This window comes from Caballeronia udeis (assembly GCF_001544555.2).
Taxonomy (GTDB): Bacteria; Pseudomonadota; Gammaproteobacteria; order Burkholderiales; family Burkholderiaceae; genus Caballeronia; species Caballeronia udeis.
The window spans coordinates 1-111,851 of sequence record NZ_FCOK02000024.1 but is presented as its reverse complement, the minus strand read 5'-3'; the positions used below and the strand labels follow the sequence as shown (position 1 = coordinate 111,851).

Sequence of the window (111,851 nt, the reverse complement as noted above, 5' to 3'; positions counted from 1 at the left end):
CCAGTAACGCGATGCGCGCCCGCATCACATCTCGCTGTGCGGCCGTCTTGCGCCCGATCAGTGACAGCAGTTCCTGTCTTTCTTTCTTCGCCAGCTTCACTGGCGTTGCATGACGGCCTCGGCTCATCCCGCCATGATAAAAACGGACCGTTAAATATTCAACTTATTTAAGGGATGTTGTACTAGGACTGGCCGGACGTGCCCTGCGGCACCAGCTCGGACGCGATGATCATCGCGCCTGCATTTCCGGGCGGCGGCTGGCAGGTCGCCGGCCGATATATGAAGTCACCCGGCTTGATGGACTTGCCGCTCAGCACGCATTCGCCACGTTGTTTGGCCAGGGCTACCCGCCACGTCTGATGGCCGTAATAACCTGAGAGCGGGTCGCACCATGAGACCGTGGCAGTGCGTGGCGTGGGCAGTTCGATCACGCTGACCATCAGGGCCGCGTGATCGGTCCAGCTGGTTTTTGCCGGACGCCGCTGGGCGATTCTCGTTGCTTCATCGGCGACTTGCTGGGCGCGTGCGTTATCGAGCAACGCAACGGTTCGGGACCATGCACTGGTATGTTTCTCGAGCATCTCACCTTTCCTTTACAAGAAATTCCGGGCAGCCGGCATCATCGGTGTCGCGACGAGGCGATCACGTCATGCGGATTGTCGGTCGCACAAGACCACTGATTCGTTCAGCCGTTCACACCAGGACCGCTTTGCCAAATCATCCAAAGCCTGCTGGCGCCGCCGGTAAAGCATGGCGTGACTCAGAGAAACCGAAGCTGCCGGGCGTGCCAAACGCGTTGTAGCCGCACAGCGAGACTGGCGGCCCAAAGTCGTGGAACGTGAGGTCCGGGAGTTTGCGGGCAGCGGTTTTTGCTCCCGCTCCCACCCCGATCCAGTCCGGCAGATACCGCGCCGGATGTTCAGCGTCGGTCAACGTCAGGCGGGCGCAACTCGCCCATGACGAAGATCCGTTTGTCCTGCAAGGTCGGTTGACCTGAGCCATCAAAATATTCAACGAGTGATGAATTATGAGATAGTAGGGCACTCGGGCGGTCGATGTCAAACGCCGCGCGGACCGATGCAAAGGTGGGGCGTTTTGTGTCGGTTAAACTTCGGGCTCGCCTCACAAAATTGGAATCCGGATCGAACCATGACAGCTTCTACCGCACTCCCGGAGCAGTCCGCCAAGGAGAAACGCTCACGCGGACGGCCCGCCTGCAGTGCGATAGCCGGCTCCGACGCGTTGCTCAAAAGTGCGCGGCAAGCGTTCGCCAAGCGCGGGTTCGAGTCAACCAGCGTGCGGGAAATCGCGCGGGACTCGGGCGTGGATCCCGCGCTCATCGCGCATCACTTTGGTTCGAAAGAGGCATTGTGGATCGCGGTGGTCGACCAGATCGCGCAGCACGCCGCGCCCATGATCGAGGCAACGGGCAAGCTGCGCACCGCCGATATGACCAACCGTCAGAAGGTGGAGCGGGCGCTGGGTCTTTTTGTCGACAAGGTGTTCAGCGAGCCGGATGTAGGGATGTTTTTCTCGACCACGGCAACCGAGCAGGGCGAGCGCCTGGATGTCCTGATGGAACGCCTTCTGCGCCCTTATCACGACGTGTTTGTCCCGCTTCTCGTCAATGCGATGGATTCGGGCGAACTGGCGCCCAACGACCCGGAGGTGCTGTTCGCCGTGCTGACCAACGGCGTAGGCAAGACGGTTTCGTACAGTCACGTTCTGTCGGTATTTTCTCCGCTTCCGAAAGATCCGGCGAAGTTCAAGCAGACCGTGCTTGCAACCGCGCTCAGCATGCTTTGAAGGCGGTGCGGGCAATCAAGCGGGTTCTGTAATCACTCGCCGCTGAATTCGTACGCACCGCTTATCTGTTTTCAGCATCGCCCAAGCAGCGGAGCGTGAAGGTACTGACGTTGTTGCGGACACGACTGATGATCGGATGATGGCGCGGTTGGCCGCACTGGCCGTAGCCGGCGCGCGGGAGATTGAAGCAGCGTTGATATAGAGGATGGTTCAGCCCGGGAGGGGCTGAAACACATTTATGAGGAGAGCGCGGGCAGGTTATTGCAGGCGAAAACGTCCACGCGTGTTCGTTGATAGAAGTCGATTTATGATTTGACATAACATAAATTATCAACTTTTAAAAATGTTGTTAATACATAACAGAGGCCGACATGAAGGTTGCCAACCATCTCAAGCCGGAGTTAGCGAGACCGCTCGGGCTATGGCACCGGGTCTGGTGCGAATGCCAATATCGGACCGCTCAAGCACTATCCCGGTCAATAATCGCAAAGCCCGTATCCAGACGTACCGGATAGCGCTTCCCTTGATTGTCATTGGAGAACCGCTCAAGCAAGGCCACTGCAGTGCGCGCGCCGATGGCGGCGCCGTCGACACGCACGGTCGACAACGCAGGATAAACGTGCGCCGCCGTGTTCAGGTCGCCAAATCCCATCACGGCCAGATCCTGAGGGACCTTCAATCCGCGGCTTGCAGCTTCCGCAAGCACCCCTTGCGCGAGCGTATCCGAACTGCAGACAACAATCTCCGGCGCGCTTCCCTTCAATAGCGCCGACACCCCGTCGCGTCCCACCTGCAGCGTAGCTGGAGCGTGACGTATTTCAAAAGGAACGTCGTTGATGTCGTGGCGCTGCATCTCGTGAATAAAGCTGTTGGCACGGCGAAGCGCGCGAGGATCGTCGACCGATAAAACGCCGAAACGTCGATAGCCCTTTTTAATGAGGTGTCGTGCAAGCTCCTCCCCAAGCTTCTCGTGTGAAAAACCAATCACGATGTCAATCGGGGTATCGGTCAGGTCCCATATCTCGACGACGGGAATCTTCGCCCGGGTAAGCCGTTCGATGGTGGAATCCGTGTGGTCGGTACCCGCAAGCACGACCCCGTCCGGTCGGCGCCCCAGAATGGCCTCGACAAGCGCCTCCTCACGCTGCGGCGAATAACCTGTCAATCCCAGCAAGGTTTGATACCGCGAAGTGGTCAATCCGTCCATCAACGCCTGGACGGTATCTGCAAAAACGGAACTGGCGATCGTAGGCAACAGGACTGCGACCAGGCGGCTCTTGCTGCTTGCGAGCCCCCCTGCCAGCATGTTTGGCACGTACCCGGTCGCACGGACCGCATCGAGCACCTTCTTCTGTGTTGCGCTGCGGACGAGTTCGGGCCGATGCAACGCGCGGGATACCGTCATGGGAGCGACGCCGGCAACGCGGGCAACATCGATCAAGGTCACACTCTGAGCAGGACCGCCAATTGCATCGCCCTGCTTACCATCGTAAATTTGCTGCATCCCGACCTCTTCGGTAACGCTGGCGATTCTAACGTCTACCACTGTTATCCCAGTGTTTCCCGGGCACAGCCATCAGTCGGTCCATCCCGTCAGCCAATGGCATCTGACGCCCCCTGCTGCGGTCGATGATTGGCGCGACGACGGACAGCGCTGCGCGATCGAGATAATTGAGCACGCCGGCAAAAAACAACAGCGCGGCCACCACCCACCGATAGCGGGATTTCATGTCTCCTCCTCGATGGCACTGCGCGTGCAGCGCTATCCGAGACGTCGTTTCAAACAGTCTGTACTACTGCTTGCTGGCCGCCATCAGGTCACTGGAGCCGGATTGAACAGAACAAGGGCGTTATGCAGCTTCAGTTTTTCCGCGCACGTTTGCTTGCGGCCACTCGCTACTTCGAGCATCAGCCGAAATAACTCCCAGCCGACGTCTTCGATGGTCGCGTCTCCTGTTGCGATGGTGCCGGCGTTGATGTCCATCAAGTCATGCCAGCGGCGCGCCAGGTCCGAGCGTGTTGCAACCTTGATGACCGGCACCTCGGCCAGACTGTATGGCGTGCCACGTCCGGTCGTGAAGACATGCAGGTTGATACCTGCCGCGAGTTGCAGCGTTCCGCAAATAAAATCGCTCGCCGGTGTCGCCGCGTAGATCAAACCCTTCTGCTTCACTTTCTCGCCAGGAGACAGCACCCCCGAAATGGCAGCGTTACCCGATTTGATAATCGAGCCCATCGCCTTTTCGACGATGTTCGACAACCCGCCCTTCTTATTACCCGGTGTCGTATTCGCGCTGCGATCAGCGCTGCCACGTTGCAGGTAATCGTCGTACCAGCGCATCTCGCGGATAATCGCCTCCGCCACTTCCGGCGTGGCCGCGCGACTGGTCAACTGGTCAACGCCGTCACGAACTTCCGTCACCTCGGAGAACATGACGGTGGCGCCTGCGCGAACCAGAAGGTCGGTGGCAAATCCGACCGCCGGGTTGGCCGTGAGTCCCGAGAATGCATCGCTGCCGCCGCACTGCACGCCGACCACGAGATCGGCCGCCGGACAGGTTTCGCGGCGTCGGTTATTGAGCCTTTGGAGGTGACCCTCGGCCATCTTCATGATCGAGTCGATCATCGACTGGAAGCCGACATGGGCATCGTCCTGCAGGACCACGACATCGCCGTTCAAGTCATGCGCGAGCTCGCCGATGTCGGCCACGTCGTCGACGTTGTCAACGGTCGCGATCGGAATCGTCCCCGGCGGCATCAGCCGCTCCGGCTGCAGCTTTTCGCAACCGAGGCTCACCATCATCACTTCTCCGCCGAAGTTCGGATTCAGGCTGATGTTGCGAACCGTGCGGATGGGCACCATTGCATCCGGTGCATCGATAGCGACACCGCATCCATAGGTGTGTCCGAGGCCAACGACATCGTCGACGTTGGGGTAACGCGGCAGCAGTTCGGCCTTGATCCGCACGACCGCATGCTCGACTACGTCGGCCACGCATTGGACGGTCGTCGTAATCGCAAGGATATTGCGTGACCCGACTGAACCGTCCGCATTTCGATACCCCTCGAAGGTGAAACCCTCAAGGAGCGGCATCGCCGGCGCTTTAACCGTCGCGATGGGCAAGCCTTCAAGCCCCGGCGGATCTGGCATGCGAATCACGTGCTCGTTGATCCAGCTGCCCTTGGGCAGCGCCTTGAGCGCATACCCGATCACAACGTTATAGCGGATGACTTCGGCGCCCTCGGCGAGATCCGCGAGCGCGACCTTGTGACCCTGAGGCACACGCTCGCGCAACACGAGACCGTCTGGAAAGACCGCTCGCCCCGGGAGGCCGCCGTCATTGACAACAATGGCGACGTTGTCCTGCGGGTGAACGCGGATGTAGAGAGGGGCTTGCTCCATTCGACTCATCCTTTTCCAGATTATTTAAACATTGCCTCTTACAACATCTGTCATCATACAACGATTGCGCAATCATTTTGCCACGCAAATCGACAACAATGCAGTAGTATCAGTACCTACAGCGTTCTATTTGAAAGCACACTGCAAATGTTGTACGATGACTAACAATTAAGAGAATTTGGACGCTTTACTCATGACAACACCGCAAGAACTCAAGCAAATCGTGTCGGATGGCCTGCTGTCCTTCCCTGTCACCGACTTTGACGAGCAAGGCGACTTTCGCGCCGATACCTACGCCGCGCGCCTCGAATGGCTTGCGCCTTACGGCGCAACTGCCCTGTTCGCCGCAGGTGGAACGGGGGAATTCTTTTCTCTGACTAAAACCGATTACTCGAACGTAATCCGCACTGCTGTCGAAACCTGCCAGGGCAAAGTGCCCATACTCGCCGGTGCCGGCGGCCCCACGCGCGTGGCAATAGAGTACGCGCAGGAAGCGCAGCGGTTGGGAGCAAACGGTGTCTTGCTGATGCCACATTACCTGACGGAAGCCTGTCCGGAAGGCATCGCCGCGCACGTTGAACAGGTGTGCAAGGCGGTGAAAGACATCGGCGTGATTGTCTACAACCGCGCCAATTCAAAGCTTAACGCCGACGTGCTCGAGCAACTGGCTGACCGTTGCCCCAACCTGATCGGCTTCAAGGACGGCGTAGGCGAGATCGAGAACATGGTGACAATCCGCCGCCGCCTGGGCGATCGCTTCGCGTACCTCGGCGGCCTGCCGACTGCTGAAGTCTACGCAGCCGCATACAAGGCACTCGGTGTGCCAGTGTATTCGTCGGCAGTGTTCAATTTCATTCCGAAGACCGCAATGGACTTCTATCGGGCGATCTCGGCGGACGATCACGCAACGGTCGGCAAGCTGATCGATGAGTTCTTCCTGCCGTATCTCGCCATTCGCAACCGTCGTGCCGGTTATGCGGTAAGCATCGTCAAGGCGGGCGCCAAGCTTGTCGGCCACGGCGCAGGCCCGGTGCGCGCCCCGCTCACCGATCTCGACGAAGACGAAATGGCCCGGCTCGACGTGCTCATCAAGAAACTGGGCGCGCAATAGCCCGATAAGCAGATCGCTCAAGAGCAGTGCAACTGCTTATGGAGCATGAGCATGCAGTGACAAACGAAAAGTGCCGGCAACGCATTCGCGCCCGGCACTTTTCCTAAAAGCAACGAAGCATTGATTTATTGATTCCGGCATTCGTGCAAAACGACCCACACGGTCGCCAGCGTCACGGACAGTCCCGCGCATCGATATTTCAATGCTATCCAGCTGGAACGATCGGAGACACACCATGCAATCAAGCCGCTCTGCAAGCATTGCCGGCATCGCCAAGCGCACGAACGTCCGGTACCTGATCTTGCTGATGATCTTCATCATCACCACACTCAACTACGCCGATCGCGCCACACTGTCGATCACCGGCTCAGCCATGCGCAGCGAATTTGGCTTGGACGCGATTCGCATGGGTTACATCTTCTCCGCATTTAGCTGGGCTTATGTGTTGTCGCAGCTACCGGCCGGCTGGTTGCTCGACCGTTTCGGCGCCCGCCGCATGTATGCCGCAAGCATTTTCCTGTGGTCACTTTTCACCCTGCTGCAAAGCTCGATCGGTCTCGCGGGCAGCGCGGGCGCTGCCGTCATTGCATTGTTCGTGTTGCGTTTTGCGATGGGCATGGCCGAAGCACCCGCCTTCCCCGCAAACGCGAAGGTGGTGGCAAGCTGGTTTCCGACCGCCGAGCGCGGCACCGCCTCGGCCATCTTCAACTCGGCCCAGTATTTCGCTGCGGTTATCTTCACGCCGCTCATGGCCTGGATCACCCATTCGTTCGGATGGCAAAACGTTTATCTGGTAATGGGTGTCGCAGGGATTGCGCTTGCCCTGACGTGGCTCAAGGTCATGAAGAACCCGAGCGATCACCCTCGTGTCAACAAGGCCGAACTCGAGCACATAGAGAACGGCGGTGGCCTGGTTCATCCGCAAAGAAAGACTGCCTATGCCAATGCGGGCAGCCCCGGAACCTGGTTTTATGTGCGCCAGTTGATGTCGAACCGCATGCTCCTTGGCGTGTACCTGGCCCAGTATTGCATCAACGTCCTGACCTACTTCTTCCTGACGTGGTTTCCGATCTACCTCGTCCAGGCCCGTGGCATGACCATCCTGCAAGCCGGACTCACCGCCTCATTGCCCGCGATCTGCGGCTTTACGGGAGGCGTGCTCGGCGGGGTCTTTTCAGATGCGCTGATCCGGCGCGGTCATTCGTTGACGATTGCGCGGAAGGTCCCGATCGTTGGCGGCATGCTTTTATCCGTGTGCATCATCGGATGCAACTATGTGACGACAGACTGGGTTGTCGTCGCGCTGATGTCGCTGGCTTTCTTTGGGAAAGGTATTGGTGCGCTCGGCTGGGCGGTGGTCGCGGACACATCGCCCAAGGAGGTGATTGGCGTGTCCGGTGCGATCTTCAACATGTTCGGCAATGTCGCAGGCATCGTGACGCCGATCGTGATTGGTTATCTCGTTGCCAAGACCGGATCCTTCAACGGCGCACTGGTGTTCGTCGGTATTAACGCGCTTCTCACCGTGTTCAGCTATCTGGTTATCGTCAAGAAGATCGAGCGGGTCGAACTGCGTGCTCCGTTAGCTGCCGGAACCAACCCTTAAGACCTTGCATCAGGGTGCAATGGCGGCGCATGGGTCAAGTTCAACCATGGCCCGCCGTTAACCCAGTAAGGTCGACCATCCAAACTAAAAATATGCGAAACGTGACAATCCGCTCCAACCTGCTAGTGGTGCTTTTCGTATTCGCCTCAATGATCGTTGTGGGCGCGATCGTGGGAGTGCTTATGCTCGGCCGCGCAAACGACAACGCCCGTCGCCTGCATCAAATCGCCGAACAGGAAATCCTGGTCAACGACGGTTATAAGGACACGACACGCACGCGTGCGGCGCTCACGCGTGCTTATTCCGCGCTCAAGGAGCGCAATGACACCGCCACGCGCGACTCAGCCTTGAAAAGCGCGCAGGTCACTTTCGATCGGGCCGCCGCTGAAACAAGCACATTTCGCGACGCGCCTGGTTTCGCCGGTCGGGATGAGACGCTACAGCGATCGCTTGTCGAGTCGTCGAATGTTCTGGCGGCCCTGCTAACAAAAGCAAGCGAGGCCCTGCGCGGTGGTGACACAACCGCGTATGCCGCGATCAACGACAAGGAAATAACGGGCGCAGGCGCAAAATATTCATCGAACGTCGAAGCCTTTCAGAATCTCTCGAACTCCTTGATGAAAGACACCCTGGCGCAGGGCGAACGCGAACATGGATGGGTGATCACCCTGGTGGTCATCGGCGTGATCGGAGCGCTTTGCCTGATCGCGGTCACTCATCTCGCGCTTCGGCGCATCGTGATCGACCCGCTGAAGCGGGCCGTTGCCTCTCTCGACCAGATTGCCGCGAACGATCTCACGAGCGTGATTCCGCAAAGCGGCCGCAACGAAATCGGGCAACTGTTCGATGCCATGCGCCGAATGCAGCTCGGCCTGTCGGACACCGTGATGAACGTGCGCTCGAATTGCGACGCGATCAATACCGGCGCGCGCGAGATCGCCGCGGGCAACATAGATTTATCGAGCCGGACGGAAGAGCAATCGGCGTCGCTCGAAGAAACGGCTGCGAGCATGGAAGAACTGACCTCGACAGTCAAACAGAACGCCGACAACGCTCAACAGGCGAGCAAGCTGGCGGCGACAGCCACCGGCGTGGCGCAACGCGGAGGCGAAGTAGTCGGGCGTGCAGTTGCCACGATGAATGCCATCAGCACGAGCTCCAACAGGATCGCCGAGATCACCGGCATGATCGACGGCATCGCGTTCCAGACGAATATCCTGGCACTCAACGCCGCGGTGGAATCGGCACGGGCCGGAGAGCATGGACGCGGTTTCGCCGTGGTGGCAACGGAAGTGCGCACGCTCGCGCAACGCAGTGCGAATGCGGCTAAAGAGATCAAGACGTTGATCGGGACATCGGTGCATGACGTACAGCTGGGTAATGGCCTGGTCGTGCAAGCGGGCAACACCATGACCGAGATTGTCGACGCGGTTCAAAAGGTCGCCAGTCTGATGAACGAAATTACAGCGGCGAGCCTTGAGCAGAGCGAGGGTATCGCTCAAGTGGGAAAGGCGGTCAGCCAGATGGATCAGGTGACCCAGCAGAACGCAGCGTTGGTGGAACAAGCGGCTGCGGCTGCCAGTTCGCTCGAACAGCAGGCGAAACAAATGGCCGACGCGGTAGCGGCCTTTCAATTGAGCGAGTAAGCAGCTTAAGAATACGCTTGCTCTCAAGCATGTTCAGGAACGTGCGGTCTTTTCTTCGACCTGTCCAACGTCTGCGCCTAGACGAAACACCTCACCCGATTTAATCCGTCCATGAAAATAAAAACGACCTTGCGCGTCATTGCTGCTGCACTCACGTTCGGCATCCTTATGAGCTCGGTGCAAGCAGCAACCTACCTCTATGTGTCGAATGCCGACAGCGAAGATATTTCAGTGCTCCGGCTCGATCAATCGAATGGCGCACTTTCGAAGGTCGAGACGCTGCCGGTCGGCGGAACCGTCATGCCGCTGGCTCTTTCCCCTGACCACCATCATCTCTACGCCGGGTTACGCTCCAAGCCGTATCGCGTACTCAGTTTTGCGATCAACCCGCTGGACGGCCACCTGATCCTGCTCAAGACCTCGCCGTTGGCCGAGAGCATGGCCTACCTCTCCACCGACGCTACGGGCCGCTATTTGTTCTCCGCTTCGTACGGCGGCAATCTGCTTTCCGTGAATCGCATTGACACGAATGGTTTAGCGGGCGACCCGCAGCAATCCGTTCCAACGGGGCCGATGGCCCATGCAATCAGGAACGCCCCCGATAACCGGTATGTGTTTGCCTCTGTTCTCGGCTCCGATGCGTGGCTGCGCCTGAAATTCGATGCAGTGACCGGCCAACTCGCGCCGGATGCGACGCCCGCATATACATTACCGCCGAAATCCGGCCCGCGTCACTTCGTCTTCTCCCCGGATCATCGGTTTACCTATCTGATCGATGAGCTCGACGGCAAGCTGCATGTTCTGGCTTTCGATGCCGCGAATGACACAGCCAAGCCAGTGCAAACTGTCTCGATCGTCCCGCCAGACTTTTCTGGCGATAAGCCTTGGGGTGCCGACGTTCATCTGACGCCGGACGGCCGCTTCCTGTTTGCATCTGAACGGACATCGAGCACGCTTGCGTCGTTTCGCGTCGACAAGAAATCGGGCACGCTCACGCGAATTGGCACATGGCCGACTGAGAAACAGCCGCGTGGATTCAATATCGATCCGTCGGGAAACTATCTGCTGGCAGTAGGACAATTGTCGACACAGATGAGCGTATATCGCATCGACAAGCAAACCGGCGCGCTCAAGGCGATCGGGCAGTATCCGGTTGGCAAAAACCCGAACTGGATCGAATTCGCGCAATTTGAGGGGACTCTGTAGCGTTCCGTCGCGCTAAGGCGGCAGAGTTGGCTAACGCTGCGTGTCATGCAATCGATCGGGAATAAACAGTGCGGTTACACCGCTTAAAAAGAACACGGCACCGACCACCAGGAAACCGATGCCGATCGAAAACTGCGTGGCCAGGTAACCGATGACGACGGGCGCCGCGCCCGAGCAGAAACGACCGAGGTTATAAGAGCCGCCTACAGCCGTGCCGCGGACTGAGGTGGTGAAACTCTCCGACATGAAGGTTCCGATCGTCCCCAACGGCACGCCGTACATGAAGCCGAAGAGGAACATGAGATAGATGATGTTCTCGCGTGTGTGCCAAAAGATAATCACGGGAAGAAAGATCGCCGCGCCCATGCAGCCAAGAACGTATACACCGCGTCGACTCCAGCGGTCACCGAGCCACCCGGCGACGATCTTTCCCGCGAACGCGACCACATACGTGCCAATCATGTACCCGGCCATCGAACTGAATTTCATGTGCAGTTCTTTTTCCAGGTACGTAGGCAGCCAGTTGTTCAGGCCATAGAACCCGGAAAGCGCGAACACCGACGCCAGGGTCCACAGGATGAACAGCATCCGTGATTGCCTATTACTGAAAATCAGGTAATAGCGACTCCTGGCAAGCCCGCGTTCGTTCGTGCGCGCGGCAGTGCGGCTCGCCAGCCAGCTTGCCGGTTCGGGCACGAAGAATTTTATGGCCAGCGCCAATAGCACTGGCAGCGCGGATACGTAGTACAACGTACGCCAGCCATAGTGCGGCAAGATCCAGTTGCTCAGCGCGATGACGACAATGTAACCAGCCGAGATGCCGGTTTGCAACGCACCGAGAATCAGCGAGCGCCGTTCCATGGGTACGTATTCGGCAACCAGTGTGGTGACCAGCACCATGGAGCCAATGCCCAGCGAACTGACAAATCGCACCACCGCGAATTCGAGGAAATTATGCGTCAGTCCCAGCATGCCGGCGCCAAGTGAAAAAAGCGCCAACGCCCACACGACCACCCTTACCCGGCCCAGACGATCGCTCGCCCAGCCGCCGATAATGCCGCCAATCGCCATGCCGCACAGCGTCAGACTTCCCAGCGCCCCTGACTCGACATTGCTCAGTCCGAATTCGTCCTTGATTCGCGTGAGCGTCAGGCCGTACATCATGACGTCTGCGCCATCGGCTATGAGCGCGAGATAGGCAAGGACGAAGACAAGCAGCCAGGAACCCTGGGCCTCGAAGTGTTTGGCCGGCGTGGACGCTCGGGTGACGCGATTGGTCGTGTCCATGTCAGCGGCCGGTGAAGTCGCGGGCTGACATCGTATGGCACTTGACGAGCGCAGCGGTAAGGAAGGAGCCAATTAGCAAGCCGATTTCCTCATGCCTCGCCGTATACCACCCTTCCCTGTGCGTCAGGTTCATCGTGCCCACGCATACGCCGTCGTAGGCGATCGGAATATTCAATATCGATCCCAGGCCCAAGCCAATCATCACCGCGTGATCGTCGAATGCATCCTGGATGCCTTGCGGCGTTGCTGCGCGAAAAGGCTTGAGGCCCAGCAATACCTGGCTGGCCCACGCAGTACCCTGTTTTTGCTTGCGCCCTCCAGTTGGATAGACGTCCGGCATGTTTGTATAAACTCGCTGCACCTCAAGGCGCTGCGCATCGTAGGACATGATCGTGAACAGCCTGAGGCCAATTGTGCGTTCCGCCACGGCATGAACTGCACGAAAAATCTCCATGGGCTGATCCTTCAACCGCAAGGCAATTGCCAGGCGGTCAAGGTCCGCGTTCTCAGGCGCTCGGGTAGTGGACGCCGCTGGCGCCGCGAGCGCGATCTCATTGATGTGCATGGACTTGATGTGGGGGTGATGTAAAGGTGGGGACTATGTTCAGCCGTTCATTTCGGTGGAACCGAGCGGGCGTCGCACATCCTGCTGCTCCAGACCACCCTCCTCGATGTCCTCCAGTGACCGGTTGCGGGTCTCGATGCCGAGAAAGCCCACTACGCAGGCACCAATCAACAAAACCGTCGTGGTCATGGCGAACACGCCCAGAAAGCCAAGCGTGGGATAGACAAGTCCCACCAGAATGGGCGCACTCACCGAGCCAATGCGGCCAAACGACGAAGACGATCCGGTGCCGGTTGTGCGAACCGCTGTCGGAAAGACTTCAGGGGTGTACGCATAGACACCGGCGAACGCGCCGTTCATGAAGAACGACAGGAAGATGCCCGCGCTCATGATCTGCAAGCCGCTGTGAGAGAACGCAAGCGTGATTGCCGCGACTCCGCCCAGCAGCATGTAGGACGCCACCACGGCCTTCCGGCCGATCCGTTCATTGAGCCATGCGGCGGAAAAATACCCCGGAATCTGCGCCCCATAAATGGCGATTGAATAACCGAAGCTTTTCGTCATGGTGAGTCCCTCCTTGAGGAGCAGACTTGGGATCCATGAGAAGAACGAGTAGTACGCGAACGCAACCGAGAACCACATCAACCAGCTCACTGCGGTAGTACGTGCGAGGCGCGGCGACCATAGCGTGAGCACGTTCTGCAACGCGCTGTTTTTTGTGGGCGCGGATACGGCAACCTGGCCGAGCGACGCAACGGGCGCCAGGGGGATGCCCTTGTCACTAAACCACGACTCAATGGCACTCACTATACGGTTCGCCTCGGCAGCGCGGCCCTGACTCTCCAGCCAGCGCGGCGACTCGGGCAAAGTCCTTCGCCACCACAGGAGCATGACAACGGGCAATGCAGTCACCACCGCCATGTATCTCCAGCCATCGGCAAAGTTTCTCACCACCGTGAAGCCGACTATGGACGAACCCAGATAACCGAACGACATGAAACCGACCAACGCGCCGCAAAAAATGCCCCGGTAACGTCGAGGCACAAACTCGGCGAGGAATGGTGCTATCACCACCGTCTCCGCGCCGGAGCCAAAGCCAGCAACTATTCGTAATGCAAAAAACGTGTGCCAGTCGTTGGCGGCGGCGCTCGCGAGCGATGCAACGCAGTAGATCGCAAGCGCCGTCATCATGATGCGGCGACGACCGATCAGATCAGCAAGCACTCCCGATAAAAATGCCCCGAAGAAGTATCCAATATAGGTACTGCTAGCGACCAGGCCAGTTTCAGCACTCGTCAGGTTCCAGAGCTTGCTGACGACCGGCAGCAGAAATGCCAGCGACGATGAATCGAGCCCATCGAACAGATAGCCCAGCCCGCCGATGAGCAGTAGTTTCCGGTGGAAACCCGACAGAGGCAGTCTTTCGAGACGATCGGCGACAGCAGACACGGCATGTTCTCCCTGAGGGAATTGGATAGGGTTTTGCGGATGCGAAGCTTATCGCCCGATAGCGTATGCCTGCATCTGGCGAGGCGTCGCCGCGCCGCGCATCAGCCCTCCCCGGACCCCGACCGCGCAGACGCGGCCCAACGACCAGGGCTCGGCGACAGTCAGGTCATGTCCGCGCGCGCGTAACCCGGCTAGCGTGCTCTCGGGAAAGCGCGACTCCGCGGACATCTTGCCCAGTTGCATCGAGCGCGGGTAGAACGAGCCGGGGAAATGAGCGGTCTGGAACGAGGGTGCATCGGCCGCGGCCTGGAAGTTCATGCCGGCGTGCACATGCCGGAGAAACAACTGGATTGACCACTGGTCCTGCTGGTCGCCGCCCGGTGTGCCGAACGCCGCATAGGGTTTGTCTTCCCGCGTGACCAGCGTGGGCGAAAGCGTGGTGCGGGGACGGCGCCCCGGACCCAGCGACGACGGCAAACCTTCCTCCATCCAGAACATCTGCGCTCGCGTGGTCACGTTAAAGCCGAGACCGGGCACGGCGGGCGAAGCCTGCAGCCATCCACCCGACGGGGTTGCCGAGACCATGTTGCCCCAGCGATCGACCACGTCGAGATGAACCGTATCGCCGCGCAGTTCGGGCAGGGGTGCGAACGTCGGTTCGCCCTGGCCGAACCCGCCCGATTGCTGTTTTCCCGCGAGCGCCATGATCAGCGCTGCACGCTGCTCGCTATCGCCCAACCTGCCGGGACGGAACTCGAACGACGCGCGTGCCGGGTCGATCAGCCGGCGCCGCTCGTCGTTGTAGGTGTCACTCAGCAGCACGTCCATGGGCACTTGTGCGAACCGGGGATCGCCGTAAAACACCTCGCGGTCGGCGAACGCGAGCTTCGAGCATTCAATTATGGTATGGACGAAATCCGGTCCCATTGGATCCATCGCGGTGAGATCGAAACCCTTGAGGAGCGCGAGCTGCTGCAGAAACATGGGTCCCTGGCCCCATGGGCCGGTCTTGTGAACCCGGAAGCCCTCATAGTCGTATGAGACCGGATCTTCGTAGGACGGCTCCCAGCGAGCAAGATCGTCCGCGTTGAGCAGGCCGTGGTTGCGCTGGCCGGAGGTGTCGAGAACCGCGGTCGACCGGAAGTAGCGGTCAATCGCTTCAGCCACGAATCCACGATAAAAAACCTTGCTGGCCAGTTCGCATTGCTCGGCACGGTCACGCCCGGTGTTCGCCTCTTCCAGGATGCGCTTGTACGTGTTTGCAATCGCCGGATTGGCGAAGAGCTGGTTCGGCATGGGTGCGTCGCCATTGCGCAGCCATTGCTCAGCCGACGTGGTCCATTCAGTCTGGAAGAAATCCTTGATTGCAAGGATTGACGAGGTCATTCGCGGGAGAACCGGATAGCCGTTTTCCGCATAGCCGATCGCGTAGCTCATCACGTCTGCAAGTGGCAACTGGCCGTAGTCGCGCAGCATAAGCATCCAGGCGCCAAAAGCGCCAGGCACGACGGCTGGCAACAACCCCGTCCCTGGAACGACCTCCAGACCTAGCTCGCGCATGCGCGGTATGGTCATTGCCGCGGGCGTCACGCCCTGCCCGCACAGCACGCGAACCCGTTTTTCGCGCGCACTGTAGAACACGACCGGCAGTTCACCGCCCGGTCCATTCAGATGCGGTTCAACGATCTGCAAAACAAAACCTGCCGCCGCTGCGGCGTCGAATGCATTGCCCCCTCGCTCGAGAACGGCCATTGCCGACGCACTGGCCAGCCAGTGCGTGGAGGACACCATGCCGAACGTGCCAATCAGTTCCGGGCGGCTTGTGAACGACATACCCAACTCCTTTTGGGGCGACAAGCAATCGCTAAATGAACCAATTCTTATTGGTTCATAAGAAACAAAATACAATGCTATATCTGACGATACCAGCCTTCAGTTGGTTATAACCCTGATTTCAGGCCATTCTAGTAGATAAAAAATATCCGTGGTTGTGTGAAAACAGATCAATTTCTGTTACTTTTGAACCAATCCTTATTGGTACAGAAAGAGAAAATGGAAAAACCACTGCTGGACAGGCTGCAGGAATACATCGTCGACCACCAGCTCAAGGACGGCGACGTGCTGCCGCCCGAAAGACGTCTCGCCGAAGACCTGGAGGTCACCCGGCGAGAACTTCGCGCAGCGCTTGCCTCGCTGGAGGCTTCGGGGCGTGTGTGGCGAGGTGTCGGCCGCGGCACCTATCTGGGCGCGCGGCCACTGAAGTTTGCGTCGACGCTACGCGGGCTTCGCGCGGGAGCCAGTCCGGCGGATATAGCGGAAATGCGGCTGCTTTTCGAGCCGGCGCTCGCAGGACTTGCGGCGGCGAAAGCAAGTGGGGACGACTTGCTGGAACTTGAGAAATGCGCGCGGAAGAACGCCGCCGCAAAAAACGATGAAGAGTGGCAGCAATGGGATCATCGATTTCATTTGCTGATCGGACAGGCTACGCGCAACCCCGCTCTCATCGCCTTGATGGAAGCCATCAATGGCATGCGGGTCAAGCCGGATGTGCGTGAAAGAACCGCGGCCCAGGAGACCCGGCGCTATTTCGCCCAACAGCACGAGAATATTGTCAGCGCCATGAAAGCCCGCGATGGCGAATTGGCTGCACGGTCCATGCGCGAGCACCTGTTGAGCGTTCAGTGGCGCACGTCCGTTGGGCGAGACGATGCCACTGAACGCGCCGGCTGACGAACCTGCCGCAGTGGCTTATTGAGTCGCTTCGTTGATGGCGAGCTCGGACCCGGTCATGGCAGCCTCTGAATGAATGAGTGGACATCGGGCCTGGAGCGCTGTGCGCTCTGCCCTGTCCTTGGCTTCTGTTTGATTCGATTTCGTTACCCGCACCGAGCCGCGCTCATTTGGCCAGCACCGTCAGTAGCTGCTGCTTGACGATGGCAGTCGCGCGAGGCTGCCGCCCGAACTCGTACCAGCCGATATGACGGCGCCACGTGGCGCCCGGAATGGGCTTCACGCACAGCAGGGGTCTTCGCTCCACGCTGCGTGACGCAGGCGCATTCGCCAGCCGCTCCTGGTCGAGGAAGAATCAGGGGGATATTAAGCGGGTAGCATGCTACTCACCCTATTTGCGCAAGAGAACGAACAACATGAGACTGAAAGACCGGGTTGCCCTGATTACTGGTGCTCAGCGAGGTATCGGACATGCAATAGCGACAAGATTCGTGGCCGAGGGAGCCAAGGTTGTGCTTGCCGATATAACGGACGCGACGGCAGAAGCCGACGCTCTTTGCACCTCAGGCGGCGAAGCGTGCTACGTTCGAGTGGATGTATCGCTGGAGTCCGATGTTAGTCAAATGGTTCGCCTGGCTGAAGCCCGATTCGGGAATGTGGATATCCTGGTCAATAACGCGGGCGTCGAATTTGCGAAAACCGTTCTCGACACGACTGTTGATGAATGGGACCGGCTTATGGCGGTTAACCTGAAAGGGGTTTTCTTGTGCTCGAAGGCTATCATCCCATCGATGCAAATGCGCGGCCAAGGCGTCATCATTAACATCGCATCCGAACTGGGGCTGGTTGGTGAGGCGAATGTGGCCGCCTACTGTGCGTCAAAAGGCGGAGTGGTCATGTTGACGAAGGCGATGGCGATTGATCACGGCCGCAGCGGTATCAGGGTGAATTGCCTTTGTCCCGGACCCGTCACGACACAATTGCTGGAGGACGTGTTTTCCAGCAGCCCCGATCCCGCCGGCCTGCGACGCTCATTCGAAGCCTCGACCGTGCTGGGGAGAATTGGCTCGCCTGACGAGGTTGCTGGTGCGGCCGCTTTTCTGGCGAGCGACGACTCCACCTTCATGTCTGGTGCAAATCTTGTCATTGACGGAGGATGGACGGCGCGGTAAATCTGGATCGCGGAGCTTGACTGCATAGCCGGACCGCGAGTCCGGGCGCTTGTCCATAGCCATCGGGGTATGGATCGACGTCATGTCGGGAGAAGTCTCCGCCCGCTAACAGCGGTGCCAGGATCTACTTGTGTTTCCGGTGCCTCGCAATGCTTGCGGGCGGGACAGGAAGCAGCGTCTATTAACGCCGCTTTAACTGCGGCAAGGACACGTTGCTGATGAATCTGTATTTTATGAACCAGCGAGAGGCCATCAGGTATCTCATGGAAATCCGGCGCGAGGCGTTAGCCAAGCCGGGTTCGGACGTTATTGTCAAAACCCATTTGCACGAAATCCCGGGTGTTGAAGGTGTTGAACGTGTCCTGCTCGACATAAGGGCCGGCCGTGCCTCCTATTTCGTGGAATGCGACTCGGGGACGGAAAACCGGATTGTGTTCATTACGTGAGCGTGGCGCCCCTGCTGATCTCGGCAGGCTTGTCTCGCGGGAAGCCGGTCACGCGGCTTCGAATCGCTACGTTTGCTGCTACTTCTTAAAGCTACTTAGTTCTCCGCTCGATGTCGAACCCATAGCATTTCCTCGTCGGACGTGTGGCTGAAGACCATCGCGCAAACCTCGCGCTGACTATCCGGGATCCGAATACCGCTGGCAACGTGCTTTCCCGATGATACCGACCGGTGGCTACGCCGTATGACACTGTCGCTTGCGGCTGTCGCATCGACGCCATGCCTCGTCAGTCACCCCGATCTCCGTCGCATGCCGCGTATTCAAACGGCGGTCAATACTGCCCCACCCACCGGAGGCGACTAGTTATCCCCGCGGGACCTGTTCCTTCGCATCAGATAACTATCCATGATCCAGCCATTCGCCTTGCGCGCTTCCGTACGAAGCCGGTCGATCTCGCCGGCGACATCCTTGAGTTTTCCGGACACCAGGATCTCGTCCGGCGTGCCGATATAAGCACCCCAGTAGATGTCGATATCCTGATCAACGAAACGTTTGTAGGCGCCTTCGGCATCCAGCATCACCACCACGCTGTCGACGTTGTCCGGGAACCCTTCGGCTATCCGCCTCCCCGTCGTGATCTCGATCGATTCTCCAATGCGGGTCAACGGTATCTTGTGCTGAGCCGCCAGAGCCTGAATACTGCTTATCCCCGGGATCACTTCATACACCAGATCGTGACCGCCCTTCTTGATGATCGCGTCAATGATCCGGATGGTGCTGTCGTACAGCGCCGGGTCGCCCCATGTCAGGAACGCCCCGCATTCGCCGTCGGACATCTCTTCGGAGATAAGCCGCTCGAACACGGCCTGCTTGTCATCGTTAAGATCCTCCACGCTCGCCCGATAATTGACGACGTCTCGTACTCGCTCGGGACTGGTTGCCTCGGCAAAGCGATAGTCGCTGCCCTTGATGAAACGCCGGCAAATGTCCTTGCGCAACGCGATCAGCTTTTCCTTGGCGACACCCTTGTCCATCACGAAGAAAACATCGACTTCGTTGAGCGCGTTGACCGCCTGTATGGTCACGTAGTCGGGGTTTCCGGCGCCAATTCCAATGATCAGGATTCGCTTCATGAAGATGTCTCGATCATATGATGATAAGTAGTCAGAACGTATACGCGATTTTACCGAACGCCGTCCGGCCCAGCGTGTTGTAACCGTATGCGGTCACATACTGCCGGTCAAAGAGATTGGACAGGTTCGCGGACACGGTGAGATGCGAATTGACCCTGTAGGCAGCACGCAGGCCGACCGTAGTGTACGACGGCAGATAAATTGCGTTGGCCTGGTCATCGTAAGTCGATCCGCCGTAAAGCAGCGAGACGCCCGTGCTCAGCGCGTGCAGCTGGAACTCGTCCCACGTATGGTCGATGCTCAGGCTGACGGTCTGGCGCGGACGACGGTTAAGCCAGGTCTGGCCGGTGACATCCTGCGGATTCAGGACGCCGATCGCGAGACTGACCGGCGTCGAGTTGCCGAGCGTGCCCTTGTACGACAGGTCGATACCCTGAATATGCGCACGGCCTACGTTCACAGGAAGATAAGTCACCGATTGATAAGCAATCAGATCGTGCACCCGGGTGTCATAAAGAGCAGCCGTAAAGGTCCCGAACGACGTGGTGGCATCGAGTGCCGCCTCGACCGTGTCGCTGCGCTCGGGCAGCAGGTTCGGGTTCGCGTAACCCGGATAATACAGGTCGTTAAACGTGGGCAGGCGGAACGCGTTGCCGTAGGAAATTCGCGCGGTATAAACCGGATTGATGGCATAAGAAACGGCAACATTGCCCGTATTCACCGACTGGCCCTGGATGATCTCGTGGCGGCCCGCAAGAAACACCGTCAATGCACCCAGCGTGACTGACTGATGAAGCGATACGGCGGAATCGTTGCGCGTCGGCACGCCCGTCGGAATGTCGACCGGCAGGAAGGCTTGCTCGCGGGTGAAGTCGTAGGCGAGCTTGGTCTCGCCGGACAGGGGCAGGCTGAAGAGCGTGAGTCCGCGTTCCTGATGGGTCAGCGAGGTCGACGAGCCAAGGCGCGTGGAGTCGATCTCATCGGTCGGGATAGCCCGGTTGTTCGCATAGAGGAACTGGCGATCCGTGGCGTAGCCGACCGACTGGTCAAACTGCGTAAACGGCGTGATATCCAGGTGGAACGCAAGGCCGGTCGTCAGTTGATGATCGAGCTGACGGTCGTCCCCGCCGGCGTTGTCGTAGGACAGGTCGGACCGGTGATAGAGCGCGAATGTGGAGATCGACCAGTTGTCACGCGCGTAGCCAAGGCGTGCATCCACGTCCTGGGCATGGTACGGGTTACGGCCATCCTCATGCCCGTAGGCCCATGGCTGGGTCGCATCGATTCCCGCGGTGTTGTAGTCGTGCAGGCCCAGCGAGTAGGTCAGTCCGGCCAGCGCAGCGAGCGGACCCGTGGAAGGAATGCTGCCAGACGTGCGGAATTGAGTGTCGAACGTTTTGTTGGAACCGCCACCCGTGGAAATGGTGGTCTGGTTGGGCTGATTCGACGCGCGGTTGGTAAAAAGCTGGATAACGCCGCCCACTGCATCCGCGCCAAATGAAGCGGCGGCCGGCCCTGAGATCACTTCGACGCGGTCAAAGGCAGCGGTCGGCAGGTCCGCCCACGCGGCCTGGCCGGTGGTCGCCGAACCCACGCGGATACCGTCTATGAACACGGCGACCTGGTTTCCCGATGAACCGCGGATGCTGACGGAGGCCAGCGAGCCCGGTCCGCCGTTTTGTGAAACGGTGACGCCGGGCAGTGTCGCGAGGGCCTGCGTGATGCTCGGGTCACTGGGCGACAAACGGTCCAGATCCGCGCGTGTCAAGACTTGTGTGGACGCGTATCGCCCGTCGAACGATTGCGGCAGGTGCTGCGTGTCGCCGGTGACAAGAATATTCGGCAGCGTGGCCGAGTCCGGAAGCTGCGCCGGCTGCGGCAACGACGAGTCTTCGGTGGCCTGTGCAACCTGCCATGCCGAAACGGTCAGCGCGGAGGTGAGGATGAAACGACGGAACTTCATGCGGGAGACGCCTTGTTATTCGAAGATTGGATGCCAGCCCTGCCCGGCTGCGGAATCCACAACACAACGCAATGCAATGGCCTGCTTCGACGAGACCAACCGGCGGACATGCGCGGCGGCGAGGATATCGTCGCGTTGCCATGAGCGCTATCGCGAAGCGGATGCCGGCTCATGCCTGAGCTGTTGGCCGTGCAAAAGCGACCAAGCGGACAAACGGGCAGCGGGTTCAGTGATGCGGGGACGTGTTCACCGCGTTACACCAAGCTGGACAATCGAGTGAATGCCGGCGTGGCTGTAAGCCAGGATCGCGGGCAGTATCGGTCATATGAATGTCTCCCGGGGAGTGCGCGCCCCAATGTCAGAAAGAGGTATACGACGCCGAGGTCTGACTTCCGGTTTGCGCTGCAACCGGTCACAGTGGCGCGACCGTGCTGGATTTGCACCAGCTTCCACGGGTCGTAAGCGCGCATTTTACTTCTGATTTTCCGCTTGACACCATCAAGCCCGCGCTCTCGACCATGTGTCGGCGTGCATGCCACGGCAGCGTGAGATGCCTACACCGTGTTTATTGCGCCCCTTCACTTCGCTTACCGTTCCAGAAAATGGGGTGATTGAAGGCGTCGCCGCGCGCGAATTCGTATAAGGTCGGCTATCAGGTCACGGCGATCATCGGCATCACAGTCGCGCAACCCGCCAAGGCCAAATTTACGAAAGTGCTCGAAGGCATTGCTGAAGTGCTCGAGTGTTATCACGTAACCGGTGCGGACTCTTACCTGATGAAACTGGTCGCCAAGGATGTGGCGCACCTTGAACAACTTATCGGGCGGATTTATTTGTATGGCGAGACGCGGACGTCCATCGTCATGTCGACAACGATTGCACCGCGGCCGCTGTTGAAACCCGCAGCGCCGCAGCCGAACCGGTCGCGCCGGCCGTCCAGTTTGCCCTGAACCCGTGAGCTAGCAGCGGCCGCTTGACGCCACCGGCGCTCGAGGAATCCGCGTCTCGACAGCGACCTAATGAACCAGGATCGTACTGTCGGGCGACCAGCTCAACGTCACTTGCGAGCCGACTGGAATCAGGTCGTCGCCGGAGTTTTGCACATGGACCTTGAGCCGCTTCCCGCACCAGTCGAGCATATAGGTAGTGTTGACACCCGCAAAGACGTGATGCGCAACCTGCGCAGTGAGCCGGTTATGCGCACTCGGAACGGCTTCGCCGGTTGCACGCTGAAGCGCGATTTTCTCCGGACGAACCGCGCACTTCGTCTGGTTCGATACCGCTGAGCGCACCCCGAAACGGATCAGGCTGCCATCGTCAACGCGCATGCCGCCGGTCTCCAGGCGTCCGTTGAGAATGTTTGCATCGCCGAGAAAAGTGGCGGCGAACTCACTGGCCGGCTGATCGTAGAGTTCGCGTGCGGTCCCTTCCTGGATCAGCCGGCCATCGCGCAGGATACCTACACGATCACTCAACGTAAGCGCTTCTTCCTGATCGTGCGTGACGAATACCGTTGTGATCGCGACATCGCGCTGGATGCGGCGCAATTCGACCTGCATGTCCACCCGCAACGACTTGTCCAGCGCGCTCAGCGGCTCGTCGAGCAGTAACACGCGAGGACGCGTCACAATAGCGCGGGCCAACGCGACCCGCTGGCGCTGCCCACCCGATAATTGATTGATCCGGCGCCCGTGCAGACTGCCGAGTTGCACGAGGTCCAGCACCTCGCCCACGCGCCGCTTGATCTCGCTCTTGTCGACATGCCGTACGGAGAGCCCGAATGCGACGTTGTCGGCAACATTCATGTTCGGAAACAGCGCGTAGTTCTGGAACACCATGCCAATTTCCCGCCGCTCCACAGGCAAGCGCTCGACCGGCTGATCGTCGATGCGTATCTGCCCGCTATCCGGAAACACAAAGCCGGCAATCATGCGCAGCAGCGTCGTCTTGCCGCTGCCGGACGGGCCGAGCAACCCATAGAGCCCACCCTCCGCGAAACGGATGGACACGTCGTCCAGTGCGCGTGACTCGCCGTACTGCTTGGATACCTTGATTACGTTGACTTCGGCCATTATTGCTCTCCACCAAATCGGTACAGCCGTGACACGATCAACATCGTGCCCATCGACACGACAATGATGATGGTTGAAATTGCGTTGATCTCGGGCGTAAAGCCCTTGCGAATGGCGCTATAGATTTCGACCGGCAGCGTGGTCTCGCCCGGGTCGGACAGGAAGTACGACACCACGAACTGATCGAACGACACGGCGAATGCAAACAAGGCCCCTGCCACCACGCCGGGCGCAATGGCGGGCAAGGTCACGCGCCACGTGATCTGCCAGCCGCTCGCGCCAAGCGAACGGGCGGCGAGCTCCAGCTCAGGTGAGAACGTACGCAAGCGCGCGCCGACCACGATGATCACGTAGGGCAACGCGAGCGCCACGTGCCCCAGCAGGATGGCGTGCAAGCCGCGCCCAATACCAATCGCAAAGAAGAAGATCAGCATGGCCGTGCCTGTGATCAGCCACGGGATCGCCATTGGCGGAAACAGCATGGCCTGCAGGAAACGCTTGCCAGCGAAGTCGTATCGAAAGAACGCCAGCGACGCCATCACGCCAAGAATGGTGGACAACAGCGTGGTCCACAGCGCGATCTCGATGCTCCTGAAGGCAGCAGCCTTCAGCACGCCGTCCTCGGCGAGCGCCTGATACCAGTGCGTGGTGAAATGAAACGGCAGTTCGTAGAGCGGCGAAGCGTTAGCCGACATCAGCGCCATGACCAGGATCGGCAAATACAGAAAGCCGATCATGACGACCACGTATCCGTAACCGATCGCGCCGAGGGCTGCGCCTATGCTCCAGGTCCTTCGGCGCGGCGTATGCGGCACATTGGAGAGCGGCTGCGAGTCGAGCTCGAGTGACCCTATGGTGTTGTCCTGTTTCAATTGTCCTTCCTCCGCGAGAGTCGCATGCCGGCGAACAGGATGGCCAGCACGAGGGCCAGCAGCGTGAACGACAGCGCGGCGCCGAGCGGCCAGTTGAATACGGCGACGAACTGGTCCTCGATAACCGTGCCAATGAACGTGCCCTTGCGCCCGCCAAGCAACCTGGGCTCCATGAATGCCCCCACTACCGGTACGAAGGTCAGCACGGCGCCCGCCAGCATGCCGGGCATGGCCAGCGGCAGGATCAACCGGAGCAGGATGGTCAGGCGCCCTGCACCCATTGAACGGGCCGCTTCAATCAGCGAGTCGTCAATAGCCTGCAAGCTCAGATAAGCGGTCAACACCGAATAAGGCAGGTAGGAATGCACCAGTCCGATCACGATTGCCGGATAGGAGAACATCAGGTCAGTGTTGACTGTCCACGGCCACAGATGATTAAGCACCCAGTCCACTACTCCGCCACTGCGCAGCACCATGTTCCAGGAAAATATCCGCACCAGCCCGTTGCTCCAGAACGGCAGGATGATCAGCAGGAACAGCGCTTCACGCGTGCGTCCGCGTATTACCTTCGCAAGCATGTAGGCGCACGGGAAACCCAGCACCGTGCAGATCAGCGTGACCTGGGCGCTGAGTCCCAGCGAACGCACCATCAGCTTCCGATACAGGGGTTCATCGAAGAACGTCAGGTAGTTCTGGAACGTCAGCGACCAGTTGCCGCCGCTCGTCGGCACGTCGGACATGAAGCTGTAGAACAGCATGACCGACAGAGGCAGGAACACCGCAAGCAGGAGCCACACGTAGGCGGGCCCGGCCAGCGTCATGGCGCGGACCAGCGGTCTGCCTTGCGGCGAACTGAGGGCAAATTTCATGGCACTTCCTTGAACGTCGTCAGTCGGCCTGGGCCTTGATTTCCTGCCATAACTGCAGGTAGGCCTTGCGCTTGTCGTCGGTGATCGGCTCCTGGAACTGGATCCGCGATTGGACCGACGGGTTCGCCAGCACCGCGCGGTTGAACGCATTCGCCGGCAACGCTGCAACCGCCTTGACGTTCGCCGAGACCGGCGCGCCAACGCGAGAATCCCACTGCGTGTAGAACCCCGGATCGATCATGTAGTTGATGAAGGCCTTCGCCCCCGCGACGTTATGCGCGCCCTTCGGAATCGACAGCGAATCCAGCCAGCCGATTGCGCCCTCCTTCGGGATCACGAAGGTGACCGGGAGGTTGAACTTGTTGCGTGCGCGTGCGGCCGATCCGCTCCAATACGTGGAGATATAAAACACCCCCGACGCCACATACTGGTTCCAGTCGTTCTCTGAACTCCAGAACGTTTTCAGTTGGCCGGTCAGCGCCTTGAGCTTGTCCTTGACGGCATCGAGATTCTTGATGTCGTTGATGTTCTGGCCCGTGGCGAGAGCCGCGAACTGGACCGCTTCAATAGCGTCGTCGCGGATGCCGACATGGCCTTTGTACGCCGGGTCCCACAGCGCCTGGATGGTGTCTGGCGCCGGATGGACCTTGGTGTCGTTGACCGCGAACGACGTCACGCCCCACACCCACGGAATGCCGTAGCTCTGGCCGCCAATCTCGAGCAAATGCGAGTGGCGCATCTTGGGGTTCAGGTCCGCGACGTTCGGCATCCCGCTCACATCAATAGGCTGCAGCAGGTTCTGTTCGCGTGCTTGCTGGTTGAACGCGCTATTGACCATCACCACGTCGTACGCGCCTGGATTGGTGCGCAACTTGGTGAGCATCTCCTGCTCGGAGTTGAAGAAGTCGTTGACCACGTGATACCCGGTCTTCGCTTCGAACTCCTTGAGCGCCCAAGGCTCGTCCGTGCCATACCCCTTCCAGTTCAGCACGTGAACATCTTCGGCGTGCGCGGCGAACGAAGCCAGGGCGGCCGTTGCCATCACGCACGTCAGTGCCCGTTTCAATACTTTATCGATCAATGCCATTTCATGGACTCCCGGCAATCAGGTTGAACTCAAGCAGCACAGGCTGCGGCAGTAGCTAGTTAATACAACTTAGTGAATCATCAAGCGCAGTGACCATTCCAATCCGGGTACCACTGCCCCGCTCGCCCGCCCCAGGTATTTTCAAAACTCCAGGTGCAATCCAAAATAGGCGGGGTCGAGCAGACTGACGACGTATTCGACCGGGTTGCCGTTCTTGTCACGCGTGAGACGACGGGTCCGCAGGAACGACGTGCCCGGCGGGTGCTTCAGGATGTCGGCGTTGGCTTGTTCGAGCCCGATCACCTCCGCCCATTCCTCGCCGTGATCCGCGGCCATTCCGTATTCGATCAAGGTCTGGTTCAGCGAACCGCCAATCAGCCCTTGCAACGGCAGGTCCGCCAGCCGGTCGGAGAACGGAATCCGGCTGAGTTCGAGCGAGATCGGCCGTTCCGAGTCCGCCAACACCCGCAGCCGGTCCACTGCGATAAATGCAGGCTGGTCCAGCGCGAGTTCAGCAGCGAGCTTTTCATCCTGGATCACCCTGATTTGCAGCAACCGGGTTTGCGCACCGCCGTCCGCCGTTTCGAGCGCCTTGGACCAGCCCAGCGCACTATCCAGCGTCTGGCCGTTGTAGGTGACAAACGAACCCACGCCGACCTTGCGGGTAATCAGGCCCGTGTTCATCAGTTCTTCGAGACCCTTGCGAACAGTGTTTCGGCTGACCGAAAACCGCTGCACCAATTCACTTTCGCTTTCCAGCAGAACGCCGTACGGCAGGCGCCCGGTCAAGATCTCATCCTGGATCGCCGCAGCGACCATTTCCGCTTTCGACGCGCCCACATTGTTCAAACGTTTTTTCATTGCAGCGCCCCGATCGTGGTGACCTTTCCGTCCTGAACGCAGGGAGAAAGAAAGTGATTCCTAGGCGGACATGTATGAACATGTTTGTCGCACGCGACACCGAAAATGAACGCTAGAATTTATGGAACATGCCAATCGAGATGCCGTGCGGATTCGCGCCGGGATAGGCCAGCGGCAAGCCTGGATTCGCCGATCCGGCCAGCGTATAAGACGCCTGGTTGTGATTGGTCAAATATGAAACCGTGCCATATACGCTGGTATTTTTAGAGAGATCATACTGAGCCATTGCGGCAATCTGATTCGCGTTATTGGCCGCAGGGGTTTTATCATGCAAAGCGGTATAACCTAATGCGACGAATACTGTAGGCGTGAATTGATATTTACCGGAAACGCCATAAACGTTGACATTCAGGTTAATGTCCGTCCATCTGCTGGCGGCATAGCCGGCATAAATCGTGGCCTTCTGGATGGTGTAGGAGGCGCCTGCCTCAACGGCGGTATCGGTCGAGGAATTAGAGGCATTCTTCACGGCCTGCCACGCCACGGCAGCGGCGATCGGGCCGCTGTTGTACTGGAGGTCGGCCTGATAGCTCGAACCCGCCGAGCGCAGTCCGCCCGCATCGCCAAAACCGGCGTATACACCCGCCTGCAAGCCTCCTATGACGGGCGATTGGTACGACACGGTATTACTCGTGCGCACAACGTAGGTCATCAGGTTGCTGAACCCGGATGCCTGGGTCGCTGCGCCGAATGCGTCCAGATAACCCTGATCGTAAAAGACGGGCGAGTTTTGGCGGCCCAGTCTCACTTCACCCCAATTACCCGACATTCCCACCCACGCCTGCCGGTTGAACATCTGGCCCGTGGAAGCAAATGTGCCGTCGTTCGGATTAAAACCGTTCTCGAGCTGAAAATTGACCTTGTTGCCGCCGCCAATATCTTCAGAGCCCTTTAATCCAAAACGACTGGCCCATTCGGAACTCGATCCGATGGCTGCAGTGTAATGATTCCCCGTGTTAACGTACTGAAAGAACTCATCCACAATACCGTAAAGCGTCACGCCAGAATCCGCATGAGCATAACTACACGACAACAACGCCGCACATGCAGCGTATCGACCCAACTTCATATACCCCCCGGTAGTAAAAATAGCGGACGTGCTACGGCAGTGAACAAGTGGACCTACTTATCCGTCTAAAAAGTACATGTATGAACAGGATCAAAATGTAGGTTGCCATTTTTTCGCAGTCAAGCGATTTGCATGTAGGGGAAAATGCTTAGATGACGGCGACGGCAGGGATGCGTATGAGGGGCCGGGCCGCGATCGGTCGTAGCGAGTCAGGCATGACTGCCCTCCTCCTCGCGCGGATCTCTGGCGTCGCGCCGGGCGCCCGCGCAGCAATTCGAGGCTTGAAGGTCGGCTCGCACATCGGCGTGGTCCAGGAGTCCGCCGAAGGCGATTCGCCGCCGAGCGATCAAACCGGTCCTCTGGTAACGTATCCGACCTACGCGCCTCTGCCCATGAGCCCACCGCATGAAGACAATTCCGCTGTCGGCCGCCCGTACCCTGCATCTGATGGCCCAAGGCCTGCTTGCGCCGCCTCGCCGCAAGGCGACAAAAGCGGACGTGCTTGGCGCAATCCGTCGCATGGCGCAGTTGCAGATCGACACCATTCACGTAGTCGCACGCAGTCCTTACCTTGTGTTATTCAGCCGTCTTGGCGACTATCAGCCGCAATGGCTCGACGAGCATCTGGCCGAGGGTTCCCTGTTCGAGTACTGGTCGCACGAAGCCTGCCTTGTGCCAATAGAAGACTACGGATTGTTGCGCCATCGAATGCTTGATCCCGCCGGAATGGGCTGGAAATACGCGGCGGACTGGCATGCGAAACATCGCGACGACATCGAGCGCCTGCTCGAACGCATTCGGGCGACCGGTCCGATTCGCTCGGCGGACTTCGCTCGCGAAGGCGGCAACGGCAGCGGCTGGTGGGATTGGAAACCCGAGAAACGTCACCTGGAAGTGCTGTTCGCGACCGGCGAACTGATGGTCGCGGAACGGCGCAATTTTCATCGGATCTACGATGTGACCGAGCGCGTGCTGCCGGACTGGAATGACGCGCGGGACCTGCCGCCCGCCGAAGCGGTCCCGCAGGAACTGCTCAGGCGCGCTTGCCGCGCGCTCGGCATCGTCCGTGCCGACTGGGTCGCCGACTATTACCGCATGCGGCGCCGTCCCTACACCTCAGCGTTACATGAACTGGCCGATGCCGGTGAGCTGATACCCGTGCGAGTTAATGACTGGAAGGCCGACGCCTTCGTGCATCGCGATCTGGCGGACAAACTGGACGATGCGGCGGCGGGCAGTCTGGCTTCCACGGTGACCACGGTGCTGTCGCCGTTCGATCCGGTTGTATGGGACCGCAAGCGTGCCAGCACGTTGTTCGGGTTCGACTACGCGATTGAGTGTTATACGCCGGCCGCGAAACGCAAGTACGGTTACTTCGTACTCCCCATCTTGCATCGCGGACGCCTGATTGGACGGGTCGATGCAAAAGCGCACCGTACGCAGGGTATTTTCGAACTCAAGTCGCTGCATATCGAACCGGGCGTGCGGGTGGGAACGGGCTTGACGGCCGACCTGCGCCGCGCGTTGCAGCGTTGTGCGGACTGGCATAAAACGCCGCAGCTAGCGGCCGGTGCGGGCGTTCCCGCAACGCTTGCCGCAGCCCTGACCGGCGAGTCCTGAACGGTGCAAGTACCGGTTGAAAGCTAGATCGCGTCCACCGGACGGCTCGCGTCGGCATCGACACAACATACCAGCACTTCCGCGTCATCCTTGCTGGTGGTCACATACACGTGGCCGACGGCGCTATCGAAATAAAGACTGTCGCCGGGTTCAAGCCTGAACACCTTGCCATCTTCGAAACGCAACTCCAGCGAGCCGCCAAGCAGGAACACGAATTCCTCGCCCGCGTGCCGGATGTACTCGGGAAAGTCCGATACATCCCTCGCACGGATATGTGCGCGCATTGGCACCATGCGTTTGCCGGTCAGGTCGTTCGCAAGCATGCCGTACTCGTAGTTCGGCGTGTCGTAGATCACCTGCTCGCCCGACGCCGTGAAAGAAGGTCTCATTGGCCGTGCGGCCGTGCTGGCCGACAGCCGCGTGCGCCCGAAGATTGCGTCGAACTCAAGCTGCAGGGAATGCGCGAGCGCGGCGAACTTGTCGTAGGTCAGCGCAATATCCCCGCGCTCGGCTTTCGAAATAGTCGATACGGCAATCCCCGATCGCTCCGATAACTCCATCAGCGTCAACCCCCTCGCCTTGCGAGCTTCACGAATGCGTGCGCCCACGGTCTTGTGATCGAGGGCCGGCGGCGCATCGCGTTTCACCGTTTTTGCCGTTGCAACCACCGCTTTCGCCATCGCTTTGCCTTTACACCTGGGGTCGAGAATTTGTCGGATACGAGAATTTTATTTTTTCTCGTATATGATAACTCACGTCGATTCCCTCATTTTGAAGGACGCTGATCGTGTCATCACTTGCACTGGGCAAGGCCGGTTTGTCGAAGACGCACGTCATTGCCGCGACGACGGTGGGCACGGCGCTCGAGTTCTACGACTTCACCATCTACAGCTTTTTCGCGATCCAGATCGGCCAGCTTTTCTTCCCGGGCGCGTCGCCGGTGAACCAGTTCCTGTTGTCGATAGGCGTGTTCGGCGTCGGTTTTGTCGTGCGTCCGCTGGGCGGGATCGTGATTGGCGCCTATGCGGATCGCGTGGGCCGCAAGAAGGCGATGGTCCTGACGATCATGATGATGGCGCTGAGTTGCGCGATGATTGCCTGCGCCCCGCCCTACGCGGTCGCGGGCATGGCGGCGCCGCTGATCGTGCTGGCCGCGCGGCTGCTCCAGGGCTTTGCGGCAGGCGGTGAGTTCGGGCCGGGCACGACCCTGCTGGTCGAATATGCAACCGACCAGACCCGCGCTTTCTTCGCGAGCTGGAACTTTGCGGCAACGGCGCTGGGTCTTGCACTCGGCGCGCTGGTCGCCACCCTCGTGAACGCCGCGTTGCCGAAGCAGGCGGTGCTCGAATGGGGCTGGCGCCTGCCGTTCCTGCTCGGGATCATCGCGGCGCCTGCCGGCATGCTGATACGCCGGCGCCTGGAGGAAACGCTGGTGAATAGCACAACCCGCGCGACCCACGCACCCGGTGCGCCCCGCCCTCAAGGCGCGTTGAAAGCGGCGCTGACCACGCACCTGAAGCTGACCATACTAGGCACCTTCGCCGAACTCGGAGGCTCCGTGTCGGTGTACGTCACGGCGTTTTTCCTGCCGAGCCATGCGGTTCGCGCGTTGCATCTTTCGCCTACCGCCGCGGTGACATCCGGCGTCGTCAGCTCGCTTGTCCTGTTCGTGTCGGCGCCGCTGACCGGCAAGCTCGCCGACCACTTCACCCGCAAGCGCGTACTCGTGATCTCTCGTGTCATCATGTTGCTGGCCGTCTATCCGGCGTTTGCATTCCTCGGCAACCACCCTTCGATGACCGCGCTATGCATTGTGTCGGGACTGCTCGCGGTGTTCGTCGCCGGCCAGATCGTGCCGGTCCTCGTGATGATCCCGGAGCTGTTTCCGAAGCATGTCAGGGCGACCGGCATTGCGTTGACCTATGTGGTGAGCGCATCGTTTTTCGGTGGTTTCTCGCCGTTCATCGCAACCTGGCTGGTGGCGAAAACCGGCAATCCGCTCGCGCCGGCATGGTACGTCGCCGCGGCGTGCGCGATCTCGCTCGTGCCGATAATCTGGCTGAAGGACCGCACCGGCGAATCGCTTGCATGAACCTGCGGGCACACGTAGAACACGTTTAAGGAGACTTCAACGTCATGAGTCACAACACTGAACTGATCAGCCGATCTGCCGTTGAACTGCGCCGCATGATCGGCTCCAAAGAGATCTCCCCGGTCGAGTTGCTCGATGCCTGTATCGAACGGATCGAGGCGATCAACCCGGCGGTGAATGCGGTCACGGCCACGTGTTATCCCGAAGCGCGCATTGCGGCTAAAAGCGCCGAGCGCCAGGTCTTGAACGGAGAACCGCTCGGCTTGCTGCATGGCTTGCCGCTCGGCGTGAAGGACCTGGAAGACACAGCAGGCCTTCTGACCACCTACGGCTCGCCGATGTCCCGCGGCAACGTTCCGTCCCGTGATGTCCTGCTGGTCGAACGCCTGCGAGCAGCGGGTGCGATCCTCGTCGCGAAGACCAACGTTCCGGAACTCGGCGCGGGTGCGAACACGCGTAACCCGGTCTGGGGTGCGACCGGCAACCCCTTCAATCCCGAGTTGAATGCAGGCGGTTCATCGGGTGGCGCGGCGGCGGCGCTGGCCTGCGACATGCTGCCGGTCTGCACCGGCTCGGATACCGGCGGATCGCTTCGCATACCCGCGTCGAAATGCGGCGTGGTCGGATTCCGGCCGTCGCCCGGACTCGTGCCGAACTCACGCAAGTTGCTGGGCTGGACGCCCATATCTGTTGTTGGCCCCATGGGCAGGACCGTTGCCGAAGCCTGCCTGCAACTCGCTGCGACCGCCGGCATTTCCGCGACTGATCCGCTTGGCTACGAGTCCGACCCACCGAGTTTTGCCACACCGCAAACACTCGACCTGAGCACATTGCGCATTGGCTGGACGGAAGATTTCGACAGTTGCGACGTCGATGAAAACATCCGCCGGATCTTTCGCGAGCGCATGGCGGCGCTCAAGCCGATGGTCCATACCTGCGAGCCAGTGAGCTTCGATCTCGGCGATGTCCACCGCTGCTTCGACGTGATCCGCGCGGAGAGTTTCGTCGCTGGCCTGCGCGACGCGTATGCTCGCGACCCGAACACGCTCGGACCCAACACGCGGGCAAACTACGAACTGGGCGCAAGCATGACGCTTGCCGACAGCGCCTGGGCGCAAGCCGAACAGACGCGCATATTCAAGCGCTTCCAGTCCGCCTTCGCCGGCTACGACGTGATCCTCTCGCCCACTACGCCGGTCTCGCCGTTCCCGTGGCAGGAGTTGTATGCCGCGCAGATTGGCGGGCGGGCGCAGGAGAATTATTATCGATGGCTGGCGCTCACCTACGTGGTCACGCTGACCACGCACCCGGCGATCTCGATACCATGCGGCGTTGATCATGCGGACATGCCCTTCGGGCTGCAGATCGTCGGGCCGTTTCATGGCGATCACAAGACGCTCGCAGTTGCTCATGCGCTGGAGCAGGCCTTCGAAAACTTGCCGGTCCTGCGTCGTCCGCGGCCCGATTTATCGAAGCTGGCGCTGCCGACGGTATCGCTGAAATCGATCGTCACTGCGCCGCCCATTTTCAATACCGCCGGTGAAAGCACGATCGGCACAACCGGCACATCGACCGTCTAAACCATGACAAACGAAATCAAACGTCTTCAAACCAACGCACGGATAAGCCAGGTGGTGATCGCGAATGGTTATGTCCATCTTGCGGGCCAGGTTCCGGACAATGCCAACGAGTCGATCACTGAACAGGCCAGCAACATCCTCGGACGGATCGACACCTTGCTCGCGTCCGCCGGCATCGACAAGACCCGCCTGATCACGGCGAACATCTGGCTGAGCGACCCGAAGCACTTCGCCGAATTCAACGCCGTGTGGGACGCGTGGATTCCCGAGGGCCACGCCCCCACGCGCGCCTGCGTCCAGGCACTCCTGATGAAGCCCGGCTGCGACGTCGAAGTCGCCGTGACCGCACTCGCCTGAACCGTTGAGGAACCCCACATGAAATTCGACACCGTCGTGCTCGGCGGCGGCATAGTAGGTGTATCCATTGCGGTGCATCTGCAAAAACGCGGCCGCTCGGTCGCGCTCGTGGACTGCAAGGCTCCGGGCAACGAGACTTCGTTTGGCAACGCGGGACTGATCCAGCGCGAAGGGGTTTATCCGTACGCGTTTCCGCGCGCGTTGAGCGCTCTGCTGAAGTATTCCCGCAACACCGCGCTCGACGTCCGCTATCACCCCAACGCCATGCTGAAGCTCGCGCCGTTTCTCTGGCGGTACTGGCGCAACTCGCATCCGTCGCGGCACGCCGTGATCGCGCGCTGGTACGCGACGCTGATCGAGCATTGCGTGACGGAGCACCGGATGCTCGCGGCCGAAGCTGGTGCAAGCGCGTTGCTGCGGCCGAGCGGCTGGATCAAGGTGTTCAGGACGAACGCGAAGCAGGATTCGGAAATGGCCGTCGTGCAGCGTTGGCAGCGCGAGTTTGGCGTGAGCTTCGACGCCCTCGACCCGGCGCGTTTGCGCCAGACCGAACCTGATCTCGACACCTCGTTGAAAGGCGCGCTTCGCTACACCGCGGCCGATTCCGTCACCGACCCGAACGCGCTGGTCACGGCCTATGCGCAGTATTTCGACAGGCTGGGCGGGCGGTTTTTTATCGGCGATGCGACTACACTCAGGGACCACTGGACCGTCAACACGCAAGCGGGTTTGCTGAGCGCGCGCTCCGCGGTGATCGCGATGGGCCCCTGGTCCGGCGATGTCACCAGGCGGCTCGGATACACCCTGCCGCTGGCCGTCAAGCGCGGTTACCACATGCACTATGCGGCGAGGTCGGATGCTCGCCTGAACCATCCGGTACTCGATGTTGAAAACGGTTACCTGATCGCGCCGATGTCACGCGGCATCCGCCTCACCACAGGCGCGGAACTCGCGTTTCGCGATGCACCGAAGACGCCCGTACAACTGGACGCGGTTGAACCGATCGCCCGCGGCTTGTTCCCGCTGGAACAACGCCTCGACGATGAACCCTGGATGGGCCGCCGTCCCTGCACGCCTGACATGATCCCGATCATTGGCGCCGCGCCGAAGCATGACGACCTGTGGTTCGCATTCGGGCACGCACATCACGGGCTGACGCTCGGTGCGATTACAGGGCGGCTCATAGCGGAACTGGTGACGGGCGAAAAACCCCTCGTCGATTTGCACCCCTTCAGGGCCGACCGATTCTGAACGCATCGCTTCAACGCACCCAGGTACGTTTTGTTGCGGCGTCCTTGCCGCGTCAAACCGCGCTCGTCAGCCGGTCCACCAACATCCTTGCGAGCGGCGGCAGGTCCTTCATGCTGCGTACGCAGATCTTGAGCTTGCGTTCGGCCCATGGGTCGTTGAGGCGGATCATGCGGATATTCAAGGCCTTGCCGTGGCGTTTCGCCACCGACTCCGGAACAATGCCGATGCCAACACCCTGTTCGATCATCCGGCATGCCGCTTCAAAATTGCCTACCTGGATGCGCAGTTTCAAACGCGCGCCCAGTGCATCGGCGGCGGTGACAATAAACGCATGGATCGCGCTGGTCGTTGGCAGTCCGACGAAGTTATCGTTAAGCGTACGAGCAAAGTCGACCGACTCCTCTGCCGCCAGCGGATGATCCAGCGACGTCACCAGCACGAGCCGGTCATCGCGATACGGCAACATCTCCAGGTGATCGGCGTGCACATTGCCCGCCACAATGCCGATGTCCGTCGCGCTCTCCGCCACGCCCTTGACGATCTCGCCGCTCAGTACTTCGCGCAAGTCGATATTGATGTCCGGGTGATCGCGCAGGAAAGCGCTCAGCACCGAAGGCAGGAATTCGCTGATCGCGGTGGTGTTGGCCCAGATCCGCACATGCCCCTTGATGCCCTCGCCATACTCCTGCATGTCGCCCGCCAGATGCTCCACGCGCTCCTGCACGAGGCGCGCATGATGCACGAACGCCTCGCCGGCCGGTGTCAGCGTCATGCCCTGGCTGGTGCGGTACAGCAGCTTGAAACCCAGTTGCTCTTCAAGGTTCTTGATGCGGTTGCTCGCAGCGGGCGGGGAGATATGGCAGCGCTCGGCGGCTCTCGCGAGGTTCCTGGTGTCGGCCAGATTGACAATGAGCGTCAGATCGACGAAATCGAAATGCATGTCGGTGGCAGGTGGGCGTGGGTAGGCGCGGGTGGGCGTGATGGATAGCGGCGCCGAAAATGCAAAAGCGACGCGAGATTGCAATCTTAACGGACCGTGACGCGCATCTTCAACAATGCTGAATTCCACCGCTAGTCCCCAGTCGTGTGTTTGCCTTGCGCTCCTCAGTGCGCACCGGCAATTCGCCGCGCCTTCAGGATCACCGGCATATCGACCATCTTTCCGTCGACAGCCACCGCCGCACCGCCGCTTGCTTCCACCGCCCGCAGCACGCGTTCGGCCCATGCCCGCTCCGTGGCAGTCCACGCATAAGCGCGATGCACGGCGTCGACCTGCTTCGGATGAATGCAGAGCTTCGCGCCGAAACCGAAACGACGGCCGCGCCGTGCTTCGGACTCGATGGCGACAGGATCGTCCAGCACGGTCGAGACACCATCGACGGGCGTGGTCAAACCGGCCAGCCGCGATGCGAGCACGATCTGCGAGCGGAACATGCCGAGTTCCTCGCCGTCGCCCTCCACGTTCAGGTCGATCTGGAAATCCAGCGTGCCGAACACAATGCGCTGTACACGTGGAGCCTCGCATAGCACCGCAAGACTGGCGAATCCCCGCGCGGTCTCCACGATCGGCAGGATTGTCAGCACCGAGTGCGCATGCGCCAGTACCGCTTCAATGTGCTCGCGCGTTTCAGCCTTCGGCAACACGATGCCCGCCACGCCCGGATGACTCGCGATCGCCGCTACGTCGTTGCCAAACCACTCGGTATCCGCTGCATTGATCCGTACGAACGCGGGTCGGGTTGCGTCCATGTGCGCCAGCACCGAATCGCGGCCGGCGGGTTTCTCTTGCGGCTGGACCGCATCTTCCAGATCGAAGATCACCGCGTCGGCGCCGCTCGCGCGAGCCTTCTCGAAACGCTCGGGACGATTACCCGGCACGAACAGATAAGAACGCTCGCTCATGCCCGCACATCCACTTCGAAGAGCGAGCCGATGCGTGTCTCCGATGCAATGCCCCACGCCGCGTCAAGCAAACGCGACGCGTCTTCATCCGACGCCGCCCCGGAGAAATCGGCCAGCCGGCGAAACTTCATCGCAATCTCCTCACGCGAGAGCGTATTGCCGGGGTCTCCCTTCGGTTCATCAACGCGCCCGGTCAATTCACGGCCATCGCGCGTGTGCACCGTCACCTTGCCGATCCATCGCGCGGGATAGGCGCGGTCCACCTCTTCGTCCAGGACCATCTCCACCTTGCTTCGAAATGCCACGACGGGTGCAGCGGCGTAGCCTTCGTCGAACTCCGTCACACCTGCATAACCGTGATAAGCGACGAGCCCCAGCACCGTACCCATGTTGAACTTGGCCTGATGAACGGTTGTGGGCACGGTCACGGCACCGAGCACGTCGATTGCACCTTGATGCACCCTCGCCGTCACGCGCTCGATGTCTTGCGGTTTCAGTCCATGCTCCGCCATCACCGCGAGCAACGCATCGGCGGCGGGATGCGTATGGCGGCAAGCGGCGTGATACTTGAACGAGGTTTCCGTCAGCGCCCAGCGTTCGCCCAGCCGGTCGGTGAGGCGTGCCGGGTCAGCGTCCGTAGACATGCCTGCCGCCATGCCCTTCTCACCCTCCAGGATGCGCGTGGCGCCCTTGAAACCATCGGCGGCGAGAGCGGCAGCCATGAGGCCGTTGGCAGCCGCCATGGCCGTGTGAAGCTGTTTGGAATCGGCGGCGTCGCGCAAAAACTCCCACAGCCCGCTGGCTTGCGTACCGGCCGAACCAAACGCGTCAAGCATCTGCACCGGGGACAAGCCCAGCATCCGCCCTGCCGTGGCCGCTGCCGCCACGGTCCCGGCCGTACCTGTCGTATGAAAGACCTTGTAGTGGGAACGTCCGAGAAATTCACCGATGCGAATCCCCACCTCGTACCCGGCCACCACGGCCGCGATAAAGTCGCGGCCCGACGCATGCGCCGCCTGCCCCAGCGCCAGCGCGACAGGAAACACGACTGTCGCCGGATGAAAGACGGAGCCGTTGTGCACGTCGTCCTGTTCCACGAAATGCGAGGCGGCCGCGTTCACCATCGCGGCGAAATACGGTGTTGCGTGCGTGCGGTCGATCAACACTTCCGCCTGCCCGTTGCCGTTCGCCGCGCCCGCCATGCTCGCGAACAACGCGATACTTTCGACCGGCCGGGCGCCCTTGCCTCCGAGCGTCGACCCAAGCCAGTCGACATACAGATTCACCGTGCGCTCCACGACGTGCTGCGGAATATCGTCGAAATGAATGGATGCCGCGAAGGTAGCGAGCGTCCGGCTGGGATGATCGGTCGTCATGGTGGTCGCCTGAGGGGTTAGATGGTGCCGGCTTCGCGCAACGCCTGGATCTGCGAGGTTTCGTAGCCGAGTTCGCGCAGGATGGCGTCGGTGTGTTCGCCCAGCGCCGGAACAGGATCCATGCGCGGCTCGAAACCGTTCGGCATGCCCGGCGGCAGCAATGCGGGAATCGGTCCCGCCGAGGTGCCCACCTCGCGCCAACGATCGCGCGACTCGAGTTGCGGATGTGCCCAGACATCGGCCAGCGTATTCATCTGCGCGTTCGCAATGCCCGCTGCGTCGAGCCGCTGCACGACCTCGGCTGCAGTCAGCTTGCTGAACGCAGCAACAATCAACTCGCGCAGGGCATCACGCGATGCCGAGCGCTTGGAGTTCGCGTCGAAGCGCGATTCGGTCGCCAGCGACGGCTGTTCAAGCACGCGCTCGCAAAACACTTTCCATTCACGTTCGTTCTGCAAACCCAGCATGACAGTCTTGCCGTCCCCGGCCAGAAACGGGCCGTACGGATAGATCGTCGCGTGCGACGCGCCGGATAACGCAGGCGGATCTTGATTGCCAATTGCGTAGTACAACGGATAACCCATCCATTCGACCATGCTTTCGAGCATCGACACGTCGATCCGGCAGCCCTTGCCCGTGCGTCCGCGCAAAATCAGCGCACTGAGGATGTTCGAATACGCATACATGCCGGCGGCAATATCGGCGATCGAGCAGCCCGCTTTAGCCGGTTCGCCGGGTGAGCCGGTAATCGACAGGAACCCGGATTCGCTCTGGATCAGCAGGTCATACGCCTTCTTGTCACGGTACGGACCGTCCGCCCCGTAGCCCGAGATGTCGCAGACAATCAGTTTCGGGTATTGCTTGCTCAGCGTGTCATACCCGAGACCGAGCCGGTCCGCGGCGCCCGGTGCAAGGTTCTGCACCAGCACGTCGGCATCGGCCAGGAGCGTACCGAGAATCTTCCCGGCTTCCGGTTGTTTTACATCGAGCGACAGGCTTTCCTTCGAGCGGTTCGTCCACACGAAATGCGACGCGAGCCCTTCCACGCGTTCGTCATAACCGCGTGCGAAATCGCCCGTCCCGGGCCGCTCGATCTTGATCACGCGTGCGCCCAGATCGGCTAGCTGGCGAGTACAGAACGGCGCGGCAATCGCGTGTTCCAGCGTAATGACCTTGATGCCGTCGAGAGGTCTCATGATTCAGAACGAGCGTGGCAAGCCAAGGATATGCTCGGCGACATACGAGAGGATCAGGTTCGTGGAGATGGGCGCGACCTGATACAGGCGCGTCTCGCGGAACTTGCGTTCGACGTCGTATTCGCAGGCGAAACCGAAGCCGCCGTGGAATTGCAGGCAGGCATTGGCCGCTTCCCACGATGCATCGGCCGCGAGCAACTTCGCCATGTTCGCTTGCGCACCACAGGGCTCGTGGGCATCGAAGCGACGCGCCGCTTCAAAGCGCATCAAGCTCGCCGCTTCCACATTGACGAACGAGCGCGCGATGGGGAACTGCACGCCCTGATTCTGCCCAATGGGCCGCCCGAACACGATGCGTTCTTTCGCGTACGCGGTCACCTTGTCGACAAACCAGTAGCCGTCGCCAATACATTCCGCCGCGATCAACGTACGTTCCGCATTGAGGCCGTCGAGGATGTATTTAAACCCTTGCCCCTCTTCGCCGATCAGGTTTTCCGCGGGGATTTCCAGGTTATCAAAGAAGAGCTCGTTGGTTTCATGGTTGACCATGTTCAGGATCGGCTGCACGGTCATGCCGTGACCAATCGCCTCGCGCAAGTCGACAATGAAAATGGACATGCCTTCGGACTTGCGCTTTACATCGGCGAGCGGCGTCGTGCGGGCAAGCAGGATCATCAGGTCGGAATGCTGCACCCGCGAGATCCATACCTTCTGGCCGTTGATGACGTAACGGTCGCCACGGCGTTCGGCAGTGGTCTTGATCTTCGTCGTGTCCGTGCCGGTGGTGGGCTCGGTGACACCCATCGACTGGAGGCGCAGGTTGCCGCTTGCGATCTGCGGCAGGTAGCGGTCCTTCTGTTGCGCGGAGCCATGCCGCAGCAACGTGCCCATGTTGTACATCTGGCCGTGGCACGCGCCGGAATTACCGCCGGCCCGATTGATCTCCTCCATGATCACCGACGCTTCCGTCAGACCCAGTCCCGAACCGCCGTATTCCTGCGGGATCAGCGCGGCGAGCCAGCCGGCCTTCGTCAATGCGTCGACGAAGGTTTCCGGGTATCCACGGGCTTCATCTATCTTGCGGAAATAGTCGCCGGAAAATTGCTGGCACAGGTCGCGAACAGCTTCGCGAATGTCCTGGAACTGATCGGAATGAGTGGTCTGCATAAGGACTTTTTTAGATTCAGGCGAGCGTCGCAGTGGCGCGCATCGTCAAGTAACCGTCATGGTCTTTCGCCCATAACTCGATAGTGCGGCCGTCATCCGACGGTTTGCCGCATACGGTGAATGGATTGGGTGCGAAGGTCGGGCGCAGCGCGCGAAAAGCGAAGCTCGCGATGTTCGCGCCGGGTAATTCGCGGCGCACCAGATCCACGAGCATTGTCGCGATCAACGGGCCATGCACGATCAAACCCGGATATCCCTCTTCCTGCGTGACATACGGTTGATCGTAATGAATCCTGTGACTATTGAAGGTCAGCGCCGAGTAGCGAAACAGCAGCACCGGGTCGGTCGGAATCTCGCGGCTGAAGGTCTCGTCGACGGGCGCTTTGGCGGGCTCTTTCCGCGACACATTGGAAGCATCGGGCGCGGGCTCGTCGCGGTAGACAATGTCGTGCTCTTCCTCGATCTTGAGCGCCCCGCCCGCTTCAATCTCGTGCTGGACCGTCACGAACACGAGCCGCCCGGTGCGGCCCGTCTTGTCCTCAATATTCACGATAGTCGACGTGCGTGTCGCCGCTTCGCCGACCACCAGCGGTTCATGAAATGTCAGGCGTCCGCCCGCCCACATCCGGCGGGGCAACGGTACGGGCGGCAGGAAACCGCCGCGTTTCGGATGGCCATCAGGGCCGGTTTCAGACAACGGCGCAATCGGTAAAAAATAGAGCCAGTGCCACAGTGGCGGCACATTTTTCGTCTCGGGCTCGCGATTGAGCGTAGCGGCCATGGCCGCCAGCGGGAACGCGGTGATCACGTCATGGACAACTTGTGTCTTGTCCAGCCAGTCGTCGAATTTTTCAGTCGCTTCGGGCACGATGGCGTCTCTCGTTGTACGTGGCGGGTGGGTCGACAGGCGGGTTCAACGGTGACTTCAACTATGAACCCGTCTACCCGATTCGCGAAGTCGCGATTTCTGAATCGGGGGTTTTGTTTTACTTAATGCCTGGTTCACGGCCCCTCGCGCAAGTGCGCAGAAGCCTCGTCTTCAACACGGGCGCGCCGGCATATGTCATGCGCGCGGCGATCGCACTGGGCGTAGCCTGTACCCATCGACGTGGGATGTCGCTGATCTTCTGGTGAATGCCCAAGCCCTGCCCGCGCGCCTCTTGCCCGCCTGCTGTCATTGTCCCTTGCCCCTGGTGCTGTACCCGGCAGAAAACACCCGGCTGGAATGGATGCGAGTGTGGTTCAGGCGTGCGGAGCCAACAATTGGTTTTCGATGAAGCTGGGGTTCGGCGTGGCTGAAGTTGGTGTTTTTACGGAAGGGTTTGCCCTTTCTCATTCTTGAGCATGCGATGTGATTCATGAACGACGACGAGATTCGATTCGGGCAACATGACGCGCTGCCCGAACGAGCTACCTCTGGCTGCCCAAAGGCACCGGCGCATGTCCAGAGTCAATAATCAATGCAGCTATCCGCTGCCCGCAATCACGCCACGCGTTTGCCTTCAAGGAACGTGGCACGTGGCACCGGCAAGCGATCCGCCATGGCGACGCGCACGAAATCAGCCCTCAGCCCCACGCCGATCGCACCGCGATCCGTCAGGCCGGCCGCCTTGGCGGGAGCCCACGATACCGTGCGAATGGCTTGCGGCAGCGACCAGCCGGCCTTGTCGACGAGTTCGAACGTGGCGGTCAGCAAGCTTGACGGCACATAGTCCGACGACAGGATGTCGAGCAACCCCGCGCGTGCCATCTCGAGCGCGGATACGTTGCCCGAGTGCGAGCCGCCGCGCACGACATTCGGTGCGCCCATGATCGTCGCAATGTCATGATCCCTTGCCGCCTGCGCCGCGGCCAGCGTCGTCGGAAACTCGGCGAGGGCGACGCCATCCTCCACGGCTTCCAGCACGTGCTCGACCGATGTGTCGTCGTGGCTCGCAATCGGCAGACCCAGCGTCTTGCAACGCGCGACGATCTCGCTGCGATGAACCCGCGCGTACCGATGCTGGTCGTCGGTCAGTTCATTGAGCACCGTGCTCGCGTGTTCGTCGGTCCATTTACCGTGACGCTCCTGATACTTGCGCCACTGGACCGGATCGTGCCATTGGCGCTGGCCCGGCGTATGGTCCATCACGGAGACGAGGCGCAGCAGCGGATGCGAAACCAGCCCCTCAAATACTTCAAGCACGTCCGCTGCCGCCACTTCGCATCGCAGATGCAGGAAGTGTTCGACGCGCAGCATGCCGCTCCCCGCCAGCCGCTCGATCGAGCGCGCGCAGTTGGTCTGTATTTCCTTGCCGCGTACGCCCACGCCTCCACGCGAACCGATCCCAAGTGCATCGAAAACGGTCGTGATACCGGCCGTTGCAACCTGGGCGTCGTGCACGAGGATGGCGGCGTCGTGGTTCCACAACACGCCCGGCCGCGGCGCGATATGCTTTTCGATGTTGTCGGTATGCAGTTCGACGAGTCCGGGCAACAGGTAATCACCGCCCCAGTCCTCTGCTTCCGCAACCGACGTCGTGCCGGGAGCCACCTCGGTGATACGGCCCTCGGCTACTCGTATTACGCCTGTGAACTCTTCATCGCGAGTGACGATACGCGCGTTTTTGATCAACATGTCTGCAAGGTTTCCGTAGTCGTTGCCGCCTGCCCGGCGGGAGCGTTGAGTTGAATCAGTCGGGTCGCAACACGTTCGCGCGTGTCCTCGTCATGAAAAATTCCGACGATTGCCGCGCCCCGCTCGCGCGCCTCGACGATCAGGTCCGCCACCACCTGCCGGTTCTCGGCATCGAGCGACGCCGTGGGTTCGTCGAGCAGAAGCAGCGGCTGTTCAGCAATCAGCCCGCGCGCGATATTGATGCGTTGTTGTTCACCGCCGGAGAACGTGGCCGGTGCAAGCGTCCACAGACGCCGCGCCACGTTGAGGCGTTCGAGCAGCGCGCCGGCGCGTGTCCGTGCTTCTTCTTCATTCATGCCGCGAGAGATCAGCGGTTCGCTGACGAGATCGAGCGACGACACGCGCGGGATAGCGCGCAAAAACTGGCTCACATAACCCATGGTAGTACGGCGCAAGCGAATCACATCGTGCGGCAACGCATCGGACAGCGACAGGTATTTCGACGTGCGGCTTTCATCGCGGATGGCAACCGTGCCGCGCGTGAGCAGATAGTTGCCGTACATGCAGCGCAGCAACGTGCTCTTGCCGGCGCCCGAAGGCCCCGACAACACGACACACTCGCGTCGTTCCACATCGAGCGACACGCCGCCCAGCGCAGCGATGCGCACGCCACCCTGCTGATGCAGCGTAAAGGTCTTCTCCACCGCTCGCGCACGCAGCATCAGCGCCGCGCGTTCAGCAAACGCAAGCTCATTGGAAAGATCGGCATTGGCATTCATTCTCGTACCTCAAACTGGCAGCACGGACGCAACCAACGTCTGTGTATAGGGATGTTGGGGGTCATCGAGCACCTGGTCGGTCAGTCCGCTCTCCACCACTCGCCCGTCCTTCATCACCATAAGACGATGCGCGAGCAAACGCGCCACACCAATATCGTGCGTGACAATCAGGGCAGCAAGATGAAGCTTGGCCGTCAATGTGCGAAGCAGGTCCAGCAGCCGCGCCTGCACGGAGACATCCAGCCCCGCGGTAGGCTCGTCCATGAATACGAGGCGCGGTTTCGTAACAAGATTGCGCGCAATCTGAAGCCGCTGCTGCATGCCGCCTGAAAACGCGGAAGGCAACTCGTCGATACGCGCGGCATCCAGTTCGACCTGGCTCATCCAGTCGGAGGCGGTTTCACGAAGGCGTCCGTAGTGGCGGGCCCCGTTCGCCATCAACGGCTCGCCGATATTCGCCCCGGCCGACACGCCGTGACGCAGTCCGTCACGCGCATTCTGGTGCACGAAACCCCAGTCCGTACGAGCGAGCATCCTGCGGCGCGGCATGGGCAACGCGAACAGGTCGAGCACCTCATGCTCCACGGTGCGATAGTGCAACGCACCTTCGTTCACGGGGGTTCGCAGCGCCAGTGCGTTCAGCAAGGTGGATTTCCCTGAACCGGATTCGCCGACGATGCAAAGCACTTCGCCCGGGTATATATCGATGTCCACATCGGCACATCCGCCGCGGCCGTCATAGCGCTTCGTGAGTCCGCGGCCGGTGAGCAAAGGCAGTGCGGGTGTTGAAAGATTCATGCGTCCTCCTGTGCTGCGCGACGTTCCTGGCAGTAGTCGCTGTCCGAACACACGAACATGCGCGCGCCGGCGTCGTCCACAATCATTTCGTCGAGGAAACTCTCACGCGATCCGCATAACGCGCACTCATGGTCCCAGTGCTGAATGGTGAACGGATGATCCTCGAAGTCGAGACTCCGTACCTTCGTATAAGGCGGGATCGCATAGATGCGGCGTTCGCGGCCCGCGCCGAACAGTTGGAGCGCCGGGTTCATGTGCATCTTCGGGTTGTCGAACTTGGGAATGGGCGATGGTGAAGTGAGATAACGATCGTTCACGAGCACCGGGTAATCGTAGGTGGTCGCAATGCTGCCGTGCTGCACGATGTCCTCGTAGTACTTCACGTTGATCAGCCCGTAGTCCGCCAGCGCATGGAGCTTGCGGCTCTCGGTGACGCGAGGCTCGAGTCGGTACAGCGGCTCGGGCATTGGCACCTGGTACACCAGGATCTGTGCTTCGGTCAGCGGTGTTTCAGGAATCCGGTGACGGGTCTGGACAATGGATGCTTCCACCGTGCGCGTGGTGGTCGTCACGCCGGCCGTGCGCGCAAAGAAGCGGCGGATATTCACGGCGTTGGTGGTTTCATCGGAGCCCTGGTCGATCACCTTCAGCGTGTCGCTGCGTCCGATGATCGCGGACGTCACCTGCAGGCCGCCCGTTCCCCAGCCATACGGCAAGGGCATTTCCCGCGATGCAAACGGCACCTGATGACCCGGCACGGCGACCGCTTTCAACAACGCGCGACGGATCATGCGTTTGGTTTGTTCATCGAGGTAGGCGAAGTTATAGCCTTCAGCCATGGCACTTTCTTCGATACGCGCATTCATGCTGCGTTCTCCTCGCTGGGCTCGGGCTGCGCTTGTTGCCCTTCCTGAGCCTGATACTCTTCCTGAGCAACACGTTCGCGCTGCGCTTCTTTCTCGATGCCCGCACGCAAACGCCGCAGCAACTCGAGCTCGGACTGGAAGTCGACGTAGTGCGGCAATTTCAAGTGCTGCACGAAGCCCGATGCTTCCACGTTGTCGCTGTGATAAAGCACGAATTCCGCGTCCTGCGTCGGCGACGAAACGGTCTCGCCCAGTTCCTGCGCGCGCAGTGCACGGTCGACCAGCGCCATGGCCATGGTCTTGCGTTCCGAGTGGCCGAATGCGAGGCCATACCCTTGCGTGAACGTGGGCGGCACGTCGCCGCTGCCGGCGAACTGGTTGATCATCTGGCACTCGGTGATGTCGATATCGCCGATCTCTACCGCGAATCCCAGCTCTTCAAGCTCCAGCTCGACGGCGACTTCTCCGTAACGAATCTCGCCGGCGAACGGATGCGAGTTTGCATAACCGCGCTGCGTGGCGTAGCCGACAGCCAGCAGGAAACCCTCATCAGCGCGGGCCAGATTCTGCAAACGGACCGGGCGCTCGACGGGGAACATCAGGGGCTCGCGCGAAAGATCGCCGGGTTCGGGCGCGTCCGCGTGCTTCTTTTCCTGCTCGATCAACCCTTCCTTGTCGAGCAATGCGAGCACGCGCGGCATTGCTTCCTGCTGCGGTGCGGGCGCGCTGGGAAGGCTGACGTCGGGTGTGCGCGGGCCGCCTTCGGCCAGCAAGCTGAAGTCGAGCAGACGCTGGGTGTAATCGTACGTACCGCCCAGCACCTGTCCGCCCGGAATGTCCTTGAACGCAGCCGAAATGCGCCGTTCCACAAGCATGGCTTCCGTATCGAGCGGCACCGTATAACCGAATCGAGGCAGCGTCGTGCGATACGCCCGCAGCAGGAAAATGGCTTCCACAAGGTCGCCTGCTGCCTGCTTGATCGCGAGTGCGGCCAGTTCTTCATCGTAGACCGAACCTTCGGTCATCACACGCGCAACCGCCAGCCCGAGCTGCTCGCGAATCTGGTCGACACCCAGTTCAGCGATCGATTCATCGCCGCGCCGGTTAGCGGCAAGCAAGTCCCATGAACGTTCAATAGCGCGTTCTCCGCCTTTGACTGCAACGTACATCAGGCCACCTCCACGCGTGTTGTGCGCGGCAGGCCGATCACCGAGCCGCCGTGCACGAAATAACAGTCGATACCGCAAGGAAACTGGCTCGCCAATGACGCGCGCTCATGCCAGAACGAAGCCGGCACGCCCGTGATATGGACAGTCTGCGTATCGCGGATACCGGGGCCGCGCCAGGTCATCGGCGTGCCGTCGTCAAGCGAGTCCACGCGGATGAACAGCATGACCGCGTCCTCCGGTGTCTCAGGGTCCCCGAGCGAAAATGCATCCAGCGGCGGCATGGATTGCGCGTCGTGCAGGTAGGCAAAAACCGCTTGTCCATGATCGTGCGTCAGCGGTGCACCCGTGTGAAACCGCAACGCGTCGCTCAAGCCGCGATGTTCATGCTGCAGCAGCACGGGCGTCGAATAGTCAGCCAGTGCGAGCAGCGCAGCGAACGCGGCCATTGGCACATGGGTCGCAGCCGTGCTGCCGTCCTGATCCAGGCCGGGCAGTACGGCATCGATCGAAACGATCTTGCCGGGCCGCGAAAGCGCGTTGAGCAACGCGCGGAACACGCCCTGTGAATCATGGACAGTGTCGTTGAAACCAGGGGTCAGGGTCGCGAGATCGATGCCCGCGGCGTCCGCGCCACGAAAGTTGCTTGAAAGCTTGTCAGGTAACATCAGTCGCCCCTTACCATCGTAAAGAATTCCACCTTCGTACCCGCAGCCCGGGCCCGCTTTTGCTCCCGCCTTTGCGCAATGCGCGCAGCGAGCGGCGCCAGCAAATGCTCATGCATCCGGGCTTCGAAAGCAGGCGTCTGCAGCAATGCGTCGGCGAGCGCGGCAAGCGTCGCCCGCTCCTTGTCCCGTCCCATGTGAACGGCAATACCCACCGCGGCGCGTCCCTCGCGAACCCGCAAGCGCAGCGTCGCACGCGTCACGGTCACTTCACCCAGGTTGAACGCATCCCCGCTGCCGCCAACCCGTCCGCGCACCATTGCAAGACCGATATCCGGTGCGCGCAGCCAGTCGAATTCGGGCGGCGGCGTGCCTTCCAGTGCCGTATCAAGTGCGTCCTTCATGCACGCCCGCGGCGTGCGCGCCAGGATGGCCAGCCACTCCCGCCGCGTCGCGAGGCCGGGTGGCGCAGGCGTCGGCTCAGATGTACTCATGGTCTTTCCTCGTTAATAAGGGCGCGCTTGAGGCCCAAGCCGCGTCCGTGATTTCGTCGTCCTGTCCAGCCTGAACGGTACTAGAATAGTCATCCGGTCGTCTAGACGTTTGTGCAACCGGATAAATATTCTTCCCAGGCGCCCTGCTTTCACATTTTCGCCATCGGCGGCGCACTACAATGCCGAAAACGATATTCAAACCGACAGGAATGACAGCGACATGACATCTAACGAAACTGGCACGCCGGGCCTGGCCGTGGAACGCGGTGCGGGCGTCGCGGTATGGCGTCAGATCGAACAGATTCTCTCGGCGGAAATCACGGCGAAGAGCTTCGGCGAAGATGGCCGCCTGCCCAGCGAGGCCGAACTCGCCCGGCGTTTCGACGTCAACCGGCATACGGTACGCCGGGCCATGTTGCGGCTGGCCGCCACGGGGCTGGTGAGCGTCGAACAGGGCCGCGGCACATTCGTGCAACCGGGTGCGATCGACTATCAGATCGGGCGTCGCACGCGCTTTACTGAAAACCTGAGGCGCAACAACCAGGCATCCGTGGGGGTGGTCCTCTCCAGCGAGAAGGTGAAGGCCGACCCGGTCACCGCGAAAGCGCTCTCCATTCGCGCAGGGACGTTCGTGTACGAGATCGAGACACGGCATGATTCCGACGATGTACCGCTGACCTATGCACGCAGCTGGTTTCCCGCCATGCGTTTCACCGACTTGCCCGGCGTGCTCGCGGGCGTGCAAGGCGTCAGCGCGGCGCTGGCGGAATTCGGCGTAGTCGACTACACCCGCAAATGGAGCCGTATCGGCTGCGTCCTGCCAAGCTCGGAAGTCGCCCGGCGCTTGCAGATCAATCGCGCCCAACCGGTAATGTGGGTTGAAAGCGTGGATGTCGACGAAGCCGGCGTGCCGGTTAAATATGGCATTACCCACTTCGCCGCCGACCGCGTGCAGTTGCTGGTCGAGGACGGCGTATGAGTGGCGAGACCAACGACGCCGTGCCAAATGACTGGACACCCGATGCGCGCATCGCGCTTTACTATGCACCGTCCGCCTCTTCCGCATGGTGGCGCGCGGGCTCCGAATGGCTGGGGCGCGATGCCGAGACCGGACGCCTGATCGAAGCACCTTTGGAGCCAGCCATTGCCGCGCTCGGACAGACCGTTGCGGCGCTCACCGGATCCCCGCGCCGGTATGGCTGGCACGGAACGCTCGTCGCGCCTTTCCATACAGCCGAAGGGGTTACGCCGCAGCAGGTCTTGTCCGTAGCTCGCGAATGGGCGAGTCACATCGCTCCGTTCGATGCGCCCCTGTCCGCCGTCGAGATGGGCCGCTTCGTCGCCTTGCGAGCCGGAGAGCCGGATGACGACGAAGCAATCCGCCGGATCGCCGCAAGCGCTTTGCATGCGCTTGCCTCGCTGCGCGCACGTCCTTCGGCGGAGGACGCCGAGCGGCGCCTTGCATCCGGCTTGAGCGAACGGCAGCAAACCCTGTTGCATGAATGGGGCTACCCGTATGTGCTCGATGAATTCCGCTTCCACATGACGCTATCCGACGCACTCGATTCAGCTTCGGCGCGCGCGGCCATTGTCTCGCTGTGGCAAGCCCGCGCTGCTGCGCTTGGACCTCTGCCCTTCCACGGCGCGGCGCTTTTTGTCCAGCCGCGCCCGGCTGCGCCGTTCACGCTCTGGCAGCGCCTGCCCTTCACCCATGCTCGCTCCGAGGCCCTTGAATGAGCACGGAAACCAGTCGATTGATCTACGTGATGGGGCCGTCAGGCGCCGGCAAGGACTCGCTGCTCGGCTTCGCTCGTGAACGCATTGGCGCGCAGGTGATGTTCGCGCATCGCTACATCACGCGCCCTGTTTCCGACGGCGAGAACCATGTGGCGCTGAGCCACGAGGAATTCGCCGCACGTCTGGCCAGCGGCGTGTTCTCCCTGCATTGGGAAAGTCACGGACTGCACTATGGCATCGGCGTCGAGATAGATGCGTGGCTCGCGCGCGGATTGCCGGTCGTGGTCAATGGGTCGCGCCAACATGCGCCGGCTGCGCTCGAGCGTTATCCGTTCACGCAGTTCGTCCACATTCACGCAAGCCCCGCGGTGCTCGCGGCCCGGCTCGAGCGGCGCGGCCGCGAAGATTCAAGGCAGATGGAAGCGCGGCTTGCGCGCCGCCCCGCCCTGTTGCTTCCCGAGCAGGCGCACCTCATCACCATCGACAATTCGGGTTTGCTGTCCGAAGCGGGTCAGCAGTTGCTGGCCGCAATCAGCCAGCAGCGCTGATGAACTATTGGCCTATTGGCCGGCGCGCCATTGCCCGCCGGCCAATAGTTCAGATCACGCGTTCACGAAGCCACGCAGACCCCAGATCGATCAGTGTCACGATCACAATCACCATCAGCAGCACGGCCGACGTTTTCGCATAGTCGAACGAGCGGATCGCTTCGTACAACACAACACCAATCCCGCCCGCGCCGACCATGCCGACCACCATCGCCGAGCGTACGTTCGACTCGAACCGGTACAGCGCATACGAGATCCACAGCGGCAGGACCTGTGGCAGCACGCCATAAAGGACTTCATCCAGACTTCCCGCGCCCGTCGCTCGCACACCTTCAACGGGCCGTGGATCGATCGCTTCAACGGCTTCAGCGAACAGCTTCGCCAGCACGCCGGTCGTATGCACCCAAAGCGCGAGCACACCGGCGAACGGCCCAAGTCCCACCGCGACAATGAACAGCATCGCGAAGACCATCTCGTTGATCGCGCGGCATGAGTCCATCAGGCGGCGGACCGGCTGCGCTATCCACACCGGCGCAATGTTGTAGGCCGACAGCAGCCCGCACGGCACGGCGCACACCAGCGAAAGCGCCGTGCCCCACACCGCCACCGCCAGCGTGACGATCACCTCGTGAATGTAGGTGCGCCAGTCGGAGAAGTCCGGCGGGAAGAAGTCCTTGCCGAACTGCACCATGTTGCCGGGGTCGCTGAAGAGATCGAGCGGGCGCATGTCGGCGCGCGGCCAGGAAAGCCCGAGCACCGCCACCACCACGAGCCATCCGAACATGGACAACCAGCTTCGCTTCGGTTGCCGCAGTTCCACCTTCAGCGGCACTGAACCGCCACGCGCGCTGTCGAGGGAATGTGCGTCGGCGTTGTGCTTCACTTCGCCGCCACGCTATCCAGTTGCGCGAGCTTCTGGTCAAGCGCCGCGAGTTGCGTTTTTTTGTCCGCGTCCGAAATATTCGCGTCGTTCTGCACCTGTTGCTTTTTCTGGAACAGCGCCATTTGACGGATCGGCACGAGTTGCGCATCGGAGGAAGGCTCGAAGCCCGCGTAGCCCGTAAGCGCGTCCATGATCGCCTTCTCGCGTGGATCGCTCTGCGCGTAGTGATCGAAGAAATTGCGCAGCTTGTCCTTCGTGGCCTGCGGCAAGTCGCGACGCCATACCAGCGGGTCCGACGGAATCAACGGGGACGTCCACAACACCCGCAGTTGCGCGAAGCGCTCGGGATGCTCTTTCTTCAACGTCGCCATGGTGGTGGTGTTATTGGTCGCCACGTCCACCCGGTTGTTCACTACAGCAAGCATGTTGGCTTCGTGATTCGACGGAAGCACGTTCTTGAAGTCGTTGCGCACCGAAATGCCGTTCTTCGAAAACAGGTAGTAGGACGGCACGAGCGTGCCCGAGGTCGAGTTCGGGTCCCCGAAACCAAGGTTGATCTCGCGCGTGTTTTTCAATACCTGATCAATGGTCTTCCACTTGCTGTTCACATTCGTGATCAGCACCGAGTAATAGCCCGCTTCGCCGCTCTTGTACTTCACCTTCGCGAACACCTCGCCGTTGCCACGATCGACCGCTTCAATGGCGGAAGCGTTGCCGAAATAGCCGATCTGCACCTTGTTAAAGCGCATGCCTTCGATAATGCCGGCATAGTCGGTTGCGAAGAACGGCTTGACGTCGAGACCGGTCTGCTTGTTGAGGTCATCGATCAGCGGCTGCCAGCGCTCCTTGAGCGCGGACGAGCTATCGGTCGAGATAATGCCGAAGTCAAGCGTTTCGGCGTGCACCGCCTGCGTGACAAAACAGGCGGCAAGGGCCGCACCGGCCAGAAGAAAACGAGCTGATTTCATCGAATAAGTCCAGGTTTAGGGGAGTGCTGAAATGGGGGCAAAAACACAATCAGGGCGCACATTCAGGAGCTGGCAGCGGACGCCGACGCAAATGCGGCCGAGCGGGCCGACGCACCTTCCGGACGTGCCGCTGCACGGTCGGCTGGCTTGGCCGCGTCGCGCTGTGCGATCTCCGTGTCGGTCAGCAGTTCTTCGGCCGCCGCACCATAGAGATCGCGCAGCAGGGCCGGCGTGAGACTGGCGGACGGGCCGTCGTAGACCACGCGGCCATCACGCAGCGCCACGGTGCGCGCGCAATATTTCATCGCGACTTCGATCTGATGCAAGGACACCACGACGGTCAACCCGTGGTCCTTGTTCAGCGACTGGAGCAGTTCCATGACACGCCGCGACGACTCCGGATCGAGCGATGCGATCGGTTCGTCGGCGAGGACAATGCGGGCTCGCTGCACCAGTGCACGCGCCAGCGCGGCGCGCTGTTGCTGGCCGCCGGACAAGGTGCTGGCGCGCTCGTTGATGTGGTCGCCAATGCCCATTGCACTGAGCGACGCCACCGCCAGATCGTGCTCGACTCGCGGAAACCGGCCGACAAGACGCCGCCACAACGGCACCCGCGACAACGCGCCAATCAGCACGTTGGTACGCACGGTAAGGCATCCTACGAGATTGAACTGCTGAAAGACAAAGGCGACATCGCGGCGGATCCGGCGAACCTCGCCCGCGACCTTGCCGTTGTGCTGGATGGGCCGGCCGAGCAGCGTGATGTGCGAGGGTGCCGGGTCGGATGCCGTAAAGCCGGCAATGTGCCGCAGCAGCGTGGACTTTCCTGAGCCCGATGCACCGATCAACGCGATCATTTCTCCTTCGCCAACTTTCAGGTCGATGGAGTCGAGTGCCTTGCGGCCATTACTGAACGTCTTGCTGAGACGTTCGATGTGAATTGCATCCATGGTTTCCTCACAATCGCATTTCAAACCTTACAGCTTTGCGACGGATTCTAGGAATGCAACATGACGTAGCAGTGACGCTTGCAAGACGTCTAGATGAATACACAAATCAGAGCAGTCGAAACAGCAGTCGGAACAGCAACGGCAACGGCGCCGCGACGAATGCCATGATCGTGCGAGCGTGGTAAAAACGGAGCGCATACGGTGCACGCACGGAGCACACCGGCGAGTTCGACCGGAATTGGGGGTACGAACCGCTCTCGCGCAGCCTCGAACATGCCTGTGAAGAAACACCATCGAGGGCTGAACGCGCGAGCAGTGAAAAGGGCGCTATCTACTGCCTGTTGCATCGCCTTCAGCTTTGTTGCGCCTAGCGCCTTCCTCGCAATCGTGTCAACAGCCCCTCCGTTTGCGAAAGCGGAGTGAAATTATTCACCCATGATTTTGTCAGTAATACTGTGACAGATTTCATTTGATGACTCGAATCAGTGCACGATATATTTACGGACGACAGCGTTAGGGGTGACTCCGGGTTGACTGCAGGATGACAGCGTCCCATCCGCCGGCACCCACACTGGCACACAACTACGCTTGAACATCGACCGCAGCGGGAGGATCCTCGAATCAAACAGCTCGGTCCACTATCCCGCTAACCGGCCTGTCTTGCCTGAGCGTGACCGGCCACCGATACATGCAGAGGAATAGCATGACCTGGACGCCGCTACCCGTTATCGAATGGATGCTGATTGGCCTCTGCTGCCTCTCATCCGTCTACATAACGGTCGCAGCACTCATGCGTTACGGTTCCCGGCCGTGGGGCATGACGCGCGCCGGAGGCGAGCCGACGATGCACGCCACCATCAGCGTGCTCAAGCCTTTATGCGGCCTCGAGCCACGTCTTTACTCCAACCTCGAAACGTTCTGCCGGCAGACGCATCCGCACTTTCAACTGCTTTTTGGCGTGTCATCGGCGGCCGACCCTGCCGTCGGGGTGGTGAACCGGCTGCGCGAGGCGTACCCAAAGCTCGACATCACGCTCGTCGTCAACGACTCCGTGCACGGCCTCAACCTCAAGGTCAGTAACCTGATCAATCTTGTGCAGCACGCGCGCCACGAAGTCATCGTGATCGCAGACAGTGACATTGCGGTCCCACCGGATTATCTGCATACAGTCTCCGCCCCGCTGCTCTCGGGCCAGGCCGGCCTGGTCACCTGCCTCTATCGCGCGCGGCGGGTAGGCGAAGTGTGGGCGCGGCTCGGTGCGCTTTTCATCGACGAATGGTTCGTGCCGTCGGTGCATGTGGCGCGAGCGGCCGGCGCGCGCCGCTTCGGTTTCGGCGCAACGCTCGCGCTGCGCCGCGAAACCCTCGATGCAATCGGCGGTTTTCATGAACTAAAGGATTGCGTTGCGGACGATTTCTGGCTGGCCGAATACGTGCGAGAGCTCGGCTTGCGCACGCACGTGTCCGAGCTCACCGTCACAACGGACGTGACCGAGCGCGACCTGCCCTCGCTCTGGCTGCGCGAGACCCGCTGGCTGCGCACCATCCGCTCGATCAACCCGCTGGGGTTTGCGTTCCTCTTCATCACCTTCACGTCGCCATGGCTGCTGACAAGCTGGCTGCTGGGCCTCGGTTTCGACTGGAGCGGCGGCGCGTTTGCCGACTCCACCGCCGACATGATCGTCGACCTGAGCACGTCGTTCGGCCTCAGCGCACGGCTGCTCCTGCACTGGAGAACTACCCGCCACTGGCGCTCGTTCTGGCGCGACCTGCCGCTCATTCCGCTGCGCGACCTGCTGTTGTCCGCCGAATGGATCGCGGCGGCGTTCGGCTCGCACGTGATCTGGCGGGGAGCCCGCATCCGGATCGTGCCGCAGGTTGTCACACCGGAGGTCAATCTGACGGACGTGCCCGACAAGCGCTTCGATACCGCCCCCGCGCGTGTTGCGAATCGCGAAGCAAACCAATAAAGCCATTCCATACGGCAAGTCCAAGTTTCAGGAGCAACTTATGAAAACGCTGTTCTTGCAGGCCCCTTCGTTCGATGGTTTCGACGGCGGCGCGGGTTCGCGCTACCAGGCGAAGCGCGAGATCCGTTCGTTCTGGTACCCGACCTGGCTCGCACAGCCCGCCGCACTCGTGCCGGGCAGCCGGGTGCTCGATGCCCCCGCCGACGGCTTGACGGTGGACGCGACCCTCCGGATCGCCGAGGCTTACGATCTGGTGATCATCCATACGAGCACGCCTTCGTTCCCAAGCGATGCGTTGTTCGCCGAGAAGCTGAAGGAGCATAAACCGTCGCTCCTGATCGGCATGGTGGGAGCGAAAGTAGCGGTGGATCCGCTCAATTCGCTGCTCGCAAGCGATGCAATCGATTTCGTCTGTCGCGAGGAATTCGACTTCACCTGTCTGGAAGTGTCCGAAGGCAAACCCTTCGCGCAAATCAAGGGCCTGAGCTACCGGCTTGCCGACGGCTCGATCGAGCATAACGAGGCGCGGCCTATTCTCGAGGACATGGACGCGCTGCCTTTCGTCGCACCGGTCTACAAGCGCGATCTCAAGATCGACAACTATTTCATCGGCTACCTGTCGCACCCTTATGTGTCGATCTATACAGGCCGCGGTTGCCGCTCACGCTGCACCTTCTGCCTGTGGCCCCAGACCGTGGGAGGTCACCGCTACCGGACACGTTCAGTCGAAAACGTGCTGGAAGAAGTGAAGTGGATCAGGGACAACATGCCCGAAGTGAAGGAGATCATGTTCGACGACGACACCTTCACCGACTTCAAGCCGCGCGTGGAAGAGATTGCGCGGGGGCTGGGCAAGCTCGGCGTCACGTGGTCCTGCAACGCGAAGGCCAACGTGCCGTATTCAACGCTCAAGATCATGAAGGAGAACGGCCTGCGTTTGTTGCTGGTGGGCTATGAATCCGGCGACGACCAGATCCTGCTGAACATCAAGAAGGGACTGCGCACGGACATGGCGCGGCGCTTCAGCGTTGACTGCCGCAAGCTCGGCATCAAGGTTCATGGCACCTTCATTCTCGGCCTGCCCGGCGAAACCCGCGAGACAATTGAAAATACCATTCGTTATGCGAAGGAAATCAACCCGCATACCATTCAGGTGTCGCTCGCCGCGCCCTATCCGGGCACCACGCTTTACAAGCAGGCGGTGGACAACGGCTGGCTGGAGGAGAACAAGGTCATCAATCTGGTCAGTGCGGAAGGCGTGCAACTGGCTGCTATCGGCTATCCGCATTTATCGCGTGAAGAGATCTATCACGGGCTCGAAAGGTTCTACAAACAGTTCTATTTCCGGCCGTCGAAGATCTGGGAGATCGTGCGCGAAATGCTGATGAGCTGGGAGATGATGAAGCGGCGCTTGCGTGAAGGAGTCGAGTTCTTCCGTTTCCTGCGCACCCACGAAGCATGAGCCGGTCGCAAGCGGCGACCGGGCCGGCACGACGAGCATTGATTGTGACCGCGGACGACTTCGGACTGCACCCACGCGTGAACGACGCGGTCGAGCGTGCGCATCGAAACGGCGTGCTGACCTCTGCCAGCCTGATGGTCTCGGGCGACGCCGCCGCTGACGCCGTCGAGCGCGCGCGGCGGCTGCCGACTTTACGCGTGGGTTTGCATGTTGTCCTCGCCGATGGCCAGGCAACGTCGCCGCGCAGCGAGATTGCCCAGCTCGTTGATGACCAGGGACGTTTCGGCAACGCGATGGTGCGCGACGGCGTGCGCTTTTTCTTTCTTCCCCGCGTACGAGCCCAGCTGGCTCATGAAATTCGCGCGCAATTCGAAGCGTTTGCCGCGACCGGGCTGCCGCTCGATCACGTCAATACGCACAAGCATTTCCATCTTCACCCGACCGTGCTGTCGCTCTTGCTCGAGATAGGCAGCGAGTTCGGCATGAGGGCAATGCGCCTGCCTTATGAGGCGCGCGGGCCGCTTCTATTGCGGCCCTGGATTTCGCTGGTGCGCGCGCGCCTCGACCGGCGCCGGCTTGCTCACAACGATCACGTAGCGGGTCTCGCGCAGAGCGGGCGAATGGACGAAGCAGCCTTCATCAAGGCGCTAGGCACGCTCCCCGATGGCGTGACCGAGATCTACTGCCATCCCGCCATGCCGGGTGATGACGCGCTCACGCCTTCAATGGCGGACTACCGGCACGCCGACGAGCTTGCTGCACTGGTCTCGCCGCGCGTGGCTGCCGCAATGGACGCCATGGGCCTGCCGCGCGGCGGCTTTCGCGACGTGTTCCCGGCCACTACGTCAGCCGTCAAGCCGGCGTTGCGCGTCCTATGACTGCGGCGCTGCGCTGGCTCGCGTGGGCGCGCTGGCCTCTCGCCATCGGCTTGCTGAGCGTTTTCGCCGTGCACGAGGGTTTCGCCGACGTGCTGCGGGGAATCCGCCAAGCCGGCATCACCATGCTCTGGCTCGTCCCGTTCCACGCGCTGCCCTTGTTACTCGATGCATGCGGTTGGCGGGTTCTCCTCGGCCGCCTCGCGCCGCTGCCCGTCCTGTGGTGGATAGCAACGGTGCGCGAGTCGGTCAGCCGCCTGCTGCCGGCAGCGGGCGTCGGCGGTGAGCTGGTGGGAATCCGGCTAGCGCACTGGTATGTCGCCGACGTGAATCGCGTCAGTGCATCGGTGATCGTGGAAGTGCTGGTGACGGTGGTCGTCCAATATGCGTTCTCCGCACTGGGCTTGTTGCTGCTGGTGGCGACCACTCACGCGTTTGCGGGCGTGCGGCTGATCGGTCTTGCGTTGCTGCTCTCGTCACCGGTCCCCATTGTGTTTTTTATTCTGGTCAGGAGCGGCGGCTTGTTTCAGGCGCTCGAAAGGCATGCGGCCCGCTGGCTCGGACCGTCTCGCCGGTTCCTGTCGAAGCTGGACGGCGCGCGGCTCGACCGGGAAATAGACGCGCTGATGCAGCGCCCGGGCTTGCTTGCCTGCGCTTTCGCGTGGCAGTTGGGCGGTTATATGCTCGGTTCGCTCGAGGTGTACTGGGCGCTCGCATTCTTCGGCCATCCGGTATCGATTGCCAGCGCGCTTGCCGTGGAAGCGCTCACTCAGGCGGTCCGCCACGCGGCGTTTTTCATGCCGGCGGGGCTGGGCGTGCAGGAGGCCGCGATCATGGTGCTCGCCCACATGGCCGGCGTGGACAGGCAAGCGGGCATCGCGCTCGCGCTGGTGAAACGGATGCGCGAAGTGCTGTTTGGCTGTATCGCGCTCGCCGCCTGGCAAGTCGCCGAACTGCGACGCAATGGCCGCAATGGCCGCTCGCGGCTGATCTGAATAATTGAAAGCGAATTTGTCGAACGGGCGGCCTGATTGCTGAACTGTCTGCAATACCGGACAACCGTGGCATTGCTTTGCCTGCGGTAATCGCATGGCGCACGAATAGCGCTTTCTCCCTTCCCTGTAACACTCCCATCCGGCGCCACGCAGGCGCCTTAGTCTCCGAAAGAATACGTTTGGGTAAACATTCTCTTGAGCGCGGCCGCGCAAGGTAAGACAATCCATTTCATCCGATCATAACCGGATCATGTGATTTGATATCCGCGGTAGCTCATACAACTCGGCCCGGCACAGCCGACAGCCTCATTAATTAATAAGGCTGCTAAAACATACCCGAGAACATGCTCACTTCCCTGCTTCCGCCAACCATCACCCCCACGCTCAGACTCTGTTTCCACCGCCGTTCGATGGATCAGCAACGGCCGTTATCAACGGTCACCATGGCCTTTACCGTGGTGGCATTCCTGATCTTCGTCACCGCCCGCTCGCACGTAACCGGTACCTACCTGCCGCTCTGGCCGCGCCTGACATGCGCGCTCGCCATGTTGCTGCTCGTCGCGGCAATCCCGAAGGCGCCGTCCACGTTCATATTCGGCTTGATCGGCGTGCTTTACATCGTGGTGCTGCAGATCGGGATCGTGATCAACGTCGAAGGCGTCGAAAAACCGCTCTTCTGGATGTTGCCGGCCGGCATGGTCATTCCAATCTGCGCGGCGCCGCTGTGGCTGACGCCGCGGCATTTCATCCTGGGAACGATTGCGTTTTATCTCGCCGGGCTGCCCTTTGTCATGGCGGTGCCCTTCACGCATGACGACTACGTCTTGTGCGCCATGTGGGTCGCGATTGGTATCCCGACGGCAACCACGTTTCATTTCTGCTTCTACTGGTTCCGGCTCAACCACTTCCTGCTCGAAGAGAAACTGCTGGCACTCGCCGCGACCGATCCCTTGACCCAACTCCTGAACCGGCGCACTTTTCTCGAGCGTGCGGAACAGATGATGAGCGAGACGAAAGGTCACGAAGAAGTGGTCAGCGTGATCTTCCTGGACATCGACCGCTTCAAGTCCCTGAACGATCAGTATGGCCACGCACAAGGCGACGAAGCGCTGTTGCAAGTCACCACGGTCCTAAATGACGCCGTGCCTGCGGACGCGGTGATCGGACGGCTTGGAGGCGAGGAGTTCGCGGTCCTTATCAAAACGCCCACGCCTGATCGGGCGTCCGCGCTGGCCGACACGCTGCGCATTCTCATAGCGACGATCCAGCGGCCCGACGGTTTTCTCACCGCCAGTTTCGGCGTGGCGCATCGCCGGCAGAATGAGAACGTCACCCAACTGCTCGACCGTGCCGACGAAGCGTTGTTGCGCGCAAAACACGCGGGCCATAACCGGGTATTCGTCGAGCAGGCAAGACGGGTCGAGCGCGTGCGCGCGACTGCCCTTGATGAAGACAACGACACGCGCGTCGACGAGGAGCCGGTCGTGGTCACGCGTTGGGGTGCATTCGATCTCTTCACGCACTATCAGCCGGTCTACAGTTTGTCGCATCAGAAGCAGGTCGGTTTCGAAGCCCTGTTGCGCGGCTTCGACCGGAACGGCACGCCGCTGCAGCCGGACAAGCTGTTCGCGCCGCAGTCGAATCCCGGCATCACCGACCTGGACTCGTTGACCCATCACCTTCATCTGGCGAACGCGCGCAAACGCTTGCCTCTCGACTGCTGGCTGTTCCTGAACGTCGCGCCGTCCACTTTCATCCAGGCGGGTTATGAGCAGACGCTGGCGGCCATCGTGTTCGAAGCGGGACTGGATCCCCGCGGCGTCGTGCTCGAGATTCTCGAGTCCGAAGGCGTGGATGTGGAGGAGCTTGCGCTGGCTGCGTGGCGGTATCGCGGCTGCGGTTTCCTGATTGCAGTCGATGACTTCGGCACGGGCCACTCCAACCTCGACCGCCTGCTGCGCATCCAGCCGGACTTCGTCAAACTGGATGGCGAATTGATCCGCGCGAAGAGCCGTACCTCTGATCAGCCTCTCCTCCCCACCATTGTTTCGCTGCTGCATCGGGCGGACATGCTGGTGGTCGTGGAAGGGATCGAGACGACCGAGGAGCTCATATTGGCGGTTGAATCCAACGTCGATTTCGCGCAAGGGTTCCTGCTGGGCAGACCGAGTGCCACGTTGCCCTCGGCGGCGGCAGTCACGCGGCGCATCGATCATGCATTCGATGTCATTGCCGAAGGCCGGATCGTGCGCACTGCGCGCTTCGAAGCACAGTTGGCGCCTTATCTCACGATGCTCAATACAGCAGCGGCGGCGTTGATGAACGGCGTGAGCATCAGCGACGCCATCGCCCCCATGGCGAAGCTGGAACTGTGCAAACGCTGCTTTGTTCTCGACGATACCGGCCGCATCCTGGGCCAGGAGACTACCGGCCGCGCGGGGTCGGCTGCGGACGTCCGGCTTGGACCGTTGTTCGCTGCGCAATCAGGGCGATGGGATCATCGGCAGTATTACTGGAAGGCCGTGGCTAACATGGGAACAGCCGTGTTCTGCCAGCCGTATTTGTCGCTGACCAGCGGGCGCGCGTCGGTCGGCGTGACCATGGCGTTCATGTGCGACGAGCGCGTGATGGTTGTCGGGAGTGAGCTGGACTGGGCGTCTCCGCATCTCGCCTGGCCCATGATGGAATAGCCCTATAAAGGTAGATAAGGTAGCGGGCGTGAGTGTCAGGTGCACCGGTTATGGGTATGACCTGCGCAGACCTGACGTACTGGATATAAAACCGCCTTTCACGCGGCGGCTTTCAACCGGAACAGCGCTACCGCATCATTCAACTGCCGGCTCTGTTCTTCCAGCGACACCGCAGCCGCCGACGCCTCTTCCACCAGCGCCGAGTTCTGCTGCGTCATCTCTTCCATTTGCGCCACCGTCACATTGACCTGCTCGATGCCGGTGGTCTGCTCGCCCGAAGCCAGACTGATCTCCGCCATGATCGCGCTCACGCGCCTGACCGCGTCCACGACCTCGACCATGGTCGCGCCGGCATGAGCCACAAGCTGGCTGCCGTCCTTCACGCTCAACGTGGAAGTACCGATCAGTTCCTTGATCTCCTTCGCCGCCGATGCCGAACGTTGCGCAAGACTGCGCACCTCGCTGGCAACGACCGCGAAACCCCGGCCCTGCTCGCCTGCCCTGGCAGCTTCCACCGCCGCATTCAACGCGAGGATGTTGGTCTGGAACGCGATCCCTTCAATCACCCCGACAATGCCCACGATCTTGTCCGAGCTGCCCGAGATCGTGTCCATGGTCGCGACCACGCGGTTCACCACGTCCCCGCCGCGCAACGCAATATCCGATGCGCTCGCCGCGAGTTCGCTTGCGTTGCGCGCGTTGTCGGCGTTCTGCCTCACCGTCGCGGTCAACTGCTCCATGCTCGATGCAGCTTCCTGAAGCGACGCGGCCTGTTGCTCCGTGCGTGCCGACAGATCGAGATTGCCGCCCGAGATCGCATGGGCGTCGCGCACGATCGTCTCCGCGCTCGACCGCACTTTGCGCACCGTCTGCGCGAGCCCCTCCTGCATGCCCTTCAACGCGTTGAGCATGTAGCCCATTTCGTTGTTGCGCTGGACCGTCACGGTGCTGGTCAGGTCGCCGGCCGAGATCCGGCCGAAATAATCGACGGCCATGTCGATCGGCCGCACGATCGCCCGGGTCAGTATTCTCTGCGCGAAAAAGCCGATGAAAAGCGCGACGACCGCGGCGGCGCCCAGCGCCCAGAGCATGGCTTTGAAACGCGCATCGGTGGTGTCGAAGCGGGCTTTCTGCCGTTCGACCTGGAAGTTTTCCAGCGCGCTCAGCGCGCTTTGATAATCGGAGAAAAGCGCGGGCGGCGCTTCGCGCTGGGTCGTGAGGAAATCCACCAGGTTGTCCTGGTCGAGCTCGGTCAGCGCCTTCTGGAACACCTGGGCCAGCAGCTGATCCCGCCGCGCCTGCATCGCATCGATCAGCACCTTCTCCGCCGGCACCGGCTCGTGAAGCTTCCGGAAAGCTTCCAGTTCCTTGTTGCTCTCGTTCAGCAGCGCATGCTGCCGGGCGATTTCGCGCTGGGCGGGCTTGCCGGCGCTGATCAGTTGCTCGACTTCGCCGAACCCGGCGCGCAGCAACAGCAAGCGCTCCGAGCTGGTTTTGAGGTGCAGCACCGACGCGGTATCGTCGCGATACATCTCCCTGAGCGCCGAATTGCTGCCGTACAGACCCAGGATGCCCCCCAGGATGACCGCGATGAGCAAGACGGTGTAAATGGCGATTGTCGCGACCAGGCCGCCGCGAATAGTCATGTGTTTGCGCATAAGGGCTAGTCCCCACTGCGTCGCGGTAGTACGCGGCGCAACAGGTCTGTATCCTCCGGATATCTGGGGCGAACCGTGAAGGGAACCACTGGAATCAAGCGTTGATTGACCAGATAACGGCAGCACGCGACACGAAGATTTATCGGAAGGCGACGCGGATGTGGTGAATAACGACATCGGTGCGCGTTCGTGGTGCGTGAGTCATGCTGCGATGGACGTGGGTTGGGAAAACTCCGTTTCCCGGCGATAGACACCGGCCCGGATGTTTGCCCGCTTGTTCGCCCCTGGGACACTTTTTAAGCATGGATGTATGACTGATTCGACCTTCAAGCGTTTTTCCGAGCCCGAGATTGCCGCGGTGTACCGCGCGATCCACGAACGCCGCGACATGCGGCACTTCACCAACGCCCCGATTGCCGCCGATCAAATGGCGCGGCTGATCGACGCCGCGCACCATGCGCCGAGCGTCGGTTTCATGCAGCCCTGGCGCTTCGTCCGCGTGACGGACCGGAACCTGCGCACCGCGTTGCACGACGTCGTTGAAACCGAGCGGCGCGCCACTGCCGAGGTGCTCAACGAGCGCAGCGACGAATTCATGCGGCTCAAGGTCCAGGGCATCCTGGACTGCGGCGAGGTCGTGGTCGTAGGCCTGATGGAGAATCGCGAGCGCCACATCTTCGGCCGCCGGACGCTGCCTGAAATGGACCTGGCATCGGTCGCGTGCGCTATCCAGAACATCTGGCTGGCCGCGCGCGCCGAAGGCCTCGGGATGGGCTGGGTGTCGCTGTTCGACGTAAGTGCGGTTCAACGGCTGCTGCATATGCCTGCGGACGCGAAGCCGGTCGCCATTCTGTGCATCGGGCATGTAGAGCGTTTCTACGACGAACCGATGCTGCAGGCAGAAGGCTGGGCCAGGCGCGTACCCACATCGAATTGCGTGGAGGAGAACCGTTGGCCGGACACGCTTCCCGAGCGGGAGGCATAAGCGGGATGCATGACGCAGTGTCACGTACCGCTACCGCGCGGCGAGCGTGAACAGCGCGACGGCCGCGTTCATCTGTGCCGCCTGCGTTTCAAGCGTTGCCGCCGCGGCGGCAGCCTGTTCGACCAGCGCGGCGTTTTGCTGCGTCACCTGATCCATCTGCGCGATAGCCACATTGACCTGCTCAATGCCGGTGGTCTGCTCCTCGGACGCCGCCGTGATCTCCCGCATGATGTCCGTGACGCGGCCTACCGCGACGATGATGTCGCCCATTGCACTGCCCGCGTTCCTGACCAGCACCGAGCCGTTGCCGACACGCTCCACCGACGTGGTGATCAGATCGCGAATCTCCTTCGCGGCGCCGGCTGAACGTTGCGCCAACGCGCGCACTTCGCTTGCCACCACGGCGAATCCACGCCCTTGCTCGCCCGCTCGCGCCGCTTCAACCGCCGCGTTCAATGCAAGAATATTGGTCTGGAACGCAATGCCTTCGATCACCCCGATGATCTCTGAAATTTGCTTCGAACTACTATTGATACCATCCATGGTCGACACCACGTCGGCTACGACCTGACCGCCGTGACTGGCGGTTTCCGATGCGGTCTGCGCAAGGCCGCTTGCTTGGCGCGCACTATCGGCGTTCTGGCGTACCGTACTCGTCAGTTGCCCGATACTCGCTGACGTTTCCTGCAGCGAAGCCGCTTGCTCCTCGGTCCGCTGCGACAGGTCCATGTTTCCCGACGCAATCTCGCGTGTCCCCACGGCCATCTGCTCCGTGCCGTCGCGTACGCCGCCGACTATTGTGCTCAAGCCTTGTTGCATTGTCGATAACCCCTGTATCAGGCGACCGATTTCATCCTGTCGGCGCGCGATGAGCCGGGTAGCCAGGTTGCCTCCGGCTATCTCCGTGCAAGCCGCCACTGCTGCCCGCAACGGCACGATCACGATCCGCTCCAATGCGACACGCGAGAAGAACGCCAGCACGAGCCCGGCTACAAGCAGCGCCGCAGAGATCCACATGACCGTGTCCGTGCGTTGCTGCGAGGCTTCGAAACGCGCCTTGCCGTGCTCGAACTCCATGGCGACAAGCGGCTGCAGCGCGGCATCATAGGCGTTGAACGCGTCCTTGATCTGGTTCTCGTTGAACTCGCGGATATCGCTCACACGCTTCGATTCCAGCGCGTCCACTGCCGGCAGAAGCGTCTGTTGGACGAGTTGCTCACGTGCATGGTTCGCGGTCTGCATGAGCGTTTGCTCTTCATGGCCGCTGGCAAGTACCGCAAACGTTTTCCATGCGTCATTCGCGCCGTCTATGGCACCCTGGGCGTCACGCAGCAACGCCGCCGCATCCGCATTGCCCGCGCGCGGGTCGTAGTCCTGCAACGCCGTGCGCGCGATCAGCAGGCGGATCGTGTCCTTGGCGAGCAGGTCCAGTCCGTGGGTGTCCTGCATGTAGAGGGCGCGCATGGATGCGTCGGCCGTTCGCGCGGCATAAATACTGTAGCCGCCCGTGGCGGCCAACATGATGGCGAATGCCGCCACCAGGATACTGAGCCACGCCTTGATGCTTACCGCTGTTTTCATCGAATCTCCATACGATGCGCTGCGTCGCGCGAGGACATCGGCCCGTGCCGACCCTCTCCTTACGGCCCGCGGGCGGATAAGTTTAGGCAGGCAGCCGGTTGGAGAAAATGGCGGCGAGGGGCCAGAAACCCTTGTTTTATAAGGCTGGGACGGGCGCAATACGGCGCCGGACGGCGATTCGAAAAATACTCGCTATAAGCGTGGTGACACGCTTGGCTGGTCGTAAGGCGACTGGCCTGTCATTTCCGCCGTCGCGCGTTTCCCCCTACGCTTGCTCCCCGCAGCGTATTGGCCGCGCAATCGCAGGCGCCTGTGCCTGACGTCCCGAGCGAGCGGATTGCAGGATGAACACGCCCAGCAGGATCGCTGCGATTGCGATCACATCGAGCAAACGCAATGGCTCGCTTGCCAGCACACAGCCGATGAACAACGCGACCACCGGCGGGATGTAAGTCACGCCGGCAGCGGCCATTGCGCCCAGACGCTGCACGATGAAGTAATAGAGGAAGTACGCAATCCCGGTGCCCGTGAGGCCAAGGCCAAGCGCAAGCCCCAGCGATGCCCGCCCGTCGTTCAGGATGCGCGTGGCGCCGTGCATGTCCGTGACCAGCAGCAACATGACGAGCGCCGTGCCGATCTGATAGCAGCACAGCGCAACCGGCGGGATGCCCAGGGGGCTGAGGAATTTGCGCGCATACACGAATGAGCAGCCCACGCTGAACGCGCCCCCGAGCATATAGAGCACGCCCGGCAAACTGACCTGCGACGCCCCGCTGGTCCACGGCCGGGCAGCCAGCAGCACACCCACGAAACCCATGAGCATCCCTGCCACGCAGCGGCGGTTCAGCGGCTCCTCGCGCAAGAATATCAACGCGGCAAGAAACGAAAATAGCGGAATGGCGCCGCTGAGCATGCCCGCAACGCTCGAGAGCAGCAACGCGGTTCCCTGCGCAAACGCGAAGTAATAGACGACCGTGGCAAGCAAGGCCATCACGAGAAAATGATGCGCGTGACGCAGATGCCACCACCGCAGCGAGCGGCTCGCGAGCGCCGCCACGAGGACCGGCACAAAGCCGAACAGGACACGCAGCAACACGATCTGGCCCGTGGTAATCCAGACGGCGGCCCATTTGGTGAAGATGAAGCTGGTGCCCCAGATCGCGCCGAGCAGGGCGAAAGCAACGTAGGCGGCGTATTTCATGGCGGTCATGTGAGAGGGTCGATTGGTGAAGCTATTGTCTCCATCGACCAAAACCGTTACAACTGATCTTATCTTCTCCATGGAATAGAAAAACTACGCCATGAACGTCAGCCCTCCATTGAATGCATTGCGGGCATTCGAAGCCGCCATGCGGTTGAATAGTTTTTCTCGTGCAGCCGATGAGCTTTCCGTCACCCCGGGCGCCGTCGCCCAGCAAATCCGGCATCTCGAGGAATGGCTGGGAGTCGCGCTGTTCACCCGGCACATCCGGCGAATCCAGCCCACCGCGGACGGCATCGCGTACGCGGCAAGCGTGCTGCCTCCCCTGCGCGACATTGTCCGGACCAGCGTTGGTCTGCGTGAACGTCATAGCCAAGGGGTCCGGGTGACCATGCCGCCGGGCTTCGCCGCCAAGTGGTTTGCCCCGCGCATGGCGCGCTTTCTGACACGCTATCCGTCAGTTGCCCTGCACGTGAGCTCGTCCACGGCGCTGGCAACTTTCGAGTCCGAACCATTCGATCTGGCTATCCGGCATTTCGACGGCAAAGCGCCGGGCCTCGAAACCCGGCTGCTCTGCGCCGATGCATCGCATGTCTATTGCAGCCCGGAGTACGCGCAACGCCTTGTGCTGCAGCGCCCAACCGACCTGACCCGTGCGACCTTGCTGCGCGATACGTTCCACCCGCACTGGGATGCCTGGCTGACGACGTTCGCCGGGCTCGATCACGCTCACATAGCGGCCATTGCGAGCATTCATGTCGATCAGACCCTGCTGGCGGTCGAGGCCGCCGTCCACGGTCAGGGGGTCTTGATCACGAGCGCCCTGCTCGTTGAAGCGGAAATCGCAGCGGGTACGTTGATCGAACCCTTCGATGCCCATCTTCCGCTGGAGAAGGCGTTTTATATTGTGCACGCGGGTGGCGCCGAGCTACGTGAACCGGTGCGCCTGTTCAAGGACTGGCTTCTCGCGGAGGCAGACGCACAACCCCCGCAGGGTCGCGTGGGCCTATAAAGCAACGGCGCGTATCGTAGGGGAATGCGCGTGAGCGGCGCCCTCAACCCGCCAATGCACTTGCAGTTCCGAAAAGCCTCGATGTAATATGACGTCTGATAACGTATGAGATTGCCGGGATACTTCAGCGTCCAACTCAAGGCGTCAAGCCAGAGGAAACCTAGCCATGACACCGTCTTCGCCTTACCAGTCTTTGCCCAACACGTTTCGCCAGTCGGTCCTGAAGAGCGAAACCCAGATCGGATGCTGGGCCTCGCTCGGCAGCCCGATCACGACCGAACTGCTCGGCATGCTGGGCTTCGACTGGATCCTGCTCGACGCCGAGCACGCACCCAACGACGTCCTCACCCTCATCCCGCAGCTCATGGCCCTCAAGGACAGCCGCAGCGCCCCTGTGGTCAGGCCGCCGGCTAATGACAGCGTGGTAATCAAGCGGCTGCTTGATAGCGGCTTCTTCAACTTCCTGATCCCTTTTGTTGACAGCGCCGCCGACGCCGCCCGCGCCGTCGCCGCGACGCGTTATCCGCCCCAAGGGATTCGTGGGGTGTCGGTGGGTCATCGCGGGAATCGTTACGGGACCGTGACTGATTACCTGAGCACCGCGAACGACAACATTTGCGTCGTGGTCCAGATCGAAAGCCGGACAGCAGTTGATGTAATCGATGAGATCCTTGCCGTCGAAGGCGTTGATGCCGTGTTCCTCGGTCCGTCGGATCTGGCGGCGTCTTATGGACACATCGGCAATCCGAATCACCCGGACGTGCAGCAGGCGATTGCACACGTCTTCGAGCGCGCCCGCGCAGCGGGTAAAGCCAGCGGCACACTGGCGCCCGTGCAGGCCGACGCGGAACGGTATCTGTCGATGGGCTGCCAGGTGATCGCGGTTTGTGCCGACATGGGCCTGCTCAGGAACGCGGCGCAAGCCGTGCAGAAACATTTCATGCAGAAGTAGCAGCACGGAAACCGGACCCTGGCAGGACGCACCCAGACAACTTGTGGAGATTGACATGCAGAAAGCAGGCTTCATCGGTCTTGGCATCATGGGCAAACCCATGGCCGAGAACCTCATCAAGAACGGCGTGGCGCTGGCGGCATTCACCCGCAGCGGCGTACCGGAGACATTGACCCAGGCCGGCGCGCTCGCGTGCGACAGCCCGGCCGCGGTCGTGCGCCAAGCCGACGTCATCTTCGTCATGGTGCCGGATACGCCGGACGTGGAGCGCGTGCTGTTCGGCGAGAACGGCGTGGTCGCCGCGTTGCGCGAAGGCCAGGTCGTGGTGGACATGAGCTCGATCTCGCCCATCGCAACCCGCGAGTTCGCGGCGAAGGTGCGCGAGCGCGGCGCGGACTATCTGGACGCGCCGGTCTCGGGCGGCGAGGTCGGCGCAAAAGCGGCGTCGCTGACGATCATGGTCGGCGGTTCGGAAGCTTCCTTCGACAGCGTGAAACCCCTCTTCGACATGATGGGGAAAAACGTCTCGCTGATCGGCGAAGTCGGCGCGGGACAGGTCTGCAAGCTGGCGAACCAGGTGATCGTCGCGGCGACGATCGAAGCGGTGGGCGAAGCGTTGTTGTTGGCGTCCAAGGCCGGTGTCGATGCGGAGAAAGTGCGCACCGCATTGATGGGCGGTTTCGCCTCCTCGCGCATTCTGGAAGTGCATGGCGAGCGCATGACCAAACGCACGTTCAATCCGGGCTTTCGCATTGAGTTGCATCAGAAGGATTTGAATCTCGCGCTCTCGACGGCGCAGTCGCTTGGCGTGTCGCTGCCCAACACCGCAACCTGCCAGGCGCTGTTCAATGCATGCGCCGCGCATGGCGGCAAGGCATGGGACCACTCCGGCATGGTCCGCGCACTGGAGTATTTGGCCAACCACGAGATTGGTCAGACTCCCCCGGCCTGATCTGCGGCCGGCCAAACAAGTTCGCGAAACAAGTTTGTGAAATACGAAGGGCATCGCGATCAACATCGCGATGCCCTTTTTTCATGCTATGCAGGCTTAACCCTTCGTCACGCTCGCCGGCAAGTCGCGGCCGTGATACTTCTTGTAGATCGCATTGAGCGTGCCATTTTTCTGGTTCGCGCTCACCCAGTTATTGACCCACTCCTTGAGCTTCGGCTCGTCCTTGTTCATCGCAATGCCCAGGTCGAAATCCTTCTGCGGGAACTTCAATTCCAGATTGCGATTCGGCGCGCGCTTGACCATCTCGGCCAGGTTCGACGGCGTGCTGGAGAAGATATCGACCTGCCCGGTTACGACCGATGTGATCAGCGTGGCATCGTCTTCATAGCGCTGGATCTGCGCGCCCTTCGCCATTTGCGTCGTGATGGTGTCGTTGACGGTGGCGCGCGTAAGACCGATTGTCTTGCCGTTCAGGTCCCCGTAATTCTTGACGTTCTCACTTTTCGTCCCGCCCACAATGATCGTGATGACCGCGTAGGGAATCGAGAAGTCGACAACCTTCGCACGCTCAGGCGTAATCGACAGATCCGCTATCACGAGATCCGCGCGCCTGGCCTGCAAGGTCGGCACCCGCGCCGCATTCGTGATCTGCACGAGTTCCAGTTTCACGCCGAGGTCCTTGGCAAGCGCCGCGGCCGTGTCCACATCCGATCCCGCGGGCTGAAGGTTGGCGTCGGCGTAGCTGAAGAGCGGCGTGCCCATTGCGATCGCCACGCGTATCTTGCCCGCTTTCTTGATGTCGTCGAGCTGGTCGGCCATCGCGCTGTGCGCAACGCCTGCCAGCAACAAAGCGGCCACGCAGCCGCGCATGATGAATCTGGATCGGTTGGTCTTCAAAGCAGTCTCCATTCTTATGGTCAGTTCAAAAGATTTCTTTCGAGCCCGGCTTGCACACTACAGCCCGTTGTTCAGGAACGTACGCAATTCAGGCGTCTGCGGTGCGTCGAGCATGTCGCCGCTGCCGACCTCCCACACCTTCCCCTGGTGCATATAAATGATCCGGTCCGCCATGCGCTTGGCGAACGCCATCTCGTGCGTGACCAGCAGCATGGTCATGCCGTCCTTCGCCAGATCCTCCATCACGCGCAGAACTTCGCCAGTCAGTTGCGGATCGAGCGCGGACGTCACTTCGTCGAACAACATGACCTTCGGCGACATCGCGAGCGAGCGCGCTATCGCCACGCGCTGCTGCTGTCCGCCTGAAAGCTGCTCCGGGTACGCATCGGCTTTCTGCGCGAGGCCGACCTGATCGAGCACGCCCATCGCCACGCGGCGCGCTTCGTCGCGTCCGAGTTTCTTTACGTGGCGCAGCGCCAGCATGATGTTTTCTTCTACGGTCAGGTGGGCGAACAGGTTGTAGCTTTGAAACACGATGCCTACTTCGCGGCGCAACTGGTGCAGGTCCACCTTCGGGTCATCGACACGAATGCCGCATACCTCGATCGTGCCCCGGTCGATGGTTTCCAACCGGTCGATACACCGAAGCGCCGTGCTTTTCCCTGAACCGCTCGCACCGATCACGGCGATCATTTCGCCCTTGGCCACGTCCAGCGACACGCCCTTGAGCACCTGGTTCGAGCCGAAGCTCTTATAGACGTCCGCGAGCTTAACGATTGCCGACATTGAGCTTTTTCTCCATCGATTGGCTCCAGCGCGAGAGCGGATAACACAGCACGAAATAGAAAACCCCGACGAGCCCGAACACAAGGAACGGCTGAAAAATCGAGTTGTTGATGATCTGACCGGCGCGGGTCAATTCGACGAAACCGATCACCGAGGCAAGCGACGTCATCTTGATGACCTGCACCAGGAAACCCACCGTTGGAGGCAGCGCAAGACGCAGCGCCTGCGGAATGATCACGAGGCGCAAGGTCTGCCAGCGCGTCAGCGACAGGCATTCGGCCGCTTCCCATTGGGGCTTCGGCATGGCGTCTATACACCCGCGCCAGATGTCGCCGAGATACGCGCTGGTGTACACCATCAGCGCAAGGCCCGCGGCGACCAGTGCGGGCACCTGGAAGCCATACACGGACAAACCGAAGTAGACGATGAACAACAGGATCAGCAGCGGAATGCCCTGAATGGCTTCTATGTAGACCATCGCCGGACGGCTGAGCCAGCGGCGCGGCGAAATGCGCGCGAGCATCACGCCGAAGCCGCCGATGCTGCCCAGCACGAACGCCAGCGCAGAGAGCACGAGCGTCCACCAGATCGAGTGCATGAGATAAAACAGATGTGCCGCAGTGAAACCGCCGGTCATGCCGCACCCCCGGGAATCACTGTATCAATGCGCCCTTGATCGGGCACCGGCTTACCGGCGCGCTCCGCCGCCTGGCGGATGACCCGCCGACGCTTGAACGCGACCTCGCCTACGCCCCACGCAATCAGCTTGATCAACAGCGACAGCGCGAGATAAAGCAGCGCCACGACGATGTACGTTTCGAGCGAACGGAAGGTATCGGATTGCACGGTGTTCGCAGTTGCCGTGAGTTCTTCCGCCGAGATCTGCGACGCGATAGCCGAGGCCTGCATCATCAGCAGGAACTGGCTGGTCAGCGCGGGATACACCTTTTCAATGGATGGTTGAAGCATCACGTGCCAGCCGATCCGCCAGCGCGACAATCCCAGGCATTCGGCCGCCTCTATCTGCCCGCGCGGCACCGATTCGAGACCGGCGCGGATGATCTCGGCCGCATAAGCGCCGATGTTGATCACCATCGCGAGCGCGGCGGCGGCGAAGGTCGGCATGCGCACGCCGAAGCTGGCCAGCCCAAAGTACAACAGGAAGATCTGCACGAGAAACGGCGTGTTGCGCACGGCCTCTATATAGATCGAGCAGAGCCGCGACAAGAGCCGGTTCTTGCCGCGCTTGGCGAACGCCACCAGCGTTCCCAGGATCACACCGAAGAACACCGCTACGGTCGTCATCTTCAGCGTCAGCCAGGCGCCTTTCAGGAAGACGGGCCAGTACGGAAGCAGCGGGCTGAAATCGAGAGAGAAAGTCATCGCAGCAATGCCGGGGTTGTTGCAAGCAGGGGTGGTGCGCCTGGGGTCAGTCTTGCGGGCTTACTCGAAATGAGTCGGACGTGGTTCGGACGTTATTCGAACGGTCCCGTTGTGGTGAACGCCCCGCCCTGCAACACCGCTACGGCACTCCCGGGCTCGGGCGCCGGCTGCGCGTCGATCTTTGCCCGGAAGGGCTCCGACGAATCACGCGGCACGAACCCCAGCTTCGATGCAAACCGGTTGTCCCACCATGTGACCATGTTGTCTGACATCCCGTAGACCACGGTATGACCGACATCGGGCGTAAAGAGGCTGCGTTGCAGGAGGTCAAGCAGGTCATCGTAGCTGAGCCAACTCGCCATCATCCGGCGGTCCTTCGGCTCCGGAAACGCGGAGCCGATACGAATGCTCACCGTCTCGATTCCGTAGCGATCGAAATAGAACTGCGCCACGTCTTCACCAAACGATTTGGACAGGCCGTAATAGCCGTCGGGACGTCTCAGCGCATGCGCGTCGATCTTCTCGTCCTGCCGATAAAACCCGGTCACGTGATTGGAGCTGGCGAAGATGATGCGCTTGACGCCGTGCCGGCGAGCGCCTTCGTAGAGGTTGTAGACCCCTTTGATATTGGCTTCCAGCACCTCTTCGAAGGGCCGTTCCACCGATACCCCGCCGAGATGGATGACCGCGTCGCAACCCGCCACGAGGGCGTCAACGGCCTGCTTGTCCGAGAGATCGCAAGGGATGACTTCCTCATGCGGCGCCCCGTCCAGGGGCAATGCCGCCGACAGGTCCGAGACCCTGACCTTGTCCGCGAACGAGGCCACGCGCGAACGGATGACCTTGCCTACGCCGCCGGCAGCGCCGGTCAGCAACAGGCGTTTAAACGGGACTGCGTGTTCTTGATTGGCCATGTAAGCCTGTCTCCAATAAGCGCGGCTACCGGGAGCTTTCATGCTCCTTTCGATCGGATAAGCCGCTTGATCCGGCTTTTATTGTACGTTGTCATATGACTACAGCGTGCATATAATCATTCGCACATCCGTTTGTCAACTTTGGCGAAACATTATCCCAATCGAGGTAGCCGTGCAGAGACCGACTCGTGCTGTCTTCGAAACCCCGGCGTACCACTCGGTACGGCGCAGCCTGACGACCGAGGTAGTCGATGCGCTGCGCCAGCAGATCGAAACCGACGAGCTCAAGGTCGGCGACCGGCTCGCGACCGAAGCCGAAATGGTCCAGCGCTTCAGCGTGAGCCGCACGGTTGTACGCGAGGCTCTGTCGAAGCTGCAGGCTGCGGGATTCGTGGAGACGCGGCATGGCATTGGCACCTTCGTCTGCGAGGCGCCGGGCAGAGCGCTCTTTCAGCTCGATCCTGCTGACGTGGCGGGTTCCATCGACGCCCTCGCCGTGCTTGAGTTGCGTATCAGCCTGGAGACGGAGAGCGCGGGCCTGGCTGCGGCGCGATGCGATAAAACGCAGATCGCTGCCATGCGGCGCGCGCTGAATGACTTCGAGCGCAACCTGGGCGAGGCGAACGGGACCATCTCGCCCGATATCCGCTTTCACCTGGAAATCGCGCATGCCACGGGCAATCGCTATTTCGTGGACATCATGACCCACCTCGGCACTCACATGATTCCCCGCACCCGCCTCACCGCCACGCAGATTCCGCCCGCCCGGTACGCGGACTATCTGACACGCGTGAATCGCGAGCACGAGCAGATCTGCGATGCTATCGAGCGGGGTGACGCCGACTCGGCGCGTACCGCCATGCGGCTCCATCTGATCAACAGCCGCGAACGGCTGCGGCGGGCGCAGGAAGGTATTTGAGCGCTACGCGACGTTACGTTTCGTTAGCTCATGTCCGCAGTCGTTTGGCTGGAGCGGCGACCGACGCGCGGTTCGTCACGGTCACGGGAAACTCGCGATAGATCGTGTAGGCGGTCCCGTAACACTCGTTGAGCAACCATCGAACGGCGTTCTGCGTGAGGTCGGCGGTCGGTATGTGGACCGAGGTCAGGCCCGGTGCGGAAAACGCCGCGGAATAGTCGTCGTCGTAACCGACTACCGACATCTCGTCCGGCACCGAAATGCCCGCTTGCTGCAAACACGACAAGGCGCCGATCGCCATGGTGTCGTTGGCGCAGAACAGCCCGGTAAACCTTTTCTTCGACGCCAGCAGTTGCTTCGCCGAGTCATATCCGCCGTCCGGCGAAAAGTCCGATTCGATCAACTGGACCTCGGTCCGGTCAATGCCGTTGCGCGCGAGCTCTTCGAAGAATCCTGCGATCCGCGCGTAATTGTCGGAAGCCTGGAAAGGCCCTGAAATCACGGCGATTTTCTTGTGTTTATGTGCAAGCAGCGTCTGCGCCGCCAGCACCCCGCCCCGATGATGATCCGCGCAAAACGACGCCTCCGGCATCTGCGCGAAGTCGCGATTGAGGAACACCATTTTCGGATGCATGCGATGCATCTTGATGAGGTCCTCGTCATGCAGGTCATGGCTCGTCACCACTACGCCATCGCAATCGCGGCCGATCAGGAACTGCACTGCTTCAATCGCCTGGTCGCGCGGCGGGTCGTCGCCGCAGCCCGTCGCCACCACCACATGGCGATGCACCTTGCGCAACTCCATGTCGGTCTGCTTGAGGATCGTGCCGTAGTACGGGCCGAAGAACGTCGGCACGAAGATGCCGATCATGCCGAGCGATTGCGTTGACAGCGCCCGCCCGATCGATGAAGGCCGGAAATTCAATTCGGCAATCGCGGCCTGCACCCGCGCGAGCGCATCGGCTGAAACAGGTCCGCGGCCGGAGATAGCGCGCGATGCAGTGGACATGCCCACGCCGGCAAGAACCGCGACGTCCTTCAGGGTTGCCACTGTTACTCCGTGAATAAAGACTTCATGCTGGCTTAGAGCCGGTCACCGCTGGTTTCGTCGAAGAGCGAAATACGCTTGCTGTCGATCGAAAAGCCCGTGATCTCGTCAACCGCCGCCGTCGCCGTGTCCTGCACGATCGACGCGATTTGGGTGCCATGATAATCGAGCCAAATTACCCGGTGGTTGCCCATGGGTTCAACGAGCGACACCGTGCCGCGATGCTCGAACGCCGGATCGATGGAGACGTCCTCCGGGCGCACGCCGAGCACGCACGGTTGATTCTCCGGCGGTGACTGCAGAAACGAATACGCGGAAACGTCAACGTCGACGTGCTCATTGCGAAACCGCACGCCACCGCCCTCGCGACCGAGCGTCCCTTTCAGCAGGTTCATACCCGGCGAGCCGAGAAACGTGGCAACGAACAGGTTATCCGGATGCGCATAGACCTGCGCGGGCGTGCCGATCTGCTGGATCACACCACCGCGCATGACGGCCATGCGGGTCGCAAGTGTCATTGCCTCGACCTGGTCGTGGGTCACGTAGATCATCGTGGCGCCCAGGCGCTTATGCAGTTGCTTCAGCTCACGCCTGAGTTCCGTGCGCAGTTTTGCGTCGAGGTTCGACAGCGGTTCGTCGAACAGGAACACGTCTGCTTCACGCACGATCGCCCGGCCGATCGCCACACGCTGGCGCTGCCCGCCCGACAGTTGCGCGGGCCTGCGCTTGAGCAACGGGCCAAGCTGCAACATCTCGGCCGCACGCGTGACACGCCGTTCGATCTCGGCTTTGGGCGTGCCGGCAATACGCAAGCCGAACGAGAGATTGCGCTCGACGTTCATGGTCGGATACAGCGCGTAGGACTGGAACACGAGCGCGATACCGCGATCTTTCGGATCGGCCCAGGTCATATCCTGGCCACCTATTTCGATGCTGCCGCCGCTCACATCGATCAACCCCGCAATGCTGTGCAGCAAGGTCGATTTACCGCACCCCGAAGGTCCGAGCAATACGAGAAACTCGCCCGGTTCAACTTCAAGGTCGAGCGACCCGATGATCGTATGGGAGCCAAGCTGGATCTCCAGGTCGCGGATTGAAACGTTCGACATGACTGTAGACATGAATGAGTCCTGGACTAACCCTTGACCGCACCGGAAGCAATGCCGCGGACGAACCAGCGACCCGAGACGAAATAGATGGCAAGCGGCACCATGGAGGTGAGGATGGTCGCCGCCATGTTGACGTTGTAGAGGCGTTCGCCTGTCGTGGTATTGATGATGTTGTTCAGTTGTACTGTCATTGGCAGGTTCCGGGTTCCTGCAAAAACGAGACCCAGGATAAAGTCGTTCCAGATGCCGGTGACCTGCATGATGATGGCGACTACGATGATCGGCGTGGACATGGGCACCATGAGCTGCAGGAAGATGCGCCAGAAACCGCCGCCGTCCACGCGCGCTGCCTGGAAGAGTTCATGCGGCAGCGCCGCGTAGTAGTTGCGGAACAGCAGGGTCATCACGGGCATGCCGAAGATGGTGTGGATCAGCACGATGCCGGGCAACGAGCTGAACAAATGCACCGTTGCAAGCACCCGGACGAGCGGATAGACCATCACCTGCACCGGGATGAATGCGCCCACCAGCAAGATTGCGAACAGCGTGGTGGCCCCGCGCGGTTTCCAGAACGACAATGCGTAGCCGTTCACCGCGCCGACCAGGATGGACAGGACCGTACTCGGCACGACAATGCGCACCGAGTTCCAGAAGCCCACCTGAATGCCCTGGCAATCCAGTCCCGTACAGGCCGATTGCCACGCGACACGCCATGCATCCAGGGTGAAATGCACCGGCAGCGACAAGATATTGCCTAGCCGGATTTCGGTCATCGGCTTGACTGACGTGACGAGCATCACATACAGCGGCAGCAGGAAAAACAAGGCTGAAGTCAGCAGGAACGCATACACGCCCAAGCGCGCGGGCGTAAAGCGCGACCTGCGTTTTAACGGCTGGCGTGGCGCGTTCATCGGGAATCCCTGAGCCGCAGCGCGCGGCTGCGAATATAGAAGACCGGCGCGAGAATTGCGAGCACGGTAACGAGAAGAACGATGGAAGCCGCCGATGCCAGCCCGAGATTCGCGCGTCCGAACAGGTAGTCCATGATGAACTTCGCGGGCACTTCGCTTGCCGTGCCGGGGCCGCCTTGCGTCATGGCGACAACCGCGTCGTAGAGTTTGATGACCATCACGAACAACAGGATGAAGGCCGTTGAAATGGACGCACCGAGCATGGGGATGACAATGCTGACGTAGACACGCCAGCGCGGAATGCCGTCTATGCGCGCGGCCTTCCAGATCTCTTCGTCAATGCCGCGCAGTCCCGCGAGCAACAACGCCATCACGAGTCCCGACGCCTGCCAGACGGTTGCGATCACGAGCGTATAGATCACGCGATCCTGATCGACGATCCAGTCGAAACGCGCGTGTGTAAAACCGATCCTGCGCAGCACTTCCTGAATGCCGAATTCCGGATTCAGGATCCACTGCCACACAAGACCCGTTGCTACGAAGGACATCGCGTACGGATACAGGAATATCGTTCGCAGCGCGCCCTCCGCCATCACCTTCTGGTCGATGAACACCGCCAGCAGCAAACCGATCGCGAGGCACAGGACGATGAACAAAATCCCGTAGACCACGATGTTTTGCAGCGACAGCATCCACCTGTCGTTATTGAAAAGCCGTACGTATTGCGACACGCCCGCGAAGCTGTTGGATGCAAACGTGCGCGAGTTGGTGAACGACGTGCGCAAGCTCCATAACATCGTGCCGAGATAGGCGAACACCACGGTGAGCGCCATCGGCAACAACGCGATATAAGCTGTCAGCGCAAACCGCTTCCTCAGCGGCTTGCGCTTCGCGTGACTGACCGGAGCGCGCAGGGTCTTGCTCGCGGGCGCGGACGCCATCAGCTTTTCAGCCCGCTGGCGAAGGCCTTTTGCGCATCCTCCACCGACTGGTTCTTGTTCCAGAAGTTGGTGATGACGTCCTGCAGCGCACCATTGATGTCAGGCGGCGTCAGCATTTCCGGATTCGGCAATTGCCGCGACTTGTCCTTCATGATCGCGATGCCCTCCTTCGCGCACATGTCGAGACTCGAATCGTCGATGTCCGAGCGGATCGGGATCGACCCCTTCTTCGCACTGAACGCAACCTGCGCAGCCGGTGACGTCATGACCGTCGCCAGCAGTTTCTGTGCCTTGACTACGTTGGGGTTGTCGGTCTTCGGGAAGACAAACGCATCGCCGGCGACAAGATACGGCGAATGCGGACCAAAGCCCGGGAAGCAGCCGAAGTCCTTGCCCGCGGTCTGGTTAGCTGCAGAGAACTCGCCCTTCGCCCAGTCGCCCATGATCTGCACGCCGGCCTTGCCGGAAATAACCAGCGCGGTGGCGTCGTTCCAGTTGCGGCCCGGCGAGCCCGGATCAATATAGTTGTGCAGGCGCTTGAACTGCGTCAGCACCTTCTTGAACGCATCGGACTTGACCGCGTTCACATCGCGATCACGGTATACCTTCAGATACAGGTCCGGGCCGCCGACGTCGGCAAACACCGCGTCGAAAGTAATCTTCTCCTGCCACGCCTGACCGCCGAGCGCGAGCGGAATCACGCCGGCCGCTTTCAGCTTGTCCAGATCCGCGATGAACTCGTCGTAGGTGGCCGGCTCTTTCGTGATGCCGGCCTTCTGGAACGCCGGCTTCGAATAGAAGAACCAGGCGGGCATGTGGATATCCACGGGCGCTGCGTAGTAGTGCCCGTTCGACTTGATACTTTCAATGATCGACGGCGGGAAGATCTTGTCCCAGTTCTCCTTGGCCGCCACATCGTCCACGTTGTTCAGCAGCCCCTGGTCGATGATGTCGTGGAATTGCTTCGATGTATTGAACTGCGCGGCGGTCGGCGGATCACCGCCCATGATGCGGTTGATTGCGGTCGAGCGCGCCTGGTCCGCACCGGCCACGGCCTGGTCGATCCACAAGCCGCCGGCCTTGTTATAGGCATCGGCGAACTGCTTGATGGCGGCTGACTCGCCGCCCGATGTCCACCAGTGGATCACGGTGGCTTTCAACGGATCCGCGTGCGCTGCGCTGCTAGCCGCAACGGCTGCGATGACACTGACGACCAGTTTCTTCATGCTGTTCATTGAGTCTCCTCCGGGCTATGTCTTCCATTTGGCCCTGTAGTCCATTTGGTCCAACGGCTTCGGCATTGAAATCGAACTGCGGGTCGGGCGGGTGTTGGCCTAGGCGTTGGAATTGCGTTCCTCAAGGAACTTCGCGATCAGTTCGGCGCTGTGTTTCATGGTGCGTTTCTGGGTCCTGTAGTCGACATGAAACACGCCGAAACGGCGTTCGTAACCGAAGGCCCATTCGAAGTTATCCATCAGCGACCAGATGAAATATCCGCGTATGTCGACGCCGGCTTTGATCGCGCTATCCACGGCCGCCAGATGGCGCTTGAGGAACGAGATGCGCTGCGAATCATCGACGCGCCCATCAACCACTTTGTCGTCGGACGCCATGCCGTTCTCGGTGATATAGATTGGCGGCAATGACGCATACGTCTTGTTGAATCCGATCAGCAGGTCGCGCAGGCCATCGGGATGAATCTCCCAGCCCATCTGCGTGCGCTCGACGCCTGGCAACGGCACTTCCGTGAAGCCATGCGCGCCATCGCTCTTCACGTTGGTACGGAAATAATAGTTGATGCCGAGGAAATCGAGCGGCGTGCCGATGGTTTCCATATCGCCGTCGAGCACGAGTGGCTCGGTGCCAGGCCACAGTTCGAAAAGGTCCTTGGGGTAGGCCTTTTTAAACAGCGGGTCGAGTATCCATGCGTTGTGCTGGACTTCAAAAAGATGCGCGGCGCGGACATCGGCTTCGCTGTCGGTGTCCGGGGTACCGCGGCCCACATTCGCGACAATGCCCTTGAGCGACGCGGGATCGTTCGCCCGCAGGACCGGCACCGCAGTGCCGTGCGCGAGCAGCAGGTGATGCATCGCCTGGGTCGCATAGCGGTCGTTCGCGAGGCCCGGCGCATGATGGCCGTTGCCGTAGCCGAGGTACGCGGAGCACCAGGGTTCGTTGAGCGTGGCCCAGGCGTCGACCTGGCCGCTGAGTTCGCGGCTCATGAGGTCGGCGTAGTCGGCGAAGCGATACGCTGTATCCCGATTCAGCCAGCCGCCGCGGTCTTCCAGGTGTTGCGGCAGGTCCCAGTGGTAGAGCGTGACAAACGTCTTGAGACCCTTCTCTTTCAGCCGCCCTATCAGGCGCTTGTAAAAATCGATTCCCTTGCGGTTCGGGCGCCCCGCTTCATCCATCACGCGCGGCCATGCAATGGATAGACGATAAGCGTCTACGTTAAGTGTCGAAAGCAGGTCGAGGTCCGACTCCCACCGATGATAGTGATCGCAAGCGACCTCGCCGGTGTCTCCGGCCAGCACTTTGCCGGGCGTGGCCGAGAACGTGTCCCAGATCGACGGAAGCCGGCCGTCTTCATTGACGGCGCCTTCGATCTGGTAAGAGGCGGTGGCGGCGCCGAGCAGAAAGTCTCGTCGCCAGAGGGCTGAATCGGAAGGAGGAGAAAACGGATCGCTGGAGACAACGGATGCGTCGAGTGCCACGAGGACTCCTTTTGAGCGGTGGAGTGGAAGCGCTTCCACAAGCGCTTGCAAACGATAGCAGCGCCGAATTGGCAGGGACAATACGGGTTTGTATGGAGAGGGCTTGGGGGCGGAGTTTGGAACTGCTGCGTCGGTCAAGACGTAGCAACGAACTCTGGATGGCGCTAGATCGACCCACTGCCAACCGTAACGGGTGCCGTGTTGACCAGTGGAAGTCCTGAACGGAATGCTTGGGCTACGCGCAATGGAGAAGTGCCGCTGCCAGTGGCACTGTGCTCACCCCTCCTGTCAGAGTCGGTAAGGGACGCGGACACCTGGTTGATCAGCTGAAAAATCCTTGATATTGCGCGAGACCAGCAACAGCGAATGCGCCTGGGCCGACGCCCAAACAATTGCGTCAGCAAGCTTGATCCGATGCTTCTTACAAATGTCGACTGCCCTGGCGGCAATCAATTCATCAATAGCAATGATACGAAAAGTGTTAAGCCACGCCCGAAGCTGCTGTTCAGCTTCGGGCGTGGCACCAACCATGATCTCCGTCCAGGTGATCAGACTGATCGCACGAGATTCGTATCGTGTCATCTCGGCTTTTGCGGCTTCGACCTTGTTCAAATAGTCAACGAGAATGCAGGTGTCAAAAAGAGCGTTTACCATTCCGAGCGCAACTTATCTTGGTAGTCCAGACCATCGACGTTTCTGTCCTTCCATAACCCGAATACATCAACGGCAAGTGCAGGTTTGCGTTGCGCAATATATCCATCAAGTGCATCGCGAATCACGGCCGCCCGCGATCGTTTTTCAGCTTCAGCGATCTGCATCAAATCGTTGAGTTGCGCGTCGGGCACGTCAACGAGAATACGGGGTCATTGCAACCTCCAATATATGATATCTATGTTGTATATCACTTTATCCGGACAAGGGACACCGCCGCCCGGTTGACTGCTCGCCCGGCGCCAGTAAGGCTCGAAGACTTTCTCCGGGTCTTGCCGCGCGATCAGCGCAGCGCCGGAGCAAGGAAAGAACCTTTTCAGCAAGCGTTTCTGCGATCGACTACTGACAAAAACTGGCAATAGCAGCGCTTACGATGGACTCAACTTCAGCACCGGCAGTTAAGCGCCGGCCCCGCTGGATTCCCGGCCGCACTTCCCGGCCAAACTTCCCGGCGGCCTCCCCCGACCCATCGCGAGCGAACACCATGACCGAACCCAACTTCATCATCCTGTACGTGGACAACCCTCCCGCGAGCGCGGATTTTTATGCGGGCTTGCTTCGCAAAACGCCCGTCGAATCTTCGCCGACGTTCGCCATGTTCATCATGAAGTCGGGTCTCAAGCTGGGCTTGTGGTCAAAGCATACGGTCGAACCGGCAGCGGCTGCGGCAGGTGGCGGCGGGGAACTCGCATTCTCGGTGAGCAACAGCGACACCGTGCACGATCTCTTTGCCGACTGGGTGGAACGCGGCCTGGAAATCATCCAGCGGCCGACGGAAGTGGATTTCGGTTTTACCTTCGTCGCGCTGGACCCGGACGGTCATCGTCTGCGCGTTTTTGCTCCTTCCGGGCGATAGGACAACACGGCACGACGTCCGCTTTTCAAGCGGGCGACGGCTCGGTTACCACCTTCTCGACGGCGCTATCGCCGTGACCGCGACACGCAAGTGCGGATCGGTTTCGTCGATGGCGCCGTCTCCTCGGCGCCGCGTGTGCTCCGTCTCTTCCGCCAGCCGTTTCGCTTCCCAGTCGCGTTGCCAGGCCTCGGCTTTGTTGCGGCGTTCGATCGCGCGACGTGCTTCGTCCTCTTGATCGATCCATGCCGCGAAGATCGAAAAAGCGCGTTCCATTGCTTCGTATTTTCCTGCCGGGCCAGCCACCGAAAACAGCCGGCGGTCACCCTGGCCCGGATGCATCCAGTACACGTCGATCTTGCGTTCACCGACCGGCGCCGTACTTGCGCCGGCGGCTGTATCGGTGCCCGTATCTGAAGCGAAAGCCTGCGCCTCGCCCACCCATCGTTCTGAAGCCGCGGACACGGCGCCCACGCTCGCGCCACCCGAATCAGGCTCATCCGCCAGCGCCCGGAACGGCCATTCGAAGCGGCCGGAGCGCAGACGTTGAAACTCGCCGGGGGCTTCGGTCGAGACGAGCCGCTTCGCGACCTTGTTGACCGTCAGCGTTCGCGACCTGAGATGAAACGCGAGATCGACGCCACCGCCCGCTACCCGGATCCGGCCCTCGTCCTCGCTGATCTCGGCATCGCATTGCGCCGATGCATACGACAACCGTCTGCTCTCACGATAACCATGCACCCACAGCGCCGCGATCACGGCAAGCGATAGCGCAATCTGGACACTCGACTGCGGTCTGGAGGCAAGACCGGCATAAAGCGCGACGACCGCCGCGCCGCACACACCCAGCTTGAAGATACGACCCAACAAGGTTTCAGCCTGGAACAAAGCAAACAGCCACATGAGTTTCCCCGGGGTCACGTTATTCTTGGTTTAGGGTCGAACACGCAGCGGGGTTTCAAGTCGCCGGCCTCTCCCGCAACGCGTGTTTCGCCTGGAAGCGTCTTGGTGACGCTTTCTCTCTCAGCCGGCGATTCCTGTGCTTTCCAGCGCCCAGCCGTGGTCGGCCTGAACTCGCGGAGACGGGCGCCGCGTCCCCCGCCGTCCACTGCCGGGCCGGCGATGAACGACCCGGCGTAGTCACAGCCTGTGCGCCGTGCAGGCCGGGCGCGCTGTCGTAGCCGTGGCGGTCTGTCGGAGTCGCCACGGTGGCGCTCGTCGTGAACACCCAGGGGGTCACGAGCCCTGGTGTCCGTTCCATACGGAAGATGTCCGCTCCCGCTACACGCACCGGGAGCGTGTGATCTTCCGCCGAAAGCCGCCAACGGTTCGCGACATGACTGGCCCCTTTTTTCACAGCTTCGACTTTGGGCCGATACCATCCGCGACACCAGTTTGAAAGCCCGGCAATGATGCCCTCGACGCGCGTAACCTCCCTCTCATTCCGTCCGCTCTTTCCGCCCATTTCGTTCGGCTCGTCGAGGAATTGGTTTACGTGCTCTTACGCCCTCCTTACGCGCGCTCAGCTACCGATCAGCTATGCATCAGCTACCGATCAGTTACCTAAGCTGCGGATCGTCGCGGCGGTCCTGATGCCGACTCCGCGCGCTTCGCCCTGGCGGCTCGCGGCGTCGGCTGCAGCGGTGGCGCCACCGCCCGTGGACACCCCGGCGGCGCGGCGTCTGCGGGCTTCTGTCGGCGTGCAGCCGAAACGCTCCTTGAACGCGCGATTGAACGTCGATTCGCTCATGAAGCCGACCGCACAAGCAATCGCACCAATGAGCTCGCGCGCATGCAGCGGCGATTCAAGCCGGCGCATGGCTTCGTCGAGCCGGCGCGCCCGCACATACTCCGCGACGCCGCCCATCGGTTCAAAGAGTTCATAGAGCGCCGTGCGTGACACCTTCAGGATTTCACGCAGCCTCGCCGGGCCAAGGCTCATGTCGGCCAGATTGCCTTCGATAAAACTCAGCGCCTGCGCACGGATCACCGGGGTCAGGCGCGGGTCGCCGGATTGCGCCCAGCGTTCGGCACGCCTGAGGACGCAAGCCGCGACGAAGTCCAGCGTAGCCTCGCCGGCGACCAGCGCCTGCTCGTCGTCCATCGAACTGGCGACGCTCACCAGGCTGCGCATATGCGAAGCGATCAGCAGGCCGATAGGGTCGGTGGCCTGCCAGGACAATCCGTGCATGCGCAGCGCTCCGCCCGTGCGCGAGTCAATAGCATGGCGCGGGATGGTGAGTGTCACCATGGGGGCGTCGCGGGTGAAACCGATATTTTCGACGACAAGGTCGCGCACGATTACCGAGCCGAGCGACACCTGCTGGGTGTCGCGGCCGAAGGTCGACACCAACGCGCCGTCGAGCAGGCAATGCACCAGGTAATGGTCAATACCGGAAGTCGCTATCCGGCGGCGGGTGCGCTGAAATTCAACATCACCGCCCACGACGTGCGACATGAGCAGCACTGAACCCAAAGGCCAGCTTTCCATCTTTGCGCGAAATGGCACAGGTGGATCTTTCGGCCGCTGGATCTCAAATACGGCGTTGAGTCCTTCGCGCCAGATTTCCTCGGCATCCTTCTCGGGGAAATCGGTACTGTCGAATCTGATGGGGGTGGACATGGCGTTACTCAGCCTCCATAACAGCAGGGTTCGACATGATTTTCCAGATCTGCCGGGTTCGGCTTTACTCCATTAACCCGGCATCTCAAGGAATTAACGGCGTTTTAGCGATAAAACTTTAGCATGTGTTTAAAACGACCTGAAGGGAACCGGGAGTTATCGCTATATCCGTATTTGATTTTTGCTGACCCGCCCATTCCGGGCAGCGGCTTTCCCCTTGCCGCCATCCGCCGATTTGCCTCCAGTAAGACTGAGTGAGCACGAGTAAAAGTCAGTGGAGCCGATAATGCGACCCGCGCCGGATTGTACGCATGGCTTATAGGTTTTGCACAGAGGCGGTTCAGAACGCCACGGTCATAACTTGCATTCCGCTTTCATTAATAAGGGACGGATTTGTCTTGAGCGTGTGAGATTTAACAATTCGTTTTGCCCGCGTAATTTTTAGCAAGAAGATCAGCGCTTAATTGTTAAACTCCGGCGAATCTTTCAACCGTTCATCTCGACAGTCGATCATTAACGGCCCGTCATTAACGGTGAAGCCGGCATACGGTCAAAACTGCGCCGGACAAGATGCCAGCGCACCCGCTCTTGCGATTGCCCGTCCAGTTCCACCAGGAAACGTGTTTTCCCCGCAATAACCGCCCCCACCGGCAAACCATCGCAATACAGCACGCGATTACCCGGCAGCGCCGGCACTTTCTCCCCGGGCAGCAAGGTTCCGGCGAGATTCAAAGGATCGACGGCGCTTATCGCCAGGAAACTGCCTTCGGCGGCCCGGTTGCGCATGGTGCGCAACAGCGGCACGGCTTCGGGCAACGCGAACTGCTCGCCCGCCAGCCCCGCGACAAAGCGGCCGCCGCGAATCTCGCCGCGCGCTTCCAGCCGGTGAAATACCCGCAGCAAGTCCCGCCACGGCGGCAGCCAGTCGGGCTCGCGTTCCAGCAAGCGCCAGAAGACAACGCCGTATCGGCGCAACAGGGTCATTGCCACATGCTCGAGCGAGTCAGGACCCGGCGTGCCGGGCGTGGCACTGCTTTCGGCGCGGCGTAGCAATGCCCAACGCCCGGCGTCATTCATCCCGCCGATAAAACGGCCGCCGCGCCGCGGCCGCCGGCCGAAACTGTTGCGGCGCGCGACCGGCGCGAGCAACGCCCGCAGGCCGGCGAAACTATCGGCATTCACCAGTCCCAGCGACACCAGTTCGCCCAGCGCATTTTCAAGTTCGGTATCCAGCAGCCGGACGTCCGAGCGCAGTTCATCGAAGAACATGGCGCCATGTTGGGTGAGCGCGTCGAAGACAAGCTGCGCGCGCGATGACGGTTCGGGCGCTTGCACCGATTGCATCAGCGGATTCCACGCCGCCAGGTTGCGGCGCGGCAGCAGCACGATCGGCGTGGTGCGCACCGGGCCGCCCGCGCTGCGCGAGCGTGCGCCGGGACGGCTCCAGACCACCTTGCCCGAGCGGCACAGGTCGTCGAGCCAGGTCATGGAATATGCGCTCAGGCGTGCCGGCAGGATCTCGTCTTCCCAGGCGACCGCGGGCGCTTCGTACCCTTCGAGTTGTTCGATCGCGAGCATCAGCGCGTCGTGGCCGTCGCCGTGAGGATCGGCTTTGGCATCCACGCTGACGTGCTGCCAGTCGAACAGGAAACGCATGAAATCCTGCAACTCCACCGGCTCGATTTCGCGCCGCAGGCGCCGCACGGTGTATCGATGGATACGCGCAAGCAGATGCCGTTCGCACCACTCCTCGCCGGTTGCGCCCGGCGTAAAACGGCCGCGCATCACGTAACCCTCCGCTTCGAGGCGCGTGAGCGCGAGCGCGGCCGACGAGACCGGCACAGCCAAAGCACGAGCGATAACAGGCACGGGCAATGGACCAAAGCCGCTTAGCCGTGCACGCACGATATCGACGAGCGCGTCGTCTTCGGTCCACGCTTCGTCGAAACCGGGCAGTGCGTTGAGCAGCGGCTGCATTGGCGCTACCGGGTGAATCGCGCACAAGCACGTCAGGCGTTCGACCGGCACCCACAACCCATCCGCCGATGTCACCTGCAAGCGCGTCGCTCGCCCCGACGCGGCGAGCTGCTGCAACCACGCCGGCCAGCCGTCGTTGGCTTGCGCCTCGGCTTCGGTGATGCACGAAAGACCTGACAGCGTCTCGTGCATTTCATCGGCGTTGCGCACCGTTGGCCACGCTTCTTCGCGTACGCCCGCGATCGCCTCGGCGTCGAGCGCGCCCAGATCGTCGCTCGATTGCGGATCGGTCCAGCCTCGCGCGAGCACGGCCTGAGTGTGGCGTTCCTCGATAGGGGCATCGTCGAGAAAAGCGTACGGACGCGCCGATAAAACCTCCGCCGCCAGCGGCGACGGCGCGGGCAAATCGCGCGTCACAAGCCGCACGTCACCGCGCTCTATACGTCGTAGCAGCGCGAGCCACGCATCGCAGTCCATCGCATCGTGCAGGCAGTCATCAATCGTCTGATCGACCAGCGGATGACGCGGCACGTCGCGCTCGCCCACCACGTTTTCGATGCACGCCACCTGGTCGGGGAATACGGTCGCCAGCAGATCCTCGCTTTTCATGCGCTGCAATTGCGGCGCGACCCGGCGGCCACCCACGTAGCGCGGCAACGCGAGCGCGTTGGTCGCGTTCCAGCGCCAGCGCACGCCGAACAGCGGCGCGTCGAGCAGCGCCTGGATCAGCAGGTGTTCCGCGGTATTGGAATGCAGATAACGCCAGACTTCATCGAGCGGAAAACTATGGCTGCCCGTCAGCGACAGGACGATCGCGTCCTCGGTCGCGGCTGCCTGCAATTCGAAGTTGAACGTGCGGCAAAAACGCTTGCGCAACGCGAGGCCCCACGCGCGGTTGACGCGGCTGCCGAACGGCGAGTGAATGACAACCTGCGTGCCGCCGGAGGCATCGAAGAAACGTTCCATGACCAGCACGTCCTGGGTCGGCAGAACAGAAAGCGCGGCCCGCGAGCGCGCCAGATAATCCACGATCTGCCGCGCCGCTTCCTCGCCGATACCGGTTTGACCAGCCAGCTTGGTGATGGTGATGTCGAGCGAGAATTCGCCCAGCCACGCGTCCACTTGCGCCTGCATATGCGCGATCGCCGCCGACAATTCGTTGCTGCGCCCCGGTGCTTCCCCGAGCCAGAACGGAATGTTCGGCGGCTGTCCATGCGCATCTTCCACGCGCACTCGCCCACCCTCCACGCGCAGGATCTTGTACGACGCGTTGCCGAGCTGGAACACGTCGCCCGCCAGGCTTTCGACCGCGAAGTCCTCGTTGACCGTGCCTATCTGCAAGCCCTGCGGCTGGAGCAGCACCGCGAAGTCGGCATTGTCAGGAATCGCGCCGCCCGAGGTCACCGCAGTCAGCCTGCCGCCGCGCCGGCCGCGCAAGCTGCGCGTCACTGCGTCCCGATGCACGTAGGCTCCCCGCACGCCGCGCCGGCTCGTATAACCCTCGGCGAGCATGCGCAGGACTGCGTCGTACTGCGTACGGTCAAGCGCTGCATAGGGCATCGCGCTACGCACACGTTCGAAGAGCGCGTCCTCGCTCCACTCACGGCACGCCACGTCGGCGGCGATCTGCTGGGCGAGCACATCGAGCGGCGCCTCGGGAATATGCAGCACGTCGAGTTCACCCCGCGCGACGCAATCGATCAGCGCCGCACATTCGATGAGATCGTCGCGTGATTCAGGGAAGAGCCGCCCTTTCGGCGTGCCGCTTACCTGATGCCCCGAGCGCCCGACCCGCTGCAGGAAACCGCCGATCGAGCCCGGTGAACCGAGTTGACAGACCAGCTCCACGTCGCCGATATCAATCCCCAGTTCCAGCGATGCGGTTGCAATCAGCACTTGCAGCTCGCCGCGTTTGAGCCGCTGCTCGGCATCCAGCCGCTGCTCTTTCGCGAGACTGCCGTGGTGCGCCGCGACCGCGGGTTTGCCCAGCCTCTCGGTAAGGTGGCGTGCGACCCGCTCGGCCATCCGGCGGGTGTTCACGAACACGAGCGTGGTGCGGTGCTGCGCGATGAGATCGGCGAGGCGGTCGTAGACACGCTCGCGCACATCGTTCGACATGATCGCGTCGAGCGGGACAGGCGGCAGTTCGAGCGCGAGATCACGCTTGCGCACATGGCCGACATCGACGATCGAGCACGGCCGGTTGCCGGTCAGGAATTGCGCGACCAGTTCGATCGGTTTTTGCGTCGCGGACAAACCGATCCGCACCGGCGCTTGGCGTTTATGTTCGATGCACAGCGCGTCCAGCCGCTCGAGACTGAGCGCGAGATGAGCGCCGCGTTTGTTGCCGGCCACGGCATGGATTTCATCGACGATCACCGTTCGCACCGTCGACAACATCGCGCGGCCGGAATCGGAACCCAGCAGCACGTACAGCGATTCCGGCGTGGTGACGAGAATATGCGGCGGCCGCTTTTTGACCGCATTGCGCTCTTGTGGCGTGGTGTCGCCGGTGCGCACGGCCGCGCGAATCTCGACGGGCGGCAGGCCCAATCCGCCAAGCTCGGCCGAGATGCCGGCGAGCGGTTCCTGCAGGTTCACGCGGATATCGTTGGAAAGCGCCTTCAGCGGCGACACGTAAACCACGGTCGTTTCGTCGGGCAGCGGGGGACCGCTTGCGACGCCTTCCCGGACCAGGTCATCGATCGCGGCGAGGAAGGCCGTCAACGTCTTGCCCGAGCCGGTCGGCGCGGCCACGAGCGTCGAGCGTCGCGCCTTGAGCAACGGCCAGGCGCGCGCCTGGGCCTCGGTGGGCGCGGGAAACTGCCGGCTGAACCAAGTCGCGACGGCCGGGTGGAAGCCGTCGAGCGGGTTGGAAGTCGATGATTTTTCAGCGGTCATACCGCTAGTTTATTAGCGGGCGGGAAAGCGTGTTTGATCGCGTTCGGCACGCGAAGAACGGTGCGCCGCGGCGACCGGGCAACGAGTATTTTTTGCTGATTTCAGCGATTGCGCCAACATGTTCCGATGCACCCCTACTCCCGCATCCCCTTCATCTCCGCCGCCCGCTCCAGCAACAACTCCCGCTCACGCCCATTACGCGTCATGCCCGCGGCCTCCTCGAACTCCACCCGTGCTTCTTCACGACGGCCCAGCTTCGCCAGCAGATCACCGCGCACGCTCGGCAGCCAGTGGTAATTCGCGAGCGCCGAATTTGAACCAAGCTCGTCGACTATCTCCAGCCCTGCCGCCGGGCCAAACGCCATGCCCACCGCCACCGCGCGATTAAGCTCCACCACCGGCGACGGCGCCACCATTGCCAGTGCATCGTAGAGCGCGACAATCTGCGCCCAGTCCGTGTCCTCCGCCCGCCGCGCACGCGCGTGGCAAGCCGCCAGCGCGCCCTGCAACGCATAGGGCCCGCGCGCGCCGTTCAGCGCTTCAGACCGTTCCAACGCCGCCAACCCGCGACGAATCAGCAACGGGTCCCACCGGCTGCGGTCCTGGTCCATCAACAACACCGCCCGGCCATTCGTATCGGTGCGTGCATGGGTGCGCGATGCCTGTATCTCCATCAGCGCGACCAGCCCGAATACCTCGCTCTCGTCAGGCGTCAATCCCGCGAGAATCCGCCCGAGACGCAACGCGTCGTCGCATAGCGACGGGCGCATCCAGTCATCCCCCGCAGTCGCCGAATACCCTTCGTTGAAGATCAGGTAAATGACTTCCAGCACCGACGCCAGCCGCGCCGCCCGCGCATCGGCTTTCGGCACTTCGAACGGCACGCGCGCCGCCGACAAGGTCCGCTTCGCCCGCACAATACGCTGCGCAATCGTCGGTTCCGGCTGCAGGAACGCCCGCGCGATCTCGTCCGTGGTCAGGCCGCCGAGCAGGCGCAACGTCAGCGCAACCCGCGCATCGACGGACAGCACCGGATGACACGCGGTGAACACCAGTCGCAGCAGGTCGTCGCCAATATCGTCCTCACGCGCGGCATCCAGCGCATCCACGAAATCCGGCGTGACGTGCTCCTCGCGCGCATCCATGTCGAGCCCCAACTCCTCGTGCTTGCGGGCGTGCAGCGCATCCTGCCTCAAGCGATCAAGCGCACGATGTTTCGCCGTGGTCATGAGCCAGGCGCCCGGATTGTCCGGCACGCCATCCACCCGCCAATGCTCCAGTGCCGCAATCAGCGCGTCCTGCGCAAACTCCTCGGCAAGCGACACGTCGCGCACCATACGCGCCACGACCGCGATCACCTTCGCCGACTCCATCCGCCACACCGCCTCTATTGCGCGATGAGTGGCCAGTTCCCGGCTGCCGGACTCGCCGACAGATCCGCTCACGGTGCGCCCGCCGCGTTCGGGTCCATGTACACGAACTCCCATGCGTGGCCGTCGAGATCGTCGAAGCCGTGGCCATACATAAACCCAAAGTCCTGCACCGGCCGCGGCGCCGTGCCGCCCGCCCGCACGGCCTTGGCCACGATTTCATCGACCTCGGCGCGGCTCTCGCACGACAGGCACGTGAGGGCTTCGACCTGCTGTTTCGGGTCAATGATTGTCTTCGCGGTGAAGGTCTGGAAGAACGGCTTGACCAGCAGCATCGCGCAGATGTTTTCGCCGAGGATCAGGCATGCGGCCTGATCGTTGCTGAACTTCGGATGGAAGCTGAAACCGAGTTCGCTGAAAAACGCGCGCGCTTTCGGCAGGTCAGCCACTGCCAGGTTCAGGTAGATTTGCTTATGCATTTTTATTGCCCTTCAAGGATGGTGGGGTGTTGGCGTGAGCGGCGTTCAACCGCGCAGCGCCGCTTGCAGTGCGCGAAAACGTTCGATCGATTCGCGCGGGCCGAATTCGTCCAGTTCAAACAACTGCCGTACCTCGATTTCGCCGCTTTCGTGCTCGCCCATCGGCGCAGGGAAACGGCGCGCCCATTCGATTGCTTCCTCGCGTGAGCGCACCTGGATCAGCGTGTAGCCCGCGACCAGTTCCTTGGTCTCCGCAAACGGCCCATCGATCACGCTGCGACGCCCGCCCTCATAACGCACCCGCCAACCTGTGGCGCTCGGCTGCAGACCGTTCGCGTCCAGCAGCACGCCCGCTTTCGCCAGTTCTTCGTGGTAGGTCGTCATCGCGATGATCAGCGCGTCCTCGGGAAGGATGCCCGCTTCGGTTTTTTCGGTCGCCTTGACCATGATCATGAATCGCATTGTTGTTCTCCTCGTGATGTGAAACGCGCTGTGAAAACGAAAACGCGGATTGCGCGTTCGTTCCCACGACGAACCACACCGGGAGAAATCGACAATTTTTATAGCACCGAGGGTTAACGCGCACTAAAACGTACCGAGGCCTACCCAGGCATACGCAGCCGACCTGAAAAACTCACTCCCAGCAGGGACCGACCTTGCGCACCTCGACCTCGCACCATTCCGCCGCCGGGCACGCCGATGCAATCTCGATGGCTTGCTCCTTGGTCGCACAACCGAGCAGGTAGAACCCGCCGATCATTTCCTTCGCCTCCGCGAACGGGCCGTCGGTCAAACTCGCCTGCCCATCGCGTTTCTTGATGCGAACGCCGCCCGTTCCCAGCGATTCACTCGCGATCAGCAGGCCGCGTTCTTTCAATTCCGCACCGAATTCGACCATGCGGTCGTAGAGCAGCTTGCCTTCGGCTTGCGAGCGCTCGGCCCGCTGTCCAACAGGTTCGGCGATGAGCAACATATAAGACATGGCATCTCCTGGATTGAGGGTTCAACCGGCCTCCAAGGTATCAACTGTGGAGAACGCTTTCAATCCCCTTATGCAACGGCTCCGGGCGGAGCATCGCCAGAAAACGGCTAAGCTGTCGCCCTCTCTCACGGTTGCCCCCACTCTCTCTCATGGTCAATTTATCTGTATATGGCGGGCTTTTCGCCGTGGCGCTGGTCGCAGCGACACTTTTCCCCCTTCAATCCGAGGCGCTGCTGGCGGGTTTGCTGATCGCCGGCAAGCAGCCGGTCTGGATGCTCGTCGCGGTGGCGAGCGTGGGGAACGTGGTGGGCTCGACGATCAACTGGGCAGTGGAACGATCGATCGAAAAGCTGCGCGAGCGCCGCTGGTTCCCGATCAAGCAGCGCGTACTCGAGCGCGCGGAACAGTGGTACCGGCGCTTCGGGCGCTGGACGCTGCTGTTGAGCTGGACGCCGGTGATCGGCGATCCTCTGACCATGATTGCGGGCGTGCTGCGTGAACCGCTTTGGTCGTTCCTGCTGATCGTCGCAATTGCAAAAACCGCGCGTTATGCGGTGATTGCCGCATTGCTGACACTTTGACACCTCTGGCTGCAAGGGCATCCGGCTTACTTTGCGTTTTCGCGGCTTAACCGGCGCAGGGGCGCGTCATGGTGCGCATGAGGAAGCAAAGCGCATCGCAGCAACGCCTGCCTTCGAGCAATCCCGGCGCGAGTAAAAGAAGGCGGAAAGGCCCCGCCGCGGCACTTCCCGCGAGCCGTTTTATCAGGCGGTATGGCCGCTCAGTTTCGTAGGGTTCGGGTTAAGATGACCGCCACCTCGACGACACATTCGCACCAGCTTGTTACCAGGTAGCGAGCCGATGTCTGCTGCAGCAACACCGGACACCCCCGCGAACCGATGGCACAGGTTCACGTCACATTGACGCTGAACGCGGATAACCAGCATTCGGCAAGGGATGGAATCCCCGCCCCCTTCACCGGTGGCCCTTGGCCAGCTGAGCATTCATCGGTTGATTGACCCTAACGCGTAAGACTACTGGTTGGGAACGTGTCATGACTGATTCCTTTCGCAATCACGGTATTCATAGCAAGGATCCCGACGAAATATCCACGTTCATCGGCCAGATCTATTCCGGAAACCAGTTTCTCCCGCACCACGCGCTGAAGCAGGACGTCAGCATCGTCGGACAGACGTGGAACCGCATCGGCTTCTACGAATTCGATAGCCAGTTGCCATTCAGCTTCGTGACCGAGGAAATACGCTCGAGCTATCTGTTTCTTTCATGCACTGGCGGCAACGCCACTCGTTCGAGCAACAAGCGGACTACAGAGTGCGCTTCCGAAGACGTCGTGCCGACCTCGTCAATGGGAGTCGCCAAATGCGTTTCAGGCAATCAAGGCTTCAGTCATCTGTCCCTCGTAGTGGACGCGGATGAGCTCAATGGCTTCCTCGCGCAATGGGTTGGGAAACCGTTGAGCACGCCGGTTCAATTCGAGCTTCGCCCGCTGTCGCCTGAAGTCGCCTCGGAATGGAATGTCGCGGCATCCTGTCTTCGCCTCATGGCGTCGATGAACTCAACGCCGGATATCGCGGCGCACGCGCTGCTCGAGCACATGTTCAAGTTGCTCGCGACTCGCCATCCCAACAACCACAGTGCGCTGTTGACAAGCGAGCGATATGCGCAGGAACGCACGGCACGCGCCGCGATCAAACTGATCCGGCAGGATCCGATCCAGTGGAAGACGCTCAGTGCGATCGCGCATCGGCTCGCTTGCCCGACCAGCGAACTCGAAAACGGCATCCTGCGCCTCACCGGGAAGAAGTCGGCCGAACTTTTCTACGAGGCACGACTGGATTGCGTCAAACGTACGCTGAGTACGGACGGCAATCATCGCTTCATCGCGACGCTGCGCAAGTACGGCTTCTCCTTGTCGGACCGGTTCGTGCGAGCGTACCGAAAGCGTTTTGGCGAGCTGCCGAGTACCACTTACCGTCCCCACATCCGACAAGAAGTTGATCTGGGAAAATGGGACCAACCATTTCCAGTATTACGAACAGCCCGACGTGGTTGATCGCACCGTCGGTCACGCTGCCGCCTGGTTCCGGGACCACGAGGCCTGATACGAGGCCTGATACTTGATGGAATGACATTGTTTCTGATGGAGTCCGTAGCGTCTCGGGACCAGAGGCGCCCGGAAGTCGATCGCTAACCGGCGACGTTACCAGTGCGTCGAGTAGCGTCGTTGCAAAAAGCAAAACGTCGAACGGTGTCTTGCCGCCGGCCAGTGCGCCCCACCGTTGCTCACCAAAGCCGAAAGGCGATGTCTGCCGGACCAACTGCAAAAAGCCCCAACTTCAAGAACGCGCAGACGGCTGGCTGAGCGGGTGTTAAACACATCCGGACACTCGATCGCCGCGCTTTCATCTATTCGATAATCCGGCTTCCCCGTTGTCCCTGACCGGGCGCCATTCCCCGCAACCAGCCGCCTGGCAAGGCCATGCAAGTCGCTTGCCAACCCACGCCAGGAACATTCCTGCGAACGACGGCTGAAGAATCGCGTTATCCGCAATCCGTCAGGATTTGCCTCCGCACGACAGCGGCGGCTTCCCCATGCGCGTTGGGCGGCAGGCGGCGCAGATCCGAAGTCCCGGCCAAACGCGCTCAAGCGCATGCGAAGACATTCGGGTAATCGCTAACTGCGGCTCACGCAGTGCGAATACCGTGGCCGCCCTCGCCTCAACTTTGCGACACAAGCGTGTGACGCAAGATTAAACTGACAAATGATTTAGGTGATTAAACGTTTGCGTCAATTGTCTGGATGCTGCATAAGCTGGACATAACGGATTTTTTGCCCTCTGTTTGCGGCTTTAACCACACAACTATTTGCTAACGTGAGTTATGTGGCAAAAACAAATCGCCTTGAAGTAGACTCCCGGCTTACAAGGTAAGCCGTATCGTTATTACCGTCCTTCGCATGAAGGCGCAGTGTAATTACTACTGGTTAAACCAGCATCGTTATTTTCGCGTTCATTCAGCTGAAAGCTTTCCTCCCTGACAACATGGCCATGACCCTCGACTATCTGCTGGACAGGCAAATTTCCTCGCAATGGCGAGGTGTACTGGTTGCCCTGGCGGAAGAATTCGATACCCAGATTGGCCGCGACGAACTGCGTCAGTTAATGCAACGGGTAGGACGCCGTTTTGCAGCAGCTCATCCGCTGCCGCCCTGCAGCACCACGCCCGAACTCGGCGCCGCGTTGAACGCGATCTGGAATGACGTCGACTGGGGATTTGTCGAGGTAGGCGACGAGCAGGACTATCTGCGCATCGTTCATTGCTGTCCGCCCTTGCTCGCGTTCGGCGCAAACGCACTTCCGTGGAGTCCGGCGTTTCTCGAAGGCGCCTATCAGGAGTGGTTAAGCGCACTCGGCGCGCAAGGTCTGTCGGTGGTACAGGCGGGCGAGTTCGACGAAAGCGCTGCAATCGAATTCAGGCTGGGCCGCTATAGCAACTGAGGCAACTGAGGCACGGCTTTACTCCATGCAGTACGGGTCCGTCACAGGAGCAGGCAGACAACCAGGTAGTCAATCAGGCATTGCCCGCAACAGCGCTCACCAGGCTCACCAAGCTCACGAGCGCGCAAGACGTCACTGGCCAGTGATCGTCGAGGCAAGGCCCAAAGCACAACCGAGAGTACGAGGACGCAGCACATGAACCCTTCGCGCGATATTGAGAAGCTGTTCGACAAATTTGGCGGCGACGCCGGCAACTACCAGGAAATCGGCCGCGAAAACGAAGCGATTCATGCTCGCACGCGCTGGCCGTTGCTCGCGACCCTTGACCTCTCGCAACCATCGATCCCGAACATCGCGCCTCGCCGCGATGCGCACCTGCCCCACACGCACGATCGCTCCGGCGAGCATCGCAACGCGCCGAACAGCCTGACGCAGCCATCGGGCGCGGCGCCGCTCAACCGCGGCAAACCACCGCTTTTTGCACGCGCTCACCGGAAGACGGTTCCGCCAGTCGCCAACGTGACATTGCCGGCTACGCCGGTTGGCGCGGAGCGCTTTTCGGCGCTGGTCGAAGCGGTTGAGGAAACATCGAACGCGGTGGAAACCGAAGCGGTGCCGCCAGCCGCCGTAAAACCGCCGCAGCAGGCACGACTGCCGCAGCCGCTGTTTCGGCCTTTCCACACGCAACAGGAGCAACTTCCGCAGCAAGCGCAACCGCAACCGCAAGCACAACCGCAACCGCGCACGCAACCGCTCGCCACGCCTGCGCCTGCGAGCGCGCCGACGCCGACGGGTTTCGCGGCGGCCCTGCAACGCTCGAAAACTGCTGCGAAACCGTTGTCGTTGCCACGCGTGCCGGCATCCCAAGCGGCACCTGCACCAGCACCAGCGCCTGAACCAAAAAGCCAGTCGATCCTCGGCAAGCTGTTCCGTCCGCAAGTGCCGGCTCAGGCTGCGCCGCAACCCAGCGCGCCGCCGGATTCGCTGGAGTTCATGTTCCAGCGCCTGCGTGAACCTGTCGCGCCAACGCCGGCGCCGGCAATGGCGCGGGCACCCCTCAACCCGCCGCCGAGCGCACCGGTCCCGGGCGCAGGTTCGTGGCTCGCCAAGCACAACTCATCGACATGAAAGTCATCACCGTCGTCTCTGCCAAGGGCGGTGTCGGTAAAACCACGCTCGCGGCAAACCTGGCCTCGGTGCTCGCCGCACGCGGGCGGCGCGTCATCGCGCTCGACCTTGATCCACAGAACGCCCTGCGCCTGCATTTCGGCATTCCGCTCGACAGCATCGACGGACTGTCGCGCGCCACCCTCGCCGGCGACCCGTGGCAAACCGTGATGTTCGACGGCGTCGACGGCGTCACTGTCCTGCCCTACGGCGCGGTGGTCGAAGACGATCGCCGCCGCTTCGAATCGCACATCGACCGCGACCCGCAGTGGCTCGTGCAAATGCTGGACACGCTGGGACTCGACGCCGCGGATATCGTGATAGTCGATACCCCGCCGGGTTCCTCCGTCTATACGCGCACGGCGCTGTGCGCGTCGAATTTCGCGTTGAACGTCGTGCTGGCCGACGCCGCTTCATACGCCGCCATTCCGCAGATGGAACGCATGATCGAGGCCTACGCCGCCCCGCGGGCGAACTTCGTGGGCACGGGCTATGTGGTCAATCAGGTAGACCAGTCGCGGCAGTTGACGAAGGACGTGCTCAAGGTGCTGCGCAACCTGCTCCGCGAGAAGCTGTTCCCGGGTGTCATCCACCTGGATGAAGGCGTGAGCGAATCGCTCGCGTGCGACACCACGCTGATTCATTACGACCCGTTGAGCCAGGCCGCTGCCGATCTGCGCACATGCGGCGAATGGCTCACCAGCGCGGTCGACTCCAAGCAGCTCTCGCCGAGGAGCGTCGCATGAGCAAGCCACGCGCACGACCATTGTCCGAGGCCGACGAAATAGCGTCGCGGATGGAAAATTTCGTCGATTCGAGGATCTGGAACAGCCGGATCTTCACGACGCTCCTCACGCTCTTCGCCCTCTCGACGATGTATTTCGTCTGGACGGTGCCGCTCGAGTTCACCCAGCAACTTATATTCGCGTGCTGCTGTTTCGCTTTCGCACTCGCGTTCCGGCGCCTGCGCGGCCAGTACGCGACGCTGGTGATGATCATGCTGTCTGTGGCGGTCACCGGCCGCTACATGTACTGGCGGCTGACCGAGACAACCGTCTGGGACCGTCCGCTCGACGCCGCCTGGGGTTTGCTGCTGGTCTCGGCCGAGGTCTACTCGGCCATCGTGCTGATGCTCGGTTATTTCCAGACCGCCTGGCCGCTGCAGAGAAAGCCGCTGCCCCTGCCGGAAAACCGCGATGAATGGCCGACCGTCGACGTCTTCATCCCGACTTACAACGAGCCGCTCGGCGTGGTCAAGCCGACCATTTACGCGGCGCTTGCCATCGACTACCCGGCGGACAAGATCTCGATCCATGTACTCGATGACGGCCGCCGTCCCGAGTTCAAGGCGTTCTGCGAAGAGGTCGGCGTCACCTGGACCATCCGCACGCACAACCGGCATGCGAAGGCCGGCAATATCAACGAAGCGTTGAAGATCACGAAGGGCGAGTTCCTCGCCATCTTCGATTGCGATCACATTCCCACACGCTCGTTCCTGCAGATCGGCCTTGGCTGGTTCCTGCGCGACAAGAAGCTGTCGATGCTGCAAACGCCGCACCACTTCTTCTCGCCCGATCCGTTCGAACGCAACCTGGGCACCTTCCGCAAGGTGCCCAACGAAGGCGAGCTGTTCTATGGGCTTGTGCAGGACGGCAACGACCTCTGGAACGCCACCTTCTTCTGCGGCTCGTGCGCGCTGCTGCGCCGTACGATGGTGGAAGAGATTGGCGGTATCGCGGTGGAGACGGTGACGGAAGACGCGCATACAGCGCTCAAGCTGCACCGGCTTGGATACACCACCGCGTATCTCGCGATCCCGCAGGCAGCGGGCCTCGCCACCGAGAGCCTGTCCGGCCACATCGGCCAGCGGATTCGCTGGGCGCGCGGCATGACGCAGATTTTCCGGATCGACAACCCGCTCACCGGACGGGGCCTGAAGCTTGGTCAGCGGCTGTGTTACCTGAACGGGATGATGCACTTCTTCTACGGCATCCCGCGCCTCGTGTTCCTCACCGCGCCGCTGTCATACCTGTTTTTTGGCGCGCATGTGATCCACGCGGCGGCCGGCACGATCGCCATCTTCGCACTGCCGCACATGATGCATGCGAGCATCACGAACTCGCGCATGCAGCGCTCGTTCCGGCATTCGTTCTGGGCTGAAGTGTATGAGTCCGTGCTGGCGTCGTACATCACCGCGCCTACCCTGCTCGCGCTGATCAACCCGAAGCTCGGCAAGTTCAACGTAACCGCGAAGGGCGGCCAGATTGCGAAGGATTACTTCGACTACGCCATCTCGCGACCGTACCTGATCCTGCTGGTGCTGAACCTGCTCGGGTTTATCGCGGGGCTCGTGAATATCTACCTGCATTGGGATGTCAGCAGCGAAGTGAACACGGTCTTGCTGAACCTCGCGTGGACCACCTACAACATGCTGATCCTCGGCGCGAGCGTAGCGGCCGCAAGCGAACGCCGGCAAGTGCGCACGACGCATCGGGTGGAAATGAAGATGCCCGTGATGCTCAAGTTCTCGACCGGCCGCACCCTCGCCTGCGAGACCATGGACTACTCGGAAGGCGGCGTCGGCGTGAAGCTGCCCGGCGACCTGGAAGTGCCGCTGCACGAAAAAGTCACCGTCTCGCTATTTCGCGGCGACGAGGAATATGCGTTTCCGGCGACCGTCGGCTTTACCGCTGCCGGGCGCGTCGGGCTGCGCTTTTCCGCCCTCACGCGCGAGCAGGAATTCGAGTTCGTCAAGACCACCTTCGCCCGTGCGGACGCCTGGACCCAATGGTCGGAAGGCCGTACCCCGGACGCGCCGTTGCGCGGCTTGGGGCATGTGCTGGTGGTGGGCATGGGCGGCATCGGCGCGTTGTTCGAGCATCTTTTCACCGACGCGAAGAACTGGCTGACCACCCGTTCACCCGACGTTAAAAAACTGAAGACCAAAGACTGACATGGGTAAGGGAATTTCGATGCTGCGCCCGGGCTATGAACAAGGCGAACCGGACACGACGGCTTTTACCCCGTTCAGCTCCCGCCCCGTTCCCCGTGCCCTGATGCGCAGCCTCGCTTGCTGGCTTGCATTGCAAACAGCACTGGCGGTGCCGCTGGCGTCGCTGGCAAGCGCCGCGGCGGCCAGCACCTCGACCAATACGACCAATACGGCCAGTGCGTCCGGGAACGGGGTCGCGACCGGCGTGGGTGCCGTGCCGCCCCCCGGTCCCGCCACGCCGTTCAACCGGGCAACCATCGAGCAAGCGCAGCTCGCCATGCCGGTGCCGGCGTTCGCGCAGGCGGCCTCGGGCGCCTTGGGAACGTCGCCCGTGCCGGCCGTACGCACACTCACCCCCAAGACGCCGACCACGGCCGAGCCGGGCACGCTGGTGCAGGGCGGGCGCCGCCAGACGCTCACGTTCTCCGACCTCGGCGCGCTCGATCCGCTGCAACTGCGTGGCACGGACGGCCAGAACGGCGTGCCGTTCTCGGTACGCAACGACGAAGTCGTGACCGGCGCGGTGCTGCACCTGATCTACAGTTACTCGCCTTCGCTGCTGCCGTCGATCTCGCAGCTCAAGGTGCTGGTCAACGGCGAAGTCGCCGCCACGCTGCCGGTGCCGCGCGAGCAGGCCGGCATCCTGGTCGCGCGCGACATCTCCATCGACCCGCGCTTCATCACGGAATTCAATCACCTGAACGTGCAGTTGATCGGCCACTACACGCAGCAATGCGAGGACCCGTCGAACTCCACGCTCTGGGCGACCGTCAGCAACGCGAGCTCGCTCGACCTCACGTATGCGTCGCTTCAAAGCAAGCCGGACCTGGCTGCGTTGCCCGCCCCTTTCTTCGATCGCCGCGACGTTCGCCGCCTCGAGCTGCCGTTCGTGTTCGCGGACAAACCAAGCGCCGCCGCACTCGAAGCAGCGGGCACGGTGGCGTCGTGGTTCGGATCGCTTAGCGGGTATCGAGGCGCCCTGTTTCCGGCGCAAATCGACAACGTGCCGCTGTCCGGCAACGCCGTGGTGTTCGCCACCAGCGACCAGCACCCGGCCGGCGTGAAGATCCCCGACATATCCGGTCCGACGATCGCCGTGGTGGATCGCACGGATGATCACGATACGCCGCTGCGCGGCCGCTTGCTGCTCGTGATGGGCCGCAACGACGCTGAACTGAAGACCGCCGCAAAGGCGCTCGGCATTGGCCAGAAGACCTTGTCCGGCGCGACCGCGACGATCACGCAACTGAACGACTTCGCCCCGCGCAAACCGTACGACGCGCCGAACTGGCTGCCGACCGACCGGCCGGTGCGTTTCGGTGAACTGGCGGAAGCGCGCGACCTGTCGGTGACGGGTTATAACGCCGACGCCGTGCGCGTGAACATGCGCGTGCCGCCCGACCTCTTCATGTGGCAAACGAAGGGCGTGCCGATCGATCTGGGTTATCGCTATACGGTGCGTCCCACGCTCGACCGGTCCACGCTGAACATCAACGTGAACGACGGTTTCGTTCAGTCGCTGCGGATTCCCGCTGTCGCCACGTCGACCTTCGATCTCGGCCGCTACTTCAACCAGGTGCTGCCCGACAAGACGGCCGCTGCACGCCATGAGGTCTACGTGCCGCCGCTGCTGCTCACGCCGCGCTCGCAGTTGCGCCTGCACTTCTACTACGACTACCCGAAGACCGGCGAATGCCAGGGCCGCGTGCTGGATAACGTGGTGGGTTCCATCGACCCGAACTCGACTATCGACTTGTCGGGCTTCCCGCACTACATGGCGCTGCCCGACCTTGCAGCCTTTGCGAATGGCGGTTTCCCGTTCACGCGCATGGCCGACCTGTCCGAGACGGCGGTCATCATGCCGAACGACGCCAACTCCGCCGACTTCAGCCTGTACCTGCTGGAGATGGGACGGATGGGGGCATCGACGGGATATCCGGTGACCGGCGTGACCGTCGCCCAGGCCGATCAGATCGACAATCTCGCCGATAAAGACCTGCTGATCCTGGGCTCCCCCGGCCGCCAGCCTCTGCTGCAACGCTGGGCGAAACAGATGCCCTTCTCGGGCGACGGCGAGTCGCGCAACTTCGAACTCTCCGACGTGGCGTTCAAGGTGGTCGACTGGTGGCACGGCGCGCATGGTGTGGAGCGCCTGCCGGCGCGCGCCGACCTGTCGCTCGTCAGCTCCAGCGGCGACGCGCTCATCACCGGCTTCGAGTCGCCGCTGAAAAGCAATCGCAGCGCGGTGGCGCTGATCAGCGCGGCGGGACAGTCCGACGCCGACCTGTCCGCAGCCCTGCTCGACAACGACGTGCTGCCCGAGATCCAGGGCGCCATGGCGGTGATTCACGGACGCGACGTGACGGTGACATCGAATGGCCAGGCGTATTACGTCGGCTATCTGTCACCGTTCGAATACATGCGCTGGGCGTTGTCGTCGCACCCGCTCTTGCTGGTGCTGGGCGGCTTGCTCGCGGCCGTCATTATCGCGGCACTGTTCTACCGTACGCTGCGCGCCATCGCTGCGCGCCGTTTGAGGGATTGATATGCAGGCTGGTTTCAGACGTGGATCGAAGACTGCAATTCTTGCGCTGGCGCTGACCGGCATGGGGACCACGTTCAGCGCTCATGCGTCGTCAGCGGCCACGGCGGCCGCCCAATGTACCGACTGGATCGCTTACCGGACTTTCACCGCGCGCTTTGTGCAGGCCGACGGCCGCGTGATCGATTACTCCACGCCGACGCAGCAGACAACCTCCGAAGGCCAGTCTTACGCCATGTTCTTCGCGCTGGTCGCAAACGACCGCGCGACCTTTGACCGGCTGCTCGCCTGGACCCGCACGAACCTCGCGGCAAACCAGTTCGAGCCGGGCAACGTCCGGTTGCCTTCATGGCAATGGGGCAGGAAACCGGACGGTTCGTTCGGCGTGCTCGATCCCAATTCCGCCTCCGACTCCGATCTGTGGATCGCCTACGACCTGCTGCAAGCCGGCCGCCTCTGGAACGAGAAAACCTACACGCAACTGGGCATGGCGCTGGCCGCTCAGATCGTGCGCCAGGAAGTGACGAACCTCGCGGGCCTGGGGCCCATGCTGCTGCCCGGGCCGCAGGGCTTCAAGACCGGTGACGTGACGCGCCTGAATCCGAGCTACTCGCCGCTGCCGGTGTTGCGCGGCCTTGCTCGCGAGATGCCGGACGGCCCGTGGAACCAGCTTGCCGAGAACAGCTACAAGCTCGTGACAACTACCGCGCCGCGCGGTTTTTCGCCGGACTGGGCGGCGTACAAGTCGGGGCAGTTCGTCGTGGATCCGCAGACCACTGACACCGGCAGCTACGACGCCATTCGCGTGTATCTGTGGGCCGGGTTGACGTCCAGCGCCGACCCGCTCGGCAAACCGTGGCTTGCGGCGCTCGGCGGCATGCGCCAGGCCGTCGCGCAAAACGGTTATCCGCCGGAACGCGTGAATGTGTCCACCGGGGTCACGAGCGGCGAAGGCCCGCTCAGTTATTGGGCCGCGCTTGCACCGTACTTCAAGACGCTCGGCGACGACCGCGGCCTGGGCCTTGCCCGCACGCATCTCGCGGTGCTCGACGCACCCGTGGCAACCTCTTCGGGCGCCGCGCCACCAAGTTCCAACCGTGAACCGGTTTATTACGACCGGGTGCTGGGCTTGTTCGGCGCCGGATTTATAGAAGGCCGATACCGTTTCGACGAAGCCGGCCGACTCGTGCCGAGCTGGAGAAGCGCATGTTGAAACGGCCCCTGTTCCCCCTGAAACCGCACGCCGGCGCGCGGGCAATTGCGCTGAGCCTCGCGGCGGGCTGTGTCGCCAACGTGCCGTTGACCGCGTTCGCGCAAGCCGCCGGCAGCGCGGCCACCGCGGCGGCCGGCACGGGCGTCGGCGCCAATTCTCCGATGACCGTGCTGATCGATCAGGGCCGCTATTGGCAGGCGCATCGCCGGGGTGATCTGGCCGAGCAGGCGTGGCAAAAGGTGCTGCGCATCGACCCGAAGCAGCCCGACGCGCTCTATGGCATGGGCATGATCCTCGCGGACCGCAAGGACGGCAGCGGTGCGCAGCAGTATCTGCAGCGCCTGCGGGAAGCCGCGCCGCAGTATCCGGATATCGATGAACTCGGCCGGCGGCTGGGCGAAACCAGCCCGCGCGACCAGACCGTGAACGACGCCCGGCGGCTCGCGCAAAGCGGGCAGAACGCGTCAGCGGTTCAGGAATATCAACGTGCGATTGACGGCAAGCCCGCCACGCCCGAACTCACGCTCGAGTATTACCAGGCGCTCGCCGCCACGCCGCAAGGCTGGGATCAGGCGCGTCAGGGCCTGACGCAGCTCGCGCGCCAGAACCCCAACGACCCGCGCTACGCGCTGGCGCTCGCGCAGCACCTGACTTACCGCGACACCACGCGCCGCGACGGCATCGCGCGTCTTGCGCAGTTGAGCACCGACAGCACGGTCGGCGAGCAGGCGAAGAAGAGCTGGCGCCAGGCACTCCTGTGGCTCGGTGCACGTGCGTCCGACGCCCCGCTCTATCAGGCTTATTTGCAAGCATCGCCGGACGATCCCGCGGTCAAGGCGCGTTTCGATTCGATGGTGCAGCAGGACAAGCAGGCTCGCGATCGCGCGCAAGAGAATGCGGCTGTCGATGCCCGCGGCCGCGCAGTCGCCGATGGCTTCGCGGCGCTGGATCGTGGCGATATCGTCACGGCGCGCGCCCGTTTTTCGGCGGTGCTGGCGAACAGCCCGAACGACGGCGATGCGCTCGGCGGCATGGGTATCGCCGCGTTGAAGCAGGAAAAATTCGACGAAGCGCGCACGTATCTGGAGCGGGCATCGCGTGCCGGCAATCCGGCTCGGTGGAAGGATGCGCTCACCAGCGCGACCTACTGGAGTTATACGAGCGCGGGTATTGGCGCGCGCAGCAATGGCGAGATCGAGAAAGCGAAGTCGATGTTCGAGCGCGCGATCGCGCTGAATCCATCGGACACCACCGCGCAGACCATGCTTGGTGAAACGCTGCTCAACAGCGGTGACCCGCGCGGCGCCGAACAGGCGTACCGCATGGCGCTGCGCCGTCAGGCCGACAACCCCGACGCGATCCGCGGACTGGTCGGAGCACTGGCCGCGCAAGGCCGCGGCGACGAAGCGCTCAGCTTCGCGAACCAGTTGAACGCGGAGCAGCAAGCGAAGGCCGGCGGCATCAACAAGCTGCGCGGCGAAGCGCAGGCGGCGCAGGCGCGCGCGGCGGAAGCGCGTGGCGACCTGGGCACCGCGCGCAGCCTCTTCGAAGATGCGCTGCTGAACAATCCCGACGATGTCTGGATGCGCCTCGACCTCGCCCGCATTTATGTGCGTCAAGGTGCGGTCGGCAATGCGCGCAGCATGATGGACGGCTTGCTCGCCACACACCCCGACATGACCGATGCGCTTTATGCAAGCGCACTGCTCTCGGCCGAAACGCAGGACTGGGCGACGGGGTTATCGCAGCTGGAACGCATCCCGGTCAACCAGCGCACCACCGCCATGACCGTGCTGCAGCACCGTTTGTGGGTTCACACCCAGGCAGAGCTCGCGAACCGGATGTCGCGCGCCGGGCAGACGCAACAAGCCGAAGCGGTCTTGCAGGCCGCTACGCCGACCGCCCAGGGCAGCCCGGAACTGATCGGCGTGCTGGCTTCGTCGTATCTGCAGGCGGGCGACACCATGCGCGCGTTGTCTCTGGTGCGCGGCGCAATGGCCGCCGCCCCCGACGACACCGGCCTGCTGCTGCAATACGCAGGTATCCTGACTGCCGTTCCCGTCGCTGCGGGACAAACCAATCCGCAGCAGGAAGCCGAGCTGAGCTCGGTCATGCGGCGGCTGGCCGCTTCGCAGCTCACGCCGCAGCAACGCATCGACTTCAATAACCTGAACATCGGCATTGTGGTGAAACAGGCCGATACCGTGCGCCAGCGCGGGGACCTGGCCAGCGCCTACGATGTGATCGCGCCCTGGCTTGCCGCCATGCCCGACAACCCCGATCTGCAAGGCGCGCTGGCCCGTTTGTACACCTCCGCCGGCGATGACCGCAGCGCGCTCGCGAGTTATCGGGCTGCACTGGCACGACGGCCTGACGACATCGACTTGCAGGTTGCGGCGATTGGCGCGGCGTCCGGTGCAAAGGAATTTTCGTTTGCCGAAGCAACGGCGAACCAGGCGCTGCGGGCGGCGCCGGAGGACCCCCGTGTGCTCGCCGCGACCGGCCGGATGTATCACGCCGAGGGCAAGCTCTCGCTGGCATCGCGTTATTTGCAGCAGGCGTTGATCGCGGCGAATACGCCCGTGCGTCAAACAGCGCCCGACACTAGCCAGGGTGCGCAACCCACTGTTCCGCGTGGCTGGGAATCCGCGATGCAGCGCATCGGGTCGATGCCGCTTCCCGGCACCAACCCGTTTGAAGGCAAGACCGCCGTGGATACGTCGGCGGGCGCATCGGGCGCGCCAACCGGTCCGCTGAGCGGACTGTTCTCGCGCTCGACCACGCCAATGCCCGGACTGCCCCCTTATCCCCAGTCTTCTTCACCGACGCAGAACGTGCCAAACTATTTGCCTCCGCCTCAACCCGCACCTTATTCGACACCGTATGTTGCACCCTATTCGACGCCGGGCAATGTTGCTCGCCCGGTAGCGACAGGCGGTGGATATGGTCCCGATACCTACGGTTCAAGTCAGTCTGGTGGTCCGCCCGCGGCGCCGCTGCAGCCTTATCCGGGGCAGGCGCCGGCGCAAGACGCGGGGCAGTATCAAGGTCAATATCAGCCTCAGGGGCAGGCTCAATATCAGCCGCAGGCGTATCAGCAACCGTATCAGCCGCAATATCAGCAGGCTTATCCGGCGCAGAACCAGCAGCAATATCAGCAGCCGTACCAGCAGTCGTATCAGCAGCAACCATATCCGACTCAATATCAACAGGCTCAGCAGCCGTATAACCCGGCGGTCAGTTCGCCTTGGCCCATGTCGCCCGCTGCGCGCGAGGCGCAAGCGAACGCCCAGCAGCCGCAATCCCGTACGTATTCCAGCGCGCCGGCAGCGAAGTCGAAACATACGTCAACACGCAAGCAGGCCACGGCGCGTAATTCCCGCCAAGCCGATCAAACCGACTACACGCAGCAACCCTACCCGCAGCAACAACAGCAGTACGCACAACAGGGTTACGGGTATCCGCAGCAGCAGCAACAACAACAACAACAACAACAACAACAGCAACCGTACGTGAACCAAGGCTACGGGCAGCCCTACATTCCGCAACCGCCCGCCGGTTACGGACAAGCCTACGCGCCTGCTCAACCGGCACAGGCGTACTCCGGCATGGCGGGCAACAATCCGACGACCGTGGCAAATGCACAAACGCTGGGCGTCGCCGATGAACTCGCGCAAATCAACCGCGCCCAGTCGAGCACGGTGTCGGGCGGCATCATCTTTCGCCAACGCACGGGTGAAGACGGGCTGTCGAACCTGACGGATATCGAAGCGCCGGTTCAGGGCCGCATCGCTGCGGGGAACGGGCATATTGTCGTGACGGCAACGCCGGTCACGCTGGATGCGGGTACGGCCGGGAACGACCCGAACACGCTGGCGCGGTTTGGGGCGAGCGTGGCCGGCGGGCTCACGGGCCAGAACAATTCGGGTGACCAGACGGCAAGCGGCGTTGGGTTATCCGTGGGCTATGAAACCGACAGCATCAAGGCCGACGTCGGCAGAACGCCGTTTGGTTTCCGCGAGGCTAACTGGGTTGGTGGCGCTGAGTACAACGGCGGCATAACCGATAAAGTTTCGTACTCACTCGCCGTTGCGCGCCGCGCAGTCACGGACAGCTTGCTGTCCTATGCGGGCACGCAGGATTCGAGCCTGAATAACTTGAACGCGGCCGCGATCGCAGCCTTGAGCAAGTCCCCCCTCAACTCCACGATCGCCACCGAATTGAGTCAACAAGGAACCCTGACCTGGGGCGGCGTCACGTCGAACGGAGGCCGCGCCTCGCTCGGCTGGGACGACGGCATGAGCGGCGCCTACGTCAACGCGTCGTACGAGTACTTCGAAGGTCAGAACGTCGCGAGCAATACGGCGGTCAAGGGCGGCGGCGGGGTCTACACCCGCCTGTTCACGGACGCAAACCAGACGCTCACCGTGGGCGTGAATACGACTCTGATGCACTACAACAAGAACCTGTCGTACTTCACGTATGGTCAGGGGGGATATTTCAGTCCGCAGCAATATGTCATCTTGAACATTCCGGTTGAGTACAAGGGCCGCAACGGCGCGTTCACATACGACGTGAAGGGGTCGATCGGTGTTCAGCATTACCGTCAGGATGCGTCGAACTATTTCCCGAACGATCCTACTGCCCAGCAAGTGGTCGCTCTTCTGACGGCAACACCGTACACCACGAGCGGCGTGTATCCGGCTACGAGCAAGACGGGCGTCGCGTACTCGTTCAACGCAAGCGCCGAATACCAGCTCGCGCCGCAACTTTTCGTGGGCGGATCGGCGTCGCTTGGCAACGCGTACCAGTATCGCGAATACATGGCCGGCGTCTACGTGCGGTACAGCTTCACGAAGCAATTGGGCGCAGTGTCGTATCCGCCGACTACGTTGACGTCCCCATATCTGCCGGTCACGAATTGACGAGTGTGATTGAAGCGGGGACTCGGACGCAGACCGCCCGAGCCCCCTTTATTGCCGCGGCAAGTTAATCGCCAAATGACTGAGATAACGGGGCATTGAACCTCTCTTATCTTCATGGTTTCGCCCCTGTCACCGCGACGCTTGCCTAAACCAGCACTGCCCCTCCGTCCACCACATGCGTCTGTCCTGTCGCGAATCCGCTTTCCATCAGGAACAGATACGCCGCCGCAACATCGCGCGCCTCGCCCACTCGTCCGACCGGAAGATGCTTGCCGGCTTGTTCGTACATTGCTTGCCGGTCCTCTTCGGACATGTTCTGCCATAGGTTCGTTGCGAGCATTCCTGGAGACACTGCGTTCACGCGCAACGGCGCCAGTTCGACGGCAAGCGTGCGCGTGAGCGCTTCCATCGCGCCGCACACACTCGCGCCGAACGCCCAGCCGCTGCGCGGACGCAATGCCGCGATACCCGTTGTCAGCACGATCGAACCGCCTGCCGCGATATGCGGCGCGCCGTATTTGACCGCGGCGAGCGCACCCCAATAGCGGATATCGAAGGCTCGTCTTGCCAGCGATAAATCCGTCGATGCAATCTCACCAAGCCGCAGTGAATCGCCCGCGGTGAACACCAGATGATTGAAGCTGCCAGCCGCGTTGAAAAACGCTTCTATGGCATGTTCATCGGTGAGATCGAGCGCGTGGCCCTCGGCATTCGATCCGAGCGCCGTGACCGCAGCCTCGACACGTCCCGCATGACTCGAAGCAATCACAACGCGTGCACCTTCCGCCAGCGCATACTCCGCCACCGCGTAGCCGATACCCGATGAACCGCCGAGCACGATCACTTTCTTGCCATCGAGGCGGCCTTTAGGAGCCGTGTTTTCTTTCGCTTCAGTCATGGGTTGTACTCCTGAATAAAGGTGAATTCCTCAATAAAAATCCTTGCAAATCGATGCCCTTCTACGAAGCTTTTTCAATCAGTGATTGCAACACTGTATCGAGCGGCACACGGCCTTTGCGCACTTCGTTTTCAGCGCCTTCGAAGCAGATCCACTCTTCGTTGAAGCCATCGATCATCTGCATGCGCGGCGTCGGGTTTTTCATCCCTTGCGAGCGAAACAACTCTTCCCACGTGTCACGCGGTACGGTTGTCATGCTGACGTCGCGGCCGAGCAGGCGAGCAAAGCTCTCGGCGATCATGTTGGGAGAAATACGCTGCGGCCCTTCCAGTTCGACGATACGGCGACCCGTCCACGATTCGCGCAACAGGTCCGCTGCAACGCGGCCAATATCCGCGGTCGCGACCATCGGCACGGGTTTATCGAGCGGCTGCAAGAAGCTGGGAACGATGCCGGAATCGCGCGCGGGCTCCACATCCCACGCCGCGTTTTCGATGAACCATGCGGCGCGCAGGAAAGCCACGGGCATTGGCAGCGTGCCCAGTTCCTGCTCGAGGATTTGTAACTGGTTCAGCAGATTCGGCTGCGTGGCTTGTGCGCCGATGGTGGACAGCACGACCACCCTGGACGGTTTGGCCGCCGCGAGTGCAGCCCGCAACGTGGCGATAGTCTTGCGCGCTTCGGGAAAGCCCGGCGTGGGGTCGAATGTCGGCGGAAGCAAAACAAACACGCCTTCCACACCTTCGAATGCGTGCTGCAATGCCTGTTGGTCGTTGACGTCGGCGAGTGCGACCTCGCAGCCCTGCTTCGCCCAAACCTCGCCCTTCGCTGCGTCGCGAACGACGGCGCGGACATCGTGGCCAGCGGCCAGCAACAAACGCGCAACAACGCCCCCAACCTGCCCTGTGATTCCGGTCACTGCATACATGGTTTTCTCTCCAGAAAATTAGGCAGCAAGCGCTGCGTTGGAGAGGATTGTGTGAGACGGGACCCCGTTTGACGATAGCCCCGATGTCATTTCATTCATGACATGAGAGCATTGATCGTGGGTTCGGCAATGATATGCGGGTAGCGCCGAATGGTAGTCACGGGACGGACTACGCGGCCCCAAGCGCGGATTCGAGCCGGGCTTACGCGCGGGGCGCTTACAACAAACTAAAAAGCCGTTCCCGCATAAGCTGGAACGGCCTCTCTGTCCTGAACGACCGGCATGACAATCTTCACGCCAGCATCCACCAGTAATTTTACTGCCTCACGCCTTCGGCTTGAATATGCAGCGTCGTTTTCATCTTGAAGCCATACGCCTTGCCGTAGTCCACGC

General features: G+C 61.4%; 96 protein-coding genes and 1 riboswitch. Of the genes, 37 read left to right on the top strand and 59 right to left on the bottom strand.

Annotation, left to right across the window (positions count from 1 at the left end):
- Nucleotides 1-182 precede the first annotated feature (182 nt).
- Nucleotides 183-581 carry a DUF3331 domain-containing protein gene (locus AWB69_RS18785; protein ID WP_062087400.1) on the bottom strand — a complete coding sequence of 133 codons (399 nt, stop codon included), beginning with the start codon at nucleotides 579-581 and terminating at the stop codon, nucleotides 183-185.
- A gap of 568 nt (nucleotides 582-1,149) precedes the next feature.
- On the opposite strand from AWB69_RS18785, the gene AWB69_RS18780 reads away from it, so the two are divergent.
- The gene (locus AWB69_RS18780) at nucleotides 1,150-1,806 is read left to right on the top strand and encodes a TetR/AcrR family transcriptional regulator (RefSeq protein WP_062087398.1); all 657 of its coding nucleotides are present in this window, start codon (nucleotides 1,150-1,152) and stop codon (nucleotides 1,804-1,806) included.
- A 460-nt stretch (nucleotides 1,807-2,266) separates the two neighbouring features.
- Here AWB69_RS18780 and AWB69_RS18775 read toward each other — a convergent pair whose 3' ends face one another.
- From AWB69_RS18775 to garD, 3 genes are all read right to left on the bottom strand, one after another.
- On the bottom strand, nucleotides 2,267-3,310 hold the full coding sequence (locus AWB69_RS18775) for a LacI family DNA-binding transcriptional regulator (protein WP_062087396.1): 1,044 nt from the start codon (nucleotides 3,308-3,310) through the stop codon (nucleotides 2,267-2,269).
- Nucleotides 3,311-3,338: 28 nt separating this feature from the next.
- A complete protein-coding gene (locus AWB69_RS18770) occupies nucleotides 3,339-3,536 on the bottom strand; it encodes a hypothetical protein (RefSeq protein ID WP_062087394.1) in 198 nt (65 codons plus the stop codon).
- An 83-nt stretch (nucleotides 3,537-3,619) separates the two neighbouring features.
- On the bottom strand, nucleotides 3,620-5,209 hold the full coding sequence (gene garD / locus AWB69_RS18765) for a galactarate dehydratase (protein ID WP_062087392.1): 1,590 nt from the start codon (nucleotides 5,207-5,209) through the stop codon (nucleotides 3,620-3,622).
- A 193-nt stretch (nucleotides 5,210-5,402) separates the two neighbouring features.
- Here garD and kdgD point away from each other — a divergent pair, with 193 nt between their 5' ends.
- The 4 genes from kdgD to AWB69_RS18745 all read left to right on the top strand — a co-directional run bounded on the left by kdgD (nucleotide 5,403) and on the right by AWB69_RS18745 (nucleotide 10,778).
- Complete coding sequence (kdgD, locus tag AWB69_RS18760; protein WP_062087390.1) at nucleotides 5,403-6,320, top strand: 5-dehydro-4-deoxyglucarate dehydratase; 918 nt, start codon at nucleotides 5,403-5,405, stop codon at nucleotides 6,318-6,320.
- A 235-nt stretch (nucleotides 6,321-6,555) separates the two neighbouring features.
- A complete protein-coding gene (locus AWB69_RS18755; RefSeq protein ID WP_062087388.1) occupies nucleotides 6,556-7,926 on the top strand; it encodes an MFS transporter in 1,371 nt (456 codons plus the stop codon).
- Between the two features lie 92 nt (nucleotides 7,927-8,018).
- Nucleotides 8,019-9,572, top strand: a complete 1,554-nt coding sequence (locus AWB69_RS18750; RefSeq protein WP_062087386.1) for a methyl-accepting chemotaxis protein — start codon at nucleotides 8,019-8,021, stop codon at nucleotides 9,570-9,572.
- A 111-nt stretch (nucleotides 9,573-9,683) separates the two neighbouring features.
- Nucleotides 9,684-10,778 (top strand): lactonase family protein, encoded by a 1,095-nt coding sequence (locus AWB69_RS18745; RefSeq protein ID WP_062087384.1) that lies wholly within the window; start codon nucleotides 9,684-9,686, stop codon nucleotides 10,776-10,778.
- 30 nt (nucleotides 10,779-10,808) lie between these two features.
- On the opposite strand, the gene AWB69_RS18740 is transcribed toward AWB69_RS18745, so the two are convergent.
- The 4 genes from AWB69_RS18740 to AWB69_RS18725 all read right to left on the bottom strand — a co-directional run bounded on the left by AWB69_RS18740 (nucleotide 10,809) and on the right by AWB69_RS18725 (nucleotide 15,912).
- Nucleotides 10,809-12,065, bottom strand: coding sequence for an MFS transporter (locus AWB69_RS18740; protein WP_062087382.1), 1,257 nt, complete (start codon nucleotides 12,063-12,065; stop codon nucleotides 10,809-10,811).
- 1 nt (nucleotide 12,066) lies between these two features.
- The gene (locus tag AWB69_RS18735) at nucleotides 12,067-12,519 is read right to left on the bottom strand and encodes a GAF domain-containing protein (protein WP_231937162.1); all 453 of its coding nucleotides are present in this window, start codon (nucleotides 12,517-12,519) and stop codon (nucleotides 12,067-12,069) included.
- A 150-nt stretch (nucleotides 12,520-12,669) separates the two neighbouring features.
- Nucleotides 12,670-14,079, bottom strand: a complete 1,410-nt coding sequence (locus AWB69_RS18730; RefSeq protein WP_062087378.1) for an MFS transporter — start codon at nucleotides 14,077-14,079, stop codon at nucleotides 12,670-12,672.
- 48 nt (nucleotides 14,080-14,127) lie between these two features.
- Nucleotides 14,128-15,912 (bottom strand): gamma-glutamyltransferase family protein, encoded by a 1,785-nt coding sequence (locus AWB69_RS18725; RefSeq protein WP_062087376.1) that lies wholly within the window; start codon nucleotides 15,910-15,912, stop codon nucleotides 14,128-14,130.
- 219 nt (nucleotides 15,913-16,131) lie between these two features.
- On the opposite strand from AWB69_RS18725, the gene AWB69_RS18720 reads away from it, so the two are divergent.
- Entirely contained in the window at nucleotides 16,132-16,809 is a 678-nt protein-coding gene (locus AWB69_RS18720; RefSeq protein ID WP_062087374.1) for a FadR/GntR family transcriptional regulator, read from the top strand.
- Between the two features lie 166 nt (nucleotides 16,810-16,975).
- Here AWB69_RS18720 and AWB69_RS45875 read toward each other — a convergent pair whose 3' ends face one another.
- The gene (locus tag AWB69_RS45875) at nucleotides 16,976-17,116 is read right to left on the bottom strand and encodes a hypothetical protein (RefSeq protein WP_231937161.1); all 141 of its coding nucleotides are present in this window, start codon (nucleotides 17,114-17,116) and stop codon (nucleotides 16,976-16,978) included.
- Between the two features lie 109 nt (nucleotides 17,117-17,225).
- Here AWB69_RS45875 and AWB69_RS18715 point away from each other — a divergent pair, with 109 nt between their 5' ends.
- Nucleotides 17,226-17,981 carry an SDR family NAD(P)-dependent oxidoreductase gene (locus AWB69_RS18715; RefSeq protein ID WP_062087372.1) on the top strand — a complete coding sequence of 252 codons (756 nt, stop codon included), beginning with the start codon at nucleotides 17,226-17,228 and terminating at the stop codon, nucleotides 17,979-17,981.
- A gap of 218 nt (nucleotides 17,982-18,199) precedes the next feature.
- Entirely contained in the window at nucleotides 18,200-18,427 is a 228-nt protein-coding gene (locus AWB69_RS18710; RefSeq protein WP_062087370.1) for a hypothetical protein, read from the top strand.
- 359 nt (nucleotides 18,428-18,786) lie between these two features.
- On the opposite strand, the gene cobF is transcribed toward AWB69_RS18710, so the two are convergent.
- Both cobF and AWB69_RS18700 read right to left on the bottom strand, forming a co-directional pair.
- A complete protein-coding gene (gene cobF, locus AWB69_RS18705) occupies nucleotides 18,787-19,560 on the bottom strand; it encodes a precorrin-6A synthase (deacetylating) (RefSeq protein WP_062087369.1) in 774 nt (257 codons plus the stop codon).
- A 31-nt stretch (nucleotides 19,561-19,591) separates the two neighbouring features.
- A complete protein-coding gene (locus tag AWB69_RS18700; RefSeq protein WP_062087367.1) occupies nucleotides 19,592-21,523 on the bottom strand; it encodes a TonB-dependent receptor domain-containing protein in 1,932 nt (643 codons plus the stop codon).
- Between the two features lie 327 nt (nucleotides 21,524-21,850).
- A riboswitch (adenosylcobalamin (AdoCbl) riboswitch) is annotated at nucleotides 21,851-22,001 on the bottom strand.
- A gap of 133 nt (nucleotides 22,002-22,134) precedes the next feature.
- Between AWB69_RS18700 and AWB69_RS18695 the strand changes: the two genes are divergently transcribed.
- A complete protein-coding gene (locus AWB69_RS18695) occupies nucleotides 22,135-22,473 on the top strand; it encodes an Lrp/AsnC family transcriptional regulator (RefSeq protein ID WP_062087365.1) in 339 nt (112 codons plus the stop codon).
- Between the two features lie 66 nt (nucleotides 22,474-22,539).
- On the opposite strand, the gene AWB69_RS18690 is transcribed toward AWB69_RS18695, so the two are convergent.
- From AWB69_RS18690 to AWB69_RS18665, 6 genes are all read right to left on the bottom strand, one after another.
- Nucleotides 22,540-23,595 (bottom strand): ABC transporter ATP-binding protein, encoded by a 1,056-nt coding sequence (locus AWB69_RS18690; protein ID WP_062087363.1) that lies wholly within the window; start codon nucleotides 23,593-23,595, stop codon nucleotides 22,540-22,542.
- On the bottom strand, nucleotides 23,595-24,467 hold the full coding sequence (locus AWB69_RS18685; protein ID WP_197500272.1) for an ABC transporter permease: 873 nt from the start codon (nucleotides 24,465-24,467) through the stop codon (nucleotides 23,595-23,597). The genes AWB69_RS18690 and AWB69_RS18685 overlap by 1 nt, the downstream gene beginning before the upstream one ends.
- On the bottom strand, nucleotides 24,464-25,336 hold the full coding sequence (locus AWB69_RS18680; protein ID WP_062087361.1) for an ABC transporter permease: 873 nt from the start codon (nucleotides 25,334-25,336) through the stop codon (nucleotides 24,464-24,466). The genes AWB69_RS18685 and AWB69_RS18680 overlap by 4 nt, the downstream gene beginning before the upstream one ends.
- Nucleotides 25,337-25,355: 19 nt before the next feature.
- Nucleotides 25,356-26,423, bottom strand: a complete 1,068-nt coding sequence (locus AWB69_RS18675) for an ABC transporter substrate-binding protein (RefSeq protein ID WP_082913469.1) — start codon at nucleotides 26,421-26,423, stop codon at nucleotides 25,356-25,358.
- A gap of 141 nt (nucleotides 26,424-26,564) precedes the next feature.
- Complete coding sequence (locus tag AWB69_RS18670) at nucleotides 26,565-27,284, bottom strand: GntR family transcriptional regulator (protein ID WP_062087359.1); 720 nt, start codon at nucleotides 27,282-27,284, stop codon at nucleotides 26,565-26,567.
- Nucleotides 27,285-27,396: 112 nt separating this feature from the next.
- Complete coding sequence (locus tag AWB69_RS18665; protein WP_062087357.1) at nucleotides 27,397-28,413, bottom strand: porin; 1,017 nt, start codon at nucleotides 28,411-28,413, stop codon at nucleotides 27,397-27,399.
- Between the two features lie 405 nt (nucleotides 28,414-28,818).
- On the opposite strand from AWB69_RS18665, the gene AWB69_RS18660 reads away from it, so the two are divergent.
- The gene (locus AWB69_RS18660; RefSeq protein ID WP_062087355.1) at nucleotides 28,819-30,033 is read left to right on the top strand and encodes a winged helix-turn-helix domain-containing protein; all 1,215 of its coding nucleotides are present in this window, start codon (nucleotides 28,819-28,821) and stop codon (nucleotides 30,031-30,033) included.
- 23 nt (nucleotides 30,034-30,056) lie between these two features.
- Here AWB69_RS18660 and AWB69_RS18655 read toward each other — a convergent pair whose 3' ends face one another.
- Nucleotides 30,057-30,713 carry a helix-turn-helix domain-containing protein gene (locus tag AWB69_RS18655; RefSeq protein ID WP_062087353.1) on the bottom strand — a complete coding sequence of 219 codons (657 nt, stop codon included), beginning with the start codon at nucleotides 30,711-30,713 and terminating at the stop codon, nucleotides 30,057-30,059.
- A gap of 107 nt (nucleotides 30,714-30,820) precedes the next feature.
- Between AWB69_RS18655 and AWB69_RS18650 the strand changes: the two genes are divergently transcribed.
- From AWB69_RS18650 to AWB69_RS18635, 4 genes are read left to right on the top strand one after another with little or no spacing between them, the layout of a single operon-like run.
- Nucleotides 30,821-32,125: an MFS transporter gene (locus AWB69_RS18650; RefSeq protein WP_062087350.1), complete on the top strand. Its 1,305-nt coding sequence runs from the start codon at nucleotides 30,821-30,823 to the stop codon at nucleotides 32,123-32,125.
- A 44-nt stretch (nucleotides 32,126-32,169) separates the two neighbouring features.
- Complete coding sequence (locus AWB69_RS18645) at nucleotides 32,170-33,705, top strand: amidase (RefSeq protein ID WP_062087348.1); 1,536 nt, start codon at nucleotides 32,170-32,172, stop codon at nucleotides 33,703-33,705.
- 3 nt (nucleotides 33,706-33,708) lie between these two features.
- Nucleotides 33,709-34,062 carry a RidA family protein gene (locus AWB69_RS18640; RefSeq protein WP_062087346.1) on the top strand — a complete coding sequence of 118 codons (354 nt, stop codon included), beginning with the start codon at nucleotides 33,709-33,711 and terminating at the stop codon, nucleotides 34,060-34,062.
- An 18-nt stretch (nucleotides 34,063-34,080) separates the two neighbouring features.
- Nucleotides 34,081-35,313, top strand: coding sequence for an NAD(P)/FAD-dependent oxidoreductase (locus AWB69_RS18635; protein WP_062087344.1), 1,233 nt, complete (start codon nucleotides 34,081-34,083; stop codon nucleotides 35,311-35,313).
- A gap of 52 nt (nucleotides 35,314-35,365) precedes the next feature.
- On the opposite strand, the gene AWB69_RS18630 is transcribed toward AWB69_RS18635, so the two are convergent.
- From AWB69_RS18630 to phnG, 13 genes are all read right to left on the bottom strand, one after another.
- Nucleotides 35,366-36,253: a LysR family transcriptional regulator gene (locus AWB69_RS18630; protein WP_062087410.1), complete on the bottom strand. Its 888-nt coding sequence runs from the start codon at nucleotides 36,251-36,253 to the stop codon at nucleotides 35,366-35,368.
- Between the two features lie 164 nt (nucleotides 36,254-36,417).
- On the bottom strand, nucleotides 36,418-37,215 hold the full coding sequence (locus AWB69_RS18625; RefSeq protein ID WP_062087342.1) for an HpcH/HpaI aldolase/citrate lyase family protein: 798 nt from the start codon (nucleotides 37,213-37,215) through the stop codon (nucleotides 36,418-36,420).
- A complete protein-coding gene (locus AWB69_RS18620; RefSeq protein ID WP_062087340.1) occupies nucleotides 37,212-38,591 on the bottom strand; it encodes an MmgE/PrpD family protein in 1,380 nt (459 codons plus the stop codon). Before AWB69_RS18620 ends, AWB69_RS18625 begins: the two co-directional genes overlap by 4 nt.
- A gap of 17 nt (nucleotides 38,592-38,608) precedes the next feature.
- A complete protein-coding gene (locus AWB69_RS18615; protein WP_062087338.1) occupies nucleotides 38,609-39,787 on the bottom strand; it encodes a CaiB/BaiF CoA transferase family protein in 1,179 nt (392 codons plus the stop codon).
- A gap of 3 nt (nucleotides 39,788-39,790) precedes the next feature.
- The gene (locus AWB69_RS18610; RefSeq protein ID WP_062087336.1) at nucleotides 39,791-40,954 is read right to left on the bottom strand and encodes an acyl-CoA dehydrogenase family protein; all 1,164 of its coding nucleotides are present in this window, start codon (nucleotides 40,952-40,954) and stop codon (nucleotides 39,791-39,793) included.
- Nucleotides 40,955-40,970: 16 nt separating this feature from the next.
- The gene (locus AWB69_RS18605; protein WP_062087334.1) at nucleotides 40,971-41,822 is read right to left on the bottom strand and encodes an FAS1-like dehydratase domain-containing protein; all 852 of its coding nucleotides are present in this window, start codon (nucleotides 41,820-41,822) and stop codon (nucleotides 40,971-40,973) included.
- Between the two features lie 615 nt (nucleotides 41,823-42,437).
- Nucleotides 42,438-43,571 (bottom strand): alpha-D-ribose 1-methylphosphonate 5-triphosphate diphosphatase, encoded by a 1,134-nt coding sequence (locus AWB69_RS18595; protein ID WP_062087330.1) that lies wholly within the window; start codon nucleotides 43,569-43,571, stop codon nucleotides 42,438-42,440.
- Nucleotides 43,565-44,350, bottom strand: a complete 786-nt coding sequence (phnL, locus tag AWB69_RS18590) for a phosphonate C-P lyase system protein PhnL (protein ID WP_062087328.1) — start codon at nucleotides 44,348-44,350, stop codon at nucleotides 43,565-43,567. The genes AWB69_RS18595 and phnL overlap by 7 nt, the downstream gene beginning before the upstream one ends.
- Nucleotides 44,351-44,359: 9 nt before the next feature.
- A complete protein-coding gene (gene phnK, locus AWB69_RS18585; protein WP_062087326.1) occupies nucleotides 44,360-45,148 on the bottom strand; it encodes a phosphonate C-P lyase system protein PhnK in 789 nt (262 codons plus the stop codon).
- Complete coding sequence (locus AWB69_RS18580; RefSeq protein ID WP_062087325.1) at nucleotides 45,145-46,014, bottom strand: alpha-D-ribose 1-methylphosphonate 5-phosphate C-P-lyase PhnJ; 870 nt, start codon at nucleotides 46,012-46,014, stop codon at nucleotides 45,145-45,147. The genes phnK and AWB69_RS18580 overlap by 4 nt, the downstream gene beginning before the upstream one ends.
- Nucleotides 46,011-47,183, bottom strand: a complete 1,173-nt coding sequence (locus AWB69_RS18575) for a carbon-phosphorus lyase complex subunit PhnI (RefSeq protein ID WP_075643942.1) — start codon at nucleotides 47,181-47,183, stop codon at nucleotides 46,011-46,013. Before AWB69_RS18575 ends, AWB69_RS18580 begins: the two co-directional genes overlap by 4 nt.
- A complete protein-coding gene (gene phnH / locus AWB69_RS18570; RefSeq protein WP_062087324.1) occupies nucleotides 47,183-47,848 on the bottom strand; it encodes a phosphonate C-P lyase system protein PhnH in 666 nt (221 codons plus the stop codon). The genes AWB69_RS18575 and phnH overlap by 1 nt, the downstream gene beginning before the upstream one ends.
- Nucleotides 47,848-48,339, bottom strand: a complete 492-nt coding sequence (phnG, locus tag AWB69_RS18565; protein ID WP_062087323.1) for a phosphonate C-P lyase system protein PhnG — start codon at nucleotides 48,337-48,339, stop codon at nucleotides 47,848-47,850. Before phnG ends, phnH begins: the two co-directional genes overlap by 1 nt.
- Before the next feature lie 220 nt (nucleotides 48,340-48,559).
- On the opposite strand from phnG, the gene phnF reads away from it, so the two are divergent.
- Genes phnF through phnN form a run of 3 tightly spaced genes read left to right on the top strand, consistent with a single transcriptional unit; the run spans nucleotide 48,560 to nucleotide 50,624 of the window.
- The gene (phnF, locus tag AWB69_RS18560; protein WP_062087322.1) at nucleotides 48,560-49,318 is read left to right on the top strand and encodes a phosphonate metabolism transcriptional regulator PhnF; all 759 of its coding nucleotides are present in this window, start codon (nucleotides 48,560-48,562) and stop codon (nucleotides 49,316-49,318) included.
- On the top strand, nucleotides 49,315-50,076 hold the full coding sequence (locus tag AWB69_RS18555) for a DUF1045 domain-containing protein (RefSeq protein ID WP_062087321.1): 762 nt from the start codon (nucleotides 49,315-49,317) through the stop codon (nucleotides 50,074-50,076). The genes phnF and AWB69_RS18555 overlap by 4 nt, the downstream gene beginning before the upstream one ends.
- Nucleotides 50,073-50,624 carry a phosphonate metabolism protein/1,5-bisphosphokinase (PRPP-forming) PhnN gene (gene phnN / locus AWB69_RS18550; protein ID WP_062087319.1) on the top strand — a complete coding sequence of 184 codons (552 nt, stop codon included), beginning with the start codon at nucleotides 50,073-50,075 and terminating at the stop codon, nucleotides 50,622-50,624. The genes AWB69_RS18555 and phnN overlap by 4 nt, the downstream gene beginning before the upstream one ends.
- Before the next feature lie 49 nt (nucleotides 50,625-50,673).
- Here the strand turns inward: phnN and phnE are convergent, their stop codons facing one another.
- From phnE to phnC, 3 genes are all read right to left on the bottom strand, one after another.
- On the bottom strand, nucleotides 50,674-51,408 hold the full coding sequence (gene phnE, locus AWB69_RS18545; protein ID WP_082913470.1) for a phosphonate ABC transporter, permease protein PhnE: 735 nt from the start codon (nucleotides 51,406-51,408) through the stop codon (nucleotides 50,674-50,676).
- A gap of 95 nt (nucleotides 51,409-51,503) precedes the next feature.
- Nucleotides 51,504-52,475: a phosphonate ABC transporter substrate-binding protein gene (phnD, locus tag AWB69_RS18540; protein WP_062087317.1), complete on the bottom strand. Its 972-nt coding sequence runs from the start codon at nucleotides 52,473-52,475 to the stop codon at nucleotides 51,504-51,506.
- A 62-nt stretch (nucleotides 52,476-52,537) separates the two neighbouring features.
- Entirely contained in the window at nucleotides 52,538-53,425 is an 888-nt protein-coding gene (gene phnC / locus AWB69_RS18535) for a phosphonate ABC transporter ATP-binding protein (protein WP_062087315.1), read from the bottom strand.
- Between the two features lie 703 nt (nucleotides 53,426-54,128).
- Here phnC and hpnI point away from each other — a divergent pair.
- The 5 genes from hpnI (at nucleotide 54,129) to AWB69_RS18510 (ending at nucleotide 61,416) form a co-directional block, all read left to right on the top strand.
- The gene (gene hpnI / locus AWB69_RS18530; RefSeq protein WP_062087313.1) at nucleotides 54,129-55,394 is read left to right on the top strand and encodes a bacteriohopanetetrol glucosamine biosynthesis glycosyltransferase HpnI; all 1,266 of its coding nucleotides are present in this window, start codon (nucleotides 54,129-54,131) and stop codon (nucleotides 55,392-55,394) included.
- Between the two features lie 40 nt (nucleotides 55,395-55,434).
- Complete coding sequence (gene hpnJ / locus AWB69_RS18525) at nucleotides 55,435-56,856, top strand: hopanoid biosynthesis associated radical SAM protein HpnJ (protein WP_062087311.1); 1,422 nt, start codon at nucleotides 55,435-55,437, stop codon at nucleotides 56,854-56,856.
- Nucleotides 56,853-57,734, top strand: a complete 882-nt coding sequence (gene hpnK, locus AWB69_RS18520) for a hopanoid biosynthesis-associated protein HpnK (protein WP_062087309.1) — start codon at nucleotides 56,853-56,855, stop codon at nucleotides 57,732-57,734. The genes hpnJ and hpnK overlap by 4 nt, the downstream gene beginning before the upstream one ends.
- Nucleotides 57,731-58,726, top strand: a complete 996-nt coding sequence (locus AWB69_RS18515; protein WP_062087307.1) for a lysylphosphatidylglycerol synthase domain-containing protein — start codon at nucleotides 57,731-57,733, stop codon at nucleotides 58,724-58,726. The genes hpnK and AWB69_RS18515 overlap by 4 nt, the downstream gene beginning before the upstream one ends.
- Nucleotides 58,727-59,070: 344 nt before the next feature.
- The gene (locus AWB69_RS18510; protein WP_062087305.1) at nucleotides 59,071-61,416 is read left to right on the top strand and encodes a bifunctional diguanylate cyclase/phosphodiesterase; all 2,346 of its coding nucleotides are present in this window, start codon (nucleotides 59,071-59,073) and stop codon (nucleotides 61,414-61,416) included.
- A 98-nt stretch (nucleotides 61,417-61,514) separates the two neighbouring features.
- Here the strand turns inward: AWB69_RS18510 and AWB69_RS18505 are convergent, their stop codons facing one another.
- On the bottom strand, nucleotides 61,515-63,074 hold the full coding sequence (locus AWB69_RS18505) for a methyl-accepting chemotaxis protein (protein WP_062087303.1): 1,560 nt from the start codon (nucleotides 63,072-63,074) through the stop codon (nucleotides 61,515-61,517).
- A 310-nt stretch (nucleotides 63,075-63,384) separates the two neighbouring features.
- Between AWB69_RS18505 and bluB the strand changes: the two genes are divergently transcribed.
- Nucleotides 63,385-64,059, top strand: a complete 675-nt coding sequence (bluB, locus tag AWB69_RS18500) for a 5,6-dimethylbenzimidazole synthase (protein ID WP_062087301.1) — start codon at nucleotides 63,385-63,387, stop codon at nucleotides 64,057-64,059.
- A gap of 30 nt (nucleotides 64,060-64,089) precedes the next feature.
- On the opposite strand, the gene AWB69_RS50360 is transcribed toward bluB, so the two are convergent.
- On the bottom strand, nucleotides 64,090-65,640 hold the full coding sequence (locus tag AWB69_RS50360) for a methyl-accepting chemotaxis protein (RefSeq protein ID WP_062087299.1): 1,551 nt from the start codon (nucleotides 65,638-65,640) through the stop codon (nucleotides 64,090-64,092).
- Between the two features lie 265 nt (nucleotides 65,641-65,905).
- Nucleotides 65,906-66,850 carry a DMT family transporter gene (locus tag AWB69_RS18490; protein ID WP_231937160.1) on the bottom strand — a complete coding sequence of 315 codons (945 nt, stop codon included), beginning with the start codon at nucleotides 66,848-66,850 and terminating at the stop codon, nucleotides 65,906-65,908.
- A gap of 91 nt (nucleotides 66,851-66,941) precedes the next feature.
- Here AWB69_RS18490 and AWB69_RS18485 point away from each other — a divergent pair, with 91 nt between their 5' ends.
- The 3 genes from AWB69_RS18485 to AWB69_RS18475 all read left to right on the top strand — a co-directional run bounded on the left by AWB69_RS18485 (nucleotide 66,942) and on the right by AWB69_RS18475 (nucleotide 69,757).
- Nucleotides 66,942-67,853 carry a LysR substrate-binding domain-containing protein gene (locus AWB69_RS18485; RefSeq protein WP_062087297.1) on the top strand — a complete coding sequence of 304 codons (912 nt, stop codon included), beginning with the start codon at nucleotides 66,942-66,944 and terminating at the stop codon, nucleotides 67,851-67,853.
- Between the two features lie 166 nt (nucleotides 67,854-68,019).
- On the top strand, nucleotides 68,020-68,805 hold the full coding sequence (gene garL / locus AWB69_RS18480) for a 2-dehydro-3-deoxyglucarate aldolase (protein WP_062087295.1): 786 nt from the start codon (nucleotides 68,020-68,022) through the stop codon (nucleotides 68,803-68,805).
- Complete coding sequence (locus tag AWB69_RS18475; protein ID WP_231937159.1) at nucleotides 68,741-69,757, top strand: 2-hydroxy-3-oxopropionate reductase; 1,017 nt, start codon at nucleotides 68,741-68,743, stop codon at nucleotides 69,755-69,757. The genes garL and AWB69_RS18475 overlap by 65 nt, the downstream gene beginning before the upstream one ends.
- 96 nt (nucleotides 69,758-69,853) lie before the next feature.
- Here the strand turns inward: AWB69_RS18475 and AWB69_RS18470 are convergent, their stop codons facing one another.
- The 5 genes from AWB69_RS18470 to AWB69_RS18450 all read right to left on the bottom strand — a co-directional run bounded on the left by AWB69_RS18470 (nucleotide 69,854) and on the right by AWB69_RS18450 (nucleotide 73,737).
- Nucleotides 69,854-70,627, bottom strand: a complete 774-nt coding sequence (locus tag AWB69_RS18470) for a transporter substrate-binding domain-containing protein (protein ID WP_156528893.1) — start codon at nucleotides 70,625-70,627, stop codon at nucleotides 69,854-69,856.
- Nucleotides 70,628-70,711: 84 nt separating this feature from the next.
- Complete coding sequence (locus tag AWB69_RS18465; protein WP_062087292.1) at nucleotides 70,712-71,440, bottom strand: amino acid ABC transporter ATP-binding protein; 729 nt, start codon at nucleotides 71,438-71,440, stop codon at nucleotides 70,712-70,714.
- Nucleotides 71,424-72,077: an amino acid ABC transporter permease gene (locus AWB69_RS18460; protein WP_062087289.1), complete on the bottom strand. Its 654-nt coding sequence runs from the start codon at nucleotides 72,075-72,077 to the stop codon at nucleotides 71,424-71,426. Before AWB69_RS18460 ends, AWB69_RS18465 begins: the two co-directional genes overlap by 17 nt.
- Nucleotides 72,074-72,823, bottom strand: coding sequence for an amino acid ABC transporter permease (locus AWB69_RS18455; RefSeq protein WP_062087287.1), 750 nt, complete (start codon nucleotides 72,821-72,823; stop codon nucleotides 72,074-72,076). The genes AWB69_RS18460 and AWB69_RS18455 overlap by 4 nt, the downstream gene beginning before the upstream one ends.
- A gap of 92 nt (nucleotides 72,824-72,915) precedes the next feature.
- Nucleotides 72,916-73,737, bottom strand: coding sequence for an NAD-dependent epimerase/dehydratase family protein (locus tag AWB69_RS18450; RefSeq protein WP_062087285.1), 822 nt, complete (start codon nucleotides 73,735-73,737; stop codon nucleotides 72,916-72,918).
- A gap of 172 nt (nucleotides 73,738-73,909) precedes the next feature.
- On the opposite strand from AWB69_RS18450, the gene AWB69_RS18445 reads away from it, so the two are divergent.
- Nucleotides 73,910-74,656 carry a FadR/GntR family transcriptional regulator gene (locus tag AWB69_RS18445; protein ID WP_062087283.1) on the top strand — a complete coding sequence of 249 codons (747 nt, stop codon included), beginning with the start codon at nucleotides 73,910-73,912 and terminating at the stop codon, nucleotides 74,654-74,656.
- A gap of 28 nt (nucleotides 74,657-74,684) precedes the next feature.
- On the opposite strand, the gene AWB69_RS18440 is transcribed toward AWB69_RS18445, so the two are convergent.
- The 8 genes from AWB69_RS18440 to AWB69_RS18405 form a co-directional block, all read right to left on the bottom strand.
- Nucleotides 74,685-75,707 (bottom strand): LacI family DNA-binding transcriptional regulator, encoded by a 1,023-nt coding sequence (locus AWB69_RS18440; protein WP_075643941.1) that lies wholly within the window; start codon nucleotides 75,705-75,707, stop codon nucleotides 74,685-74,687.
- Nucleotides 75,708-75,739: 32 nt separating this feature from the next.
- Complete coding sequence (locus AWB69_RS18435; RefSeq protein WP_062087280.1) at nucleotides 75,740-76,825, bottom strand: ABC transporter ATP-binding protein; 1,086 nt, start codon at nucleotides 76,823-76,825, stop codon at nucleotides 75,740-75,742.
- 14 nt (nucleotides 76,826-76,839) lie between these two features.
- Nucleotides 76,840-77,724: a carbohydrate ABC transporter permease gene (locus tag AWB69_RS18430; RefSeq protein ID WP_062087278.1), complete on the bottom strand. Its 885-nt coding sequence runs from the start codon at nucleotides 77,722-77,724 to the stop codon at nucleotides 76,840-76,842.
- Nucleotides 77,721-78,665, bottom strand: a complete 945-nt coding sequence (locus tag AWB69_RS18425; RefSeq protein WP_062087276.1) for a carbohydrate ABC transporter permease — start codon at nucleotides 78,663-78,665, stop codon at nucleotides 77,721-77,723. The genes AWB69_RS18430 and AWB69_RS18425 overlap by 4 nt, the downstream gene beginning before the upstream one ends.
- On the bottom strand, nucleotides 78,665-79,900 hold the full coding sequence (locus tag AWB69_RS18420; protein ID WP_062087274.1) for an ABC transporter substrate-binding protein: 1,236 nt from the start codon (nucleotides 79,898-79,900) through the stop codon (nucleotides 78,665-78,667). The genes AWB69_RS18425 and AWB69_RS18420 overlap by 1 nt, the downstream gene beginning before the upstream one ends.
- 99 nt (nucleotides 79,901-79,999) lie before the next feature.
- Nucleotides 80,000-81,379: a GH1 family beta-glucosidase gene (locus AWB69_RS18415; protein WP_062087272.1), complete on the bottom strand. Its 1,380-nt coding sequence runs from the start codon at nucleotides 81,377-81,379 to the stop codon at nucleotides 80,000-80,002.
- 288 nt (nucleotides 81,380-81,667) lie between these two features.
- Nucleotides 81,668-82,033, bottom strand: a complete 366-nt coding sequence (locus AWB69_RS18410; protein ID WP_062087270.1) for a type II toxin-antitoxin system VapC family toxin — start codon at nucleotides 82,031-82,033, stop codon at nucleotides 81,668-81,670.
- Nucleotides 82,027-82,224, bottom strand: a complete 198-nt coding sequence (locus AWB69_RS18405; RefSeq protein WP_269447486.1) for a ribbon-helix-helix domain-containing protein — start codon at nucleotides 82,222-82,224, stop codon at nucleotides 82,027-82,029. The genes AWB69_RS18410 and AWB69_RS18405 overlap by 7 nt, the downstream gene beginning before the upstream one ends.
- A gap of 350 nt (nucleotides 82,225-82,574) precedes the next feature.
- Between AWB69_RS18405 and AWB69_RS18400 the strand changes: the two genes are divergently transcribed.
- Nucleotides 82,575-82,946, top strand: a complete 372-nt coding sequence (locus AWB69_RS18400) for a VOC family protein (RefSeq protein WP_062087268.1) — start codon at nucleotides 82,575-82,577, stop codon at nucleotides 82,944-82,946.
- A gap of 45 nt (nucleotides 82,947-82,991) precedes the next feature.
- Here AWB69_RS18400 and AWB69_RS18395 read toward each other — a convergent pair whose 3' ends face one another.
- From AWB69_RS18395 to AWB69_RS18365, 7 genes are all read right to left on the bottom strand, one after another.
- The gene (locus tag AWB69_RS18395) at nucleotides 82,992-83,846 is read right to left on the bottom strand and encodes a hypothetical protein (RefSeq protein WP_062087266.1); all 855 of its coding nucleotides are present in this window, start codon (nucleotides 83,844-83,846) and stop codon (nucleotides 82,992-82,994) included.
- Nucleotides 83,847-84,498: 652 nt separating this feature from the next.
- Nucleotides 84,499-85,566, bottom strand: coding sequence for a helix-turn-helix domain-containing protein (locus AWB69_RS18390; protein ID WP_062087264.1), 1,068 nt, complete (start codon nucleotides 85,564-85,566; stop codon nucleotides 84,499-84,501).
- A gap of 513 nt (nucleotides 85,567-86,079) precedes the next feature.
- Nucleotides 86,080-90,444, bottom strand: a complete 4,365-nt coding sequence (locus AWB69_RS18385) for a DEAD/DEAH box helicase (RefSeq protein ID WP_062087262.1) — start codon at nucleotides 90,442-90,444, stop codon at nucleotides 86,080-86,082.
- Between the two features lie 134 nt (nucleotides 90,445-90,578).
- Nucleotides 90,579-91,817, bottom strand: a complete 1,239-nt coding sequence (locus AWB69_RS18380) for an RNA polymerase sigma factor (protein WP_062087260.1) — start codon at nucleotides 91,815-91,817, stop codon at nucleotides 90,579-90,581.
- A 68-nt stretch (nucleotides 91,818-91,885) separates the two neighbouring features.
- Complete coding sequence (locus AWB69_RS18375; protein ID WP_062087258.1) at nucleotides 91,886-92,293, bottom strand: VOC family protein; 408 nt, start codon at nucleotides 92,291-92,293, stop codon at nucleotides 91,886-91,888.
- Nucleotides 92,294-92,338: 45 nt separating this feature from the next.
- The gene (locus tag AWB69_RS18370) at nucleotides 92,339-92,755 is read right to left on the bottom strand and encodes a YciI family protein (RefSeq protein WP_062087256.1); all 417 of its coding nucleotides are present in this window, start codon (nucleotides 92,753-92,755) and stop codon (nucleotides 92,339-92,341) included.
- 172 nt (nucleotides 92,756-92,927) lie between these two features.
- Entirely contained in the window at nucleotides 92,928-93,275 is a 348-nt protein-coding gene (locus tag AWB69_RS18365) for a YciI family protein (RefSeq protein WP_062087253.1), read from the bottom strand.
- Between the two features lie 149 nt (nucleotides 93,276-93,424).
- Here AWB69_RS18365 and AWB69_RS18360 point away from each other — a divergent pair, with 149 nt between their 5' ends.
- The 9 genes from AWB69_RS18360 (at nucleotide 93,425) to AWB69_RS18320 (ending at nucleotide 109,632) form a co-directional block, all read left to right on the top strand.
- The gene (locus tag AWB69_RS18360; protein WP_062087251.1) at nucleotides 93,425-93,856 is read left to right on the top strand and encodes a YqaA family protein; all 432 of its coding nucleotides are present in this window, start codon (nucleotides 93,425-93,427) and stop codon (nucleotides 93,854-93,856) included.
- Nucleotides 93,857-94,329: 473 nt separating this feature from the next.
- Nucleotides 94,330-95,349, top strand: a complete 1,020-nt coding sequence (locus AWB69_RS47795; RefSeq protein ID WP_062087250.1) for a helix-turn-helix domain-containing protein — start codon at nucleotides 94,330-94,332, stop codon at nucleotides 95,347-95,349.
- Between the two features lie 988 nt (nucleotides 95,350-96,337).
- The gene (gene bcsD, locus AWB69_RS18350; protein WP_062087248.1) at nucleotides 96,338-96,793 is read left to right on the top strand and encodes a cellulose biosynthesis protein BcsD; all 456 of its coding nucleotides are present in this window, start codon (nucleotides 96,338-96,340) and stop codon (nucleotides 96,791-96,793) included.
- Between the two features lie 195 nt (nucleotides 96,794-96,988).
- Nucleotides 96,989-97,921, top strand: a complete 933-nt coding sequence (bcsP, locus tag AWB69_RS18345; RefSeq protein WP_062087246.1) for a cellulose biosynthesis protein BcsP — start codon at nucleotides 96,989-96,991, stop codon at nucleotides 97,919-97,921.
- Nucleotides 97,918-98,706 carry a cellulose biosynthesis protein BcsQ gene (gene bcsQ, locus AWB69_RS18340; RefSeq protein ID WP_062087244.1) on the top strand — a complete coding sequence of 263 codons (789 nt, stop codon included), beginning with the start codon at nucleotides 97,918-97,920 and terminating at the stop codon, nucleotides 98,704-98,706. The genes bcsP and bcsQ overlap by 4 nt, the downstream gene beginning before the upstream one ends.
- Complete coding sequence (gene bcsA, locus AWB69_RS18335; protein ID WP_062087242.1) at nucleotides 98,703-100,913, top strand: UDP-forming cellulose synthase catalytic subunit; 2,211 nt, start codon at nucleotides 98,703-98,705, stop codon at nucleotides 100,911-100,913. Before bcsQ ends, bcsA begins: the two co-directional genes overlap by 4 nt.
- A gap of 1 nt (nucleotide 100,914) precedes the next feature.
- Entirely contained in the window at nucleotides 100,915-103,497 is a 2,583-nt protein-coding gene (gene bcsB, locus AWB69_RS18330) for a cellulose biosynthesis cyclic di-GMP-binding regulatory protein BcsB (protein WP_062087240.1), read from the top strand.
- Between the two features lies 1 nt (nucleotide 103,498).
- The gene (gene bcsZ, locus AWB69_RS18325; protein WP_062087238.1) at nucleotides 103,499-104,707 is read left to right on the top strand and encodes a cellulose synthase complex periplasmic endoglucanase BcsZ; all 1,209 of its coding nucleotides are present in this window, start codon (nucleotides 103,499-103,501) and stop codon (nucleotides 104,705-104,707) included.
- Nucleotides 104,701-109,632, top strand: a complete 4,932-nt coding sequence (locus AWB69_RS18320; RefSeq protein ID WP_062087236.1) for a cellulose synthase subunit BcsC-related outer membrane protein — start codon at nucleotides 104,701-104,703, stop codon at nucleotides 109,630-109,632. Before bcsZ ends, AWB69_RS18320 begins: the two co-directional genes overlap by 7 nt.
- 145 nt (nucleotides 109,633-109,777) lie before the next feature.
- Here the strand turns inward: AWB69_RS18320 and AWB69_RS18315 are convergent, their stop codons facing one another.
- Together AWB69_RS18315 and AWB69_RS18310 are read right to left on the bottom strand one after the other, a co-directional pair.
- Entirely contained in the window at nucleotides 109,778-110,530 is a 753-nt protein-coding gene (locus AWB69_RS18315) for an SDR family oxidoreductase (protein ID WP_062087234.1), read from the bottom strand.
- Between the two features lie 61 nt (nucleotides 110,531-110,591).
- The gene (locus AWB69_RS18310) at nucleotides 110,592-111,458 is read right to left on the bottom strand and encodes an NmrA family NAD(P)-binding protein (protein ID WP_062087232.1); all 867 of its coding nucleotides are present in this window, start codon (nucleotides 111,456-111,458) and stop codon (nucleotides 110,592-110,594) included.
- Nucleotides 111,459-111,851 lie beyond the last annotated feature (393 nt).

Bases quoted from the DNA above. Each gene is read 5' to 3' on its own strand.
- AWB69_RS18785 (WP_062087400.1), bottom strand. From the start codon at position 581: ATGCTCGAGAAACATACCAGTGCATGGTCCCGAACCGTTGCGTTGCTC.
- AWB69_RS18780 (WP_062087398.1), top strand. From the start codon at position 1,150: ATGACAGCTTCTACCGCACTCCCGGAGCAGTCCGCCAAGGAGAAACGC.
- AWB69_RS18775 (WP_062087396.1), bottom strand. From the start codon at position 3,310: ATGCAGCAAATTTACGATGGTAAGCAGGGCGATGCAATTGGCGGTCCT.
- AWB69_RS18770 (WP_062087394.1), bottom strand. From the start codon at position 3,536: ATGAAATCCCGCTATCGGTGGGTGGTGGCCGCGCTGTTGTTTTTTGCC.
- garD (WP_062087392.1), bottom strand. From the start codon at position 5,209: ATGGAGCAAGCCCCTCTCTACATCCGCGTTCACCCGCAGGACAACGTC.
- kdgD (WP_062087390.1), top strand. From the start codon at position 5,403: ATGACAACACCGCAAGAACTCAAGCAAATCGTGTCGGATGGCCTGCTG.
- AWB69_RS18755 (WP_062087388.1), top strand. From the start codon at position 6,556: ATGCAATCAAGCCGCTCTGCAAGCATTGCCGGCATCGCCAAGCGCACG.
- AWB69_RS18750 (WP_062087386.1), top strand. From the start codon at position 8,019: ATGCGAAACGTGACAATCCGCTCCAACCTGCTAGTGGTGCTTTTCGTA.
- AWB69_RS18745 (WP_062087384.1), top strand. From the start codon at position 9,684: ATGAAAATAAAAACGACCTTGCGCGTCATTGCTGCTGCACTCACGTTC.
- AWB69_RS18740 (WP_062087382.1), bottom strand. From the start codon at position 12,065: ATGGACACGACCAATCGCGTCACCCGAGCGTCCACGCCGGCCAAACAC.
- AWB69_RS18735 (WP_231937162.1), bottom strand. From the start codon at position 12,519: ATGGAGATTTTTCGTGCAGTTCATGCCGTGGCGGAACGCACAATTGGC.
- AWB69_RS18725 (WP_062087376.1), bottom strand. From the start codon at position 15,912: ATGTCGTTCACAAGCCGCCCGGAACTGATTGGCACGTTCGGCATGGTG.
- AWB69_RS18720 (WP_062087374.1), top strand. From the start codon at position 16,132: ATGGAAAAACCACTGCTGGACAGGCTGCAGGAATACATCGTCGACCAC.
- AWB69_RS18715 (WP_062087372.1), top strand. From the start codon at position 17,226: ATGAGACTGAAAGACCGGGTTGCCCTGATTACTGGTGCTCAGCGAGGT.
- AWB69_RS18710 (WP_062087370.1), top strand. From the start codon at position 18,200: ATGAATCTGTATTTTATGAACCAGCGAGAGGCCATCAGGTATCTCATG.
- cobF (WP_062087369.1), bottom strand. From the start codon at position 19,560: ATGAAGCGAATCCTGATCATTGGAATTGGCGCCGGAAACCCCGACTAC.
- AWB69_RS18700 (WP_062087367.1), bottom strand. From the start codon at position 21,523: ATGAAGTTCCGTCGTTTCATCCTCACCTCCGCGCTGACCGTTTCGGCA.
- AWB69_RS18690 (WP_062087363.1), bottom strand. From the start codon at position 23,595: ATGGCCGAAGTCAACGTAATCAAGGTATCCAAGCAGTACGGCGAGTCA.
- AWB69_RS18680 (WP_062087361.1), bottom strand. From the start codon at position 25,336: ATGAAATTTGCCCTCAGTTCGCCGCAAGGCAGACCGCTGGTCCGCGCC.
- AWB69_RS18675 (WP_082913469.1), bottom strand. From the start codon at position 26,423: ATGGCATTGATCGATAAAGTATTGAAACGGGCACTGACGTGCGTGATG.
- AWB69_RS18670 (WP_062087359.1), bottom strand. From the start codon at position 27,284: ATGAAAAAACGTTTGAACAATGTGGGCGCGTCGAAAGCGGAAATGGTC.
- AWB69_RS18665 (WP_062087357.1), bottom strand. From the start codon at position 28,413: ATGAAGTTGGGTCGATACGCTGCATGTGCGGCGTTGTTGTCGTGTAGT.
- AWB69_RS18660 (WP_062087355.1), top strand. From the start codon at position 28,819: ATGAAGACAATTCCGCTGTCGGCCGCCCGTACCCTGCATCTGATGGCC.
- AWB69_RS18655 (WP_062087353.1), bottom strand. From the start codon at position 30,713: ATGGCGAAAGCGGTGGTTGCAACGGCAAAAACGGTGAAACGCGATGCG.
- AWB69_RS18645 (WP_062087348.1), top strand. From the start codon at position 32,170: ATGAGTCACAACACTGAACTGATCAGCCGATCTGCCGTTGAACTGCGC.
- AWB69_RS18640 (WP_062087346.1), top strand. From the start codon at position 33,709: ATGACAAACGAAATCAAACGTCTTCAAACCAACGCACGGATAAGCCAG.
- AWB69_RS18635 (WP_062087344.1), top strand. From the start codon at position 34,081: ATGAAATTCGACACCGTCGTGCTCGGCGGCGGCATAGTAGGTGTATCC.
- AWB69_RS18630 (WP_062087410.1), bottom strand. From the start codon at position 36,253: ATGCATTTCGATTTCGTCGATCTGACGCTCATTGTCAATCTGGCCGAC.
- AWB69_RS18625 (WP_062087342.1), bottom strand. From the start codon at position 37,215: ATGAGCGAGCGTTCTTATCTGTTCGTGCCGGGTAATCGTCCCGAGCGT.
- AWB69_RS18620 (WP_062087340.1), bottom strand. From the start codon at position 38,591: ATGACGACCGATCATCCCAGCCGGACGCTCGCTACCTTCGCGGCATCC.
- AWB69_RS18615 (WP_062087338.1), bottom strand. From the start codon at position 39,787: ATGAGACCTCTCGACGGCATCAAGGTCATTACGCTGGAACACGCGATT.
- AWB69_RS18610 (WP_062087336.1), bottom strand. From the start codon at position 40,954: ATGCAGACCACTCATTCCGATCAGTTCCAGGACATTCGCGAAGCTGTT.
- AWB69_RS18595 (WP_062087330.1), bottom strand. From the start codon at position 43,571: ATGTTGATCAAAAACGCGCGTATCGTCACTCGCGATGAAGAGTTCACA.
- phnL (WP_062087328.1), bottom strand. From the start codon at position 44,350: ATGAATGCCAATGCCGATCTTTCCAATGAGCTTGCGTTTGCTGAACGC.
- phnK (WP_062087326.1), bottom strand. From the start codon at position 45,148: ATGAATCTTTCAACACCCGCACTGCCTTTGCTCACCGGCCGCGGACTC.
- AWB69_RS18580 (WP_062087325.1), bottom strand. From the start codon at position 46,014: ATGAATGCGCGTATCGAAGAAAGTGCCATGGCTGAAGGCTATAACTTC.
- AWB69_RS18575 (WP_075643942.1), bottom strand. From the start codon at position 47,183: ATGTACGTTGCAGTCAAAGGCGGAGAACGCGCTATTGAACGTTCATGG.
- phnH (WP_062087324.1), bottom strand. From the start codon at position 47,848: ATGTTACCTGACAAGCTTTCAAGCAACTTTCGTGGCGCGGACGCCGCG.
- phnG (WP_062087323.1), bottom strand. From the start codon at position 48,339: ATGAGTACATCTGAGCCGACGCCTGCGCCACCCGGCCTCGCGACGCGG.
- phnF (WP_062087322.1), top strand. From the start codon at position 48,560: ATGACATCTAACGAAACTGGCACGCCGGGCCTGGCCGTGGAACGCGGT.
- AWB69_RS18555 (WP_062087321.1), top strand. From the start codon at position 49,315: ATGAGTGGCGAGACCAACGACGCCGTGCCAAATGACTGGACACCCGAT.
- phnN (WP_062087319.1), top strand. From the start codon at position 50,073: ATGAGCACGGAAACCAGTCGATTGATCTACGTGATGGGGCCGTCAGGC.
- phnE (WP_082913470.1), bottom strand. From the start codon at position 51,408: ATGTTCGGATGGCTCGTGGTGGTGGCGGTGCTCGGGCTTTCCTGGCCG.
- phnD (WP_062087317.1), bottom strand. From the start codon at position 52,475: ATGAAATCAGCTCGTTTTCTTCTGGCCGGTGCGGCCCTTGCCGCCTGT.
- phnC (WP_062087315.1), bottom strand. From the start codon at position 53,425: ATGGATGCAATTCACATCGAACGTCTCAGCAAGACGTTCAGTAATGGC.
- hpnI (WP_062087313.1), top strand. From the start codon at position 54,129: ATGACCTGGACGCCGCTACCCGTTATCGAATGGATGCTGATTGGCCTC.
- hpnJ (WP_062087311.1), top strand. From the start codon at position 55,435: ATGAAAACGCTGTTCTTGCAGGCCCCTTCGTTCGATGGTTTCGACGGC.
- hpnK (WP_062087309.1), top strand. From the start codon at position 56,853: ATGAGCCGGTCGCAAGCGGCGACCGGGCCGGCACGACGAGCATTGATT.
- AWB69_RS18515 (WP_062087307.1), top strand. From the start codon at position 57,731: ATGACTGCGGCGCTGCGCTGGCTCGCGTGGGCGCGCTGGCCTCTCGCC.
- AWB69_RS18510 (WP_062087305.1), top strand. From the start codon at position 59,071: ATGCTCACTTCCCTGCTTCCGCCAACCATCACCCCCACGCTCAGACTC.
- AWB69_RS18505 (WP_062087303.1), bottom strand. From the start codon at position 63,074: ATGCGCAAACACATGACTATTCGCGGCGGCCTGGTCGCGACAATCGCC.
- bluB (WP_062087301.1), top strand. From the start codon at position 63,385: ATGACTGATTCGACCTTCAAGCGTTTTTCCGAGCCCGAGATTGCCGCG.
- AWB69_RS50360 (WP_062087299.1), bottom strand. From the start codon at position 65,640: ATGAAAACAGCGGTAAGCATCAAGGCGTGGCTCAGTATCCTGGTGGCG.
- AWB69_RS18490 (WP_231937160.1), bottom strand. From the start codon at position 66,850: ATGACCGCCATGAAATACGCCGCCTACGTTGCTTTCGCCCTGCTCGGC.
- AWB69_RS18485 (WP_062087297.1), top strand. From the start codon at position 66,942: ATGAACGTCAGCCCTCCATTGAATGCATTGCGGGCATTCGAAGCCGCC.
- garL (WP_062087295.1), top strand. From the start codon at position 68,020: ATGACACCGTCTTCGCCTTACCAGTCTTTGCCCAACACGTTTCGCCAG.
- AWB69_RS18470 (WP_156528893.1), bottom strand. From the start codon at position 70,627: ATGCGCGGCTGCGTGGCCGCTTTGTTGCTGGCAGGCGTTGCGCACAGC.
- AWB69_RS18465 (WP_062087292.1), bottom strand. From the start codon at position 71,440: ATGTCGGCAATCGTTAAGCTCGCGGACGTCTATAAGAGCTTCGGCTCG.
- AWB69_RS18460 (WP_062087289.1), bottom strand. From the start codon at position 72,077: ATGACCGGCGGTTTCACTGCGGCACATCTGTTTTATCTCATGCACTCG.
- AWB69_RS18455 (WP_062087287.1), bottom strand. From the start codon at position 72,823: ATGACTTTCTCTCTCGATTTCAGCCCGCTGCTTCCGTACTGGCCCGTC.
- AWB69_RS18450 (WP_062087285.1), bottom strand. From the start codon at position 73,737: ATGGCCAATCAAGAACACGCAGTCCCGTTTAAACGCCTGTTGCTGACC.
- AWB69_RS18435 (WP_062087280.1), bottom strand. From the start codon at position 76,825: ATGTCTACAGTCATGTCGAACGTTTCAATCCGCGACCTGGAGATCCAG.
- AWB69_RS18430 (WP_062087278.1), bottom strand. From the start codon at position 77,724: ATGAACGCGCCACGCCAGCCGTTAAAACGCAGGTCGCGCTTTACGCCC.
- AWB69_RS18425 (WP_062087276.1), bottom strand. From the start codon at position 78,665: ATGGCGTCCGCGCCCGCGAGCAAGACCCTGCGCGCTCCGGTCAGTCAC.
- AWB69_RS18420 (WP_062087274.1), bottom strand. From the start codon at position 79,900: ATGAACAGCATGAAGAAACTGGTCGTCAGTGTCATCGCAGCCGTTGCG.
- AWB69_RS18410 (WP_062087270.1), bottom strand. From the start codon at position 82,033: ATGGTAAACGCTCTTTTTGACACCTGCATTCTCGTTGACTATTTGAAC.
- AWB69_RS18400 (WP_062087268.1), top strand. From the start codon at position 82,575: ATGACCGAACCCAACTTCATCATCCTGTACGTGGACAACCCTCCCGCG.
- AWB69_RS18395 (WP_062087266.1), bottom strand. From the start codon at position 83,846: ATGTGGCTGTTTGCTTTGTTCCAGGCTGAAACCTTGTTGGGTCGTATC.
- AWB69_RS18390 (WP_062087264.1), bottom strand. From the start codon at position 85,566: ATGTCCACCCCCATCAGATTCGACAGTACCGATTTCCCCGAGAAGGAT.
- AWB69_RS18385 (WP_062087262.1), bottom strand. From the start codon at position 90,444: ATGACCGCTGAAAAATCATCGACTTCCAACCCGCTCGACGGCTTCCAC.
- AWB69_RS18380 (WP_062087260.1), bottom strand. From the start codon at position 91,817: ATGGAGTCGGCGAAGGTGATCGCGGTCGTGGCGCGTATGGTGCGCGAC.
- AWB69_RS18375 (WP_062087258.1), bottom strand. From the start codon at position 92,293: ATGCATAAGCAAATCTACCTGAACCTGGCAGTGGCTGACCTGCCGAAA.
- AWB69_RS18370 (WP_062087256.1), bottom strand. From the start codon at position 92,755: ATGCGATTCATGATCATGGTCAAGGCGACCGAAAAAACCGAAGCGGGC.
- AWB69_RS18365 (WP_062087253.1), bottom strand. From the start codon at position 93,275: ATGTCTTATATGTTGCTCATCGCCGAACCTGTTGGACAGCGGGCCGAG.
- AWB69_RS18360 (WP_062087251.1), top strand. From the start codon at position 93,425: ATGGTCAATTTATCTGTATATGGCGGGCTTTTCGCCGTGGCGCTGGTC.
- AWB69_RS47795 (WP_062087250.1), top strand. From the start codon at position 94,330: ATGACTGATTCCTTTCGCAATCACGGTATTCATAGCAAGGATCCCGAC.
- bcsD (WP_062087248.1), top strand. From the start codon at position 96,338: ATGGCCATGACCCTCGACTATCTGCTGGACAGGCAAATTTCCTCGCAA.
- bcsP (WP_062087246.1), top strand. From the start codon at position 96,989: ATGAACCCTTCGCGCGATATTGAGAAGCTGTTCGACAAATTTGGCGGC.
- bcsQ (WP_062087244.1), top strand. From the start codon at position 97,918: ATGAAAGTCATCACCGTCGTCTCTGCCAAGGGCGGTGTCGGTAAAACC.
- bcsA (WP_062087242.1), top strand. From the start codon at position 98,703: ATGAGCAAGCCACGCGCACGACCATTGTCCGAGGCCGACGAAATAGCG.
- bcsB (WP_062087240.1), top strand. From the start codon at position 100,915: ATGGGTAAGGGAATTTCGATGCTGCGCCCGGGCTATGAACAAGGCGAA.
- bcsZ (WP_062087238.1), top strand. From the start codon at position 103,499: ATGCAGGCTGGTTTCAGACGTGGATCGAAGACTGCAATTCTTGCGCTG.
- AWB69_RS18320 (WP_062087236.1), top strand. From the start codon at position 104,701: ATGTTGAAACGGCCCCTGTTCCCCCTGAAACCGCACGCCGGCGCGCGG.
- AWB69_RS18315 (WP_062087234.1), bottom strand. From the start codon at position 110,530: ATGACTGAAGCGAAAGAAAACACGGCTCCTAAAGGCCGCCTCGATGGC.
- AWB69_RS18310 (WP_062087232.1), bottom strand. From the start codon at position 111,458: ATGTATGCAGTGACCGGAATCACAGGGCAGGTTGGGGGCGTTGTTGCG.